This window comes from Streptomyces sp. NPDC097619 (genome assembly GCF_040302735.1).
Taxonomy (GTDB): domain Bacteria; phylum Actinomycetota; class Actinomycetes; order Streptomycetales; family Streptomycetaceae; genus Streptomyces.
Map to the genome: position 1 here is coordinate 1 of NZ_JBEOSD010000015.1, position 84261 is coordinate 84261.

At 73.3% G+C, this 84261-nt stretch carries 73 protein-coding genes and 1 riboswitch; of the genes, 33 read left to right on the forward strand and 40 right to left on the reverse strand.

Translation table 11 applies throughout. The features are described 5' to 3' along the window. Positions 1–16: 16 nt before the first annotated feature. The 3 genes from ABTZ17_RS06480 to def all read left to right on the forward strand — a co-directional run bounded on the left by ABTZ17_RS06480 (position 17) and on the right by def (position 3126). Positions 17–1309 carry an HD-GYP domain-containing protein gene (locus ABTZ17_RS06480; protein ID WP_352194438.1) on the forward strand — a complete coding sequence of 431 codons (1293 nt, stop codon included), beginning with the start codon at positions 17–19 and terminating at the stop codon, positions 1307–1309. Positions 1310–1425: 116 nt separating this feature from the next. Then, a complete protein-coding gene (locus ABTZ17_RS06485; RefSeq protein WP_352194376.1) occupies positions 1426–2424 on the forward strand; it encodes a tetratricopeptide repeat protein in 999 nt (332 codons plus the stop codon). A 57-nt stretch (positions 2425–2481) separates the two neighbouring features. Beyond that, positions 2482–3126, forward strand: coding sequence for a peptide deformylase (gene def, locus ABTZ17_RS06490; RefSeq protein ID WP_352194377.1), 645 nt, complete (start codon positions 2482–2484; stop codon positions 3124–3126). 123 nt (positions 3127–3249) lie between these two features. Here def and ABTZ17_RS06495 read toward each other — a convergent pair whose 3' ends face one another. From ABTZ17_RS06495 to ABTZ17_RS06515, 5 genes are all read right to left on the reverse strand, one after another. Continuing rightward, a complete protein-coding gene (locus tag ABTZ17_RS06495) occupies positions 3250–4266 on the reverse strand; it encodes a ribonucleotide-diphosphate reductase subunit beta (RefSeq protein WP_352194378.1) in 1017 nt (338 codons plus the stop codon). Further along, on the reverse strand, positions 4266–6668 hold the full coding sequence (locus ABTZ17_RS06500; protein ID WP_352194379.1) for a ribonucleoside-diphosphate reductase subunit alpha: 2403 nt from the start codon (positions 6666–6668) through the stop codon (positions 4266–4268). Before ABTZ17_RS06500 ends, ABTZ17_RS06495 begins: the two co-directional genes overlap by 1 nt. Positions 6669–6828: 160 nt before the next feature. Next, positions 6829–6951, reverse strand: a riboswitch (cobalamin riboswitch). A gap of 154 nt (positions 6952–7105) precedes the next feature. Further along, the gene (locus ABTZ17_RS06505; RefSeq protein WP_352194380.1) at positions 7106–7300 is read right to left on the reverse strand and encodes a YbdD/YjiX family protein; all 195 of its coding nucleotides are present in this window, start codon (positions 7298–7300) and stop codon (positions 7106–7108) included. Continuing rightward, positions 7300–9462 (reverse strand): carbon starvation CstA family protein, encoded by a 2163-nt coding sequence (locus tag ABTZ17_RS06510; RefSeq protein WP_352194381.1) that lies wholly within the window; start codon positions 9460–9462, stop codon positions 7300–7302. Before ABTZ17_RS06510 ends, ABTZ17_RS06505 begins: the two co-directional genes overlap by 1 nt. Before the next feature lie 395 nt (positions 9463–9857). Further along, on the reverse strand, positions 9858–10622 hold the full coding sequence (locus ABTZ17_RS06515) for a GntR family transcriptional regulator (RefSeq protein WP_352194439.1): 765 nt from the start codon (positions 10620–10622) through the stop codon (positions 9858–9860). Between the two features lie 287 nt (positions 10623–10909). Between ABTZ17_RS06515 and ABTZ17_RS06520 the strand changes: the two genes are divergently transcribed. The 4 genes from ABTZ17_RS06520 (at position 10910) to ABTZ17_RS06535 (ending at position 15660) form a co-directional block, all read left to right on the forward strand. Beyond that, positions 10910–12202: an extracellular solute-binding protein gene (locus tag ABTZ17_RS06520; protein WP_352194382.1), complete on the forward strand. Its 1293-nt coding sequence runs from the start codon at positions 10910–10912 to the stop codon at positions 12200–12202. A gap of 77 nt (positions 12203–12279) precedes the next feature. Then, positions 12280–13275: a carbohydrate ABC transporter permease gene (locus ABTZ17_RS06525; protein ID WP_352194383.1), complete on the forward strand. Its 996-nt coding sequence runs from the start codon at positions 12280–12282 to the stop codon at positions 13273–13275. After that, the gene (locus tag ABTZ17_RS06530) at positions 13272–14141 is read left to right on the forward strand and encodes a carbohydrate ABC transporter permease (RefSeq protein ID WP_352194384.1); all 870 of its coding nucleotides are present in this window, start codon (positions 13272–13274) and stop codon (positions 14139–14141) included. Before ABTZ17_RS06525 ends, ABTZ17_RS06530 begins: the two co-directional genes overlap by 4 nt. A 10-nt stretch (positions 14142–14151) precedes the next feature. After that, positions 14152–15660: a glycoside hydrolase family 3 protein gene (locus ABTZ17_RS06535; RefSeq protein WP_352194385.1), complete on the forward strand. Its 1509-nt coding sequence runs from the start codon at positions 14152–14154 to the stop codon at positions 15658–15660. Positions 15661–15741: 81 nt separating this feature from the next. Here ABTZ17_RS06535 and nagB read toward each other — a convergent pair whose 3' ends face one another. Further along, positions 15742–16527 (reverse strand): glucosamine-6-phosphate deaminase, encoded by a 786-nt coding sequence (gene nagB, locus ABTZ17_RS06540; protein ID WP_352194386.1) that lies wholly within the window; start codon positions 16525–16527, stop codon positions 15742–15744. A gap of 251 nt (positions 16528–16778) precedes the next feature. Next, a complete protein-coding gene (locus ABTZ17_RS06545; RefSeq protein ID WP_352194387.1) occupies positions 16779–17540 on the reverse strand; it encodes an SDR family oxidoreductase in 762 nt (253 codons plus the stop codon). Between the two features lie 84 nt (positions 17541–17624). Here ABTZ17_RS06545 and ABTZ17_RS06550 point away from each other — a divergent pair, with 84 nt between their 5' ends. Both ABTZ17_RS06550 and ABTZ17_RS06555 read left to right on the forward strand, forming a co-directional pair. Further along, complete coding sequence (locus ABTZ17_RS06550) at positions 17625–18212, forward strand: TetR/AcrR family transcriptional regulator (protein WP_352194388.1); 588 nt, start codon at positions 17625–17627, stop codon at positions 18210–18212. A 387-nt stretch (positions 18213–18599) separates the two neighbouring features. Beyond that, positions 18600–20078 (forward strand): sensor histidine kinase, encoded by a 1479-nt coding sequence (locus ABTZ17_RS06555; protein ID WP_352194389.1) that lies wholly within the window; start codon positions 18600–18602, stop codon positions 20076–20078. A 160-nt stretch (positions 20079–20238) separates the two neighbouring features. Here the strand turns inward: ABTZ17_RS06555 and ABTZ17_RS06560 are convergent, their stop codons facing one another. Both ABTZ17_RS06560 and ABTZ17_RS06565 read right to left on the reverse strand, forming a co-directional pair. After that, positions 20239–20496, reverse strand: coding sequence for a WhiB family transcriptional regulator (locus ABTZ17_RS06560; RefSeq protein WP_003953983.1), 258 nt, complete (start codon positions 20494–20496; stop codon positions 20239–20241). Between the two features lie 319 nt (positions 20497–20815). Continuing rightward, the gene (locus ABTZ17_RS06565; protein ID WP_352194390.1) at positions 20816–21784 is read right to left on the reverse strand and encodes a diacylglycerol/lipid kinase family protein; all 969 of its coding nucleotides are present in this window, start codon (positions 21782–21784) and stop codon (positions 20816–20818) included. A 71-nt stretch (positions 21785–21855) separates the two neighbouring features. Between ABTZ17_RS06565 and ABTZ17_RS06570 the strand changes: the two genes are divergently transcribed. Further along, positions 21856–22323, forward strand: a complete 468-nt coding sequence (locus ABTZ17_RS06570; RefSeq protein WP_352194391.1) for a hypothetical protein — start codon at positions 21856–21858, stop codon at positions 22321–22323. 111 nt (positions 22324–22434) lie between these two features. On the opposite strand, the gene ABTZ17_RS06575 is transcribed toward ABTZ17_RS06570, so the two are convergent. From ABTZ17_RS06575 to ABTZ17_RS06585, 3 genes are all read right to left on the reverse strand, one after another. Next, positions 22435–23325, reverse strand: a complete 891-nt coding sequence (locus tag ABTZ17_RS06575) for an RNA polymerase sigma factor SigF (protein ID WP_352194440.1) — start codon at positions 23323–23325, stop codon at positions 22435–22437. Between the two features lie 77 nt (positions 23326–23402). Beyond that, the gene (locus ABTZ17_RS06580) at positions 23403–23816 is read right to left on the reverse strand and encodes an ATP-binding protein (RefSeq protein WP_352194392.1); all 414 of its coding nucleotides are present in this window, start codon (positions 23814–23816) and stop codon (positions 23403–23405) included. Between the two features lie 194 nt (positions 23817–24010). Next, positions 24011–24271 (reverse strand): UBP-type zinc finger domain-containing protein, encoded by a 261-nt coding sequence (locus ABTZ17_RS06585; protein WP_352194393.1) that lies wholly within the window; start codon positions 24269–24271, stop codon positions 24011–24013. Between the two features lie 66 nt (positions 24272–24337). Here ABTZ17_RS06585 and ABTZ17_RS06590 point away from each other — a divergent pair, with 66 nt between their 5' ends. Next, the gene (locus ABTZ17_RS06590) at positions 24338–25936 is read left to right on the forward strand and encodes a Na+/H+ antiporter (protein ID WP_352194394.1); all 1599 of its coding nucleotides are present in this window, start codon (positions 24338–24340) and stop codon (positions 25934–25936) included. Between the two features lie 38 nt (positions 25937–25974). On the opposite strand, the gene ABTZ17_RS06595 is transcribed toward ABTZ17_RS06590, so the two are convergent. From ABTZ17_RS06595 to ABTZ17_RS06610, 4 genes are all read right to left on the reverse strand, one after another. After that, complete coding sequence (locus ABTZ17_RS06595) at positions 25975–26898, reverse strand: 1-aminocyclopropane-1-carboxylate deaminase/D-cysteine desulfhydrase (RefSeq protein ID WP_352194395.1); 924 nt, start codon at positions 26896–26898, stop codon at positions 25975–25977. Positions 26899–27001: 103 nt separating this feature from the next. Beyond that, positions 27002–27592, reverse strand: a complete 591-nt coding sequence (locus ABTZ17_RS06600) for an N-acetylmuramoyl-L-alanine amidase (protein WP_352194396.1) — start codon at positions 27590–27592, stop codon at positions 27002–27004. 153 nt (positions 27593–27745) lie between these two features. Further along, complete coding sequence (locus tag ABTZ17_RS06605) at positions 27746–28936, reverse strand: globin domain-containing protein (RefSeq protein ID WP_352194397.1); 1191 nt, start codon at positions 28934–28936, stop codon at positions 27746–27748. Between the two features lie 166 nt (positions 28937–29102). Next, positions 29103–29570 carry an RrF2 family transcriptional regulator gene (locus ABTZ17_RS06610; RefSeq protein WP_352194398.1) on the reverse strand — a complete coding sequence of 156 codons (468 nt, stop codon included), beginning with the start codon at positions 29568–29570 and terminating at the stop codon, positions 29103–29105. Between the two features lie 224 nt (positions 29571–29794). On the opposite strand from ABTZ17_RS06610, the gene ABTZ17_RS06615 reads away from it, so the two are divergent. From ABTZ17_RS06615 to ABTZ17_RS06625, 3 genes are all read left to right on the forward strand, one after another. Then, the gene (locus tag ABTZ17_RS06615; RefSeq protein ID WP_352194399.1) at positions 29795–31207 is read left to right on the forward strand and encodes a family 2B encapsulin nanocompartment shell protein; all 1413 of its coding nucleotides are present in this window, start codon (positions 29795–29797) and stop codon (positions 31205–31207) included. 23 nt (positions 31208–31230) lie between these two features. Next, positions 31231–32265, forward strand: a complete 1035-nt coding sequence (locus tag ABTZ17_RS06620; protein WP_352194400.1) for a family 2 encapsulin nanocompartment cargo protein polyprenyl transferase — start codon at positions 31231–31233, stop codon at positions 32263–32265. Between the two features lie 167 nt (positions 32266–32432). Next, entirely contained in the window at positions 32433–33041 is a 609-nt protein-coding gene (locus tag ABTZ17_RS06625) for a GNAT family N-acetyltransferase (protein WP_352194401.1), read from the forward strand. Between the two features lie 174 nt (positions 33042–33215). Here ABTZ17_RS06625 and snpA read toward each other — a convergent pair whose 3' ends face one another. Next, on the reverse strand, positions 33216–33872 hold the full coding sequence (snpA, locus tag ABTZ17_RS06630) for a snapalysin (RefSeq protein WP_352194402.1): 657 nt from the start codon (positions 33870–33872) through the stop codon (positions 33216–33218). A 210-nt stretch (positions 33873–34082) separates the two neighbouring features. On the opposite strand from snpA, the gene ABTZ17_RS06635 reads away from it, so the two are divergent. After that, positions 34083–35054 (forward strand): LysR family transcriptional regulator, encoded by a 972-nt coding sequence (locus ABTZ17_RS06635; RefSeq protein WP_352194403.1) that lies wholly within the window; start codon positions 34083–34085, stop codon positions 35052–35054. A gap of 640 nt (positions 35055–35694) precedes the next feature. On the opposite strand, the gene ABTZ17_RS06640 is transcribed toward ABTZ17_RS06635, so the two are convergent. Beyond that, complete coding sequence (locus ABTZ17_RS06640; protein ID WP_352194404.1) at positions 35695–36567, reverse strand: hypothetical protein; 873 nt, start codon at positions 36565–36567, stop codon at positions 35695–35697. 277 nt (positions 36568–36844) lie between these two features. Here ABTZ17_RS06640 and ABTZ17_RS06645 point away from each other — a divergent pair, with 277 nt between their 5' ends. Together ABTZ17_RS06645 and ABTZ17_RS06650 are read left to right on the forward strand one after the other, a co-directional pair. Beyond that, on the forward strand, positions 36845–37714 hold the full coding sequence (locus tag ABTZ17_RS06645; RefSeq protein WP_352194405.1) for a DUF4097 family beta strand repeat-containing protein: 870 nt from the start codon (positions 36845–36847) through the stop codon (positions 37712–37714). Between the two features lies 1 nt (position 37715). Next, positions 37716–38675, forward strand: coding sequence for a PadR family transcriptional regulator (locus ABTZ17_RS06650; protein ID WP_352194406.1), 960 nt, complete (start codon positions 37716–37718; stop codon positions 38673–38675). Positions 38676–38766: 91 nt separating this feature from the next. On the opposite strand, the gene ABTZ17_RS06655 is transcribed toward ABTZ17_RS06650, so the two are convergent. After that, positions 38767–39729: a zinc-binding dehydrogenase gene (locus ABTZ17_RS06655; protein WP_352194407.1), complete on the reverse strand. Its 963-nt coding sequence runs from the start codon at positions 39727–39729 to the stop codon at positions 38767–38769. Between the two features lie 332 nt (positions 39730–40061). Next, the gene (locus ABTZ17_RS06660) at positions 40062–41267 is read right to left on the reverse strand and encodes an NAD(P)-dependent malic enzyme (RefSeq protein ID WP_352194408.1); all 1206 of its coding nucleotides are present in this window, start codon (positions 41265–41267) and stop codon (positions 40062–40064) included. A gap of 533 nt (positions 41268–41800) precedes the next feature. On the opposite strand from ABTZ17_RS06660, the gene ABTZ17_RS06665 reads away from it, so the two are divergent. Genes ABTZ17_RS06665 through ABTZ17_RS06675 form a run of 3 tightly spaced genes read left to right on the forward strand, consistent with a single transcriptional unit; the run spans position 41801 to position 44510 of the window. Next, positions 41801–42766, forward strand: a complete 966-nt coding sequence (locus tag ABTZ17_RS06665; protein WP_352194409.1) for an ABC transporter substrate-binding protein — start codon at positions 41801–41803, stop codon at positions 42764–42766. Between the two features lie 32 nt (positions 42767–42798). After that, a complete protein-coding gene (locus ABTZ17_RS06670) occupies positions 42799–43743 on the forward strand; it encodes an amino acid ABC transporter permease (RefSeq protein WP_502994609.1) in 945 nt (314 codons plus the stop codon). Next, complete coding sequence (locus ABTZ17_RS06675; RefSeq protein ID WP_352194410.1) at positions 43743–44510, forward strand: amino acid ABC transporter ATP-binding protein; 768 nt, start codon at positions 43743–43745, stop codon at positions 44508–44510. Before ABTZ17_RS06670 ends, ABTZ17_RS06675 begins: the two co-directional genes overlap by 1 nt. A 151-nt stretch (positions 44511–44661) precedes the next feature. Here the strand turns inward: ABTZ17_RS06675 and ABTZ17_RS06680 are convergent, their stop codons facing one another. Then, positions 44662–45450 carry a class I SAM-dependent methyltransferase gene (locus tag ABTZ17_RS06680; RefSeq protein ID WP_352194411.1) on the reverse strand — a complete coding sequence of 263 codons (789 nt, stop codon included), beginning with the start codon at positions 45448–45450 and terminating at the stop codon, positions 44662–44664. 81 nt (positions 45451–45531) lie between these two features. On the opposite strand from ABTZ17_RS06680, the gene ABTZ17_RS06685 reads away from it, so the two are divergent. Then, positions 45532–46161 carry a CGNR zinc finger domain-containing protein gene (locus ABTZ17_RS06685; RefSeq protein ID WP_352194412.1) on the forward strand — a complete coding sequence of 210 codons (630 nt, stop codon included), beginning with the start codon at positions 45532–45534 and terminating at the stop codon, positions 46159–46161. Here ABTZ17_RS06685 and sodX read toward each other — a convergent pair. Further along, positions 46065–46457, reverse strand: a complete 393-nt coding sequence (gene sodX / locus ABTZ17_RS06690; protein ID WP_352194442.1) for a nickel-type superoxide dismutase maturation protease — start codon at positions 46455–46457, stop codon at positions 46065–46067. The genes ABTZ17_RS06685 and sodX overlap by 97 nt on opposite strands. A 182-nt stretch (positions 46458–46639) precedes the next feature. Here sodX and sodN point away from each other — a divergent pair, with 182 nt between their 5' ends. Then, positions 46640–47035 carry a superoxide dismutase, Ni gene (sodN, locus tag ABTZ17_RS06695; protein ID WP_352194413.1) on the forward strand — a complete coding sequence of 132 codons (396 nt, stop codon included), beginning with the start codon at positions 46640–46642 and terminating at the stop codon, positions 47033–47035. An 89-nt stretch (positions 47036–47124) separates the two neighbouring features. Here the strand turns inward: sodN and ABTZ17_RS06700 are convergent, their stop codons facing one another. The 6 genes from ABTZ17_RS06700 to ABTZ17_RS06725 form a co-directional block, all read right to left on the reverse strand. After that, a complete protein-coding gene (locus ABTZ17_RS06700; protein ID WP_007266501.1) occupies positions 47125–47310 on the reverse strand; it encodes a DUF6104 family protein in 186 nt (61 codons plus the stop codon). 91 nt (positions 47311–47401) lie between these two features. Beyond that, entirely contained in the window at positions 47402–48673 is a 1272-nt protein-coding gene (locus tag ABTZ17_RS06705) for an aKG-HExxH-type peptide beta-hydroxylase (RefSeq protein WP_352194414.1), read from the reverse strand. Between the two features lie 211 nt (positions 48674–48884). After that, positions 48885–52754, reverse strand: coding sequence for a multifunctional oxoglutarate decarboxylase/oxoglutarate dehydrogenase thiamine pyrophosphate-binding subunit/dihydrolipoyllysine-residue succinyltransferase subunit (locus tag ABTZ17_RS06710; RefSeq protein WP_352194415.1), 3870 nt, complete (start codon positions 52752–52754; stop codon positions 48885–48887). 258 nt (positions 52755–53012) lie between these two features. Continuing rightward, the gene (locus tag ABTZ17_RS06715) at positions 53013–54047 is read right to left on the reverse strand and encodes a HAMP domain-containing sensor histidine kinase (protein ID WP_352194443.1); all 1035 of its coding nucleotides are present in this window, start codon (positions 54045–54047) and stop codon (positions 53013–53015) included. Between the two features lie 101 nt (positions 54048–54148). Then, the gene (locus ABTZ17_RS06720) at positions 54149–54883 is read right to left on the reverse strand and encodes a response regulator transcription factor (protein WP_352194416.1); all 735 of its coding nucleotides are present in this window, start codon (positions 54881–54883) and stop codon (positions 54149–54151) included. 269 nt (positions 54884–55152) lie between these two features. After that, complete coding sequence (locus ABTZ17_RS06725; protein ID WP_352194417.1) at positions 55153–55809, reverse strand: hypothetical protein; 657 nt, start codon at positions 55807–55809, stop codon at positions 55153–55155. Positions 55810–56318: 509 nt separating this feature from the next. On the opposite strand from ABTZ17_RS06725, the gene ABTZ17_RS06730 reads away from it, so the two are divergent. The 3 genes from ABTZ17_RS06730 (at position 56319) to ABTZ17_RS06740 (ending at position 60821) form a co-directional block, all read left to right on the forward strand. After that, the gene (locus ABTZ17_RS06730) at positions 56319–57599 is read left to right on the forward strand and encodes a glycosyltransferase family protein (RefSeq protein WP_352194418.1); all 1281 of its coding nucleotides are present in this window, start codon (positions 56319–56321) and stop codon (positions 57597–57599) included. A gap of 97 nt (positions 57600–57696) precedes the next feature. Next, a complete protein-coding gene (gene lon, locus ABTZ17_RS06735) occupies positions 57697–60135 on the forward strand; it encodes an endopeptidase La (RefSeq protein ID WP_352194419.1) in 2439 nt (812 codons plus the stop codon). A 197-nt stretch (positions 60136–60332) separates the two neighbouring features. After that, complete coding sequence (locus ABTZ17_RS06740) at positions 60333–60821, forward strand: MarR family winged helix-turn-helix transcriptional regulator (protein WP_502994610.1); 489 nt, start codon at positions 60333–60335, stop codon at positions 60819–60821. A 78-nt stretch (positions 60822–60899) separates the two neighbouring features. Here the strand turns inward: ABTZ17_RS06740 and ABTZ17_RS06745 are convergent, their stop codons facing one another. After that, entirely contained in the window at positions 60900–61679 is a 780-nt protein-coding gene (locus tag ABTZ17_RS06745) for a hypothetical protein (RefSeq protein ID WP_352194420.1), read from the reverse strand. A gap of 442 nt (positions 61680–62121) precedes the next feature. Between ABTZ17_RS06745 and ABTZ17_RS06750 the strand changes: the two genes are divergently transcribed. From ABTZ17_RS06750 to ABTZ17_RS06770, 5 genes are all read left to right on the forward strand, one after another. Beyond that, a complete protein-coding gene (locus ABTZ17_RS06750) occupies positions 62122–65454 on the forward strand; it encodes a sensor histidine kinase (protein WP_352194421.1) in 3333 nt (1110 codons plus the stop codon). After that, positions 65451–65927: a roadblock/LC7 domain-containing protein gene (locus ABTZ17_RS06755; RefSeq protein WP_352194422.1), complete on the forward strand. Its 477-nt coding sequence runs from the start codon at positions 65451–65453 to the stop codon at positions 65925–65927. The genes ABTZ17_RS06750 and ABTZ17_RS06755 overlap by 4 nt, the downstream gene beginning before the upstream one ends. After that, on the forward strand, positions 65924–66292 hold the full coding sequence (locus ABTZ17_RS06760; RefSeq protein WP_352194423.1) for a DUF742 domain-containing protein: 369 nt from the start codon (positions 65924–65926) through the stop codon (positions 66290–66292). The genes ABTZ17_RS06755 and ABTZ17_RS06760 overlap by 4 nt, the downstream gene beginning before the upstream one ends. Next, complete coding sequence (locus ABTZ17_RS06765) at positions 66273–66908, forward strand: GTP-binding protein (protein ID WP_352194424.1); 636 nt, start codon at positions 66273–66275, stop codon at positions 66906–66908. Before ABTZ17_RS06760 ends, ABTZ17_RS06765 begins: the two co-directional genes overlap by 20 nt. Before the next feature lie 70 nt (positions 66909–66978). Beyond that, the gene (locus ABTZ17_RS06770) at positions 66979–68325 is read left to right on the forward strand and encodes a styrene monooxygenase/indole monooxygenase family protein (RefSeq protein WP_352194425.1); all 1347 of its coding nucleotides are present in this window, start codon (positions 66979–66981) and stop codon (positions 68323–68325) included. On the opposite strand, the gene ABTZ17_RS06775 is transcribed toward ABTZ17_RS06770, so the two are convergent. The 4 genes from ABTZ17_RS06775 to ABTZ17_RS06790 all read right to left on the reverse strand — a co-directional run bounded on the left by ABTZ17_RS06775 (position 68295) and on the right by ABTZ17_RS06790 (position 71849). Further along, positions 68295–69653: a C40 family peptidase gene (locus ABTZ17_RS06775; RefSeq protein WP_352194426.1), complete on the reverse strand. Its 1359-nt coding sequence runs from the start codon at positions 69651–69653 to the stop codon at positions 68295–68297. The two genes, ABTZ17_RS06770 and ABTZ17_RS06775, sit on opposite strands and share 31 nt — an antisense overlap. A gap of 201 nt (positions 69654–69854) precedes the next feature. Beyond that, complete coding sequence (locus ABTZ17_RS06780; protein ID WP_352194427.1) at positions 69855–70145, reverse strand: DUF8847 domain-containing protein; 291 nt, start codon at positions 70143–70145, stop codon at positions 69855–69857. 5 nt (positions 70146–70150) lie between these two features. Beyond that, positions 70151–70879, reverse strand: coding sequence for a TetR/AcrR family transcriptional regulator (locus ABTZ17_RS06785; protein WP_352194428.1), 729 nt, complete (start codon positions 70877–70879; stop codon positions 70151–70153). 40 nt (positions 70880–70919) lie between these two features. Next, positions 70920–71849 carry an AurF N-oxygenase family protein gene (locus ABTZ17_RS06790; RefSeq protein WP_352194429.1) on the reverse strand — a complete coding sequence of 310 codons (930 nt, stop codon included), beginning with the start codon at positions 71847–71849 and terminating at the stop codon, positions 70920–70922. A 196-nt stretch (positions 71850–72045) separates the two neighbouring features. Between ABTZ17_RS06790 and ABTZ17_RS06795 the strand changes: the two genes are divergently transcribed. Beyond that, a complete protein-coding gene (locus ABTZ17_RS06795; RefSeq protein ID WP_352194430.1) occupies positions 72046–73164 on the forward strand; it encodes a ferritin-like domain-containing protein in 1119 nt (372 codons plus the stop codon). A gap of 34 nt (positions 73165–73198) precedes the next feature. On the opposite strand, the gene ABTZ17_RS06800 is transcribed toward ABTZ17_RS06795, so the two are convergent. The 5 genes from ABTZ17_RS06800 to ABTZ17_RS06820 all read right to left on the reverse strand — a co-directional run bounded on the left by ABTZ17_RS06800 (position 73199) and on the right by ABTZ17_RS06820 (position 79501). Further along, complete coding sequence (locus ABTZ17_RS06800; RefSeq protein ID WP_352194431.1) at positions 73199–74749, reverse strand: penicillin-binding transpeptidase domain-containing protein; 1551 nt, start codon at positions 74747–74749, stop codon at positions 73199–73201. Further along, positions 74746–76110, reverse strand: a complete 1365-nt coding sequence (locus ABTZ17_RS06805) for an FtsW/RodA/SpoVE family cell cycle protein (protein WP_352194445.1) — start codon at positions 76108–76110, stop codon at positions 74746–74748. Before ABTZ17_RS06805 ends, ABTZ17_RS06800 begins: the two co-directional genes overlap by 4 nt. A 103-nt stretch (positions 76111–76213) precedes the next feature. After that, entirely contained in the window at positions 76214–77506 is a 1293-nt protein-coding gene (locus ABTZ17_RS06810; protein WP_352194432.1) for an ATP-binding protein, read from the reverse strand. Beyond that, a complete protein-coding gene (locus ABTZ17_RS06815) occupies positions 77503–78414 on the reverse strand; it encodes a hypothetical protein (RefSeq protein ID WP_352194433.1) in 912 nt (303 codons plus the stop codon). Before ABTZ17_RS06815 ends, ABTZ17_RS06810 begins: the two co-directional genes overlap by 4 nt. 310 nt (positions 78415–78724) lie before the next feature. Further along, entirely contained in the window at positions 78725–79501 is a 777-nt protein-coding gene (locus ABTZ17_RS06820) for a hypothetical protein (protein ID WP_352194434.1), read from the reverse strand. Between the two features lie 331 nt (positions 79502–79832). On the opposite strand from ABTZ17_RS06820, the gene ABTZ17_RS06825 reads away from it, so the two are divergent. After that, positions 79833–80630 (forward strand): nuclease-related domain-containing protein, encoded by a 798-nt coding sequence (locus tag ABTZ17_RS06825; protein WP_352194435.1) that lies wholly within the window; start codon positions 79833–79835, stop codon positions 80628–80630. A 210-nt stretch (positions 80631–80840) separates the two neighbouring features. Here the strand turns inward: ABTZ17_RS06825 and ABTZ17_RS06830 are convergent, their stop codons facing one another. Both ABTZ17_RS06830 and ligD read right to left on the reverse strand, forming a co-directional pair. Next, complete coding sequence (locus ABTZ17_RS06830) at positions 80841–81782, reverse strand: ATP-dependent DNA ligase (protein ID WP_352194446.1); 942 nt, start codon at positions 81780–81782, stop codon at positions 80841–80843. Further along, positions 81782–82696: a non-homologous end-joining DNA ligase gene (gene ligD / locus ABTZ17_RS06835; protein WP_352194436.1), complete on the reverse strand. Its 915-nt coding sequence runs from the start codon at positions 82694–82696 to the stop codon at positions 81782–81784. The genes ABTZ17_RS06830 and ligD overlap by 1 nt, the downstream gene beginning before the upstream one ends. Positions 82697–82871: 175 nt before the next feature. On the opposite strand from ligD, the gene ku reads away from it, so the two are divergent. Further along, positions 82872–84140 carry a non-homologous end joining protein Ku gene (gene ku / locus ABTZ17_RS06840; protein ID WP_352194437.1) on the forward strand — a complete coding sequence of 423 codons (1269 nt, stop codon included), beginning with the start codon at positions 82872–82874 and terminating at the stop codon, positions 84138–84140. Positions 84141–84261: the final 121 nt, after the last annotated feature.

Sequence of the window (84261 nt, forward strand, 5' to 3'; positions counted from 1 at the left end):
GCGGCGGGAGCGGCCGGTGAGGAGCCCCGCCCTGCTCGCGGTCCGGGCCGCCGCCGGCACCCTCGCCGCCGCCGCCCTCCTGCACACCTGCTGGTACCGACCCGCCGAACCGGGCCCCGCCCTGGCCTTCGGCCTGCTCATCGCCCTCGGGGAACTGGCCCGCCGGGAGCTCCCCGCCCCGGCGGCGGCCCCGGCCGTCGACACCCGCAGACCCGCCCCGCTCGCCTCCGCGGGCGCCCTCGCCTACGCCCTCCTCGGCCAGAACGCCGGACAGCCCACGCACCACGGGGTGCTCCAGGTGGTGGCCGTGGTGGTGGCCGCGACCCTGGCCGGGGTCGTCCCGCACCTGGCCCGCGGCCGCGGACCGGCGCTGGACCACCTGGCCGGGCGGGTGCTGACCGTCACCTTCGCCGCCCTCTGCTTCCAGCCCCTGTACGACTCAGGGCACCTGGCGGGCCCCCTCGGCCGCGGCCCGCTCCTGGTGCCCTTCCTGCTCCTGGTGCTCGGTCTCACCGCGCTGTGCGGGGCCGTCCTGGCCGCCCTCGCCACGGCGGCCCGCACCGGTCTGCCCTACGGCCGCGCGCTCCGCGAGGAGCTGCGGGCGCTCGCCGGGATCGGCCCGGCGGTCTACGCGGCCGGCGCGGTGCTGGCCGTGGGGGTGGCCGGGGCCGGGCTGTGGGCCCTGCCCGTGCTCTGCGTGCCGCTGCTCCTGACCCAGCTGTCCTTCCACCGGATCGCCGCCGTGCGGGCCACCCGCCACGAGACCATCGGCTCCCTGGCCCGGGCCACCGAGATCGCCGGGTACACCCGCCCCGGCCACGCCCGCCGGGTGGCCGCCCTGAGCCGGGAGGTGGGCCGGGAGCTGGGGCTGCCGGAGCGGGAGCTGACCGTGCTGGAGTACGCGGCCCTCATGCACGACATCGGACAGCTCTCCCTGGTGGACCCCGTCCCCGGCGGGGCCACCGCCGGGCTGCCCGCCGGGGAACGCCGCCGCATCGCCGCCCTGGGCGGGGAGGTGGCCCGGCGCACCGGGGTGCCCCGCCGGGTGGCGGTGGTGGTGGAACGCCAGGCGGAGCCCTATCGGGACCAGCCCCGCGCGGCCCGGATCGTGAGGGCGGCCAACGCCTACGAGGACCTGGTGGGCGGGGCCCGGCACCCGGCCGGCTCACTGGCCGCTCTCGAACAGCTCAGGCTCGGTACCGGTCACGAATACCAGCCGGAAGTGGTGGAAGCCCTGGCCCGGGTGCTGCGGCGGGGCGGTCGGGGGCCCCGTGAAGGTGCCGGAGTGGGCGCTTCCGGACCTGTCTGACCCACGGGTAATGAGCGGCCGTCCGAGTGGGCATGGTTGGATGCGAAGTGAGAGTGTCCGCGAGGCAGCACCGTGTCCCAGTACCGCTGGGAGGTGCCCCCAGGCAGGCGGGAATCGTGAGGATCTTCGGGAAGGTACGGCATCGGCCCTCCGCCTCGTGGCGGCAGGCCACCGACCGCGCGTTCACGCTGATCGGCGACGGCCGGTACGAGGACGCCGGAGCACTGCTGACGCGCGCCGCGGATCTGGAGCCGTGGCTGTCGGAGTCCTGGTTCAACCTGGCGCTCCTCCACAAGTTCCGGCACGACTGGGAGCAGGCCCGGACCGCCGGACTGCGGGCCGTGGCGCTGTTGGACCGGGAGACCGGGGCCCCCGATTGGTGGAACGTCGGGATCGCCGCGACGGCGCTCCAGGACTGGCCGCTGGCGCGCCGGGCCTGGCAGGCGTACGGGCTGAAGGTGCCCGGCGGGGACCGCGGGGCGGCGGCCTCCGGCGGGGAGCCGGTGGGCATGGAGCTGGGCAGCGCGGCCGTCCGGCTCTCCCCCGAGGGGGAGGCCGAGGTGGTGTGGGGCCGCCGGTTGGACCCGGCCCGGATGGAGGTCCTGTCGATCCCGTTGCCGTCCTCGGGGCGGCGCTGGGGCGAGGTGGTCCTCCACGACGGGGTGCCGCACGGCGAGCGGGTCACCGCGGCCGGTCCCTCGTACCCCGTCTTCGACGAGATCGAGCTGTGGGCGCCGTCGCCGGTGCCCACCTGGGTGGTGCTGCTGGAAGCGGCGACCGAGGCCGACCGGGACGCCCTGGAGCAGCTCGCCTCCGACGCCGGGTTCGCCGCGGAGGACTGGTCCTCCTCGGTGCGGCTGCTCTGCCGCACCTGCTCGGAGAGCGCCATGCCCAGCGGGGAGGGCGACGGGGACCACCTGGACCCGCACGACCACAGCGAGCCGGGCCAGCCCGGTCCGCTGGGGCACCGCACCGCCGGATCGGGCTCCCTGTGGGTGCCGGAGCGGGAGTGCGGGATCGCGGCCCCGCCCGGACTGGTGCGCGGGCTCCTCGACGGCTGGGTGGCGGACAGCCCGGACAGCCGCGAGTGGCGGGATCTCGAAGAAGTCTGCTGAGCGGTCCACGTACTCTGTACGGGCACATCGAAGACTTGAGAAGGGCGTACGGCGGACATGGCGCAGCAGGAGACGGACCAGCAGCTCGGCGACGTCGAGGTCAACGACGGCTACGTCGTGGACACCGAGGACTGCGAGGCGCGTGAACTCGCCTACCGCAGCCGCGGCACCGCCCGCCCCATCACCACCGTCGGCAACCCGGTCCTGCACAAGGAGTGCAAGGACGTCACCGAGTTCGGCGAGGACCTGGCCCGGCTGATCGACGACATGTTCGCCAGCCAGAAGGCCGCCGAGGGCGTGGGCCTGGCCGCGAACCAGATCGGCGTGGACCAGAAGGTCTTCGTCTACGACTGCCCCGACGACGAGGGCGTGCGCCACACCGGTGTCGTGGTCAACCCGGTCCTGGTCGACCTGCCGGCCGACCGTCGGGTCCTGGACGACTCCAACGAGGGCTGCCTGTCCGTCCCGACGGCCTACGCCTCCCTGGCCCGGCCGGACTTCGCCGAGGTCCACGGCCAGGACGCCGAGGGCAACCCGATCAAGGTCCGGGGCACCGGCTACTTCGCCCGCTGCCTCCAGCACGAGACGGACCACCTGTACGGCTACCTGTACATCGACCGCCTCTCCAAGCGCGACCGCAAGGACGCCCTCAAGCAGATGGCCGAGGGCACCCCGCGCTACGAGACCGTCCCCAACGCGTAGGCGCCGCACGGCGCGAGCCCCGTACGGCGCGGGCGTCGTACGGGGCGGGCATGCGGGGCGAAGGGCCCCGCACTGGAGCGCATCCGGTGCGGGGCCCTTCGTCGTACGGACGCGGAGCCGCGACTAGAAGTCCTCGTCGAGGTCCACGGTGCCCTCGACCGCCACCTGGTAGGCGGAGGGACGGCGCTCGAAGAAGTTGGTCAGTTCCTGGACGCCCTGGAGCTCCATGAAGGAGAAGGGGTTCTCCGAGCCGAACACCGGGGCGAAGCCCAGGCGGACCAGCCGCTGGTCGGCCACGCACTGGAGGTACTCGCGCATGGACTCGGTGTTCATGCCGGGCAGGCCGTCGCCGCACAGGTCGCGGCCGAACTGCAGCTCCGCCTCCACGGCCTCCTTCAGCATGTCGGTGACCTGCTGCTGGAGGGCGTCGTCGAAGAGCTCGGGCTCCTCCTTGCGGACGGTGTCCACGACCTCGAACGCGAAGTTCATGTGCATGGTCTCGTCGCGGAACACCCAGTTGGTGCCGGTGGCCAGGCCGTGCAGCAGACCGCGGCTGCGGAACCAGTACACGTAGGCGAAGGCGCCGTAGAAGAACAGGCCCTCGATGCAGGCGGCGAAGCAGATCAGGTTCAGCAGGAAGCGGCGGCGGTCGGAGGCCGACTCCAGCTGGTCGATCTTCTCCACCGAGTCCATCCAGCGGAAGCAGAACTGCGCCTTCTCGCGGATGGAGGGGATGTTCTCCACGGCGTCGAAGGCCGCCGCGCGGTCCTCCGGGTCGGGCAGGTAGGTGTCCAGCAGGGTCAGGTAGAACTGGACGTGCACGGCCTCCTCGAAGAGCTGGCGCGACAGGTACAGGCGCGCCTCCGGGGAGTTGATGTGCTTGTACAGGGTCAGCACGAGGTTGTTCGCCACGATCGAGTCGCCGGTGGCGAAGAACGCGACCAGGCGGCCGATCATGTGCTGCTCGGCCGGGCTCAGCTTGGCCAGGTCCGCCACGTCGGAGTGGAGGTCGACCTCCTCGACCGTCCAGGTGTTCTTGATGGCGTCCCGGTACCGCTCGTAGAAGTCCGGGTAGCGCATCGGGCGCAGGGTCAGCTCGAAGCCGGGGTCGAGCAGGTTCTTCCGGTCGGTGGAGCTCATTACTGGCAGGCCTCGCAGGACTCGGGGTTCTCAAGGGAGCAGGCCAGCGCGTCGGCGTCGACGGCCTGCGGGAGGGGGGTGGCGGAGGCCGGGACGGCGGCCGAGCCGGACGCGGCGCGGGCGATCTTGGTCGCGGGGCGCGAGCGCAGGTAGTACGTGGTCTTCAGGCCCTTCTTCCAGGCGTACGCGTACATCGAGCTGAGCTTGCCGATGGTGGGCGTCTCCAGGAAGAGGTTCAGCGACTGGCTCTGGTCCAGGAACGGGGTCCGGTCCGCCGCCATGTCGATGAGGCCGCGCTGCGGGATCTCCCACGCGGTGCGGTACAGGGTGCGGGTCTCCTCGGGGATCCAGCCGAAGCCCTGGACGGAGCCGGAGGACTCGCGCAGGGCCTCGCGGGTCTGCGCGTCCCACACGCCGAGCTTCTTGAGCTCCTCGACCAGGTAGCCGTTGACCTGGAGGAACTCGCCGCTGAGGGTCTCGCGCTTGAACAGGTTGGACACCTGCGGCTCGATGCACTCGTACACGCCCGCGATGGAGGCGATGGTGGCGGTCGGGGCGATGGCCAGCAGCAGGGAGTTGCGCAGGCCGCCGCCGGCGATCCGGGTGCGCAGGGCGGCCCAGCGCTCCGGCCAGTTCAGGTCCACGCCGTAGTGGTCGGGGTGCAGCACGCCCTGGGCGGTACGGGTCTCCTCCCAGGCGGGGACGGGACCGTGGCGCTCGGCGAGGTCGGCGGAGGCCTCGTAGGCGGCGAGCATGATGCGCTCGGCGATCCGGGTGGAGAGGGCGCGGGCCTCCTCCGAGTCGAAGGGCAGCCGCAGCTTGAAGAAGACGTCCTGGAGGCCCATCGCGCCCAGGCCCACCGGGCGCCACTTGGCGTTGGAGCGGCCGGCCTGCTCGGTCGGGTAGAAGTTGATGTCCACCACGCGGTCGAGGAAGGTCACGGCGGTGCGGACGGTCTCGTCCAGGCGCTCCCAGTCGATGCCGTCGGGGAACTCGGGGGAGACGAAGGCGCCCAGGTTGACGGAGCCGAGGTTGCAGACCGCGGTCTCGCCGTCGTCGGTGACCTCGATGATCTCGGTGCAGAGGTTCGAGGAGTGCACCACGCGGCCGGGCAGCGCGGTCTGGTTGGCGGTGCGGTTGGAGGCGTCCTTGAAGGTCATCCAGCCGTTGCCGGTCTGCGCGAGGGTGCGCATCATGCGGCCGTACAGGTCCCGGGCGGGCATGGTCTTGCGGGCCAGGCCCGCGGCCTCGGCCTTGACGTAGGCGGCGTCGAACTCGGCCCCGTACAGGTCCACCAGCTCGGGGACGTCCGAGGGGGAGAACAGCGACCACTCGGCGTCGGCGTTCACGCGGCGCATGAACTCGTCGGGGATCCAGTGGGCCAGGTTCAGGTTGTGGGTGCGGCGGGCGTCCTCGCCGGTGTTGTCGCGGAGCTCCAGGAACTCCTCGATGTCGGCGTGCCAGGTCTCCAGGTAGACGGCGGCGGCGCCCTTGCGGCGGCCGCCCTGGTTCACGGCGGCCACGGAGGCGTCGAGGGTCTTCAGGAACGGCACGATGCCGTTGGAGTGGCCGTTGGTGCCCCGGATCAGGGAACCGCGGGCGCGGACGCGGGAGTAGGACAGGCCGATGCCGCCGGCGTGCTTGGAGAGGCGGGCCACCTGGTGGTAGCGGCCGTAGATGGAGTCCAGCTCGTCCAGCGGGGAGTCCAGCAGGTAGCAGGAGGACATCTGCGGGTGCCGGGTGCCGGAGTTGAACAGGGTGGGGGAGGAGGGCAGGTAGTCCAGGCGGCTCATCAGCCGGTACAGGGAGGCCACTTCCTCCACCGCGCGCAGGCTGTCGTCCTCGGCGAGGCCGCAGGCCACGCGCAGCATGAAGTGCTGCGGGGTCTCGATGACCTGCCGGGTGATGGGGTGGCGCAGCAGGTAGCGGCTGTGCAGGGTGCGCAGGCCGAAGAAGCCGAAGCGGTCGTCCGCGCCGTCCGCGAGGGCGAGGTCCACCAGGGCGTCCAGGCGGACGGCGTGGGTGCGGACGAACTCGACGGTGCGGTCGGCGATCAGGCCCTCGCGGTGGCCGGTCTCGACGGAGGCGGAGAAGGAGACGGCGCCCTGTCCGGCGGCCTCCTCGGCCACGGCGAGCGTGAGCAGCCGGGCGGCGAGCCGGGAGTACTCCGGGTCCTCGGAGATCAGGCCCGCGGCGGCCTCGGTGGCCAGGCCCCGCAGCTCGGCCTCGTCCGCGTCGGCGCTGCGGCCGCGCAGGGCGGCGGCGGCGACCCGTCCGGGGTCGGTGTCGGGCAGGTCCGCGGTGAGGGCGGTCAGCGTGCGCAGCAGCGCGGCACCGGGTCCCTCGGCGGCGGTCTCGGGCTGGTCGGACGCGGCGCGCGGTGCGGAAGGCGCGATGGTCACGTGGGGGCTCTCCCTGCCTCGGCCCGGTGGCCGCGGCGGAGGGATTGCGAGCGCGCGTGCGGGAAGGGCGACGCGGGGCCGGGACAGGCCGGCCCGTGTCTCCGCACGGCGTCCGCAGGCCCAACCGCGAGGCCCGGACGTGTCGTCTCCCGGATCGGACGACCCGGGCAGGCTGTCGGCAGGTCCTCGGACTCACGATGTACGGATGGGTACATCTCACACCGTTGCGGGACAGTTCCGGATTCTCACCGGATTCCCCTGCGGCGACAGCGAGGGAAAGCATACATGTGGGGGCCCCTTGGTGAGGGACCCCCTAGATGTTGTGTCGCCCGATACGCGGAGTCTTCAACTCCTGTCTCTCCGCACAGGGATTTCCGGTTCCGGACAGGCCGCAGGGCCCCGCTGTGAGACCGGCGGGGCCCTGCGTGCGGGGCTCCTCAGCAGCAGCGGAAGCCCTCGCGCGGGTCGGCTTCCCGGGAGTCCGTACGGGCCCGCTCGAAGGCCCGCCGGGTCATGACCTCCGCCGTCGGGTCGTGGCCGCGGGCGTGGGCCACGTAGCGGTCGTAGGCCGCCTCCCCGGAGAACTCGCGGACGTAGAACCTGATGCGGCCGAGGGCCCGGCGCGCGTCCATCAGGAGACCGGCTCCCGGACCCGGCCGTCGTCGCCGGAGCCGTCCCGGGCGGCAGCGGCGGCCAGCTCGGCCTTCTCCTCCGCGGTCGCGAACAATCCGGCCGGGGCGACGAGCTTCGACTCGGTGTACGGGACCTCGTGGAGGGTGACGGTGGCCGGGCGGCGGACCGCCCGCACGCACACCCGGGCGGCGTCCACCAGGACGACGACGATGAGCACGGCGAAGAGGGCGGAGAGCACGCCGTCCACGGTGGCGTTCGTCACCACGGTGTGCATCTCGTCCATGGTCTTGGCGGGGGCCAGGACCTCGCCGGAGTCGATGCCCTGCTGGAACTTGTCCCGCTGGGCGAAGAAGCCCACCCGCGGGTCCTCGGAGAACACCTTCTGCCAGCTCGCCGTCAGGGTCACGGTGGCGTCCCAGACCAGTGGCACGCCCGTCACCCAGGCCCACTTCAGCCGGCCCGACTTCACCAGCAGCGTGGTGCAGACGGCCAGGGCCACCGCGGCGAGCAGCTGGTTCGCGATCCCGAAGAGCGGGAAGAGCTGGTTGATGCCGCCCAGCGGGTCCTTCACGCCGACCCAGAGGAAGTAGCCCCAGGCGCCGACGACCACGGCGCTGGTGATCCACACGCCCGGCTTCCAGCTGATCTGCTTGAAGGGCTTGATGACGTTGCCCAGGGTGTCCTGGAGCATGAACCGCCCGACCCGGGTGCCCGCGTCGAGGGTGGTGAGGATGAACAGCGCCTCGAACATGATCGCGAAGTGGTACCAGAAGGCCTTCATGGAGGCCCCGCCGAACACCGAGGAGAAGATCTCCGACATGCCGAGCGCGAAGGTGGGCGCGCCGCCGGTACGGGAGAGCAGGCTGGCCTCCTCCACGTCCTTGGCGGCCTGCGCCAGGGCGTCGGGGGAGATGCTGAAGCCGAAATTCGCCACCGCCTGGGAGGCGGACTCCACGGTGGTGCCGACCACGCCCGGCGGGGAGTTCACGGCGAAGAAGAGGCCGGGCTCGATGATGCAGGCGCAGATCACCGCCATCACGGCCACGAAGGACTCGGTCAGCATGGCGCCGTAGCCGATCATCCGGACCTGGGTCTCCTTCTGGATCATCTTCGGGGTGGTGCCCGAAGCGACCAGGGAGTGGAAGCCGGAGAGCGCGCCGCACGCGATCGTGATGAACACGAACGGGAACATCGAACCGGCGAACACCGGCCCGTCCCCGCGGCTCGCGAAATCGGTGACGGCGGGCATCTTCATGACCGGCATGGCGAGGACCACGCCCACCGCGAGCAGTGCGATCGTGCCCACCTTCATGAAGGTGGAGAGGTAGTCGCGGGGCGCCAGCAGCAGCCACACCGGCAGCACGGAGGCCAGGAAGCCGTAGACGACCATCCAGATGACCAGGGTCTCCTTCTCCAGGGTGAAGAAGTCCGCCCAGGAGGACTCGGCGACCCAGCCGCCCGCGATGATCGCGAGCAGCAGCAGGGCCACGCCGATCAGGGACACCTCGGTGACCCGGCCCGGCCGCAACACCCTCAGGTACACGCCCATGAACAGCGCGATGGGGATGGTCATGCCGATGGAGAAGACGCCCCAGGGCGAGTGGGCGAGGGCGTTGACGATGATCAGCGCCAGCACCGCGAGCAGGATGATCATGATGGCGAAGACGGCCACCAGGGCCGCGGCGCCGCCGAAGGGCCCGATCTCCTCGCGGGCCATCTGCCCCAGGGAGCGCCCGTCCCGGCGGGTGGAGAAGAACAGCGTGACCATGTCCTGCACGGCGCCCGCGAAGATCACGCCCGCCACGATCCAGATGGTGCCCGGCAGATAGCCCATCTGCGCCGCCAGGACCGGTCCGACCAGCGGCCCGGCGCCCGCGACGGCGGCGAAGTGGTGGCCGAAGAGCACCCGGCGGTCGGTCGGGTGGAAGTCCACCCCGTTGTCCAGGCGTTCGGCGGGGGTGGCCCGCGTCTTGTCCACGCGCAGCACTCGCTGGGAGATGAAGCGCGCGTAGAAGCGGTAGCCGATGGCGTACGAGCCCAGGGCCGCGGCCAACAGCCAGGCGGCGGAGACCTCCTCGCCCCGGGAGAGCGCGAGCACCGCCCAACCCGCCGCGCCCACGAGGGCCACGAGCGCCCAGACGGCGATCGCCTTGGGGGTCATGCGGCCCGGAGGCGCTCCGGAAGGAGAGGGCGGGCCCGCCGTATCGGCCGGACCCGCCACATCCCGTTCTGTCCCGTTAGATCCTGGTTCCGGCATGGTCCTCGTCCCCTCGTGATCACATGCTTGGGCGCACGGAATCTACGGGGACTTCACTACCGGAGGTAAGACCTCGTCCGGATTCCGGTCCGAGAAGGTCAATTACTGGTCACCTTCGGGTAACCGGGGCCTTCTTTCGAACCGCGGACGGGTTCCATCCGTGCGCGCGTGCGCGTATTCCACGGAATGCGGCGACCGTCGCACGGAATGCGGACGGGATACCGGGAACACCGGGGAATGGCGCCGAGCGCCCGGGAGTGCCGAGGGCTCGGAAGGAATCCGAGGGGGAATCCGCCGGGTCAGACCGCCGGCCGCTGGAGGCGGGCGACGAACTTGTACCGGTCCCCCCGGTACACCGAGCGCACCCACTCCACGGGTTCGCCCTCGGCGTCCAGGGAGTGTCGGGAGAGCATCAGCATCGGCAGGCCCACGTCGGTGCCGAGCAGTCCCGCCTCGCGCGGGGTGGCGAGCGAGGTCTCGATGGTCTCCTCGGCCTCGGCGAGGCGGACGTCGTACACCTCGGCGAGGGCGGTGTAGAGGGACGTGTACTTGACGAGCGAGCGGCGCAGGGCCGGGAACCGCTTCGCGGACAGATGGGTGGTCTCGATGGCCATCGGCTCCCCGCTGGCCAGTCGGAGCCGCTCGATCCGCAGCACCCGCCCGCCGGTGGTGATCTTGAGCAGGCCCGCGAGCGTGTCGTCCGCGGTCACGTAGCCGATGTCCAGCAGCTGCGAGGTGGGCTCCAGGCCCTGGGCCCTCATGTCCTCGGTGTAGGAGGACAGTTGGAGCGGCTGGGAGACCTTGGGCTTGGCCACGAAGGTGCCCTTGCCCTGGATCCTCTCCAGTCGTCCCTCGACCACCAGCTCCTGAAGGGCCTGTCGGACGGTGGTGCGCGAGGTGTCGAATTCGGCAGCCAGTGTGCGCTCCGGGGGCACGGGGGTGCCCGGGGGGAGCGTTTCGGTCATATCGAGCAAATGCCGCTTGAGCCGGTAGTACTTGGGCACGCGCGCGGTTCGAGTGGCTGCCCCGCTCTCCGGTTCCGTGAGCGCCCCTTCGGTGGCCATCGCCGCCCGCCTTCCCGACTCCAGTCTCGTTGCCGTCACCGGCTCCTCCGTTGTGTGCGGTCACATCGTGACATGGGCCGGAGCACGGACCTCGCCCCTCCCTGAGGTGTCGGTCCGATAACGGACTGACACCTCGTTTATTAGACCCTTGACACCCCCAAAGGTCTAGGCCAAGCTCCAGGCTACTGGTCTAAACCAATATGGATCAGATCCCGGCCCCACGGGCAGTACTTGGCGTATGTCGGTCGGCGGGCAGGGGGAGTGCAGGCATCCCTGAGGAGGGTGGCGTGAAGCGCAAGCTCATCGCGGCGATCGGTGTCGCGGGCATGGTGATCGGTCTGGCGGCCTGTGGGGGCTCCGACGGCGACAAGAAGAACGAGGGCGGCGACAAGCCGAAGGCCGCCAAGGAGCTCACCGTCTGGCTGACGGTCGACGCCCAGAACAACTGGCCCGACCTCGTCAAGGCCGCCGACGACGCGATCGTCGCGAAGTACCCCGGCATCAAGATCAACCACGAGTACTACGGCTGGCCGGACAAGAACGCCAAGCTGGACGCGGTCCTCGCCACGGACAAGGCCCCCGACGTCGTCGAGATGGGCAACTCCGAGATGATCGGCTACATGTCCACCGGCGCCTTCGCCGAGGTGGACCCGACGAAGTTCGACAACTCCGCCGCGTGGCTCGACGCGCTCAAGGAGTCGGTCACCTACGACGGCAAGACCTACGGTGTCCCCTACTACGCCGGTGGCCGCGTGGGCACCTGGCGCAAGGACGTCGCCGCCGAGGCGGGCGTGAAGGCCGCCCCGAAGACCTGGGCCGAGCTGACCGGCGCCCTCGACGCCATCCAGAAGAAGAAGGGCGACAAGTTCAGCGCCTGGTACCAGCCCTCGCCGGACTGGTACGCGGCGATGTCCTTCGTCTACGACGCCGGCGGCGCCATCGCGAAGAACGAGGGCGGCCAGTGGAAGGGCTCCCTGTCCTCCCCCGAGTCGCTCAAGGGTCTCAAGCAGTACAAGGAGATCCTCGACAAGTACATGCACGGCGACAAGACCAAGGACGAGGCCGACCGCCCGGTCGTCTTCGGCCAGGGCAACGCCGCCGCGATCTTCGCCGCCGCCTGGGAAGGCGCCACCTCGGCCACCCCGGAGAACGACAAGGTCGGCAAGCTCGCCGACAAGCTCGAGAACTTCGTGATGCCCGGCCCGAACGGCAAGAACCTCCCCGTCTTCCTCGGCGGTTCGGACCTGGCGATCCCGTCCAAGTCCGACGCGCAGGACGTGGCCGGCGAGTGGATCAACGCCTTCACCGGTGCCAAGGGCCAGGCCGGCCTGATCGCCAAGGGCAACCTCCCGAACAACAAGACGGACCTCGGTCCGCTGAAGGCCGACCCGAAGACCCAGGTCGCGGCCACCGCCGCCGAGTCCTCCTGGTTCGTCCCCACCGCTCCCGGCTGGGGCCAGATCGAGAAGGCCAAGGTCCTCCAGACGATGCTCGTCGAGATCGGCAACGGCAAGAAGTCCGTCGAGGACGCCGCCAAGGCCGCCGACGCCGCCATCGACAAGGTCATCAACACCAAGTGACCTGAGTGGGCAGGGCCCCGCCGCTTCCGGCGGGGCCCTGCTGCCCGTACAAGAGAGGGACCCCTGAGGAGCGCGCGATGAGTGCCGCACAGACAACCACCGCCGATCTGCCACCCGCGCAGAAGACTCCGTCCCCGGGGACGGACACAGGGAGAGCGGGCAAGGCGGCCCGGAGCGGCCGCAAGGGGACCGCGGCCACACCGTGGCTGCTGTTGGCCCCCTGCCTGCTGGTCATCGTGCTGGTCATGGGATATCCGCTCTACAGACTGGTGTCCCTCTCGTTCCAGAGCTTCGGCAAGTCCGAGCTGTGGGGCTTCAAGGAAGCCGAATGGGTCGGCTTCGAGAACTTCAGCAAGATCCTCACCGACGGGGTCTTCTGGTCCGTGGTCCTGCGCACCGTGCTCTTCACGGTCGGCGCGGTCGTCCTCACCATGGTCCTGGGCATGGCCATCGCCCTGCTCCTCCAGCGGGTCTCCGGCTGGGTCAAGACCCTCATCAACGTCGCGCTCGTCGCCAGCTGGGGCATGCCGATCCTGGTCGCCACCGCCATCTTCAAGTGGCTGTTCGACGCGGACTACGGCGTCCTCAACTACCTGATGAGCAAGCTGCCCGGCGTGGACATGATCGGCCACAACTGGTTCGCCAGCGGCCCCCAGGGCCTCGCCGTGATCATGCTCCTCGTGGTCTGGGGCGCGGTGCCCTTCGTGGTCATCACCCTCAGCGCCGGCCTCACGCAGGTCCCCAAGGAGCTCGAAGAGGCCGCCCGCCTCGACGGCGCCGGGGCCTGGGGCGTCTTCCGCCACGTGACCCTGCCCATCCTGAAGCCGATCATCGTCATGCTGACCACCCTCTCGGTGATCTGGGACATGGGCGTCTTCCCGCAGGTCTTCGTGATGCGCAACGGCAACCCCGAGGCCGAGTTCCAGCTGCTCACGACCTACTCGTACCAGCAGGCGTTCGTGGTCAACGACTACTCCGGCGGTTCGGCCATCGCGCTCGTGACCGTCCTGCTCCTGCTCGGCGTCGTCGCCGCGTACATGCGCCAGATGCTCAAGATCGGAGAGGTGGAGTGACCCCGACCACCGCGACCCCGTCCGTCGCACGCCGCAAGGGCAAGGGCTTCAAGAAGTCGAAGCTCGGCTGGAACCTCCTCGGCCTCCTCGTCTTCGTCACGGCCGGCTTCCCCGTCTACTGGATGCTGAACACCGCGTTCAAGCCCGCCAAGGACGCGATCGACCCGAACCCGCACTTCTTCCCGACCACCTGGACCCTGGACAACTTCCGCCGGGCCCTGGACATCAACGACTTCTGGGGCCCCGTCGGCCGCTCGCTGGTCGTCTCCGTGGTCGTCGTGGTCATCGGCATCCTGGTCGGCATGCTCGCCGCCCTGGCCATCTCCCGCTTCGCCTTCCGCGGTCGCAAGGTGGTCATCGTCGGCATCCTCGCCGTCCAGATGGTCCCCCTCGTCGCGATGATCATCCCGGTCTTCCTGCTGCTCAACGACCTCGGTCAGTACGACAAGCTCACCGGCCTGATCATCACGTACCTCACCTTCATCCTGCCCTTCACCGTGTGGACGCTGCGCGGCTTCATCGTGAACATCCCGAAGGAGCTGGAGGAGGCGGCCATGGTCGACGGCTGCACCCCGACCGGCGCCTTCCTGCGGGTGGTCTTCCCGCTGCTGGCACCGGGCATGGTGGCCACCTCCGTGTACGGGTTCATCCAGGCGTGGAACGAGTACCTCTACGCGCTGATGCTCATGAGCCAGCAGAACCAGACCGCGACCGTCTGGCTCAGCAACTTCATCACCAAGAACGGCACCGAGTTCGCCCCCATGATGGCCGGCTCCACCATGCTCTCGCTGCCGATCATCGCGCTGTTCCTCGTCGTCCAGCGGAAGATGGCCGCGGGCCTGACCGCCGGCGCAGTGAAGGGATGACCCTCCCCCGATGACGATCCTCGCCCACCGCACCGACACCGTGACCCGGGACGCGCTCGCCGTACTCCAGCCGGGCTTCCTCGGTACCACCGCCCCCGACTGGCTGCTGCGCCAGGTCGGCGAGGGCCTCACCGCCGTCGGCCTCTTCGGCCGCAACATCGCCTCCCCGGAGCAGCTCTCCGCGCTCACCGCGCAACTGCGGGCCGAGCGCGAGGACGTCCTCGTCGCCATCGACGAGGAGGGCGGGGACGTCACCCGCCTGGAGGTCCGCGGCGGTTCCTCCTTCCCCGGCAACCTCGCCCTCGGCGCCGTCGACGACACGGACCTCACCCGTGACGTGGCCCGCGAGCTGGGCCGCCGCCTCGCCGAGTGCGGGGTGAACCTCAACTGGGCCCCGTCCGCCGACGTCAACTCCAACCCGGACAACCCGGTCATCGGCGTCCGCTCCTTCGGGGCCGACACCGAACTGGCCGCCCGGCACACCGCCGCCTACGTGGAAGGGCTCCAGGCCGCCGGCGTCGCCGCCTGCACCAAGCACTTCCCCGGCCACGGCGACACCAACGTGGACTCCCACCACGCCCTCCCGCGGATCGACGCCCCGCTGGAGACCCTGTACGCCCGTGAGTTGGTGCCCTTCAAGGCCGCCATGGCCGCGGACACCAAGGCCATCATGAGCGCGCACATCCTGCTGCCCTCGCTCGACCCGACCCGTCCGGCCACCCTCAGCCCGCGGATCCTCACCGGTCTGCTGCGCGAGGAGCTGGGCTACCAGGGCCTGATCGTCACCGACGGCATGGAGATGCACGCCATCGCCGGGACCTACGGCATCGAGCGGGGCTCCGTCCTCGCCATCGCCGCCGGCGCCGACGCCATCTGCGTCGGTGGGGGGCTCGCCGACGAGGAGACCGTGCTCCGTCTGCGGGACGCGCTGGTCAACGCCGTCCGTGAGGGCAGCCTCCCGGAGGAGCGGCTCGCCGACGCCGCCGCCCGGGTCCGCTCCCTCGCCGACTGGACCCGGCGGGCCAGGTCCGCCGCGCCGGGCGCGTCCGACGAGGAGGGGAACGCGCCCGGTACGGCGGACTCCCCGGTCGGCCTGGTCGCGGCCCGCCGCGCGGTCCGCGCCACCGGCGCCCTGACCGCCCCGGTGAAGTCCGCGTACGTGGCCACCCTGACCCCGGAGCCGAACATCGCGGTCGGTGACGAGACCCCCTGGGGCCCCGCCGCCGAGCTGACCGCGCTGCTCCCCGACACCGAGTCCGGCAGCTTCGGCGAGGACCTGCGCGCGGAGGAGGTCCTGGCCGCCGCGGGAGAGCGCACCCTGGTCGCCGTGGTCCGCGACGCCCACCGGCACCCGTGGATGACCGCCGCCGTGGACGCGCTCGTCGCGGCCCGCCCGGACACCGTGGTCATCGAGATGGGGCTGCCGCGGGCCGAGCCGCGCGGTGCGCTGCACATCGCCACCCACGGGGCCTCGCGGGTCTGCGGCCGGGCCGCCGCGGAGCTGATCGCCGGCCTCTGAGCCGGACCCCGCACACGAAGGAAGGGCCGGACCCACGGGGGTCCGGCCCTTCCTTCGTGCCGTCGGTACGGCGCCGCGTGCTTACAGGCCCTGCCACTCCGGCTTGTTCGCGAAGGTGTGGCGGAAGTAGTCCGCGAGCTTCAGCTTGGAGGCCGCGGCCTCGTCCACGATCACGGTGGCGTGCCGGTGCAGCTGGAGCGCGGAGGCGGGGACCAGCGAGGAGACGGGGCCCTCGACGGTCTGCGCCACGGCCTCGGCCTTGCCCTCGCCGGTGGCCAGCAGCACCAGGTGGCGGGCGTCCAGGATGGTGCCGATGCCCTGGGTGATGACGTGGTGCGGCACCTGGTCGATGTCATCGTCGAAGAAGCGCGCGTTGTCCACGCGGGTCTGCTCCGTCAGCGTCTTGATCCGGGTGCGGGAGGCCAGCGAGGAGCAGGGCTCGTTGAAGCCGATGTGGCCGTCCGTGCCGATGCCCAGCAGCTGGAGGTCCACGCCGCCGGCCTCGGCCAGGGCGAGGTCGTACGCCTCGCAGGCGCCCACGATGTCCTCGGCGGAGCCGTCCGGGCCCATGAAGGAGGACTCGGAGAGGCCCAGCGGCTCGACCACCTCGCGCAGCACCACCGAACGGTAGGACTCCGGGTGCCCGGCGGGCAGCCCGACGTACTCGTCCAGCTGGCAGATCCGGGCGCGGGAGGCGTCGACCTCGCCGGCACGGACCTTGGCGGCGAGGGCCTCGTAGATGGGCAGCGGGGTGGAGCCGGTGGCGACGCCGAGCAGGGCGTCGGGCTTGCGTCGGACCAGGGCGGCCATGGCCTCCGCGATGAGCTCGCCGCCTGCCTTGGCGTCCGGGACGATGACAACTTCCACGCTGGGCCTGCCGATCTGAGAGGAGAGTGGGCATGTGTGGTATAGACCAATCAAATCTAGCAGAGCGGGGCCCGTGCCGCGGCTTCCGTCCGCGCTCCGGACGGTCCGCCGACCCGCTCCGATGACTCCATGGTGGGCGCTCGGCGCCCGCCCGGCCTCCCGGCGACCCTGCGGGGCGCGCGGAGCGGCGGGGGGCGCCCCGGGGGCGTCCGGGGCCGCCCCCGCCCCGGCCCCGGACGCCTCCGGCTCCGTCAGAGCAGGGCCAGCTGGAGCCCGCCGGTGGCGTTCAGGTGCTGGCCGGTGACCCAGCGGGAATCCGGTGAGGCCAGGAAGGCCACCACGTCCGCCACCTCCGCGGCCTCGCCCACCCGTCCGAAGACGGACCGCGAGGCGGCGTGCGCCCGGGCCCCGGGATCGGCCAGCCAGCCCCGGTTCAGATCGGTCTCGGTGATGCCGGGGCCCACCGAGTTCACGGTGATCCCGCGCGGGGCCAGCTCCGCGGCCAGGGAGCGGGTCAGCGCGTTCACGGCCCCCTTGGCCATGACCGTGGCGAGGATCTGCGGCAGGGCGATGTCCGGGGTGCCCGTGACGTTCACGATCCGGCCCCCGTCCGGCAGCCGGTGCAGCCCCTGCCGGATCACGAAGAAGGGGGCCTTGGCGTTGAGGGCCAGGGCCCGGTCCCAGGTCTCCTCGTCCGTGCCGGCCAGGTCCGCGAAGGCGGCGGCCCCGGCGTTGTTCACCAGCACGTCCACCCGCTCGGTGTGCTCCGGGTGCGCCTCGTAGGCGGTCCAGAGGGCGGCCGCGTCCCCGGGGACGCCCAGCTCGGCGCGGAACGCGAAGGCCCGCCCGCCCTCGGCCCGGACCGTGGCCACCGTCTCCTCCGCCGCCGCCCGGTCCCGTCCGTAGTGCACGGCCACCCGGGCCCCGTCCCGCCCCAGCCGCTCGGCGATCGCCCGTCCGATGCCCCGGCTGCCGCCCGTGACCAGAGCCGTCTTTCCGCTGAGCACGCCCATGACGCGCCCCCCTCCTGTTTGTGTAGTGGTCGCTACAGAAAGGGACCGTATCAGATTCCCTAGCGGGCGCTATAGAATTCGTGCATGGTGACCGGACAGCGCGGCAGACCCCGTTCCTTCGACCGCGAGGCGGCCCTCGGGCTGGCCCTTACGGCCTTCTGGGAGCGCGGCTACGAGAACACCTCCGTCGCCGACCTGACCCGCGAGATGGGCATCACGCCCCCCAGCCTCTACGCCGCCTTCGGTGACAAGCGGGCCCTGTTCGACGAGGTCGTGACCGCCTACGCGGCCCGCTACGCCGGATTCCTGGGGGTCGCCCTGGCCGAGGAGCCCACCGCCCGCGCCGCCGTGGCACGGGTGCTGCGCGAGGCGGCCGAGATCTACACGGACCCCGCCCACCCGGCCGGCTGCCTGGTCGTGAGCACGGTGCACTGCGGGGTCCCGGAGATCTCCGAGGCCATGCGCGAGCGCCGCAACGCCACCATCGAGGCGGTGCGGACGCGGATCGCCGCGGACGTGGCGGCGGGGGTGCTGCCCCCGGGCACCGACCCCGCCGCGCTGGCCCGGTTCTACGCGGCGGTGGTCCAGGGGATGTCCCAGCAGGCCCGGGACGGCGCCGGTCGGCAGGAGCTGCTGGCGGTGGCGGAGCGGGCGGTCCTGGCCTGGCCCTGAGGGCTCCGGCGAAGGGGGCGGGCCCCGGGGGAGGGGCCGCGGAACCGGCCCGGAAAAGCCCGCGGGCCACGGTGCCGGGACGGGACCCTCAACCCGTCCGGCACCGCAGCCCGGAGTGTTTCGACCGTCGGGTGTGCGGTTCCCGGCGGCCGGTGGGAGGTGCCTGCGCGGTCAGGGCAGAGCGCGCGGCTACCTCGACTCCGCCCTCCTGTGCGGGGAGGGCGGAAGCTCTTCGTTATAGCAGCATTGTGGACTAGACCAATCTGTTCTGTCCATCCAATGACGGGCCTCGATTTGCCGTCAGTTCCTCCAACATACGCGGTACGGGCCCGTCCTGGGTATTCCCACGAGGAAAGTCACGGTCCGCGCCCGGGTAGTCTCGCTCGTGTGCCCTCCATGAACGATCTCGTACGCCAGCACACCGCCCTCGGCGACACCGACCTCGAGTGGCTCCACATGCTGGTCTCGGAGTGGCAGCTGCTCTCCGACCTCTCCTTCGCCGACCTCGTCCTCTGGGTTCCCACCCTCGACGGCACCCGGTACGTCTCGGTGGCCCAGATGCGGCCGAACACCGGCCCCACCTCCTACCAGGACGACATGGTCGGACACCTGGTGCCCCGCGGCCGCCGCCCGCTCCTGGACGCCGCCCTGGACGAGGGCCGGATCGTCCGCGAGGGGGACCCGGAGTGGCGGGAGGAGGTCCCCGTCCGCGTGGAGTCCATCCCGGTGCGGCGCGAGGGCCGGGTGCTGGGGGTCATCGCCCGGAACACCAACCTGCTCACGGTCCGCACCCCGAGCCGGCTGGAGCTCACCTACCTCCAGTCCGCCTCCGACCTGGCGCAGATGATCGCCGCCGGAACGTTCCCCTTCCCGGGGCAGCAGGTGGACATGGACGCCTCGCCGCGCGTCGGTGACGGCCTGATGCGCCTGGACGCCGACGGCGTGGTCACCTACGCCAGCCCGAACGCCCTCTCGGCCTACCACCGGCTGGGCCTGGCCTCCGACCTGGTGGGCCAGCACCTCGGCACCATCACCGCCGAACTCGCCCCGTCCCGGGGCCCGGTGGACGAGGCCCTGGTCAAACTGGCCAGTGGCTGGGCCCCGCGGGAGACCGAGGTGGAGAGCAACGGCGGGGTCATCCAGCTCCGCGCGATCCCGCTCAAGCCCAAGGGCACCCGCATCGGTTCGCTGGTGCTCTGCCGCGACGTCACCGAACTGCGGCGCCGCGAACGCGAACTGATCACCAAGGACGCCACCATCCGGGAGATCCACCACCGGGTGAAGAACAACCTCCAGACGGTGGCCGCGCTGCTGCGCCTCCAGGCCCGCCGAATGGATTCCGACCGTGGTCGCGAAGCCCTCAACGAGGCCGTGCGCAGGGTGGGTTCGATCGCGATCGTGCACGAGACCCTCTCCCAGAACCTGGACGAGCGGGTCGAGTTCGACGAGATCGCGGACCGGGTGATCGCGATGGTCGCGGAGATCTCCCCGGGGAAGGTGGCCTGCCGCCGGACCGGTCGGTTCGGGATCCTGGACGCCGAGGTGGCCACCCCGCTGTCGATGGTGCTGACCGAGGTGCTGCAGAACGCCCTGGAGCACGCCTTCGCCCCGGGGGAGCAGGGCACCGTGGAGGTGACGGCCTCGCGGACCGGCACCGGACGCACGGACACGCGCCTGTTGATCACCGTGAGTGACGACGGTCGCGGGCTGCCCGAGGGCTTCGACCCGCAGCGGGCGGGAAACCTGGGTCTCCAGATCGTCCGGACCCTCGTCGAGGGGGAGTTGGGCGGCACCTTCGACATGCGCCCGGGCGAGGAGCGCGGCACCCGCGTCCTGCTGGACGTGCCCGCCAGCCCGCAGAAGTAGCGCGCGGGAGGGTCGGACGGGGCGTCGGTCCCGCATCGGCCCCCGCCCGGCCCCGCACAGCACTGAGCCCCTGACCGGTGGTCCCGGTCAGGGGCTCAAGAGCACGTTGCTGAGCGCTACGGGGGTGCTACGCGCTGCGGCTCGAGGCTCGAAGTCGTTGTCAGGCGCTGGCGTTGCGCGCCCGGTTGCGAGCGGCGCGGCGCTTCATCGCGCGGCGCTCGTCCTCGCTGAGGCCGCCCCAGACGCCGGAGTCCTGGCCGGACTCGAGCGCCCACTGCAGACACTGCTCCATGACGGGGCAACGGCGGCAGACGGCCTTGGCTTCCTCGATCTGCAGCAGCGCAGGACCGGTGTTGCCGATGGGGAAGAAGAGCTCGGGGTCTTCCTCGCGGCAAACGGCGTTGTGACGCCAGTCCATGGCTGCTCCATCTCCTTGTATTGCGGGCAGGTTGCTTGTGAATGTGAACGCTTTCACGAATCCCTACGCGAGGGAAGGGCCGACGCCCAGTCGCCTGGTGCGGTCCGTGATTCGTGGAGGGGTTCTGGCGGTCTCAGTGGGTGCCGGGTTCTGCGGGCTGTCCCGATCGCCATGTAGAGATTCGCAAACCTCGGACGGGGATACAACCCCTTCCGGAAAGTTTTTTTTGATTCGTCGGTGTCGACTAGGTCACAGCCGTACTTCTAGGGGGTGGATCCGCGCCTAAACGTTCGACTGAAAGGACTAACGGCCCTTCCACTCACACAATCACACGCAGTGCACGGCGTACGCCTGTGAACCGCACGCTGGTGCGCAGTCCGAGGTGGTCGCCGTCCATCTGGAAAGGAAGCGGCGCCTTCGAATGCAAGGTGAAGTCGGTCAGATCGTGCAGAGAGACCGCGTGCTTGCCGTGGGGACCCCGCTCAGGAGACGAGGTCAGCAGCTGGGTGGCGTACCGGGCGATGGCCGGAGTTGACAAACGGCTGAGGCCCAGTACGTCAAGTGCGGTATCGAACGACGCCTCCGGAGAGGCGTAGAGCGGCCGGTTCCCCAGATACGTCCAGGGGGAGGTGTTGCAGACTATCGAGAGCACCAGATCCGTCACGGGATCCGCGCCGGGACGTTCCAGCGTCACCATTCCGTGACGTCGGTTCGGCTCTTCCAAGAACTGGCGCAGCAACTGTCGTACATAGAGGGCGTGCGTCGAACGCTTGCCGCGTTCCCGCTGCTGCTCGACCCGGCCCACCACACCCGCGTCGAATCCGAATCCCGCGCAGAAGGTGAACCAGCGTTCGGGCACCGATTCGTCCTCGGTGCCGGGCGCTCCCGAGGCCAGTCCCAGCCCGACGGTCCGCTCCCGGCGTTCCCGCAGCGCGTCCAGCAGGGCGCCCGTCGCCTCGACCGCGTCGTTCGGCAGCCCCAGGGCGCGGGCGAAGACGTTGGTGGACCCGCCCGGCACCACGGCCAGTCCCGGCAGGCGGTCCGGATCCGGCCCCTCGTGCAGGAGGCCGTTCACGACCTCGTTGACCGTGCCGTCGCCGCCGAGGGCCACGACCAGGTCCACGTCCCCGCCCTGCGCGGCCCGCCGGCCGAGGTCGCGGGCGTGCCCGCGGTACTCGGTGGTCACCGCCTCCAGCTTCATCTCGCTGGCCAGGGCGTGGATGAGGACGTCGCGCACGCGCGCACTGGTGGTCGTTGCCGCCGGATTAGCCACGAGGAGTGCACGCATGGGCAGCAGCCTACCCACCCCCTTCCGGTCACCCCTACTGCCGTCCCCCCGGCACTGGCTACCCTGCTGGAGTGAGCAGTAAGCAGACTCCCCCCGCGTCCGCCGCCGATCCCGCCCCGGTCGGGCCCGTCCCGCGCCGCCTGACCGCGGCCGCCGCGGTGACCGCCCTCCAGGGGCTGGCCCTCGCGGGCCTCGGCCTCTACATCCTGGTGATGGGGCTGGTCGGCGACCCCGATTCGGCCCGCCAGGCCGAGACCGGCGGGCTCACCCTGCTCGCGCTGGCCGCGCTCCCGCTGGTGGCGGCCCGCGGGCTGCGGCTGCGCCGCCGCTGGAGCCGGGGTCCCGCCCTGATCACCCAGCTGATGGCGCTGCCGGTGGCGTGGACCTTCTTCCACGCGGGCGGCGTCGCGATGACCGCGGGGGCGGTGGCCCTGGCCGTCGCGGCCGTCGCCGTCTTCGTCCTGCTGCTGCACCCGGAGGCCACCGAGGCCCTGGGCATCGCCCCGGCCGCCGGGGACGCGCCGCTCCCGAAGAAGTAGCGGGCGGGCCGACGAGCGGGGGACGGGGGTAGGGGGCACCCCCTGTTCCGCGTCCCGTTCCGCGGTCCGTTCCGTGTCGGGTCGCCCCGCCCTGCGGCGGGGGCCCGTTCCCTACTCCTCCACGAGGAGCTTCTCCCGCAGCTGCGCCAGCGTCCGCGCCAGCAGCCGGGAGACGTGCATCTGCGAGATGCCGACCTCCTGCGCGATCTGCGACTGGGTCATGTTGCCGAAGAAGCGCAGCAGCAGGATCCGCTTCTCCCGCGGGGGCAGCCCCTCCAGCAGCGGCTTCAGGGACTCCCGGTACTCCACCCCCTCCAGCGCCTCGTCCTCCGCGCCGAGGGTGTCCGCGACCGCCGGGGACTCGTCGTCGGTGTCCGGCACGTCCAGCGAGAGCGTGCTGTAGGCGTTGGCGGACTCCAGGCCCTCCAGCACCTCCTCCTCGGAGATTCCCAGCCGCTCGGCCAGCTCGTGCACCGTGGGGGAGCGGCCGTGCAGCTGGGACAGCTCGGCCGTGGCCGTGGTCAGCGACAGCCGCAGCTCCTGGAGCCGCCGGGGGACCCGGACCGCCCAGCCCTTGTCGCGGAAGTGCCGCTTGATCTCCCCGACCACCGTGGGGGTGGCGTACGTGGAGAACTCCACCCCCCGGTCCGGGTCGAACCGGTCCACGGACTTGATCAGCCCGATGGTGGCGACCTGGGTCAGGTCGTCCAGGGGCTCGCCGCGGTTGCGGAACCGGCGGGCCAGGTGCTCCACCAGCGGCAGGTGCATCCGCACCAGCCGGTTGCGCAGCTCGGCCCGCTCGGGGGAGCCGTCGGGCAGCTCCCGCAGCTCCAGGAACAGGGCCCGCGCGCCGCTGCGGTCGCGGGGATCGTGCTCCGCCTGCTGTCCGTGCTCGTTCTCGCTCATAGGGCCCGCCCGTCGCTCCGCCGAGTCCAAAAAGCCGTCGTCCGGCGGGTGCGGCCGGGCCTGCTGCCCCGGGATGCCGCCCTCCGGCTCCGGCACCTGCTCCTGGGGAGCCTCGCGCCCGCCGCCGGGTGCGGCCCGGGGGTGCTCCCCGTCCCGCACCGGGATCTCCCCGCTCACGCCGGGCCTGGACCCGCGCCGCGCTGTTTGTGGAGGCTGATGCTCACCGTGCGGTCCTCCGCCACCGTGGACTCGACCTTCCCGGCCAGCGCCGACAGCACCGTCCAGGCGAAGGTGTCCCGCTCCGGCGCCCTGCCGTCGGTGGTCGGGGCGGACACGGTCACCTCCAGCGAATCCTCCACCAGCCGGAACACGCAGCTGAGGACGGAGCCGGGCACGGCCTGCTGGAGCAGGATCGCGCACGCCTCGTCCACGGCGATGCGCAGGTCCTCGATTTCGTCGAGGGTGAAGTCCAGCCGGGCCGCGAGGCCGGCCGTGGCCGTCCGCAGCACCGACAGATAGGCACCCGCGGCCGGCAGCCGGACTTCCACGAAGTCCTGGGTCCCGGGCTCGCCTGCGATCTGGGACACCCTCACCTCCAAGGTGGTACGAGCTCTGTTCGCCGGTGACGCTATCGCGATACGGGCGATCGTGTCGCGGCGCCCCCGTTCCGCGACAGTGACTGATGGTAAGCCCACGGGCACGCACAGTCGCTAGGCCCTTGCGGCCTCAAATCGGGGGAACCGGCGGAGGGTTGACCTACCCCCCTGCCGGCGGTCGAACCTCAGACGAGCGAACCGTCCACGAAACACCAGCGCCAGGTCTCTCCGGGCTCGTGGCTGCGCATCACCGGATGGCCGGTGCTGCGGTAGTGCGCGGTGGCGTGGCGGTACGGGGAGGAGTCACAACAGGCCACGTGTCCGCAGTGCAGGCACATCCGCAGTTGCACCGGGTGGCTGCCCGTTTCCAGGCATTCCGGGCAGGTCATCGACCGTGGCGCCGGTTCGGGGCGCGGCAGTTCGGGAACGTGCGTGCACTCGCTCATGATGGCCAGGTTACGACGCCCGGCCCGGTGGGGGCGGCGCGAGCGCGAGGGAGGAAGGCCCGCTTCATGGAGGTATTGCCGCTGGTGGCGCTGGTGGCGGGCTGCGCCGTGGTGGCGGGCCTGGCCCGCCGCACCCCGGTCCCGGCCCCACTGCTGCTCGTCGCGGCCGGACTGGCCGCCGCCTACGTGCCCGGGGTCCCGGAGTACGCCCTGGACCCGCACATCGTGCTGCCCCTGCTGTTGCCCCCGCTGCTGTACACGGCGGCCGTGGACAGTTCCTACCTCGACCTGCGCGCGAACGTGCGGCCGGTGGCGCTGCTGTCGGTGGGGTACGTGCTGTTCGCGACCCTCGCCGTGGGGTACGCGGCGTACCTGGTGGTGCCGGGGCTGCCGTTGACCGCGGCCCTGGTGCTGGGGGCGGTGATCGCCCCGCCGGACGCCGTCGCGGCCACCGCCATCGCCCGCAGGCTGGGTCTGCCGCCCCGGATCACGACCATCCTCCAGGGGGAATCCCTCGTCAACGACGCCACCGCGATCACCGCCTACAAGGTGGCGGTCGCGGCGGTGGTCGGCGAGGGGGCGGGCTGGGCGGGCGGCATCGCCGAGTTCCTGCTCGCCTCGGTGGGCGGGGTGGGCGTGGGCCTGCTGCTGATGGTGCCGATCCACCACCTGCGGACCCGGCTGAAGGAGCCGCTGCTGCAGAACACCCTCTCCCTGCTGATCCCCTTCGTGGCGTACGCGGCGGCCGAGCGGGTGCACGCCTCCGGGGTGCTGGCGGTGGTGGTCGTGGCCCTCTACCTGGGGCACCGGGCCTGGCAGGTGGACTTCGCCACCCGGCTCCAGGAGGAGGCGGTGTGGAAGATGGTGGCCTTCCTGCTGGAGTCGGTGGTCTTCGCGCTGATCGGGCTCCAGCTGCCGGTGGTGCTGGAGGGGCTGGGACGGTACTCGGGGCCGGAGGCCGTCTGGTACGCCGTGGCGATCTTCCTGGCGGTGGTCGTCGCCCGCTTCGTGTGGGTGTTCCCGGCGACCTTCCTGCCCCGGGCGCTGTCCGAGCGGATCCGGGACCGGGAGCCGGACACCACCTGGAAGGCACCCGTGATCGTGGGCTGGGCCGGGATGCGCGGGGTGGTCTCGCTGGCCATCGCCTTCTCGATCCCGCTGACCGTGGACGGCGGGGGACCCTTCCCGTACCGCGACCTCATCCTCTTCCTGACCTTCACCACCGTGATCGGCACCCTGGTGGTGCAGGGGCTGACCCTGCCGCCGCTGATCCGAGCCCTGCGGCTGCCGGGTCGGGACGAGCGGGCCGCCACCCTGGCGGAGGCCCAGGCGCAGAGCCAGGCCTCCCGGGCGGCGGAGGAGCGGCTGGAGGAACTGCTGGCCGATCCCGCCAACGAGCTGCCGCAGCCCCTGGCGGAGCGGCTGCGGACGGTGCTGGAGCGCCGCCGCAACGCCGTCTGGGAGCGGCTGGGCGGGGTCAACCCGCAGACCGGGGAGTCCGCGGACGACGTCTACCGCAGGCTGTCCCGAGAGATGATCTCGGCGGAGCGGGAAGTGTTCGTCGCCCTGCGGGACGCCCGCCGCATCGACGACGAGATGCTGCGGGTGCTGCTGCGCCGGCTGGACCTGGAGGAGGCGGCCGCGTACCGCGAGGGCACGGCCTGAGCCTCCCCCCACACACGAGGGCGCGGGGGAGGGCGCGGTCAGAGGGGAGGTCCGGTGAGCACCGCCGCGAGGGTGGTGCCCGCCGGGAACTCCCCGGCGGCCGTCAGCTCGGCCAGGGCGTGGAGGAGCTTGGCCACGTAGACCCGCTCCAGCGGGATCCCGTGCCGGTCCTCGAACCCTTCCGCGAAACGCAGGAGTTCGGGGGTGGACCGGGCGAACCCGCCGTGGTGGAAGCGTTCCTCCAGGGTCCAGTTCGGCAACGGCGCCCCGAAGGCGGCCGTTTGGAAGGAACGTATCTCCGCGGCGAGGAAGGACCCCTTGAGGACCGAGACGCCCAGGGCCCGCTGACCCGGTCCCAAGCCCGCCGACAGCCCCGCCAGGGTGCCGCCCGTCCCGCAGGCCAGGGCCACCACCCCCGCGTCCGTCCCCGCCAGCTCCCGGCCCAGCTCGGCGCAGCCCCGCACGGCCGCGGTGTTGCTGCCGCCCTCGGGGACCACGTACGCGCCGAGCGCCCCCGCCCCGGCGAGCAGCGCGTCCCGGCCCTCGGGCGCGGACTTCGTCCGGTACGCGGAACGGGTGACGAAGCTCAGCCGCATCCCGTCGGCGACGCAACGGGCCAGGGAGTCGTTCAGGGGGCGGTCGGCCAGCTCCTCCCCGCGCACGATGCCGATGGTGGCGAAGTCGAGCAGCCGCCCCGCGGCCGCGGTGGCGCGCAGGTGGTTGGACCAGGCACCGCCGAAGGTGACCAGCTCCCGGTGGCCCCCGGCGGCGGCCGCCCGCAGGTTGGGGCCGAGCTTGCGCCACTTGTTGCCGGGGATCTCCGGGTGCACCAGGTCGTCCCGCTTCAGCAGCAGCCGCACCCCGTGGCGGGCGAAGAGCGGGTCGTCGAGCTCCCGCACGGGCGAGGGCAGGCGGGGGCGGAGGGCGGCGAGCGGATCGGGGCCGGCGTCGGGCTGGGTCACCCGTCCATTGTCGGGTGCGGACCCCGGCGGGGCCCGGAGGCCCGGAGCGCCCGGAGGCCGCGGCGGGCCCCGGGAGCCGGGCCGTCCGGCTCCCGGGCGCGGGTCACTTCAGCCGCTCGTGCACCCGGTCCCGCAGGGACTGCATGGTGAACCCGCGGGGGTCCACCTTCCCGGGCTGCCATTCGCGGTGCCCGATCACGGACCGGGCGGTCCAGCCGTGGTGGCGGCAGATCGCGGCGGCGGCCCGTGCGATGGCGTCGAGCTGCGCGGGGGGCCAGGGGTCCTTGCCGTCGCCGAGGTTCTCGCACTCGAAGCCGTAGAAGTAGCGGTTGCCGTCGGTGCTCGACTCGTTGTCCGGCGGCAGGGCCCGCTCCAGCCGGACCGCCGTCAGCACGTCCGGGTCCCCGCCGCCCGCGTGGTTGGTCCGGCCGTAGCCGACCAGGTGCACCCGGCCGTCCTTGGTGATCACGCCGTGGCAGAGCGGGCCGGGCAGGGAGGCGTGGCCCTCCCGGCAGATACGGACGGTGTCCGCCGAGCCCCGGGTGACGGTGTGGTGGATCATCACCCCGTGGACCGGGCCCCAGGGCCCCTTGTGATTGCGGTTGCGGTGCTGCCAGTCGCCGACCCCGACGACGGTGAGCCCCTCGTTGACCAGTGCTCGGTGGAATTCTTCCGCGGACATCGGTGCTGCCACGGCCGTTCTCCTTCGCGCGCGCGACGGCCGCCTGTCGCGGCCGCCCGTACCGGGGGTGTACCGGAACGTCCCCTTCGGCGCCAGCCTTTTCGTACGGTGAGCGAGCCGATCCGGTCACCTGCTGTGACCGGATCGGCGGGCCCGGGCGGTGTCTCAGGAGGCGGCCAACCAGAGGTCCGGGCCGAACACCTCGTAGTGCACCTCGGCCGCGGGGACCCCCTTGGCGAGCAGCTGCGCCCGCACCTCCCGCATGAAGGGGAGCGGGCCGCAGAGGTAGGCGCGGGTGCCGGGGGCGATCGCGACGTCGGAGAGGTCCACCCGGCCCGCGCGGTCGCCGGGCTCCGCGCCGTCCTCGTACCAGAAGTGGGCGGTGCCGGCGGGGAGCTTGTCGGTCAGGGCCCGGTGGTCGGCGGCGAGGGGGTGGTCGGCCGGGCTGCGGTCGGCGTGCACCACGGTGACCGGGGCGGTGTGCCCGGTCCCGGCCAGGTGCTCCAGCATCGACAGCATGGGGGTGCACCCGATGCCCGCGGAGGCGAGCAGCACCGGGGCGGAGTCCTCCCGCAGGACCAGGTCCCCGTACGGGGCCGAGAGCCGCAGCCGGTCCCCGGGGCGGACGTGGGTGTGCAGCCGGCCGGAGACCTCGCCGTCGGGGCCGGGACCGCCGTGGACCCGCTTGACGGTGAGGGAGCGGGTGGCGGAGCCGGGGGCGCAGGACAGGCTGTACTGGCGGATCTGGCGGGCCCCGTCGGGGAGTTCGACCTGCACCGAGACGTACTGGCCGGGGTGGAAGTCGGGGGCGGGGGAGCCGTCGGCGGGGATCAGCCGGAAGGTGGCGCAGTCGGCCGTCTCCTCCGTGCGGTCGACGACCTCCCACTCCTGCCAGACCTCGCCGGCCGCCGCCTGCCGGGCCGCGTAGAGCTCCGCCTCGATGGCGATGAGGGCGTTGGCCATCAGCCAGTAGACCTCGTCCCAGGCGGCGGCCACCTCCGGGGTGACGGCCTCGCCGAGCACCTCGGCGATGGCGGCGAAGAGGTGGGTGTGGACGATCGGGTACTGCTCGCGCGTGACGCCGAGGGAGGCGTGCTTGTGGGCGATGCGCCGGAGCATCACGTCGGGGCGGACGTCGGGTCGGTCCACCAGGTGCACGGCGAAGGCGGCGATGGAGCCGGCGAGGGCCCGCTTCTGGAGACCGGCGGCCTGGTTGCCGCGGTTGAAGAGGTCGCGGAGCAGCTCCGGGTGCGCCTCGAAGAGCTTCGCGTAGAACAGCTCGGTGATCTCGCCGATCGCGGCGCCGACGGCGGGCAGGGTGGCGCGGACGGTCTCGGCGGACTTCTCGGACAGCATCGGGGCTCCTCGCGGGTTAATGTGCATATGAGAGTCGTATTTTGAGGCGAGCGACGGCCGCCGCGGTGCGGACATTCGTTCGAGTGGCGTGTGCGATCGACCCCAGGTCGCCCAAGGGCCCGGCCGGTATCGGCCAACAGGCCCTGACCGACGGGACTTCGGTCCCCTACTGCACCCCCGGCGGGCCGCCGGGCGACGGACCTCCGGTGATCCCCAGCAGCAGCGGTCCGGTCGGCGCCGCCACCAGCTCCTCCACGGTGAGCGGATCGAGTGCCGCGAAGAACGCCTCCTGGGCCCGGCGCAGCGCCCCGCGCAGCACGCAGGCCGAGCGCAGCGGGCAGGGGGTGGCGCCCTCGCACTCGACCACGTCGCCCGCGCCCTCCAGCTCCCGGACCACCCCGCCCACCGAGGCGGCGCGTCCGGTCGGGGTCAGGGCCAGGCCGCCGCCGCGGCCCCGGCGGGCCTCGACCAGCCCGAGGTGCTGCAGTCGGGCCACCACCTTGGCGGTGTGGGTGTAGGGGACCCGCATCGTCTCCGCCACCTCGCGGGTGGTGGGCAGGTCCTTCTCCGCCTCCGTCACCGCCAGGCGCATCAGCACCCGCAGGGCGAGGTCGGTGAACCGGGTCAGTCGCATGGCGACCACCGTAGGAAAGTTGCATCCACGATGCAACTTATGGCCCTCCGGGATGTGGCCGAAAATATGCCCACCGCACCCCCGGTCGGCAGGTTCGGGGTGAACCCGGAACGCTGCCCACACCCACACGGATCAGTCCCACCCTTTTGTGTAATGTTCCGATCACCCGCTGCACTGACAGGCTTCCTCCCCGAAGGTCATTTTCATGATCGAAAGGGAATGAGATGTCGGTCCAGGCAGGTTCCGAATCCCGCGAGGCCCAGGCGCCGCCCCAGCGCAGTCTCGGCACCGCGGCCGCGCGGAACTTGGCAACCACCACCAAGTCCGTACCGCAGATGCAGGAGATCACCTCCCGGTGGCTCCTCAAGCAACTGCCGTGGGTCTCGGTGCAGGGCGGCACGTACCGGGTCAACCGCCGGCTCAGCTACGCGGTCGGCGACGGCCGGGTCACGTTCATCAAGACCGGCGACCAGGTCCAGGTCATCCCCGCCGAGCTCGGCGAACTGCCGCTGCTGCGCGACTACGACGACCTGGACGTGCTGACCGAGCTCGCCCAGCGCTGCCGCCAGCGGGACTTCGCCGCGGGCGAGGAGCTGACCTCCTTCGGCAGCCCCGCCGACTCCGTCTTCCTCCTCGCGCACGGCCGCGTCGAGCAGGTCGGCCCCGGCCCCTACGGGGACGACGCCGTGGTCGGCACCCTCGCGGACGGCGCCTACTTCGGCGACGACAGCCTCGTGGATGCCGACGCCATCTGGGAGTTCACCGCCCGCGCCGCCACCTCCGGCACCGTGCTCGTCCTCACCCGACAGGACTTCGGCCTCCTCGCCGACCGGGTCGAGTCCCTCGCGCAGCACGTGGAGCGGGTCCGTTCGCTGCCCGCCCAGCGCACCAACAAGTACGGCGAGGCCGAGATCGACCTCTCCGCCGGCCACACCGGCGAAGCGCTGCTGCCCGGCACCTTCGTGGACTACGACGCCGCCCCCCGCGAGTACGAGCTGAGCATCGCCCAGACCGTCCTCAAGGTGCACACCCGCGTCGCGGACCTCTACAACCAGCCGATGAACCAGACCGAGCAGCAGTTGCGGCTCACCGTCGAGGCCCTGCGCGAGCGCCAGGAGTACGAGCTCGTCAACAACCGCGAGTTCGGCCTCCTCCACAACGCCGACTACGACCAGCGGATCCAGCCGCACGACGGCGCGCCCACCCCCGACGACTTCGACGCCCTGCTCAGCATGCGACGCGGCTCGAACCTCTTCCTCGCCCACCCCAAGGCCATCGCCGCCTTCGGCCGCGAGTGCAACAAGCGCGGGATCTACCCCACCCCGGTCCAGGTCGGCGACCACCACCTGCCGGCCTGGCGCGGGGTCCCGATCTTCCCGTGCAGCAAGATCCCCGTCTCCGACGCCCGGACCACCTCCATCCTCTGCATGCGCACCGGGGAGTCCGACCAGGGCGTCATCGGCCTGCACCAGACCGGCATCCCGGACGAGTTGGAGCCGAGCCTGTCCGTCCGCTTCATGGGCATCAGCGAGCAGGCGATCATCTCCTACCTGGTCACCGCCTACTTCTCCGCCGCCGTGCTCGTCCCCGACGCGCTCGGTGTCCTGGAGAACGTCGAGATCGGCCGCTGGAGCTGACGAGAGGAGGGGGTGGGGGAGCCGTGACGCTCACCGAACCGACCACCGAGGGGCACGAGGCCGCCGCCCTGCTCGCGCAGACCCGGGAGGCCGTGGACCCGGAGCTGCGCCGGGCCGTCCAGGGTCTGCCCGGCGGCCTGCGCAGGGTGGCCATGTACCACTTCGGCTGGGAGGACGCCGACGGCACGCCCTCCGGCGGGCACGCGGGCAAGGCCATCCGGCCGGCCCTGGTGCTGACCGGGACGCGGGCCCTCGGCGGCCGACCGGAGACCGCGGTCCGGGCCGCCGCCGCGGTGGAGCTGGCGCACAACTTCACCCTGCTCCACGACGACGTCATCGACGAGGACGTGCGGCGCCGCGGCCGCCCCACGGCCTGGACGGTCTTCGGGGTGCCGGACGCCGTCATCGCCGGGGACGCCATGCAGGCCCTGGCCCTGCGGCTGCTGGCGGAGGACCCGCACCCGGCGGCCGCCCGGGCCGGCTCCCGGCTCGCCGCCTGCATGATCGAACTCTGTGCCGGTCAGCAGGCGGACTGCGCCTTCGAACGGCGCAGCGAGGTCACCCTGGACGAGTGCCTGGCCATGGCCATGGCGAAGACGGGCGCCCTGCTCGGCTGCGCCTGCGCCCTGGGCGGGCTGTACGGGGGAGCGGACGAGGAGGCCGCGGACGCCCTGGACGCCTTCGGCCGGGAGGCCGGCCTCGCCTTCCAGCTGATCGACGACCTGCTCGGCATCTGGGGGGATCCCGAGCACACCGGCAAGCCGGCCGGGGCGGACCTGCTCGCCCGGAAGAAGTCCCTGCCCGTCGTGGCCGCCCTCACCTCGGGCACCCCGGCGGGCGCGGAACTGGCCGCGCTCTACGCCGGTCCGATGACCGCCGAGGACGTCCGGCGGGCCGCGGACGCCGTGGAGGAGGCCGGGGGCCGGGACTGGGCCCAGGTGCACGCGGCGGACCGGATGGCCCGCGCCGTGCAGCAGCTCTCCCGCGCCGTGCCCGACGTGGCGGCCGCGGGCGGACTGCTGGCCCTCGCGGAGTTCGTCACCCGGCGGACCCGGTAGGCGGGGGTGGTGCCCGCGGGGTGAGAGCAGGGGAGTGAGGGGAGGCGAAGGCCCGTCCGGACGCCGGTCACCGACCGGTTCGAGCCATCCGGACGGGCCTTCGTGCCGCCCGAACCCTAGGATCCAGAACCATTGTTGACCGACTCTCAAGTGATGGGCGGCAGTCAGTGGGACTGGAGATACGACAGGCCGGGCAGGACGACCGGGACGCGGTGGCGTCCCTGCTCGACGTGGCCTTCCGCGAGGACCCCGTGAGCAGCTGGGTCTTCCCCGACCCGGACCACCGGGCCCGGGTGCACGGGAAGTTCCTCGGCGTGTTCGTGGACGTGACCCTGGCCGAGGGCCGGGTCGACTACGCGGCGGACGGTTCGGCCGCCGCCCTGTGGCTGCGGATCCCGGCCGGGGAGCCGGAGGGCGAGGACGAGATCCCGGCCCTGATGCGGCGGACCGCCGACCCCGACAACGAGCGCTGCGAGCTGGTGGGACGCTTGACCGGTGCGGTCCACCCCACCGCCGAGGAGCACGAGTACCTGCTGATGATCGGGGTGGACCCGGACCGCCAGGGCCAGGGCCTCGGCACCGAACTGATGGCGCCCGTCCTGGAGCGCTGCGACCGGGAGGGCGTGCCCGCCTACCTGGAGGCCAGCAGCGAGCGCAGCCGCGAGCTGTACGAGCGGCTCGGCTTCGCCTTCACCGGGACCGCGGTGCGACTCCCCGAGGGCCCGCTGATGTGGCCGATGTGGCGGAAGCCGCAGCCGCTGCCGGCCGGGGCCTGAGACGGCGCGCGCCGTGCCGACGGGCCGGGGCCCGGCGACACGGCGCGGCCGCCCCCGGCGGGGGTCCGGCGGGGTCCGCACGACGGCCCGCGGCCCCCGCCGGGGGCGGGACCGTTCGCAAGGGGATCGCGTCCTCCGGATCCCGCCGGTCGGGCGGGATCCGGACGGCACGGCCTAGCGGTTCTGCGCGGCGGCGATGCCGTTGCGCCAGAGCTGGTCGACCCGGGCGCGCTCGGTGCTGTTCGGGTAGGCGTTGGTGCAGGAGGGGCCGGGGCCACCGCCGGACATCAGCTCGCTGCACGGACCGGAGTAGCGGTCCGGCAGGCCGAGCACGTGGCCCGTCTCGTGCGAGGTCACGCGGGTGGAGTCGTACTGCTGGTTCTGGCGGTAGTCGAGGAAGATGTAGCCGCGGCCGTGTCCGTCCGTGCTGGCGTAGGAACCGCGGGAGTCGTTGCCCTCGTAGTACTGGAAGTCGCCCCCGGAGGTGACCTCCTGGAGCTTCACGTTGGCCACCGAGCCGTTCCATATCTGGGTGCTGCGGGCGATCTGGGTGCGGAAGCTCGGGGCGTTGCGGGTGCTGTACCTGACGGTCACCGCGAGGACGCCGGGCTGGGCGGCCCGCTTCGCGGCCACCGAGGCCGTCACGGCCTCGAAGAAGGCGCGGTTGGCGGCGGCGTTCTCCTTCGACCGCTCGTAGGCGGCGTAGGAGGCGGGGGATCCGGTGCCGACCGCGGGAGCGGCCGGGGCAGCCGCTGCGGGGGCGACGCCGAGGGCGGCGGTCAGTCCGATGCCGATGATCGAGGCGAGCACGGGCAGACGGGAATGGCGCATGGGGGGCTCCGATTTCGTCCGGTGAACGGGGCGGCCGTTCGTCCGGTACCGGAGTCTGCGGGAGCGGAACGCGCACGGGGATGATGCCATCCGGCGATAGGTCGGGACTATCGGCGGACTTCGGGCAAACGTCGACTGGCGGCAGATTGGCGGAAATCGGTGGTTCATCAGTGACTGGTGCGGTGCAGGGGGCCGTCCTATTTTCTTCGCATGGAGCTTGAGGTGAGGCACCTTCGCGCACTGTGCGCCATCGCGGACGCGGGCAGTCTGCACAAGGCGGCCAGGCAGCTCGGGGTGAGCCAGCCCTCGCTGACCACGCAGCTGCGACGGATCGAACAGGCCCTGGACGGCGAGCTGTTCCTGCGGGAGCGGACCGGCTGCCGCCCGACCCCCTTCGGGCGGGCCGTCCTGGGGCGGGCCCGCCCGCTGCTGGCCGGGATGGCCGCGCTGGTGGCCGAGGCCCGGGCCGCGGCGCAGGAGCCGCGGCTGAGGATCGGGTCCACCGCCAGCCGCGCCCTGCCGGGCTGGCTTCGCCGGCTCAGGCGTCGACTCCCGGCCACGGAAACCTCGTTGCTGGTGGACGTATCGGCCAACGCGCTGCTCAAGCTGGTCGCGGCCGGACAACTCGACGTGGCCTTCGTCCACGAGGTGGACGGCTGTCCGTTGCGGATCCCGCCCGGTCTGGAGCCGCGGGTGCTGGTGGAACGCGAGCCGCAGTTCGTCTCCCTGGCCCTCGACCACCCGGCCGCGGCCCGCCCCGTGGTGGACCTCGCGGACCTCGCCGGCGACCGGTGGATGGTGGACCCCTCCGTGGACGGGGAGCAGGACGGGCTGCACCGGGTACTGACCGAGGCGGGGTTCAACCCCCGCTTCCTGCACGGGGACTACCACACGGCCGCCTCACTGGTCGTGACCGGCGAGGCGGTGGCCCCCTGCCAGCCGACCTCCGGCCCCCGCGAGGACATGGCCATCCGGCCGCTGCGGGGGGACCCCCTCGGGGTGCGGCTCCTGCTGGTCTCCCGCCCGGCGGCCGACCCCGCCGGGGCGGTGGGGCCGGTGGGGCCCGCGGGGGAGGAGCTGTACGAGGACCTGCTGGCGGCCTACCGGGAAGTGGCCCTCGGGGCCCTGCCGTACCGAGCCTGGCTCGAACGAACCCGAAGCCCCCTCCTCACCGGCCCGTAGCCCGTTCGGGGGCCGTGGGGTGCCGCCTGTCCGCGGTGGGGCGCGGCTTCAGGCCGCCTCAATCGCCGGCGGGGCTGGAGAGCGCGGGCTGGGTGGTCGGCCGTGGGCCCGACGGAGTCCGGTCGCGATGGAGCGGGAGCGGCCCGCAAGGCGTCCGAGCACATCGGTGTGGACGAGAGCGAGTCCCAGCCCGCGCGGCGTTCGACCGCATAGGTGAGCCGCGCCGGGACGTGGACGGGAGCGAGTTCCAGCCCGCGCGGTGTTTGAGCGCATCGGTGAGGTGCACTCGACCGTGCACGCGAGCCCGCCTCAAGCCCGCGCGGCGTTTGAGCGCAGGCGGTGAGGCGCGCCAGGACGTGGACGGGAGCGAGTTCGAGCCCGTGCGGCGTTTGAGCGCAGGCGGTGAGGCGCGCTGGGACGTGGACGGGAGCGAGTTCGAGCCCGCGCGGCGTTTGAGCGCATCGGTGAGGCGCGCCGGGACGTGGACGGGAGCGGGTCCCAGCCCGCGCGGCGTTTGAGCGCATCGGTGAGGCGCGCTGGGACGTGGACGGGAGCGGGTTCGAGCCCGCGCGGCGATTGAGCGCAGGGCGGGCAGGCGCCCCCGGCCGAGGACCCGCCCCCTCGGAGCCCCGCGCAGCGGCTAGGTGGGGCGCCGCCCCGAGAGGCCCGTCGCCCCGTGGGCGGCCATCGCGGCGCCGGCCGCCGAGGCCACGGCGTGGCGCCGGTGCAGGCCCCAGGCCAGGAGCGGCAGGCCCACCGCCAGCTCGACCGCTCCCGTCACGCGGCCCCCGCGGAGGCGGCCCTCCCGGTCCGCGGCCTCCAGTTCGGCCCGTACGGCATCGCGCCAGCCGGACCATTCCACGGTCTCGGAGCCGGGGGCGACCTGGGCCGCCTCGCGGAGCCGGTCGGCCGGTTCGCCGGGGGAGAGTCCGGCGGGCATCAGGAGGCCGGCGCGGGAGAGGAGGGCGATCAGGCCGAGCAGCCGGGAGCGGCCGTCGGCGGCCGCGTCGGGGGCGGCGAGGCCGTCGAGGACCTCCATGTCGAGGACGGGGTCGAGGCCGAGTCGGGCGGCGAAGAGGCGCAGGGTGCCGGCTTCCCCGGCGGGGGTGCCGTCGGCCTCCCAGCCGTAGGCGAGGGTCCGGCGCAGGCCGGAGGCCAGGGCGAAGCCGGTGCGGCCCTCGTCCCACCACAGGCCGAGGACGGGGAAGCCCGCGCCCACGGCCACGGCGGTGCTCCAGCCTTCGAGGACCTCCTGTACCCCGTGCGCTCCCTCGGTCCCGTGCGGGTCCTCCGGGCGGAGCGGGCGGAGCACGGCGGGGCGGACGCTCCGAGGTCCCCCGGCTCCGGCGTCCGTCGCCCGCCACGGCTTGCCCTGCGGGGTCAGCACGCTCCACTCCGGACCGGCCGGGGCGAGCAGCAGCCGTTCGCGCAGCAACTGGGCGAAGGGGCGCACGGAACGGGGCTCGGCGCGGCAGAGCAGGAGCCCGCCCGCGGTCGTCATGGAGATCGGCATGACCCCACGCTAAGGCAAATCGGGGCATCGGATGTCATCTCGGGACTTCCGTCACGAGACCGGCGCCGGAGGTCCCGCTCCCGCCCGCCCGCCGCCTCGCGGGTCCGTCCCCGGTCGGCCGCCGCTCCGACTCCCGGCTCCGGTCCCGCCCCCGCTCTTGACTCCGCCCGACCGAGATATATCGTGTTTTACGGAAGACGCGATATGTTGTGTCGTGCCGGTGGTCGCGGTCCGCGATCGGGCCGGACGCCCCGAGCAGCCCGAGAGGACCAGTCCCATGACCCAGACGTGGTCGGTCAGCGAGCCGCAGAAGCTCTCCTTCGAGGAGCCGGTCACCGGGCTCTCCGTGCGCCTGGTCAACGGCGCGGTCAACGTCGTCGCCGTCGAGGAAGGGCCCGCCCGCCTGGAGGTCTCCCACGTGGAGGGCCCGCCGCTGCTGGTCACCCACGAGGACGGCCTGCTCACCGTGGCCTACGAGGACCTGCCCTGGTCCGGCCTGAAGAACGCCCTCGACCGCAGCAGCTGGCAGCGCACCGCCGTGGTCTCCCTGGCCGTACCCGCCGGGACCGGCCTGCGCTTCGGCGCGGTCGGGGCCACCGGCGTGGTCTCCGGGCTCGGCGGGCCGGTCGAGGCCCGTACGGTCTCCGGAGACCTCACGCTGGTCGGCCTCTCCGGGGCGGTCGGGGCGGACACCGTCTCCGGAACCGTGGAGGCCCAGTCCGTGACGGGGGACCTGCGGGTGCGCTCCGTCTCCGGGGAGCTGACCGTCATCGACGGCGGCGGGCCCTCCGTCCGCGCCGAGTCCGTCAGCGGGGACATGCTCGTCGACCTGGCCGCCGGCGGGGCCGCCGAGATCAGCCTCGCCTCCGTCTCCGGTGAGGTGGCCATCCGGCTCCCGCGGCCCACCGACGCCCGGGTGGACGCCAACACCGCCGGCGGCTCGGTCTCCAACGCCTTCGACGACCTGCGCGTCTCCGGCCGCTTCGGCGCGAAGCGGATCACCGGCACCCTGGGCGCGGGCACCGGCAGCCTCAAGGCCACCACCGTCTCCGGCTCCATCGCCCTGCTCCGGCGCCCCGACGGACCCGACGGACCGGAGGAGACCGCTCCGGCCGCTCCCCTCGACCTCGACAAGAAGGTGCTCTGACATGCCGCCCGTCTTCGCCCACGGCCGCCTGCGCCTGTACCTGCTCAAGCTGCTCGACGAGGCGCCGCGCCACGGCTACGAGGTGATCCGGCTCCTGGAGGAGCGTTTCCAGGGCCTGTACGCCCCCTCCGCGGGCACCGTCTACCCCCGCCTCGCCAAGCTGGAGGCCGAAGGGCTCGTCACGCACGCCACCGAGGGCGGCCGGAAGGTCTACTCGATCACCGACGCCGGCCGGGCCGAGCTGGCCGGGCGCAGCGGGGAGCTGGCCGATCTGGAGCTGGAGATCCGCGAGTCGGTGGCCGAGCTGGCCGCCGAGATCCGGGACGACGTCCGCGGCGCGGCCGGACACCTGCGCCGCGAGGTGCGGGCCGCCGCGGCCGCCTCCGAGCAGCGCACCGAGGACCCGCTGCGGGACTTCCGCGAGCTGCGTGACAGCGAGGCGTGGCAGTCGGCGAAGGAGGAACTGCGCCGGGCCAAGCAGGAGTGGAAGGAGCAGACCCGCCGCGCCAAGGACGAGAGCCGGCGGGCCCGCGAGGAGGCCCAGCACGCCCGCCGCCAGGCCCAGGAGGCCCACGAGAAGGCCCGGGAGGACGTGCAGCGGATCGCCCGGCAGATGCAGGAGCAGTTCACGAAGTTCGGCGGCCGGGAAGGGCTTTCGGGGTTCACGGCGCAGCTGGGCGGGCTGGCCCGGGAGGCCTCCGCCTGGCTGGGCCAGGACCGGCCCGCGGAGTCCGGCCCGGCCGGTGAGGCCCGCGCCGCCGAGCGTCCGGACTGGGCGGCCGACCTGGCGCCCTCCGGGGATCCGGCCCGGGACCTGGACCGGCTGCTGGACCGCTTCCGGGACGGGGTCCGGGACGCCGCCCGGGACCGGGGGCTGACCGAGGCGCAGCTCCGGCGGGTCCGGGACCGGCTGGGCGAGGCCGCCGCCCGGGTGGACGAGGCCCTGCGCGAGGACCGCTGAGGGCCCGCGGCCGCGAGCGCGGAGGGGCGGGGGCGGCACGGAGCCGCACCCGCCCGGTCCCCCGCACGGCCCCGGCCGCGCCCCGTTCGGCTCAGAGGGTGAGGACCAGCTTCCCGAAGAGGTCCCCGGAGGCCAGCCGGGCGAAGGCATCGGGGGCCCGGTCCAGGGGGTAGCTGCCGTCGATGACGGGGCGGACGCCGGTGGCCTCGCAGAAGGACAGCAGGTCCTCCAGCTCGTCCTTGGTGCCCATGGTGGAGCCCACCACCTTCAGCTCCAGGAAGAAGATCCGGGTCAGCTCGGCGTGGGCCGGGCGGTCCCCGCTGGTGGCGCCTGAGATCACCAGGGTGCCGCCGGGGCGCAGGGACTTCACCGAGTGGGACCAGGTGGCCGCGCCGACCGTCTCGATCACGGCGTCCACCCGCCCGGGGAGCCGGGCCCCCGGCTCGTACGCCTCCAGCGCGCCCAGTTCCACGGCCCGCTTGCGCTTGGCCTCGTCCCGGCTGGTGGCGAAGACCCGCAGGCCGGCCGCCTTGCCGAGGACGATCGCGGCCGTGGCCACGCCGCCGCCCGCGCCCTGGACGAGCACGGAGTCGCCGGGGCGGACGCCCGCGTTGGTGAAGAGCATCCGGTAGGCGGTGAGCCAGGCGGTGGGCAGGCAGGCCGCCTCCTCGAAGCTCAGCCCGGCGGGCTTGGGCAGCACGTTCCAGGCGGGCACGGTGACCTGCTCGGCGAAGGTGCCCTGGTAGCGCTCGGTGAGGATGGAGCGGGGCTCGTCGGGGCCGACCCCGTGCCCGCTCTGCCCGATCACGGAGTGCAGGACGACCTCGTTGCCGTCCTGGTCGATCCCGGCCGCGTCGCAGCCGAGGATCATGGGCAGCTTCTCCTCGCCGAGTCCGACCCCGCGCAGCGACCACAGGTCGTGGTGGTTGAGCGAGGCGGCCTTGACGTTGACGGTCACCCAGCCGGGACGGGCCGCGGGAGCGGGGCGTTCGCCCAGCTCCAGGCCGGTCAGCGGCTGGTCACGATCGATTCTGGCGGCGTAGGCAGCGAACATGCCGCCAGACGCTACCGGCAGGTAGCCCCGGTGGCCAGGGTGTTCCGGGGCACTCCCGGAGGGCGCCGGGCGCCGCTCTGCGCCCCTCGCGCACGCCTCCGGCGCCCGTGGGGCCGCCACCCGCCTCTCGGGCCCGTACGGGCCCCTCCGGCGCCCCGCAGCCGGTCGTGGCGCCGGGGCCCGGAACCTGCTCCCGGAAACCGGCTTCCGGAACCGCTCGCCGGCACCGGCCCCGGACGCGCCCGAGGGCCGTACCGCCATGTTCGGCGGTACGGCCCTCGGGTTCACGCGTCCTCCCGACGACCGCCGGGGTGGGGCGGCCGGGTCGGGGGTCAGGCCAGGCGGGCCACGCCGTCCGCGCGGGCGGCGGCGGCCACGGCGGCGGTGACCGCGGTGGCGACGCGCTCGTCGAACGGCGACGGGATCACGTAGTCCGCGGCCAGCTCCTCGTCGGAGACGACCCCGGCGATGGCGTCCGCCGCGGCGATCTTCATGCCCTCGGTGATCCGGGAGGCCCGGACCTTGAGGGCACCGGCGAAGATGCCGGGGAAGGCCAGCACGTTGTTGATCTGGTTCGGGAAGTCCGACCTGCCGGTGGCCACGACCGCCGCGTACTTGTGCGCGACGTCCGGGTGGACCTCCGGGTTCGGGTTGGCCATGGCGAAGACGAAGGAGTCCTTCGCCATCGAGGCCACCGCAGGCTCCGGCACGGTGCCGCCGGAGACGCCGATGAACACGTCGGCGCCCGCGAGGGCCTCCTCCAGGCTGCCGGTCAGGCCGGTCCGGTTGGTCAGGCCCGCGATCTCGGCCTTCACGTCCGTCAGGTCCGTGCGGTCGGCGGAGACCACGCCCTTGCGGTCGGTGACGCAGACGTCGCCGATGCCCGCGTCCACCAGGATCTTGGCGATGGCGATGCCCGCCGCGCCCGCGCCCGAGATCACCGCGCGCAGGTCGCCCAGGGTGCGTCCGGTGAGCTTGGCGGCGTTGCGCAGGGCCGCCAGGGTGACGATGGCCGTGCCGTGCTGGTCGTCGTGGAAGATCGGGATGTCCACGCGCTCCTGGAGGCGGCGCTCGATCTCGAAGCACCGGGGTGCCGAGATGTCCTCCAGGTTGACCCCGCCGAAGGAGGGGGCGAGGCGGACCACGGTCTCGATGATCTCGTCCGTGTCCTTGGTGGCGAGCGCGATCGGGACCGCGTCGACGCCACCGAACTGCTTGAACAGGATGGCCTTGCCCTCCATCACGGGAAGGCTGGCCTCCGGCCCGATGTCACCGAGACCGAGCACGGCCGTACCGTCGGTGACGACGGCGACCACGTTCGACTTCCAGGTGTACTCGTGGACCAGGTCGGGCTGCTCGGCGATGGCGCTGCACACCTTCGCGACGCCGGGCGTGTAAGCGAGGGACAGGTCGTCCTTGTCGCGGACGGGGACGGTGGCCTGCACTGCCATCTTCCCGCCTCGGTGCAGCGCGAAGGCCGCATCGGGGTTGTTGTCCGTGACGCTGTCGCTGCGAGGATTGACGATCTCCGCTGCCACTTTGTTTGACCCCTTAAGTCTTTATCAGTTGAGGGTTGACCACTCCTGGTTGAGGGGTGGGCGGGCACCGCGTGCGAGGCTCCGGCTTCGGCAAGCGGTAGGCCCACTTCTCCCGGAGTGGGAGGTTCGTACGCGCGGGCGCGCCGCACGCGCGCCCTGAGCCCCGGATGAGGGGTGTAAGGATCTGTTCTACCCGAAGAACACTCGACCGGACGAGTCATTCCCACTGTGACTTTAAGGTGCTTGTCCGCTTTTGCCGAATGATCCTGGTAGTGCTGTCCGCCCCGCGAGACGAACCGTAAAAACTGACGCCCGAGGCATCTTTCGCCGGAGAAGTTACGGTGGGTAAGCCCCTTGTCCGCAGGCGCGTTGGGCATCTCGGGACACCCGTTATCCGATTTTGACCTGGCGGGCCGTCTGAATCGGCCAGTCCGAATGGCAAGATGCCGTAATCGCACGAGGTCGCGACACTCGAAGGTGCGTGCACGACCCGTTTACGGCCCGCTTCTGCTTCCCTGCCGGAGGATCCGATCATGATTGCAAGCACCACTCGCCGTTCGACCGCCGCCCGGTCCCGCATCGCCGCGGCCGGCGCCGTCGTGGCCGCCGGTGCCCTGCTCCTCACCGGCTGCGGCGACCAGACGGACAAGGCGTCGGGCGGGGACACCAAGGAGACCCCGAAGTCGAGCTCGGCCCCGCTGTTCTCCAAGCTCCCCAAGGCCATCCAGGACGCCGGCGTCATCAAGGTCGGCACGGACGCCACCTACGCGCCCATGGAGTTCAAGAAGGGCTCGGAGATCGTCGGCGTCGACCCCGACATCGCCGCCGCCCTCGGCAAGCAGCTCGGCGTCACCTTCAAGTTCGAGTCCGGCACCTTCGACGCCCTCATCGGCTCGCTGAACACCGGCCGCACCGACGTGGTCATGTCCTCCATGAGCGACACCAAGGCCCGCCAGGAGGGCCTGGACGACAAGGGCAACAAGACCGGTAACGGCGTCGACTTCGTCGACTACTTCACCGCCTCCACCGGCATCCTGGTCAAGAAGGGCAACCCGGAGGGCATCAAGTCCCTGGACGACCTGTGCGGCAAGAAGCTCGCCGTCCAGCGCGGCACCACCTACGAGCAGGCCGCCAAGGACCAGAGCGCCAAGTGCGAGAAGGACGGCAAGGGCAAGATCTCCATCGAGTCCTTCCCGACCGACGCCGAGGCCCAGACCCGCGTGAAGGCCGGCGGCGCCGTCGCCGACCTGAACGACTCCCCGGTCGCCGCCTACATCGCCCAGACCGCCAACAACGGCGCCGACTTCGAGGCCATCGCCAACCCCGGTGACGCCGGTCCGTTCGGCATCGCCGTCGACAAGAAGAACACCCAGCTGCGCGACGCCCTCGTCGCCGCCCTCGACGCGGCCATCGCCGACGGCAGCTACAAGGCCGCGCTGGACAAGTGGAACGCGGGCTCCGGCGCCGTGACCAAGGCCGCCGTCAACAGCGGCAAGTGACCGCGCCTACGCTCCACTGAAGGGCAGTCACTGTGACTGACAAGCTCGACAAGGTCCCGGGCCCGGCGGACACCCCGCCGGCCGGGTCCGTTCCCCCCGAAGAGATCAAGGCCATCCCGGTCCGGCACTACGGCCGCTGGGTCAGCGCCGTCGTCGCCATCGGCCTGTTCGTGGCCCTCGTGGTGGCCTTCTCCAACGGCAACGTCCGCTGGGCCACCGTCCCGGAGAAGCTGTTCGACCCCAGCATCCTGAGCGGTCTCGGGAACACCGTCATCATCAGCGTCGCGTCCATGGCCCTGGGCCTGGTGCTGGGCGTGGTCTTCGCGGTCATGCGGCTCTCGAAGAACCCGGTCACCAGCACCATCGCGTGGCTGTACATCTGGTTCTTCCGCGGGACCCCGGTCTACGTCCAGCTGCTGATCTGGTTCAACCTCGCCCTGATCTTCCCGATCCTGAACCTCGGGTTCTACAAGGACGAGATGACCCAGGTGATGACCCCGTTCCTCGCCGCGCTGCTCGGCCTCGGTCTCAACGAGGGCGCGTACATGGCGGAGATCGTCCGGGCGGGCATCCAGTCCGTCGACGAGGGTCAGACCGAGGCCTCGCACGCCCTGGGCATGAAGCAGACCCAGACCATGCGCCGGGTGGTCCTGCCCCAGGCCATGCGGGTGATCGTGCCCCCGACGGGCAACGAGTTCATCAACATGCTGAAGACCTCGTCCCTGGTCGTGGCCGTGCAGTACGCGGACCTCCTCCGCGCGGCCCAGGACATCGCCGCCACCTCCTTCGCGGTGATGGAGATGTTCTTCGTCGCCTCGATCTGGTACCTGGCGCTCACCAGCGTCTTCAGCGTCGGCCAGTACTACCTGGAGCGGCACTACGCCCGCGGCGCGCTGCGGTCCCTGCCGCCCACCCCGCTGCAGAAGATCAAGGCGAACCTGGCCTCCTTCTCCAACCGACCCTCGCAGGGGGCCTGATGTCCGCGCACGCCATGGTGAAGGCCGAGGGCGTCCACAAGTCCTACGGCGCCGCCCACATCCTCAAGGGCATCGACCTGGAGGTCGCCCCGCGTGAGGTGTTCTGCCTGATCGGCCCGTCCGGTTCCGGCAAGTCCACCTTCCTGCGGTGCATCAACCACCTGGAGAAGATCAACGCCGGTCGCCTGTACGTGGACGGCGAGCTGGTGGGCTACCGCCAGAAGGGCGACAAGCTCTACGAGCTGAAGGACTCCGAGGTCGCCGCCCAGCGCCGGGACATCGGGATGGTCTTCCAGCGCTTCAACCTCTTCCCGCACATGACGGCCATAGAGAACGTCATGGAGGCCCCGGTGCAGGTCAAGGGGGTCAGCAAGGCCGTGGCGCGGGAGCGCGCGATCAAGCTCCTCGACCGGGTCGGCCTCGGGGACAAGGGCGGGAACTACCCCTCCCAGCTCTCCGGCGGCCAGCAGCAGCGCGTGGCCATCGCCCGCGCGCTGGCCATGGAGCCGAAGCTGATGCTCTTCGACGAGCCCACCTCGGCCCTCGACCCGGAGCTGGTCGGCGACGTCCTCGACGTCATGCGCGACCTCGCCGAGTCCGGCATGACCATGGTCGTGGTCACCCACGAGATGGGCTTCGCCCGCGAGGTCGGCGACAACCTCGTCTTCATGGACGGCGGCGTCGTGGTCGAGTCCGGCCACCCGCGCGACGTCCTGACCAACCCGCAGCACGACCGCACCAAGGCGTTCCTCTCCAAGGTGCTGTGACGGCGGCAGGCTCCTCATGCCGGGAGGGCGGTACGGATCTCCGTACCGCCCTCCCGGCATGTCCGGGGCCCCGCGTCACCGGAACGGCCGAACCGCCGGCGCGGGTCGGGCGCGGTGGCGGGGGGCGCGCCGGACGGCGCGGCCCGTCGCGTCAGCGGATCGCCAGGACCAGGGCGTCCGAGGGGGAGCGCCAGACCGTGCGGGCCTCGGCGAAGCCGGCCGCCCGCAGGGCCTCCGCGTGCCAGACGTCCGAGGGGGTCTCGCCGTCGGCGTGCTCGCCGTAGATCTCGAAGCGGCGGGCGGTGGGGCCGGCCAGCACCGGGTCCTTCGCGGCCAGGTCCCACCACTCGGCCCAGTCCAGGGCCCCGGCCGCCTTGGCGCGGTCCATCACGGAGTGCCGGTGCGCCCGCTCGGCCGCGTTGATCAGCGGGGTGGCCTCGTCCTTCATGTGGTCGGCGTTCATGAACACCCCGCCCGGGCGGACCAGCCCGGCCAGCCGACCGTAGAGGGCGGCCAGGTCGGGGGTGAAGAGCCAGTGCAGGGCGGTGGCCGTCAGCACCGCGTCGTAGGACCGGTGCGGCAGGGCGGCGGCCCACTCCGGGTCCTTCAGGTCGGCGGTGACGAACTCGACCCGCGGGTCGTCCGCGAAGTAGCCCTCGGCGATGGTCAGCAGGGCCGGGTCCAGGTCCACCCCCGTACTGCGGGCGTCCGGGAACCGCCGGAGCACGCGGTCCGTGATACTTCCCGTACCGCAGGCGAGGTCGAGGATCCGGGGGGCCGGACCGGCCACGGCCTCCAGCATGTCCAGCATCACCCGGAACCGCTCCTCGCGGTCCGGCATGTACCACTCCTGCTGCCGGTCCCAGCTCTCCTGCCAGGCCCGCCAATCGGTTCCCGTCCGCTCCGCCGTTCCGCGCTCCGCCGTTTCCCGGTCCGTCATCGCCGAGCCCTCCGCCCGTAATACCCTCGAACCCATCTCACTGGTTACCCCGACCCTAGACCGCAGCCGTAAGGACTACAAGTGGAATTGGCCTCTTACTCGGACTACGCCGTGCGCCTGGTCAACACCGAGGAGCCGGCCCGCGGCAAGGACTCCCTGACCTCCGTCGAGGCCGTCCGCGCCCTCTTCGGCGAGGCCTCCCAGATGGCCCGCCGCGCCACCGACGCGGACCTCACCCGCTTCCGCGGCGTCCGCGGCCGGCTTCGGAGCGTCTTCGAGGCGGCGGACGGCGGGGACCACACCCTCGCCGTGGACCTCCTCAACTCCCTGCTGCTCGAATTCCCCGTCAGCCCGCAGATCTCCGGCCACGACTACCTCGACGAGGACGGCCGGCCCCGCTGGCACATGCACCTCGCCGACCACCCCTCCAACGCCACCGCCGGCTACGCGGCCATCGCCGCCATGGGGCTCGCCTTCCACCTCACCGAGCACGGCGCCGACCGGCTCGGCCTCTGCCAGGCCGGCCCCTGCCGCAACGCCTACCTCGACACCTCCACCAACCGCTCCCGCCGCTACTGCTCCGACCGCTGCGCCACCCGCGCCAACGTCGCCGCCTACCGGGCCCGCAAGCGCCTGGAGGCCGAGACGTCCGGCAGCAGCGGCCGCACCGAGGACAGCGCCCACGAGACCCGGGCCGCCGCCGACCGCTGACCCGCCGACCGGGGCCGCAACCGGACCCGCGCCACGGCCAGCACCAACTCCTCGGGAACCGTCCCGTAATCCGTGCTGTCACCCCCGGCGAAGGCGTTGTCCCCCAACACCCACCAGCCCCCCGGACGGCGCTCCACGGCCCGCTTCACCACCAGCAGGTCCTGTTGGAAAGGATGGCGCAGCACCACCACCTGGCCCGGCCGCACCCGCGCCCCGTAGCTGACCAGCAACCGGTCCCCGTCCACCAGGGTCGGCGCCATCGACGGACCGGACACCTCCGCCACCCCGTACCGCATTCCCGCCACGCCCCTTCCCGTCCTTCCTCCCGGATCCGCCCTCCCGGGCGCCCCGTACGATCCCGTCCCCGCCCGGCCGCGCCCTCGGACTTTCGTACCGATCGCATGGGGCGCCCGCGAAATCGGCTTTCTCACGGAGTAATCTCCCACCTGAGAAGACGATCACGAGGAGGACGAGCTCAATGCTTTCCCGCCTGTTTGCCCCCAAGGTCACGGTCAGCGCCCACTGCGACCTGCCCTGCGGCGTGTACGACCCCGCCCAGGCCCGCATCGAGGCCGAGTCGGTCAAGGCCGTGCAGGAGAAGTACCAGGCCAACGAGGACGCGGACTTCCGCGCCCGCGCGCTCATCATCAAGGAGCAGCGCGCCGAGATGGCCAAGCACCACGTCTCGGTGCTGTGGAGCGACTACTTCAAGGCCCCGCACTTCGAGAAGTACCCGCAGCTGCACCAGCTGGTCAACGACACCCTGAAGGCCCTCTCGGCCGCCAAGGCGTCCAACGACCCCAAGACGGGCGAGAAGGCGCTGGAGCTCATCGCCGAGATCGACCGCATCTTCTGGGAGACCAAGCAGGGCTGAGCCCCGCCCCCCTTCCGGGTGACGTACGAGGGGCCCGGCCGGAGCGATCCGGCCGGGCCCCTCGCGCGTCCCGGGGACGCCGGCAACGCCTACTCGTCGTCCTCGTCCTCGTCGTCCAGCCGGGCCAGCCAGGTGGCCAGCCGCTCCACCGGGACCTCGAAGTCCGGGTTCAGGTCGACGAAGGTGCGCAGCTGCTCGGCCAGCCACTCGAAGGTGACCTCCTCCTCGCCGCGCCGCTTCTCCAGTTCCTCGATGCCGCGATCGGTGAAGTACACACCCAGCTCCGTGCCGTTCAGGGGTTCTCTCGGTTCCCGGTCAGGATAGTCCGCCCGCCCCGGAGGCCCCGCGCCGCCGGTGCCGCTCCTCTCAGGGGGCCGCCAGGGCCGGGTGCGCGCGGTCCCAGGCGCGGCGCTCCCGGGCCAGCACCCGCCGGGCCGCCGCGTACTGCTCCCCGGGCGGCGGCAACGCGTCCAGGGCCCGCTCCGCCCGCGCCATGGCCGCCGTGAACACCCGGCCCGCCGCCGTCAGCCCCGGGTCCGCGGCCAGCCCCGGCAGGACCGCCGCCACCCGGGTGCGGTGCCGCGCGTGCTGGGTCCAGGCCCCGCGCGCCCCGTACAGGGCGGCCCGCTGCCAGTACCCGGCGAGCGCGAGCTGGGCGTACGCGCCCCGCAGCAGCCCCTCCAGCGGGCGCGGCTCCGGGTGCCAGGGGGCCCAGTGCCGGGCGGCCGGGCCCGCCGTGTGCAGGCTCACCACCGTGCCCAGCGCGGCCAGCTTCCCGTACTGCACCTCCCGCACCAGGGTGGCCGCCAGCGCGGGCGGGGCCTGCCCGCGGGCGAAGACCGCCCCCGGGGCCTCCGGCAGGGTGGCGCCCGGCTCGCCCGCGCCCCCAGCGAGCGGCACCAGACTGCGCAGCAGGCCCGCCGCCTCTTCGGCGCGGGCCGTGTCGTAGCGGCCCAGCAGGGTCAGGGCCCCGTTCCACTGGACGTCCCACCGCTTGTGGCCCCGCGGGGTCAGCCGGCGGGCCGCCGCCACGGCGGTCGGGCGTCCCGGCACCCGGTACGGATCCAGATCGTCCAGGACGGTGGCCCCGCCCGGTAACGGGTGCAGCGGCAGGGCCGCCGGGTCGGCCGGGTCCCAGCAGCCGGCGGAGAGCCGCTGCGGGCCGGGCCGGCCGGGCCGCAGGACCCCCAGCGTCGGCAGCACGATCCGCCCGTGCACCGGCTTCAGCACGGCCGTGAAGGCGATCCCCGCCCGCAGCGCGGCGGCCACCGCCACCCCGCCCAGGTGGCCCAGGTCCGGGGGTGGGCCCGCCGGGTCCCCGAGCCGGTGCAGGGTCTCCTCCGCCCAGACCCCCGTCGCCGGGTAGTCCAGCACCGCCGCCACCGCCTCCGGGGCCTGCCGCACCGCCTCGTCCAGCAGTGCCCGGTGCTCCGGGGCCGGGCCGCCGTCCGCCCCGCCGCGCACCGCCTCCCGCAGCACCCGGCGCAGCAGGTCGCGGCGGCGCTCCCGGCGGGCGGAGGTGAGCAGGGCGGTGCCCTCGGCGCTCGGTTCGGTCTCCCCGATGGTCCGGAGCAGCTCCTCCGACACCGGCGGCGCCGCCGGGGGTCCGGGCTGGCCCGTGGTGCCGCCGTGCCTCATGAGTGTCCTCCCGCCGCGGATCTCCGATCCCTGCCCGCCGGGTCCGGTCGGCTAACGGCGGAAAGCGGTCAACTCTGGTCCGGGGCAAGCCGGTTCGGACAGCGTGACGAGGCCCCCGAGCGCCGGCCGGTGGACCCCGGACGGCCGGAAGGCCCGGCCCCCCGAGGGGACCGGGCCTTCCGCGACGTTCCGGACGGGAACGGGCCTGCCGTTACGCGTCGAAGACCTCGGCGACCAGCTGGGCCTGCTCCGCCTGGTGGCGCTTGGCGGAACCGACCGCCGGGGAGGAGGAGTGCGGCCGCGAGATGCGGCGCAGACGCTCACCCGCCGGGATGTCGGCGCCGACCGCCAGGTCCAGGTGGTCGATCAGGTTGAGCGCGATGAACGGCCAGGCACCCTGGTTCGCCGGCTCCTCCTGCGCCCACAGGTACTTCTCGGCGTTCGGGTACTTGGCGATCTCGGCCTGGAGCTCGGCACCCGGCAGCGGGTACAGGCGCTCGATGCGGATGATCGCGGTGTCGGTGACCCCGCGCTTGACCCGCTCGGCCTCCAGGTCGTAGTAGACCTTGCCCGCGGTGAACACGACCTTGCGGACCGCGTTCGGGTCCACGGTCGAGTCGCCGATGACCGGGCGGAAGGCGCCGGAGGTGAACTCCTCCGCCTTCGAGGCCGCCGCCTTCAGACGCAGCATCGACTTCGGGGTGAAGACGACCAGCGGCTTGTGGTGCGGGTTGTGGACCTGCCAGCGCAGCAGGTGGAAGTAGTTCGACGGCAGCGTGGGCATGGCCACCGTCATGTTGTTCTGTGCGCAGAGCTGAAGGAACCGCTCCGGGCGGGCCGAGGAGTGGTCCGGGCCCTGGCCCTCGTAGCCGTGCGGCAGCAGCAGGGTGACGCCGGAGGTCTGGCCCCACTTCTGCTCGGCGGAGGAGATGAACTCGTCGACGACGGTCTGCGCGCCGTTGACGAAGTCACCGAACTGGGCCTCCCACAGCACCAGCGCCTCGGGACGGGCCAGGGAGTAGCCGTACTCGAAGCCCATCGCCGCGTACTCGGAGAGCAGCGAGTCGTAGACGTTGTAGCGGGCCTGGTCGTCCGACAGGTACAGCAGCGGGGTGTAGTCCTCGCCGGTCTCCCGGTCGATGAGGACCGCGTGGCGCTGACCGAAGGTGCCGCGGCGGGAGTCCTGACCGGACAGCCGGACCGGGGTGCCCTCCATCAGCAGCGAGCCGAAGGCCAGGGTCTCGCCCATGCCCCAGTCGATGGTGCCCTCGTCGATCATCGCCGCGCGGCGCTGCAGCTGCGGCAGCAGGCGCGGGTGGACGGTGACGCCCTCGGGGATGGTGACCTGGGACTCGGCGATCCGCTTGACGACGTCCTGGGAGATCGCGGTGTCCACCGCGACCGGGAAGTCGGGCTGCGGGGCCACGGCGGGCGCCGCGATCGCGGGCTGCGTGGCGGCCTCGCGGACCTCCGCGAATACCTTCTCCAGCTGGCCCTGGAAGTCCTGGAGCGCCTGCTCGGCCTCTTCCAGGGTGATGTCGCCGCGACCGATCAGGGACTCGGTGTACAGCTTGCGCACCGAGCGCTTCTTGTCGATCAGGTCGTACATCAGGGGCTGCGTGAAGGCCGGGTTGTCGGACTCGTTGTGCCCGCGGCGGCGGTAGCAGATGAGGTCGATGACCACGTCCTTGTTGAACGCCTGGCGGAACTCGAAGGCGAGCCGCGCGATGCGGACCACGGCCTCCGGGTCGTCACCGTTCACGTGGAAGATCGGCGCCTCGATCATGCGGGCCACGTCGGTCGCGTACATCGACGAACGCGAGGACTCCGGGGCGGCGGTGAAGCCGACCTGGTTGTTGATGACCACGTGCACGGTGCCGCCGGTGCGGTAGCCGCGCAGCTGCGACATGTTCAGCGTCTCGGCGACGACGCCCTGGCCCGCGAAGGCCGCGTCGCCGTGGAGCGCCACCGGCAGGACGGTGAAGTCCGTGCCGCCCTTGTTGATGATGTCCTGCTTGGCGCGGACCACGCCCTCCAGGACCGGGTCCACCGCCTCCAGGTGCGAGGGGTTCGCGACGAGCGAGACCTTGATCTGCTCGCCGTCCAGGCCCGTGAAGGTGCCCTCGGCGCCCAGGTGGTACTTGACGTCGCCGGAGCCGTGCATGGACTTCGGGTCGAGGTTGCCCTCGAACTCGCGGAAGATCTGCGCGTACGACTTGCCGACGATGTTCGCCAGGACGTTCAGGCGGCCGCGGTGGGCCATGCCGATCGCGACCTCTTCGAGGCGGGCCTCGGCGGCCGAGTCGATGACGGCGTCGAGCAGCGGGATGACGGACTCGCCGCCCTCCAGGGAGAACCGCTTCTGACCGACGTACTTCGTCTGCAGGAACGTCTCGAAGGCCTCGGCGGCGTTCAGCCGGCGCAGGATCCGCAGCTGCTCCTCGCGCTCAGGCTTGGAGTGCGGGCGCTCGATGCGGTCCTGGATCCAGCGGCGCTGCTTCGGGTCCTGGATGTGCATGAACTCGACGCCGGTGGTGCGGCAGTACGAGTCGCGCAGCACGCCGAGGATGTCGCGGAGCTTCATCATCGACTTGCCGGAGAAGCCGCCGACCGCGAACTCGCGCTCCAGGTCCCACAGGGTGAGCCCGTGCTCGGTGATGTCGAGGTCGGGGTGCTTGCGCTGCTTGTACTCCAGCGGGTCGGTGTCGGCCATGACGTGGCCGCGCACCCGGTAGGAGTGGATCAGCTCGAAGACCCGGGCGGCCTTGGTGACGTCATCGTCGTGCGAGGCGTCGATGTCCCGGAGCCAGCGGACCGGCTCGTACGGGATCCGCAGGGACTCGAAGACCTGGTCGTAGAAGCCGTCCTCGCCGAGGAGGAGGTTCGACACGATCCGCAGGAACTCGCCGGAGGCCGCGCCCTGGATGACCCGGTGGTCGTAGGTCGAGGTCAGGGTCATGACCTTGGAGATGCCCAGCTTGTTCAGGGTGTCCTGCGAGGTGCCCTGGAACTCGGCCGGGTAGTCCATGGAGCCGACGCCCATGATGACCGACTGTCCGGGCATCAGGCGGGGCACGGAGTGCACGGTGCCCAGGCCGCCCGGGTTCGTCAGGGAGACCGTGACGCCGGTGAAGTCGTCCATCGTCAGCTTGCCGACGCGGGCGCGGCGGACGATGTCCTCGTAGGCCTGCCAGAACTCGAAGAAGTTCAGGGTCTCGGCCTTCTTGATGCCCGCCACCACGAGCTGGCGGTCGCCGTTGGGCTTCACCAGGTCGATGGCCAGGCCGAAGTTGATGTGCTCCGGCTTGACCAGGGTGGGCTTGCCGTCCTTCTCCGCGAAGGAGTGGTTCATGGACGGCATGGCCTTGATCGCCTGCACCATCGCGAAGCCGATGAGGTGCGTGAAGGAGATCTTCCCGCCCCGGGCCCGCTTCAGGTGGTTGTTGATGACGATCCGGTTGTCGAACAGCAGCTTCACCGGGACGGCGCGGACGGACGTGGCCGTCGGCACCTCCAGCGAGGCGTTCATGTTCTTGGCGACCGCGGCGGCCGGGCCGCGCAGCGTCACGAACTCGGGGCCGGCCGGGGCCTCGGCGGCCGGCGCCGGAGCGGCGGCCTTCGGAGCGGCGGCGGGCGTGGCCTGAGGGGCGACCTGGGCCGGAGCGGCGGCCGGGGTCGGGGAGGTGACAGTCACAGCAGGGGCACCAGAGTGGGTGGCAGGAGCAGAGGCAGGTGCTGCAGCGGAGGGAGCGGCGGCGGGCGCTCCGGCGGGGGCGGTGCCCGGGCCGGCGGGCGTCTGCGGGGCCGGGGCCGTGGGGGCGGACTGTGCGGGACCGCCTTCCGTGGCCGCGGGATCCGGGGTCACCGCGGGCTTCTCGGACACGGCCGGGGCGGCCTGGCCGCCCGGCTTGTAGTCGGCGAAGAAGTCCCACCAGGCCCGGTCTACCGAGTTCGGGTCCTGGAGGTACTGCTGGTAGATCTCGTCGACGAGCCACTCATTCGCGCCGAACCCTGAGGCGGGGTTCTTCCCGCCCCCTGATCCGTTCGTGGTGGTCGGGTTACTGGGGGACTGTGGCGACACGGCGGCAACCGCCCTCTTCCGCTTCACAAGGTGATGGACAGCGGGGACAAAGGCTACGCCTCCCGGGCGCCGTCCTGCAGACCGGGCGGGACTTACGTCGTGCAAGTCACACCGAACGGCGGGTTTCGCCGAGCGGAATGGCGGGAAACAAGTGTGGTTTGCGTAGGGGTCACCCGGACTGCGCCCCTGTGGCTCGCACCCCTGACGGACCCCGCGCACACCTGGCCGAAGTCCTCGCTTCCTGAGTCGAACCCTACGTCAACCTGCGGACTTCCGGATTCCCGGAAGGGTGACGCGGATCAGACAGCCCCGAGCGGATTCGGCCACACGGATCTCGCCACCGTGCAGACCCACCGCCCAACGGGCGATCGCCAGGCCCAGACCGGTGCCCCCGTCGCCCCCCGCGGCGCTCCCGCGGTTGAAACGTTCGAACACCCGGTGCCGCTCGGCCTCCGGGATGCCGGGACCTTCGTCCAGTACCTCCAGGGCCAGTGACCCCTGGGCCTCGCCGCGCCGGGCCCGTACCGTGACGCGGCCGTGCTGCGGGCTGTGCCGGATCGCGTTGTCCACCAGATTGGCCACCACCTGGTGCAGCCGCTCGGCGTCCGCGTGCGCGGTCAGCCCCGGCGGGAACACGTCCAGGTGCAGGTGCACGTCCTTGCGGGTGTGCGCCCCCGAACCGGAGCTGAGCCCCGGCCGCCGGGCCGCGGCCAGCCCCGCCTCCTTCAGCACCCCCGACAGGTACGGCCACACCTCGAAGGTCCGGGTCCGCAGCGGCACCACGCCGTTGTCCACCCGGGACAGGTCCAGCAGGGTCTCGACGAGCCCGCCCAGCCGCTCGGTCTGCTTGAGCATGGTCCGCATGGTCTCCGGATCTGGCTCGGAGACCCCGTCGACCACGTTCTCCAGCACCGCGCGCAGCGCCGCGATCGGGGTGCGCAGCTCGTGCGACACGTTCGCGACCAGCTCCTTGCGGTGCCGGTCCACGGCCTCCAGGTCGTCCGCCATCAGGTTGATGGTCGCCGCCAGGTCGCCCAGCTCGTCCCGCCGGTCCGCGCCCACCACCCGCCGGGTGTAGTCCCCGTGCGAGATGGCCCGCGCCACCGTGGTCATCTCGTCCAGCGGGGCGGTCATGCTGTGCGCCACGAACTGGGTGATCAGCATCGAGGCGATCACCGAGAACACCGTGATGAACCGCAGCTCGGTGTCCGTGCGCAGGGCCACCAGCAGCAGCCCCGTGGTGATGAACACCGAGACCACCACGAGGGTGCCCAGCTTGGTCTTGATGGAGATGCCGAAGGGTCGCCCCCGACGCGCGCCGCCCCCGGACCGACCCCTGCGGGCCGACCCGTCCGGCCGCCCGGTGCCCGCCCGCCCGGTGCCCGGACCCCGGTTCACGGGGCGGGCGTCTCCAGCGCGTACCCCACGCCGTGGACGGTACGGATCCGCTCCGCCCCGATCTTCCGGCGCAGGGCCTTGATGTGGCTGTCCACGGTCCGGGTGCCGGAGGCGTCCGCCCAGTCCCACACCTCGGCGAGCAGCTGCTCCCGGGAGAGCACCGCCCGCGGGGTGCCGGCCAGGCAGACCAGCAGGTCGAACTCGGTCGGCGTGAGGTGCACGTCCTCGGCCTGCACCCGCACCCGGCGCTGGGCGTGGTCGATCTCCAGGTCCCCGAGCCGCAGGGTGCCGGCGCGCGGGGCGGTGGCGGCGAGCGCGGCCCGCTCCACGCGGCGCAGCAGCACGTGCACGCGGGCGGCGAGCTCGCGCATGGAGAAGGGCTTCGTCATGTAGTCGTCGGCGCCCACGCCGAGACCGACCAGCATGTCGGTCTCGTCGTCGCGGGCGGTGAGCATGAGGACGGGCAGCGGGCGGCGGGCCTGGACCCGACGGCAGACCTCCAGGCCGTCGAAGCCCGGCAGCATCACGTCGAGGACCATCAGGTCGGGCTGCCAGGTCTCGGCGGCCTCGACGGCGGCGGGGCCGTCCGCGGCCGTCTCGACCTGGAAGCCCTCGGCGCGCAGTCGCGCGGCGATGGCCCCGGCGATGGTCTGGTCGTCCTCGACCACGAGGACCCGGCGCTGGGCGCCGGGGGTCGCCGCGCCCGCGCCGTGGGTGTGTGTCTGCTCCATCGCCCCGCCCCTGGTTGCCGTACGTCCCTGCCCGCGCGGGACGAAGATCCCGCGTGTTGGGGAGCAGCGTAGAGGAGACCGGAGTGTGCGGCCATGCGGGTGGCGGCAGGTCCGGACGGCCCCGGGCAAGGGGACCTCTTGGGGCGGTACCCCGCTGAATCCGGCATTCCGGATCGTCCCGGGGAGGGCGCCCGCCCGGTGTCCGCGCGGGTCGGGGTCGGTGCGCGGACCCGCGCGCGGACCCGCGGGCGGCGGTTTCCGGCCACAGCTCAGAAGGGCGGCAGAGCGGCCAGGACCGCGCTCAGGGTGCGGGGCATCGACCCGTCCTGGGCGGCCACCTCCCTTCCGGCGTGGACGAAGGCGTAGGTGAAGGCGTCGGGCGACCGTCGCTCGAAGAGCACCCGGGGCAGGCGGGGGAATCCGGCCGCCGCGAGGGCCGAGCGCAGCCGGGCCAGCCCCTCGGCGGACAGCCGGCCCGAGCCGGTGCGCTTCCCGTGGTCCAGGCGCACGTACGAGCCGTCACCGGCCACCAGCACGCTCTTGTGCTCCCCACCGGTGAAACCACCGCTGCGGGTCACGGTCACGAGCTGCTGCTCGGCGGAGGTGGGGGCCGGGCCCGGGGCGGACGCGGGCGGGGGTGTGGTGGCGGGGGTCGGGAGCGTGCGTGTGGTGGAGGTGGGCGGGGGCGGGGCGGCCGTGGCGGTCGTGGGCACCGGGGGAGGGGTGCTCGCTTCCGTGGAGAGGGCGCACGCCGACAGGGCCAGGGCGGCGGCCGTGGTCAGGGCCGCCGCGGCCAGACCCAGCCGGCGGGCGGTCCGACCGTCCCCGCCCCGGGGCGTGCCCGGATCGGGGACGGCGTCGGAGGTCGGTGACCCGGGCGGTTCGTGGCCCTGCCGAGGGCTTCGCCGTGGCCTCTGCTGTGACATCTGCGTCTCCTCGCCCTGCGTCCGCGGGTGCCGGTATCCGTCGTCCGTCGCTGTGCCTGTGCCTGTGCCTGTGCCTGGGCCTGCGCGTCCGTCGCGTGCCCGTGCGCGTGTGCCCCGAACCGTGCCGTCGGTGCCCGTCCGGTGGCGGGGAGCGCGGGGCCGCCGTGCCGTGGATCCGGTCCGGTCGTTCGCACCGTGGACGCGGCCGGCGGCGGATCCGTTCCCCGGTCCGCCGCGCCCCGCCCGCCCCGGCGGTTCCCGGATGCCGCGTCCGCACCGTTCCCGCACCCTCCCGCGCCCCTCCGGAGGCCATCATCAGTCGGACCGCCGCCGCCCCCGTCCCCAGCCCCGACCCACGGCCCGCGCCCGGCACGGCCGCGGCGGCCGAGCCGGCCGCTGAGCCCGATCCCGCCGGTCGGGGTCGGGGGCGGGCGGGTGTCGGGGTGTGGGGTCCGGCGGTGCTCGCGGCCCTGGGGTCGGGTGTGTGGGGGATCACCCGGGGCGGCAGCATGTGGCGGGACGAATCCGTCACCTGGCAGGTGGCGCACCGGTCCTCCGCCGAGTTCTTCGGACTGCTCGCCCGGGTGGACGCCGTCCACGGCCTGCACTACCTGCTCGTGCGCGGGGTGCTCGCCCTCTGGGACGGCGGCCCGGTCGCGCTGCGGCTGCCCTCGGTCGCGGCCACGGCCCTCGCCGCCGCCGGGGTGGCCCTCCTGGGGCGCGAGCTGCACTCCCCGCGCGCGGGGCGCACCGCCGGACCGGTCTACGCCCTGCTCCCGCCGGTGCAGATGTACGCGCAGGAGGGCCGTTCGTACGCCCTGGTCGCGGCCGCCGTGGTGTGGGCCACCCTGCTGCTGGTCCGCGAGCGCTGGACCGGGTACGCGGTGGTGCTGGCGCTCGGCTGCTGGCTGCACGTGTTCGCCGGCCTCGCCCTGCTCGCGCACGGCTGCGCGGCGGCCCGGCGGCCCGGGTGGCGGCGGGCCGCCGCGGCCGTCTGCTGCCTGACCCTGCCGCTCGCCCTGCTCGGCGCCCGGCAGGCCGGGCAGCAGTTGGGCTGGCTGGGTCGTCCCGGCTGGACCGACTGGGCCGCGTACGCCACGGTCGCGACGGCCGGACTGCTCCTGGCCCGCCCGTCCCGCTCGGGGCGCGCGCCGGGGCCGGGCGGCGGATCGGGAGCGGGGGGCCTGGTCCGGGTGGCGCTCCCGCTGCTGCTCCTGCCGCCGGGGCTGCTGCTCCTCGTCTCCCTCGCGCACCCCTGGTACGTGGACCGGTACGTGCTCTACTCCCTGGCCGGCGCGGCCCTCCTCGTCGGGTCCCGGCCCTGGCGGTGGTGGGCCGCGCTCGTGGCGGTCGTGCTGCTCGTCCTGCCCTGGTCCTGGTGGCTGCGGACCCCGGCGGCCCGCAAGGACGACGTGTTCGCGGTGGCCCGGGCCGCCCGGGAGCTGTCCCGGCCCGGGGACGCCGTGCTCTTCCTCCCGGCCCGGCGCCGGGAATGGCTGCTGTCCTCCCCGGCGCTGTACGGGAGCCTCGACGACCTCGCGCTGGCCCGGACCCCGGCGGCCTCCCGCACCCTCCAGGGCACGGAGCTGGGCTCGGCCGAGATCCGGGCCGCGCTGCTGGCGGCCCCCCGGGTGCTGGCCCTCGCGGATCCGCCGGACCAGCCCCCGGACCCGTACCCGCGGGAGGCCGTCAAGCGGCAGGCCCTGGCCGCGCACTTCGACCGGTGCGCCGTCCGACCGGTCCACGGGGCCGTGGTCGTCCTCTGGGCCCGCCCGGGGACCTGCCCCTGAGGGGGCGTTCGCCCAGGGCGAAAGCGGAACGGGGAACACCATGCGGCGCAGATGCATTGAGTCGGCATAGCTCAACTTCACTGCCGGAGGGAAGATCATGGCTTCGACGTCCGTTTCGCTCACCCTGCCCGTCCTGCCGCTGGACGACGAGGTCGTGCTCCCCGGCATGGTCGTGCCGCTGGACCTCTCCGACCCCGAGGTACGCGCCGCGGTGGAGGCCGCCCAAGCCGCCCACGCCGGAGCCGAAGGCTCCGGGAAGCCCCGGGTGCTGCTCGTCCCACGCGTGGACGGCACCTACGCCGCCACCGGCGTGCTCGGCACCGTCGAGCAGGTCGGCCGACTCTCCGACGGGGACCCCGGCGCCCTGATCCGCGGCCGCGGCCGGGTCCGCATCGGCGCGGGCACCACCGGCCCCGGCGCCGCCCTGTGGGTCGAGGGCGAGACCGTCGCCGAGCAGGTCCCCGATCCTCTGCCGGGCTCCGTCGCCGAGCTGGTCAAGGAGTACAAGGCCCTCGCCACCAGCTGGCTGAAGAAGCGCGGCGCCTGGCAGGTCGTGGACCGGGTCCAGCAGATCGAGGACGTCTCCGCCCTCGCCGACAACTCGGGCTACTCGCCCTTCCTGACCACCGCCCAGAAGGTGGAGCTGCTGGAGACCGCCGACCCGGTCACCCGGCTCCGGCTGGCCGTGAAGCAGCTCGGCGACCACCTCGCCGAGGAGGACGTGGCCGAGTCCATCGCCAAGGACGTCCAGGAGGGCGTGGAGAAGCAGCAGCGCGAGTTCCTGCTGCGCCGCCAGCTCGACGCCGTCCGCAAGGAACTCCGCGAGCTGAACGGCGACGCCGAGGGCGAGGAGTCCGACGACTACCGCGCCCGCGTCGAGGCCGCCGACCTCCCGGAGAAGGTCCGCGAGGCCGCCCTCAAGGAGGTCGAGAAGCTGGAGCGTTCCAGCGACCAGAGCCCCGAGGGCTCCTGGATCCGCACCTGGCTCGACACCGTCCTGGAACTGCCGTGGAACGAGCGCACCGAGGACGCCTACGACATCCGCGGCGCCCGCGCGGTCCTGGACGCCGAACACGCCGGCCTGGAGGACGTGAAGGACCGCATCACCGAGTACCTCGCGGTCCGCAAGCGCCGCAGCGACCGCGGCATGGGCCTCGTCGGCGGCCGCCGCGGCGGGGCCGTCCTCGCCCTGGTCGGCCCGCCCGGCGTCGGCAAGACCTCCCTCGGCGAATCCGTGGCCCACGCCATGGGCCGCAGCTTCGTCCGGGTCGCCCTCGGCGGCGTCCGCGACGAGGCCGAGATCCGCGGCCACCGCCGCACCTACGTCGGCGCCCTGCCCGGCCGGATCGTCCGGGCCATCAAGGAGGCGGGCACCATGAACCCGGTCGTCCTCCTCGACGAGATCGACAAGGTCGGCTCCGACTTCCGCGGCGACCCGGCCGCGGCCCTCCTCGAAGTCCTCGACCCGGCCCAGAACCACACCTTCCGCGACCACTACCTGGAGGTCGAGCTCGACCTCAGCGACGTGGTCTTCCTCGCCACCGCCAACGTCCTCGAAGCCATCCCCGAGGCCCTCGCCGACCGCATGGAGCTGGTCCGCCTCGACGGCTACACCGAGGACGAGAAGGTCGTCATCGCCCGCGACCACCTGCTGCCCCGGCAGCTGGAGCGGGCCGGACTCGCCGCCGACGAGGTCGTCCTCGCGGAGGACGCCCTCCGCAAGCTCGCCGGCGAGTACACCCGCGAGGCGGGCGTGCGCACGCTGGAGCGGGCCCTGGCCCGGGTGCTGCGCAAGGTGGCCTCCGAGCACGAGCTCGGCCGCCGCGACCTGCCCTTCACCATCACCGCGGAGGAGCTCCGCGGGCTGATCGGACGGCCCCACCACGTACCGGAGTCCGCCCAGGACCCCGCGGAGCGGCGCACCGCGGTGCCCGGCGTCGCCACCGGTCTCGCCGTCACCGGGGCGGGCGGGGACGTGCTCTTCGTGGAGGCCTCCCTCGCCGACCCGGAGACCGGCGCGGCCGGCCTGACCCTGACCGGCCAGCTCGGCGACGTCATGCAGGAATCCGCCCGGATCGCCCTCAGCTTCCTGCGCTCCCACGGCGCCGAGCTGGAGCTCCCGGTGGGCGACCTGCGCGACCGCGGCGTCCACATCCACTTCCCCGCGGGCGCCGTGCCCAAGGACGGACCCAGCGCGGGCATCACCATGACCACCGCCCTCGCCTCGCTGCTCTCCGGACGGCCGGTCCGCACGGACGTGGCCATGACCGGCGAGGTCTCCCTCACCGGCCGGGTCCTGCCCATCGGCGGGGTCAAGCAGAAGCTGCTCGCCGCCCACCGGGCCGGGATCACCACCGTGATCATCCCCAAGCGGAACGAGGCCGACCTGGACGACGTACCCGCCGAGGTGCTGGAGAAGCTGGAGGTGCACCCCGTGCACGACGTCCGGCAGGTGCTGGAGCTCGCCCTCCGGCCCGCGGCGGCGGCCGCTCCGGTCGCGGACCCCGCCGAGCCGGTGGCCGCCCGGGCCGCCTGACCGAAGGCTCCGGCCGGCGACCCCGGCCGGAGCCCCCGACCACCCGGGTCTCCCCTTTCCCGGGTGCCGCCGGGTGCGCCGCCCGGTCCGGCCCCGTCGAGGGCCGGACCGGGCGGCGCGCCGGTGCGTACGCGCTGCGAAATACTGGTGCCCCGACCGGCCGCGACGGCGCGGTGGCACCACCGATGGGAGCGGACGTGCAGGGCAGTGAGGACCAGGGGGGCCGCCCGGGCGGGCAGCACCCCGGGGCGGGCGAGCAGGAATTCCTCGCCCTGGAGCGCGAACTGTCCGTGTTCCTCCGGCGGGCCCGCGCCTCCTCGGGCGAGATGGCCCGAGAGCTGCACCCCGAGCTGGAGCCGGCCGCCTACGGGCTGCTGGTGCGGCTGGAGGAGGCGGGCCGACAGCGGGCCACCGACCTCGCCGCCTACTTCGGGGTCGGCAAGGCCACCATGAGCCGGCAGCTGCGGGCCCTGGAGGAGCTGGGCCTGCTGGCCCGCGAGCCCGATCCGGCCGACGGCCGGGCCTTCCTCGTGGGGCTGACCGCCTCCGGGCGGGAACGGTTCCTGAGCGTGCGGGACGCGAGGCGGGTGCAGTACATGCGCAAGCTCGCCGACTGGGACCGGGGCGAGGTGGCGGAGCTGGCGCGGCTGCTCCACCAGCTGAACGGGGGCGTGGACCACGGGTGACTCCGGCGGGGCCGGAGTGGGCTCGGCCGTGCGGGACGGCGCCGGCCCGGCCGTCGTGCCCCCACCCCTCCCGGGCGGTCACAGCTCGGCGTACGCCGCTGTCGCGTCGTCGTGTCGCTTTCCGCGCGGGACCGGCCCCGCCGATTCCAGGACGCGGACCCGGTCGATCAGGCCGTGGGGGCCCTCCTTGGCCAGGACCCGGAGGCAGTCCGCCCAGTCGCCCTCGCCGAAGGTGTCCGTCCACCGGCTCGCCCCGTCCGTGAGGGCGGCGAGGGCCGTCACCCGGTCCCGGGGGGTCGAGCCCGTCACGGCCCGGTCGGCGACGCAGGGGTCCGCGGCCGCCGTGAAGAACCCGAAGGGCTCGTCGGCGGCGTTCCGCAGGGCGTCCGTTGCGGCCGTCGAACGCAGCACCTCGCGGGGCACGCGGTCCAGGCGGTCGTCCAGGACGGCCCGTACCCCGCCCTCGGGATCCCCCAGGAGGAGCACCGAGTCCGACAGCACGAGGTGCTCCACCCGCTCGGCGTCCCAGCGCGCGAGGACCACCGTCGCCTGCGGAGTCCGAACGTGAGAAAGGTCACACGTGTGCCGGTGTTCGTCGGCCGTGGTGCCGATGGCCATCGCCAGCACCTGCGCAAGTGTCATGTCCCGCCGCGAAGCGGACAGTTCGGTCAGCCGTCCGCCCAGGCGGGAGGTGAACCAGGGGACTCCGTGGACGCAGCCGTCGGGGCCGGCGGGCGGGGTCACCCCGTCCAGGACGGTCAACACTCCGCCCAGGCCCGAGGCCGGTGCCACCGCTGACGCCCAGTCCTCATTGGGGCGTTGTGGGTCCCCGGGGAGGGAGCAGAGCTCGATGCGCATGCCGCCAGTCTGCCCGGCTTGCCCCGGTGTGGGGGCGGCGCGGGCCCGCATGGCCGAAACAGGTCCATACCAATGGCCGGAGAGGGGTGGGAACCGGCCGAAGTGGCCTGAGGGAGCCGGAAAGAGCCGGAAGGGGCGGGTCCGGACAGCTGTGGGCGGGCATCCTGCCAAAGCCCGGCGCGATGTTTCAACCGCCCGTCCACGGCCGGGCCGCGGAGCACCCCGGGCCGAGTTGATCGCCAACTCACACCTGATGTTCACTCGTTCGAGTGGCCGGGCCGGCGATGCACGCCTGTCTCCCAAACACACTTGGAATGGTCTGAAGCGGTACGAGGGGGCAGGGGCGTTTACTTGTTGACCGGCCGTCACCTCGGCCAGGGGGTCCCGCCGGGCGAAGCCCGCGCGGAAGCAGACGAGTACACGTACAGGATTGCGAGCACCGGTGCAGAACAAGCGGTCTCGGCGGAACGGCAGCGACGCGGCGAAAGCCGAACGCTCCGGAGGCACCGCGGGCAACGGCAACGGGGCTGAAGGCCGCGCCGACGGCCGTTCCGTGCGCGTGCGCACCCGCCTGGTCCTCGGCGTCGCCGCCGTCGGCCTCACGGTCCTCGGAGCGGGCGCGCCCGCCCTCGTCGACGCCTCGGCGGAACTGAACGAGTCGCAGCGGCTCGTCACCCTCTCCGAACACACCCGCCAGACCCTCGCGCTCGTGCACGCGCTCTCCGACGAACGCGACGCCGTCGTCGAGTTCGTCGCCGACGGCCGCGAGAGCGCCGGCAAGGCCGCCGTCCAGGAGCGCACCGCCCGCGTCGACCAGCGCCTCGCCGAGGCCGCCGCCGGCGCCGACGAAGAGGCCGGCCGCGCCCTGGCCCGCGTGCCCGCCGTCCGCCAGGCCGCCATCAGCGGCAAGGAGAACGCGCTCGCCGCCCACCAGGACTACTCCGAGCTCATCGGCGGGCTCCTCGCCCCCTCCGACGAACTCGCCGAGCGCACCCCGCCGCGCGCCGAGGAGGCCCTCGCCGCCGCCCGCGCCCTGGCCCCGCTCGCCCAGGCCGTCGACCAGTCCTCCGCCACCCGCGGACTGCTCCTCGCCGCCCTCTCCGTGCCCGAGGGCGCCGAACCGGAGCGGGTCTACGACCCCACCACCGGCCGATACGAGGACCCCGAGCCCAGCGCCGAGGACAAGACCCGCGACGAGCTCTCCGCCGCCGCCCAGCGCGCCCGGGTCCGCGAACAGGCCGCCCTCGACGCCTTCGCCCGCGCCGCCTCGCCCGAGGTGCGCCAGGTGCTGGCCGCCACCGTCACCGGCCCCGAGGTCAAGGCCGCCGAGGGCTTCCTCGGCCGGCTCACCGACCAGCCCTCCCTCAGCACCGAGGACCGCGACCTCGACGCCAAGGCCGTGGACGCCGCCCTCACCGCGCGCACCGACCGCATGCGCACCGTGGAGTCCACCCTCGCCGCCGAACGCGCCACCGCCCTGGCCACCCTCCGCGACGAGGACGTCACCTCCCTGGAAGTCCTCGCCGGACTCGTCGGGCTGCTCTTCCTCATCGCCGTCGGCGTCTCCACCGGCGTGGCCCGCACCCTGACCCGGCCGCTGTCCGTGCTCAAGCGCGGTGCCGAACGGCTCGCCTCCCCGGAGGGCTCCTCCGACCCGGTCCGCTTCATCGGCCGCAACGACGAGTTCGCCGCCGTGGTCCGCTCCCTCAACGCCATGCACGCCCGGCACGAGGCCCAGTCCACCGCCCTGCACACCCGCATCGCCGGACTCGACGGGGACCGCCGCCGCCTCATCGACCGCAACGACACCCTCAGCGCCGCCAAGACCGCCCTGGACCGGGAACTGGCCGAGCTGCGCGCCCACCTGGACGACTACCGCCGCGTCCTCTCCACCGCCTCCCTCTCCCTCTCGCTGCGCACCCTCGGCCTCGTCGAGCGGCAGCTCGCGGTGATCGAGCAGATGGAGGCCAAGGAGCAGGACCCGGACCGGCTCGCCACCCTCTTCAAGGTCGACCACCTCGCCACGGTCATGCGCCGCCACAACGAGAACCTCCTCGTCCTCGCGGGCCAGGAACACACCCACGGCCACCCCGGCCCGGTGCCCCTCGTGGACGTGATGCGCGCCGCCGTCAGCGAGATCGAACGCTACGAGCGGGTCGACCTCCGGAACCTGCCCCCCTTCGCCCAGGTCGCCGGACACGCCGCGGACGACGTCTCCCACGTGGTCGCCGAACTCCTGGAGAACGCCACCACCTTCTCCCCGCCGGACGTCAAGGTGCGGGTCTCCGCCTGGCTGCTGGACGAGGGCGACGTCGTGGTCTCCGTACAGGACCAGGGCATCGGGGTCACCGAGGACCGGCTCGCCGCCCTCAACTCCCGGCTGTCCGACCCCGAGGCGTACGAGCACGAGGACCCCTCCGAGCACGGACCCGGCCTCGGCCTGTACGTGGCCGGACGCCTCGCCGGCCGGCACGGGGTCACCGCCGAGCTCCAGGCCCGCCGCGACGGCGGCCTCGAAGCCCTCGTGGTCATCCCCGTCGGCCTGCTGCCCACGGCCCCCGTCACCCCCGAGCACCGCGCCGCCGCCCCCGGGGCCCCCGCCCTGCACCTGCCGGGCGCCGTCGCCGAGGCGAACTCCAACCACCTGCCGCCCCGGCACCGCCCCGACCCGGTGATCGCCCTCGCGGAGGAAGCCTTCGAGGCCGCCGCCGACGAGGCCGCCGCGACCGCGGCGGGGACCGCCCCGGCCGAGGCCACCGCCCCTGCGGAGCAGGCGCCCGCCGAGACCCACCCGGTCGTGCCCGCGCAGCAGGTGCCCGCCCCCGCGCACCCGGTCGAGGAGGCCCCGCGGCCCGTCGCGGAGCCCGCCCCCGAGCCGGACCCGACGGCCGCCGCCGAGCCGGTCGAGCAGGCCGAGCCGGTCGGTCACGCCCGCCCCGAGCCCGCCGAGCAGCTGCCCCCGGCCGACCAGGTCTTCCGGGCCGTGCCGTCCGAGGCCCCCGACACCCCCGCCCACGGCTTCGCCGCGGACGGCCCCGCCGCCCCGCACCCCGCCCCGGAGCCCGCCGAGCCGGCGGTCACCCGCCGCCAGGTCTTCGACGTGGAGCCGCCCGCGGGCGAGGAGTACCGACTGCCGCCCGAGGCCCAGGTGTTCCGGGTCCCGGCGCCCGAGCCCGAACCCTCCCCGGCCACCGACCCCGCCCCCGAGGAGCCCGTCGCCCACGCGCAGGCCCCCGAGCCCGGCGACGCCCCGGCCCCGGAGCGGACCCCCGCCGAAGAGGCCCCCGCCGACCCCGACGCCTGGCTGCTGGCCGCCCCGCTGCCCCGTCAGGCCGACGGCGGGCCCCGGCACGCCGACCACGACCACCCCGGTGGCGCCCCGCGGAACCCCGCGGACCCCGCCACCGCCGCCCCGCAGCCCGGGGCGACGCCGGAGCAGGCCCTCCCCGGAGGACCCGCCCCGCAGCCCCCGACGGCACCGCGGCCCCACGCGGCGTCCCCCGCGGAGGGACCGGACCGGACCGCTCCGGAACCGCCCGCGGCCGAGGGCCCGTACCGGCTCACCGACAAGGGACTGCCCAAGCGCACCCCCCGCGTCGTGGAGCCCGCTCCCACCACCGAGCGAAAGACCGCTCCGCGTGTTGACGCCGAGGAACTGCGGCGCCGACTCGGGGGGTTCTACCAGGGGGCCCGCGACGGCCGGCGGGTGGTCGACGCCGAACTCGCCGAGCGGGCGAAGGACGAGGGGGACACCGTCGAGGAGGCACGCACGTGACCGCGCCCAGTACGTACGGACTGAGCACGCAGGCCCGCAATCTTCAGTGGCTGCTGACCGACCTGGTCGAGGAGGTGCCAGGACTCATCTCGGTGGCCGTCGTGTCCTCCGACGGGCTGCTCCTGCTCTCCTCCGACCCGGGACTCGCCGACGCCCCGAAGAAGGAGAGCAGAGGACCCCGCGGAGCCTCCGCGGACCTGGCCACCATCGTCTCCGGGCTCGGCAGCCTGACCCACGGCGCCGCCCAGCTCATGGAGGCGGGCGGGGTGAAGCAGACCATGGTGTCCATGGAGCACGGCAGCGTGTTCGTGATGTCCATCAGCGACGGCTCCCTGCTCGGCGTGCACGCCACCCCGGACTGCGACATGAGCGTCGTGGCCTACCACATGGCCCTGTTCGTCGGCCGGGCCGGCCACGTCCTCACCCCCGAAGTCCGCAGCGAACTCCGCCAGTCGATGGAGAGAACAGCGTGAGCGGCCGGCTGCCGATACGCGGAGCCGACCGCCGCCCCGCCCGCGTCCGCCCGTACTCCCTCACGGGCGGCCGCACCCGCTTCGGGCACCTCCTGCTCGTCGAGACCTTCGTGGCCACCCTCGACCCCGGGGCGGACGCCCCGCTGCGGATGCCCGAAATGCGGGCCATCGTCGAGGTCTGCCGCCGCATGCGCACGGTCGCGGAGATATCCGCCCTGCTCAAGCTGCCGCTCGGAGTGGTCCGGGTGCTGCTCAGCGACCTCGCCGACCAAGGAAGGATCCGCGTCTACGGCACCGGTCACGGCAGCGGCCGGCCCGAGCGCGCACTGCTCGAAAGGGTACTCAGTGGGCTCCGCCGTCTCTGAACCGCTTCCGGACCTCGCCGGACTCGACACCGAAGTGGGCGTACAGCCCTGGCAGTACGACCGCTCCCGCGCACCGATCGCCGTCAAGGTGCTCGTCGCGGGCGGGTTCGGCGTCGGCAAGTCCACCTTCGTCGAATGCCTCTCCGAGATCACCCCGCTGCGCACCGAAGCGGTGATGACCGAGGCCGGCGCCGGCACCGACGACCTCAGCGCCACCCCCGAGAAGAACACCACCACCGTCGCCATGGACTTCGGCCGGATCACGCTGGACGACGACCTCGTCCTGTACGTGTACGGCACCCCCGGGCAGGAGCGGTTCTGGTTCATGTGGGACGACCTGGTGCGCGGGGCCGTCGGCGGGGTGGTCCTCGCCGACACCCGCAGGCTCCCCGACTGCTTCCCCGCCCTCGACTACTTCGAGAGCTGCGGGCTGCCCTACGTGGTCGCCGTGAACCACTTCGACGGCTCCCGCTCCTACGCGCCCGACGACGTCCGCGAGGCCATCAGCGTGCCGCCCGGCGTCCCCGTCGTGATCATGGACGCCCGCCGCCGGGCCACCGTGATCGAGTCCCTCCTCACCCTGGTCGGCCACGCCCTCGACCAGACCCCGGAGTAGCTCACCCCACCCCACCCCCCCCGCCGCAGCACCCCCTTCCCCACCCCCGTCCGGATCCGGAGACACGAACATGCGGAAGATACTCGTCGTCGGAGCGGGCCAGTCCGGCCTGCAGCTCGCCCTCGGACTCCAGTCCAAGGGGTACGAGGTCACCCTCATGTCCAACCGGACCGCGGACGAGATCCGCGGCGGCAGGGTCATGTCCACCCAGTGCATGTTCGACACGGCCCTGCGCCACGAGCGCGACCTCGGCCTGAACTTCTGGGAGGGCCAGGCCCCGAAGATCGAGGGCCTCGGGGTGTCCGTCGCCGCCCCCGACGCCGGTCGCGCCGTGAACTGGCTCGGCCGCCTCAAGGGCTTCGCCCAGTCCGTGGACCAGCGGGTCAAGATGGCGGGCTGGCTGGACACCTTCGCCCAGCGCGGCGGGCAGCTCGTCATCCACGGCGCGGCCGTCTCCGACCTCGACTTCTTCTCCCGCACCTACGACCTGGTGCTCGTCGCCGCGGGCAAGGGCGAGCTGGTCCAGCTGTTCGGCCGCAACGCCGCCCGCTCCCCGCACGAGGTCCCGCAGCGCGCCCTCGCCGTCAGCTACGTGCACGGCCTCGGGCCCCGCCCCGAGCACGCGGACACCGAGGCGGTCCGCTGCAACCTCGTCCCCGGCGTCGGCGAACTGTTCGTGATGCCCACCCTCACCACCTCCGGTCGCGCCGACATCCTCTTCTGGGAGGGCGTCCCCGGCGGCCCCCTCGACGTCTTCCAGGGCATCAAGGACCCCGCCGAACACCTGTCGGTCACCCTGGAGCTGATGGAGAAGTTCACGCCCTGGGAGTACGCCCGCGCCACCAAGGTCGAACTGACCGACGCGGGCGGCACCCTCGCCGGGCGCTACCCGCCGGTGGTCCGGAACCCCGTCGGCCGGCTGCCCGGCGGCGGGCTGGTCCTCGGCGTCGCCGACGTGGTCGTGGCCAACGACCCCATCACCGGTCAGGGATCCAACTCCGCGTCCAAGTGCGCCGCCTCCTACCTCTCCTCGATCCTCCGGCACGGCGACCGGCCCTTCGACGAGGCGTGGATGAAGGCCACCTTCGACACCTACTGGTTCACCAGCGGCCGCGCCACCACCCAGTGGACCAACGCCATGCTCGGCGTCCCCCCGGAGCACGTGCTGAACCTCATCGGTGCCGCCGGCGGACTCCAGCCCGTGGCAGACCGGTTCGCCAACGGCTTCGACAACCCCTCCGACTTCGACGGGTACTTCTACGACCCGGAGGAGACCGCCGAGTACCTGGCCGAGGCCACGGCCGCGGTGGCCGCCGCCGCGACCGTGCCCGCCGCCCGCGGCGCCGCCGAGGACGCCCCCCGGACCCCCGGGGCCGAGGGCGCCCCTCAGGCCGAGGGCGCCGACTCCGCCGAATAGCCGGTGTCGTCCCCCGCCGCCGCTCCGCCCGGGAGCTCCGGCGGGGTGTACGCGCCCTCCGGCAGCGGCACCCCGGCCGGGTCCGGTCGTACCGCGCCCAGCAGCGGGTTCGCCGCCAGCGGGGACACCTTCACCCGGGCGCCCGGCCGCGGGGCCTGCACCACCTTGCCGTCGCCCAGGTAGATCGCCACGTGCGTGGCCTTCGGGAAGTACACCACCAGGTCCCCGGGCCGCAGCCGGTCCAGGGGCACCCGCGGCAGCCGGGCCCACTGCTCCTGGCTGGTACGGGGGATGCTCCGGCCGGCGTGCGCCCAGGCCCGCGAGGTCAGCCCCGAGCAGTCGAAGGAGCCGGGCCCCTCGGCCCCCCACACGTACGGCTTGCCGATCTGACGGGTCGCGAACTCCACGGCCGAGCCGCCCGCCGCGCTCGGCGTGCGGGCCGCAGCCTCGGCGGGGGAGCCCAGCCGTCCGGAGTCCACCAGGCGCCGCTGGGCCCCGGCCTCCTCGGTGCGCTCCCGCTCGGCGAGCCGGGAGATCTGCTCCTCCGACAGCGAGGCCAGCAGCCGCTGCACCTCGCCGAGCTGGGCCGCGACCGCGTCCCGCTGTTCCTTCTGCCGGGCCGCCAGCACCTGCTGGGTGTCCAGGGCCTTGCGGGCCTCGCCGGCCAGCCGGGCCGCCTGCTGCTCGGCCCCCGCCAGCCGGGCCAGCACCGCGGCCCGGTGCCGGGTCTCCCGTACGGCCAGCCTGCGCTGTTCCAGGGCCCGCTCGGGGGTGCCCGACAGCAGCATCCGGGCGTAGGGGGAGATGCCGTCGGCCCCCTGGTACTGGCTGCGGGCGAGCCGCCCGGCCTGGGCGCGGGCCGCTGCCAGGGAGTTCCGGGCCTGTCCGAGGCCGTCGCCGAGGCGCCGCTCCTCGGTCTCCCGGGCCCGGAGGGCCGCGGCCGTGCCGTTGTACGCCTCGGTGGCCTCCTCGGCCCGCTGGTAGAGGCCCCGGAGCCGGGTCAGCAGGGCGGCCACCTCCTGCCCGGAGCCCGAGCCCGATCCGGCGACCGGACCGGAGGCGGTGCCGGTGGTGGCGTCGCTCGTGCCGGTACCCGTGCCCGTACCCGCTTCGGTGTCCGTCCCGGTGTCCGTTCCCGTGCCCGTAGCGAGGCCCGCGGCGCCGGCGTCCGCGGAGTCCGGGCCCGGGCTGAGCGGGGCGGTGTCCGGTGCGGTGGGGCCCACCGGCGGGTCCAGGGGGTCGGCTCCCGCCGGCCAGGGACAGGCCGTGGCCAGGGCGGCGGCGGCCGTCACGGCCACACAGGCACCGCGCAGAAGTCTTCGTGACATGGGATCACCTCCGAGGGAGGGATCGTGCCATGCCGTTCAACACGAAATCGTACGAATCGCCCGGCCGGGGGCGCCGTTCACCCCGCCTCACCCGTCCGGCGGGCGCCGCGGCCGCGGCATTGCGCGGTGGGGCGTCCGCCGGACGGCCGGCGAGCTCCGCCGGGCCGGGGGGCCGGGGGTGCGGATCGTGGGTCGTGCGCGTCAGTCCCGGGGCCGGTCCTCCGGGGCCGGTTCCGGCTTCGACCAGGGCCAGCGGGGCCGGGGACGCCGGCCCGAGGGCTCGTGGACGTACTTCCAGCCCTTCTGCAGGCCCAGCCGCTTGGAGTACCCGGCGGGCACCCGCTTGTAGAGCAGGACCGTGGGCGGCCCGCCGTCCCGGTCCGGCACCGGGATCTCGTAGTACGCGGGAGGGTGCCCGGTCGGGCCGAGCAGGATCGGCAGCACCCGGCCGTCCATCGGTCCGCCCTCGAAGGGGGTGTTCTGGCTCTTCACCCTGCCTAGAGTAGGTGGGCCGCCGTCTCGACCACCGGGATCACCCGGCGGGCCAGCACGCCCGCGGGCCCCTCCGCCGCCTCCAGGGCCAAGGCGGCCCGGGCCGCGGCGGCCGTCTGCGGGTCGGTGGCGGCGGTGGCCGTGAGCAGGGCGATGAAGTGGTCCACGAGCCAGTCCCGCAGTTCCGCCACCGGCGGCTGCTTGCCCTCGTCCAGCCAGATGAGGGAGGCCGCTTCCACGGCCGTGATCCAGGTGCGGACCATCATCCGCAGCCGGGGGCCGGGCCGTTCCACCGCCAGGTGCACGAGGATCTGCTCGGCCGCCGCCCGCCGGATCCCGTCCACGGTGGCCGTGGTCCGCGAGGTCTCCACCACGCTGCCGCCCTGGAGCAGCGCGCTGAACCCGGCGTCGTGCCCGTCCACGAAGGCCAGGTACCGGTCGAGGGCGCGGGTCAGCCGCAGGGTCAGCGGGCCGGTCTGCGCCTCGGCGAAGCAGAGGGTGAGTTCCTCGGCCGCCGAGCGCAGGGCCGCCTCGTACAGCTGCTGCTTGCCGCCCGGGAAGTAGCGGTAGACCAGCGGCCGGGAGACCCCGGCCGCCTCCGCCACGTCGTCGAGGGAGACCTCCTCCGGCGCCCGGTGCGCGAAGAGCTGGAGGGCCGCTTCGAGGAGCTGGCCGCGCCGCTCCTCCACGCTCAGCCGGCGGTACGCGGGCGTCGTCGGCGTGGTCCGGGTCATGTCCGCAGGGTAACCGGCGCCCGGAGCGCCGCAGTAGCGGTCAGGCCAGCAGGCCCGAACGCTGCCACAGCTTCCGGCCGACCCCGCGGAGCACGCCGATGTCGTCGAGGAAGTCGGTGAGCCGCTTGGCGCCGGTCTGCATCACCTCGCGGCGGTGCCCGCTCGCCTTCACCTGGGCCACCGCCTCCCGGCGGTCCAGGCCGACGTTCTCGTACACGGCCGGGTTGACGAAGGCCACCGAGAAGACCCGGGCCGCCTCGCCGCAGCTGATCCGGGTCAGTTCCTGCTCCCAGCGCGGGGCGGTCACCATCTGGCGGCGCAGCTCCTCGCGGGCGTAGCGGACGTGCCGGGCCTCCTCGATCACGTGGATCTTGGTGACCCCGCGGACCAGCGGCTGGATCCGCTCGTCCGGGAAGGTCAGTCGCTGCATCCAGTCCAGGACCTCCTCGCCGAGCAGGGTGCAGGCGAAGGAGCCGGGGGTGGTGGAGATGGTCTTGAGGACGCGGCCGAGGTTGTGGTTGAGCTTCGAGACCGGGTAGGCGGGCGCCCCGTGGGTCTGGATCATCCGCGCGAACATCATCGAGTGCCGGCACTCGTCGGCGATCTCGGTGAGGGCGTAGCGGACGTGCATGCTGGTCAGCGGCTTGTCGTAGATGTGTCGGACGAGCAGCTGCATGAGGATGATCTCGAACCAGACGCCGAGGGAGGCCAGGGCGGCGGCCTCGTGGCGGGCCAGCTCCATCCGCTGTTCCTCGGGCATCTTCTTCCACAGCGGGGTGTCGTAGAGCGAGACCAGCTCCGGTGGCCAGAACCACTTGCCGTCGACGGGCGGGGCCTCCCAGTCGAGTTCCTTGTCGGGGTCGAAGGAGTGCTTGGCCGAGGAGTCGAGCAGCCGCTCGGCGACCTGTTCGCGGTCCTTGAGATGCCCGAGCGCGTCGCGCAGCAGGGTCAGGTCGGTCACGGTGGTCATGGGCGGAGCACCTCGTCGCGTGAGGGGTTGCCGGGGGTCGCCTCTTATGAGACTGCTTGTCAGCAAGGTCGTCAATCCCTTGCGCACGACTTGTTGACCCCGCGTCCAACAGCGTGTGAACCTGCCTGAAGTCCCGTCAGGACCCGTGCCGGGTCCGCAGGGGCGTGCTTCGGAAGCCTTCGCACGAGGAGGAGCCGTGTCCACGCGTGAGCTCTACACCCGGCCGCCGGACGAGCCGGTCTGGCAGGTCCCGGCGACGGGCGCGGCCCGGTTCGGCTGGGAGTACGACGAGGGGCGCGAACGGCTCCTGGCCCTCTATCAGAAGGGCAAGGACAAGCAGTGGGACGGGGCCAAACGGATCGACTGGTCCCTGGAGGTGGATCCGTACGACCCGCTCGGCACCCCCGACGAGGTCCTCACCCTGTACGGCACCCGGCACTGGGCCAAGCTCACCGAGCGCGACAAGGGGGAGCTGCGCCGGCACTACACCGCCTGGAACTTCAGCCAGTTCCTGCACGGCGAGCAGGGCGCGATGGTCTGCGCCGCCCGCATCGTGGAGTCGGTCCCCGATCTGGACGCCAAGTTCTACTCCGCCACCCAGGCCATGGACGAGGCCCGGCACGCGGAGGTCTTCGGCCGCTTCCTGCACGAGAAGCTGGGCCTGCTGTATCCCGTCAACGACCACTTGAAGGGGCTGCTTGGCGAGACCCTCCGCGACTCCCGCTGGGACATGCCCTACCTGGGCATGCAGGTGCTCATCGAGGGCCTGGCCCTGGCCGCCTTCGGGATGATCCGCGACACCACCCCCGAGCCGCTGCCGAAGCAGGTCCTCACCTACGTGATGCAGGACGAGGCCCGGCACGTGGCCTTCGGTCGGCTCGCGCTGCGCGACTACTACCGGCAGCTCACCGACGCCGAGCTGCGCGAGCGCGAGGAGTTCGTCATCGAGGGCTGCCGGCTCATGCGCGACCGGCTGCGCGGGGTGGAGGTGCTGGAGGACTTCGGCATCGGCCGGAAGGAGGCCGCGGAGCTGACCGAGCGCTCCGACTTCCTGCGGCTCTTCCGCAGGTTGCTGTTCAGCCGGATCGTGCCCTGCGTGAAGGACATCGGGCTGTGGGGCCCGCGGCTGCGGAAGGCGTACCTGGACATGGGCGTGTTCGAGCTGGGCGATTCGAGTCTCGACGTCCTGATGAGCCGGGACGAGGAGATCGCGGAGGAGCTGGACCGCGAGCGGTTCGCGGCGGAGGAACGCGACCGGGCGGCCGAGGTCGCCGAGACCATCGCGGAGGGCGCGGCCGCGGAAGACACGGCCTAGCGAAAGGGGCTGGCGACAGGGCCTGGCGACGGGCCTAGCGGCGGGCGGTCGGTGAGGGAGGGACCGGCGGGGTCGGGCGGGTGCGGGCGGGCGGGGCGCCGCCGGGGGTGCCGGCCGGGTCGCCGGGGGCGTCGGCGAGGGCCGCCGCCATCACCGCGCGGGCGATGGGGGCGGCGCTGCTGTTGCCGCTGATGTCCCCCCGGTCGGCCTCGGCGTCCTCCACGACCACGGCCACGGCCACCGCGGCCTGCGGGGCGCCCTCGGCCCGGGCCCAGGCGATGAACCAGGCGTACGGGGTGCCGGTGTTGCCCACCCCGTGCTGGGCGGTGCCGGTCTTCCCGCCGACCTCGGCCCCCGGCACGGCCGCGTTGCGGCCGGTGCCCTCCTCGACCACCTGGACCATCATCCGCTGGAGCCGGAGCGCGGTGGTCGGGTCCATGGCGCGGCCCAGGGAGCGGCCGGCGGTGCGGCGGACCGGGCCGCCGTCGTCCTCGGTGGTGCGTTCCACCAGGTAGGGGGCGCGGAGTTGGCCGCCGTCGGCCACGGCGGCCGCGACCATGGCCATCTGGAGCGGGGTGGCCCGGGTGTTGAACTGGCCGATGGCGGACAGGGCCAGCTGGTCCGGACTCATGTCGGTGTCGAAGTTCGACCGGGAGACCCAGGAGGGCACCCGCAGGCCGGGATCGTTGAAGCCGAATCGTTCCGCCGCGGTGACCATCCCGCGCAGTCCGACCTGCACGCCGATCTTCGCCATCACCGTGTTGCAGGAGAAGCGGATCGCCTCCGCCATGGAGGCGTCGGCGCACCCGGTGCCGGCGTTCGGCAGCAGGGTGCGGGTCCCGGGCAGCGGATACGGGTCCGGGGTCAGGGTGGGCGCCTCCACATCGGTGACCACCCCCGCGTCCAGGGCCGCCGCCGCCGTCACGATCTTGAAGGTGGAGCCCGGGGGATAGGTCTCCCGCAGGGCCCGGTTGAGCATCGGGCGGGCCGGATCGGCGTTGAGGCGGCGCCAGGCCGCCCGGACCTCCGGGCCGGTGCCCGACAGCAGCCCGGGATCGTAGGAGGGGCTGCTGACCAGGGCCAGGATCCGCCCGGTGGAGGGTTCCACGGCGGCCACCGCCCCGCGGCGCCCGGCGAGTCCTTCGTACGCGGCGCGCTGGAGGGCGGCCCGTACGGTGGTCACGGCGTCCCCGCCGGGCGGGCGGCGGCGCAGCAGGGCGTTCCAGAAGGGGAGCGGGGAGAGCCCCGGGTCGGTGCCGGCGAGGAGGGGGTCCTCGGCGCGTTCCACGAAGCTGGTGCCGTAGGTCTGCGAGGCGAAGCCGGTGACGGGCGCGTACAGGGGTCCGTTCGCGTAGGTCCGTTCCCAGCGCAGGATCTGCCGGCTGTCCCGGGCGCCGGTGACGGGGCGGCCGTCGACGAGGATGTCCCCGCGGGGCTTGGCGTAGCGGGCGATGGCGGTCCGTTTGTCGGCCGGGTCGGCCGCGAGCCGCCCGGAGTCGGCGACCTGCACCTTGACGGCGTTGACCAGCAGGGCGGCCAGCAGGGCCAGGCAGAACCAGGCGGACAGCCGGATGTGGCGGATCACGCGGGTCCTCCCGCCGCGGCGTCGCCGTCCGGCCCGGGGCGGCGGGAGCAGTCGCTGAGCCGGACCAGCAGGGCCACGATGATCCAGTTGGTGACCACGGAGGAGCCGCCCTGGGCGAGGAAGGGCATGGCCATGCCGGTCAGCGGGATCAGGCCGGTCACCCCGCCCGCGATCACGAACACCTGGAGGGCGAGGATCGCCGCCAGCCCGGTGGCGAGCAGTCGTCCGAAGGGGTCGCGCAGGGTCAGCCCGGCCCGGAAGCCCCGGTCCACCAGCAGCCCGTACGACAGCAGGATCGCGGCGAGTCCGGCCAGGCCCAGTTCCTCCCCGGCCGTGGCCAGGATGAAGTCGGACTTGGCGGCGAAGCCGATCAGGACGGAGTGCCCGCCGCCGAGGCCGGTGCCGAGGATCCCGCCCGCCCCGAAGGCGAACAGGGACTGGGCCAGTTGGCCGGGCCCGTCCCCGCGCTCGATGGAGGCGAAGGGGTGCAGCCAGTCCTGCACCCGGCCGTGCACGTGTGGTTCCAGGGTGCCCACCGCGTACGCCCCCGCCGCGGCCAGCAGCAGCCCGAAGGCGATCCAGCCGATCCGGCCGGTGGCCACGAAGAGCATGATCACGAACAGTCCGAAGAAGAGCAGCGAGGTGCCGAGGTCCCGCTCCAGGACCAGCACCCCCACACTGAGCAGCCAGATCGCGAGCACGGGCCCGAGCACCCGCCCCGGCAGCAGCCGCAACCGGCCGATCACCGGGCGTCCGGTGAGCGCCAGCGCCGTCCGGTTCGCCGCGAGGTAGGCCGCGAAGAACAGCGCCAGCAGCACCTTCGCGAACTCTCCCGGCTGGAAGGACAGCCCGCCGGCCCGGATCCAGATGTGCGCCCCGTTGACCGGGGGGAAGAGGACCGGCAGCACCATCAGCACCAGGGCCGCCACCGCCGAGAGGTAGGCGTACCGCTGGAGGACGCGGTGGTCGCGCAGGGCCGCCACGACCGCCACGAACAGCGTCAGTCCCAGCGCCGACCAGACCAGTTGGGCACCTGCGGCGGTCCGGTGCGGGGTCGCCACGTCGAGGCGGGCGATGAGCACCAGCCCGAGGCCGTTGAGGAGCACCGCGATCGGCAGCAGCAGCGGGTCCGCGTACGGGGCCGCGAACCGCACCGCGAGGTGTCCGGCGAGGGCGGCTCCGGCCAGGGCCCAGGCGTAGCGGGTGAGGTCCGGCGGCAGTCGGCCGTGGGTGGCCAGTCCCATGGAGCAGTAGCCCAGCAGGACGATCAGCACCGCACCGGTCAGGAGGGCGGCCTCGGCTCCCCGGCGGCGCGGACGGTCCGGGCCCAGCGGCGGACTGTCCGCCGCCTTTGCCGTCAATGCGGTCATATGGGAAAGCTAGCAAGCAGGCGGAGGTTATGTCCGCTTATGTTCTAGTGAGCCGTATTCAGGCGCCAACCGGTCGAACGGTGGTGAGGAAGTGTCAGGAGTGATCGGATCCGGGCAGCGGCGGGGTGTCCTCCGGCGGCGGGGCGGGCAGGCTCAGCACCGCCAGGGCGCCGCCGCCCTCGGCGTTGCGGAACTCCAGCCGCGCCCCGATCGCCCCCGCCTGCCCCAGCGCGATGGTCAGTCCCAGCCCGTGGCCCTTGCCGCCCGAACCGGCCTCGGTGCGGAACCGCTGCGGCCCGTGGGCCACCAGGTAGTCGGGGTAGCCCTCCCCGTGGTCGCGCACCGACACGGTCAGCCCGTCCACGGTCAGCGCCACCGGGGCCCGGCCGTGCTTGTGCGCGTTGGCCACCAGGTTCCCCAGCACCCGCTCCAGGCGCCGCCGGTCCGTCTCCACGTAGGCGTCCCGCACCACGGTGAACTCCGTGGGCGTTCCGGCGGCCCGCACCACCCGCTCGGCCAGCGGGGCCAGCCGGTGCAGGTCCTTCTCCACCCGTTCCGCCCCGGAGTCCAGCCGCGAGATCTCCAGCAGGTCCTCCGTCAGTTGCCGCATGGTCCGCACCCGCTCCCGCACCATCTCGGTGGGCCGCCCCTCCGGCAGCAGCTCCGCCGCGGCCGTCAGCCCGGTCAGCGGGGTGCGCAGCTCGTGCGCCACGTCCGCGGTGAACCGCTGCTCGCTCGTCAGCTTGGCCTGGAGGGTCGAGGCCATGGTGTCCAGGGCCCCCGAGACCGTCGCCACCTCGTCCTGGTGCCGGCGCGGGTCACGGGTCCGCGGGTCGTCCACCCGGGCGTCCAGATCCCCCTGACTGATCCGGCGGGCCACCGAGGCCGCCAGGTGCAGTCGGCGCGTGACCCGCGTGACGGCCACCGCCCCCACCAGCAGGGTCAGCCCGATCGCCAGCACGGAGGAGCCGATGATGGCGTTGTCCAACCCGCTGATGGTGCGGGCGCTCTGCGTGTAGTCGACGGTCGTGGCCAGGGCCCGACCGTCGGCGGGCCCGGCCGCCCACATCACCGGGGTGCCGTTCAGCTCGGTGACCACGGTGCCCCGCTGCCCGCTCACGGCCAGCGCCCGCAGCGAGCGCGGCATCCCGGCCGGGTCCAGGGCGGTGCCGTGCGGCAGCGGATCCCCGGCCTCATAGGCCCGGGCCGCGTCGGTCAGCTTGGCCAGCGCCTTCTCCCGGGCCGTGTGCACGGTCTGCCGGGTCACCTCCACGTGCACCAGCGCGCCCAGCACCGCCGCCAGGGAGCAGCACATGATCACGATGAAGCAGGCGGCCTTCCAGGTGAGGCTGGCCGTCCAGGCGGGCAGCGGCAGCAGCCTCCTCACGGCTCCTCCCACGCGGTGGTCGGGAGCGGGGCGGGCGGCTCGGCGGGCGGTGCGGCGGGCGGAGCGGGGGTCCGGGGCGCGGCCGGGGCGGCCGGCGGTGTGACGGATCCGGGGGTGGCCCCGTCGGATCCCGTGGCGGTGCCCGTGCCGGTGTCGGCACCGGGCGTCCCGGGGGTGGCCCGGTCGGACGGCCCGCGGTTCGGACGGGTCGACTCCTGCCGCCCGGCCTTCGGCTGGGGCGCGCGGATGATCTGGTCCCGGGTCATGATCATCGTGCGTTGGCGGGGGTCCCAGGACCAGGCGATGCTCCACTCGTAGCCGGGATTGCCGCCCGGCACCCGCAGGATCACGTCCCGCCCGGCCAGCTCCACCGCGATCACGGTGTCGATGGTGCCCATGATGCGGTTGAGGCGTCCGTCCGGGTCCGCGGTGTAGGCGCGGACCGCCAACTGGTGGTCGGGGAGCTCGATGCCGAGGATCAACTCGGCCCGCCCGTTGCCCGTCAGGTCCCGGTAGTACGGCTCCAGCACCGGGCAGCCCGGGGCCCCGGCGGCCTTGCAGGCGCCGAGCGCCGTGACCACCTGGTCGGGCAGCCAGTCCGGGCCCGTGGTCTGCCCCCGGGTGGCCTTCTGCTCGGCCCGCACCACGGCCAGCGGGTCCACGTCGCGCACGTTCTGGTCCTGCACCCGCGGGATGTCCTTCACGTACTCCGGCGGGCTCCCGCCCGGATCCGGCGGCAGCGCCACGGCGCCCTGACGGCCCGGCCACAGGTGCACCGGCCCGCTCGCGATCGGGGTCGGTCCGGCGCTCTCCAGCTGTCCCGTACCGCCGCAGCCCGCGAGGGCCGGTGACAGCGCGGCGAGGGCCAGGGCCGGTACGGCGGTACGGGCCGCGCGACGCAGCTTCACGGATCTGGTCCGGCCTTCCTGTCCCGGGGCCCGCGCCCGGCGGGGCCGCGCGGCGCACTCCTGTCGGCGTTCGGTGCGTCGGTCGTCGGTCGTCAGCGCGTCGGTGTTCGGTCCGACCGCGCCGGTTCCGAGGTTCCGACGGCGTCCGTTCCCGTGACGTCACGTCCGACGACGTTCGGCCCGCTCAGTCTATGAGCCCTATGGTGCGTTACATCCCTTTTGGGGTCGCGGTCGGGGTGGGGTCCGGGGTGCGGTGCCGGGGGCGTCACCGGTGCCGGCGTCGGGGCCCGTCCGGATCCGAGGCCGGAGGTCAGGCGGTGGTGCGGCCGCGGCGCAGCATCGCGAAGCCCAGCCCGGCGGCCCCCGCGGCGGCCATCCCGCCGCCGGCGGCGAGCAGCAGCACCCCGTCCCCGTCCCCGTCGGCGACGCTCCCGAGGCGCAGGGGCTCCAGGCTGCCCGCGGCCCGGACCCCGCCGGTGGTGCCGGTGGGGGCGGATCCGTCGGAGACGGTGGTCCCGCCGGGCGAGGTCGTGTCGCGTGAGGTCGTGTCGGCCGGGGTGACGGCGCCGGTGCGGTGGGCCGTCTTGTGGCTCTCGGTGCGGTGGCCCGTCGAGGTGCGGCCGTCCGCGCGGGTCCCCGCGTCTCCGCCGTCCGGGCCCTCTCCGCCGTCCGGGCCCTCCCCGTCGGTCGTGCCGTCGCCGGTGCCCGGGCCCGTCCACGAGGTGACGGTGCCGTCGGCGGCCAGGGCGACCCGCAGCCCGTCCGGCCCGCCGTGCGCGGCGGGCGCGGTCCGGCCCGCCGTCACGATCCGCCGGGTCCCGTCCGTCACGACCTCGGCCTCGTAGCCGCGGCCGACCCGGTACACGTCCGCGGTGGACACGCCGTCCGCCAGGGTCAGCCGCTTCACCAGCGTGCGCTGCGCCGCGGCCGTCCCGCTCCGCTCCCCGGCCGTCACGACCGGGGCCCCGGGCCCGTCCGCCACGGCCGTCAGGGCCGCCGGCCCCAGCGCCCAGCCCAGGGCCGCGGCGGCCGTGGCGGTGACGACGACGGCGCGGCGCGGGGTGCGGCTGCTGCGGGGGGTGTTCACGGAGGCGGTCCTTCGGTGGGGGTGGTGCGCGGGGCCGGTGTGGCGGTGCGCGGGAGTGGTGCGGGGCGGCGCGTGGTCGCGGGCGGCGGCCCGGAACCGGTACGGACATCCGGAAACCGGTACGGACCGGATGGTGCGCCCACGCTAAGCGGCGGCCGTTGCGGACGTGCCGCCGCTGTGTAACAGCCGCCCATCGCCGACCGCGCGGAGTCGTTACACGCCGGCCCGCCCCGCCCCGGTCCTTGCCGCGGGCCGCGGCCGGCTGCTCCCATGGTCACGGGACCGCGCCAGGGGGTGGCGCGCTCGCGGGACTACGTCAGGGGGTGGCGGGATGCGCGGACCACGGGTGGTCCCCGCCCGGGCGCACGGCCTGGACCGGCTGTACGTGACGGGGGCCGACGGCACCTGTCTGGCCTGGTACGACCGGACCGCCGGGCGGGTCAGCCTCATCGCGGAGCGCGACCGGGACGCCGTCCTGACGGCCCTGCGCCCTTACCTCACCCGCCCCTGGACGCTGGGCCCACCGCCCGCGCCCGGCCCCGCCGAGCTGTTGCGGCTGGCCCTGCCCCCGGACGAGGACCTGGCGCCGAACCGGCCCGGGGAACCGCTCCTCGGCGCGTTCGAGTACGGCGGTCAGGGCGCCAGGACCCGCCTGCGCGCCCGCCCGCTGCTGCTCGCCCAGCAGCGCTTCGGGGCCGAGCTGGACACCCTGGAGGCCGCAGGCTGGCGCGTCCTGCACGCCGTCCCGCTGCCCGGCGCGGCCTGCATCGACCACCTCCTGATCGGGCCCGGGGGAGTGCTCGCCGTCCGCACCGCCCCCGCCCGCCGCCGCCGGGCGGCCGTCGGCGAGCTGCTGCTCACCCTCGGCCAGGGCGCCGGACGCCCCGACCCGCGCCGCATCCGGGCCGCCGCCCTGCGGGCCTCGCGCGCGCTGGCCACCGCGGTCACCCCGGTCCTCGCCGTCATCGACGCCACCCGCCTCACGGTGGCCCCCACCCTGCGTGACGTGCGTGTCCTGAGCGAGGGGGCCTCGGTGGCCCTGGCCGCCGAACCGGCCACCCTCAAGCAGGCCGAGCTGGACGCCCTCTACGCCACGGCCCGCGACCGGCGAACCTGGTCCCGCTGCTGAGCGCCCCCGCACACCCGGTCCCACGGCCGAGAGGCCGAGAGGTCGAGGGGTCGAGCAGCCGAGTCGAGGAGGGCGCGCGGGCGGGGCGACCGCGTGATCGGGTGGCGTGCGGCGGAGCGATCGGGCGGCCGGCGACAGAGCGACCGGGCTGCCGGCAGCTGAGCGATCGGGTGGCCGGTGGCCGAGCGATCGGGTGGCCGGGCCCCGCCCTCACTCCTCCGGGCGGAACCGGAGCACCTCGGGCGGCGGGTGCCGGGCGGTCGTGTGGCGGACCTCCACGGTGAGGGGCGGGTCCAGCAGCCGGAACGGCACCTCGCCGAGCCCGATGGCCGTCACCGTCCCGCCCCGGTCCGCCCCCGCCTCCCTCCCGACTCCCGCGCCCGCCCCTGCCCTGGGGCCCGCGCCGGTCGCCCCGCGTGCGTCGGCCGCCACGGCCGCCGCGGCCTCCGCCCGGAGGGCCGCGGAGAGGGGGCTCGACACCACCGGGGTGTCGTCCCCGGGCAGCACCAGCACCAGGCTCGCCGGCCGCCGGGCCGGTCCGGTCCAGCCGATGGCCGCCGCCTCCCGGGTGTCGGTGTGCCGCAGCTTGGTCCAGCCGCGCCGCCCGGCGGGGTAGGGCTGGTCCAACCGCTTGATGACCAGCCCCTCGATCCCGCTCGCGGGCAGGGTCTCGTACCAGGTGGCCGCCAGCTCCGGATCCGTGGTCATCGGTACGGGCTGGATCGGCGGGCCCAGCGGCAGCAGCAGGTCCAGCAACAGGCCCCGGCGCCGCTCGTAGGGGCGCGAGCGCAGGTCCAGCCCGGCCAGGGTCAGCACGTCGAAGGCCGCGTACGAGGCGGGCAGGGTCCGGGCCAGTACCGCCGCCCGCGCCGCGGTGGCCGCGGCCGCCCGTCGTTGCACCAGCGCGAACTGCGTCCGGCCCCCGTGCCAGACCACCACCTCCCCGTCGAGGGTGGTCTCGGCGGGCAGCTGCCGGGCCGCCGCCGCCAGATCGGGGAAGGCGGCCGTCACGATCCGCCCGGACCGGGCCTGGAGCACCACCTCCGTGGCCGTGCGGACCACCACCAGCCGGTGCCCGTCGAACTTGGGCTCGTACGCCAGCCCGGCCCCGCGCGGCAGCGTGGTCACCGGCTCGGCCAGCGCCACCCGGATCACGGCGCGCCCCCTCGGCCCGCCGCCGACGGCAGCTCCCCGACCGGGCCGTCCGGGTCCGTCAGCGCCGCGAACAGGTCGCCGTCCCGCTCCAGCCGCGCCACCACCTGCGGGGCCAGGAAGACCAGCTCCTCCGGATCCCGGCAGGCCGCCACCTCCGCCCAGTCGACCGGGGCCGAGGCGGTGGGGCGGGGCCGGGCCCGCAGGGTGTACGGGGCCGCCGTGGTCTTCGCGGCGGCGTTCTGACTGAAGTCGACGAACACCTTCCCCGGCCGCAGCGCCTTCGCCATCCGGTGCACCACCAGCTCGGGAAGGGCCGCCTCCGCTTCCCGGGCCAGCTCCTTCGCGTAGCCGGAGACCTCCTCGGACGGGGTGGGCCGCAGCGGCACCGACAGGTGCAACCCCTTCGCACCGGAGGTCTTCGCGAAAGCCGTCAGACCGTCCGCCGCCAGCCGGTCGCGCAGCCACAGGGCCGCCGTGCAGCACTCCACGACGGTCGCCGGCGGCCCCGGGTCCAGGTCCACCACCAGCCGGTCGGCCAGGGCGGGCCGGTCCGCCCGCCACTGCGGGACGTGGAACTCCACGACCAGGTTCGCCGCCCACATCAGATCCGCCAGCCCGGACACGAGCACCTGTTCGGCCCGCTGGTCCTCGGAGCGCGGCACCCGGGCCGTCCTCACCCAGGCGGGCGTGCCCGGCGGCGGATTCTTCGTGAAGAAACGCTGGCCCTCCGGCCCGTCCGGATAGCGCAGGAAGGACACCGGCCGCCCGGCCAGGTGCGGCAGCATCGCCCCGGCCACCGTGGCGTAGTAGTGCAGCACCTCGCCCTTGGTGGTCCCGGTGTCCGGGTAGAGGACCTTGTCCAGGTTGCTGAGCGCGAGGCGACGCCCCTCCACCTCTGTGATCGGCGTCATACGATGAGACTGCCACGGGGGGAACGAAAGGGCACGAACCGGACGGTGCTCCGGGCCCGGCGGCGCACGAGGGCGCCGGCCGGACCACTCCGCACCGCACCGCACCGGATCCGTGTCGAGTGCGGCACCGGAACGCATCCGTGTCGAGGGCAGGACCGGCCGAAAGGACCCCGCCGTGCGATCCATTTGGAACGGAGCGATCTCCTTCGGACTGGTCAGCATCCCGATCAAGCTGGTCAACGCCACCGAGAACCACTCCATCTCCTTCCGCCAGATCCACACCGCCGACGGCGGCCGGGTCCGCTACCGCAAGGTGTGCGAGCTGGACGGCGAGGAGCTGAGCTCCGCGGAGATCGGCAAGGGGTACGAGGAGCCCGACGGCTCGATCATCCCCATCACGGACGAGGACCTCTCCGCCCTGCCGCTGCCCACGGCGCGCACCATCGAGATCGTCTCCTTCGTGCCCGCGGAGGAGATCGACCCCCTCCAGATGGACGCCGCCTACTACCTCGCGGCCAACGGGGTCCCCGCCGCCAAGCCGTACACCCTGCTGCGCGAGGCCCTGAAGCGGAGCCGGAAGGTCGCCATCGCCAAATTCGCCCTCCGGGGCCGGGAGCGCCTCGGCATGCTCCGCGTGGTCGACGACGTGATCGCCATGCACGGACTGCTCTGGCCGGACGAGATCCGCGCCCCGGAGGGCGTGGCCCCCGAGGAGAAGGTCACGGTCCGGGAGGCGGAGCTCGACCTCGCCGACGCCCTCATGGCCACCCTCGGCACCGTCGACCTCGAATCCCTCCACGACGACTACCGAGAGGCCCTGGAAGAGCTGATCTCCGCCAAGTCGGCGGGCGAGGCTCCCGTCCGCGCGGAGGACGGCGAGGGCGGCGGCGGGCAGGTCATCGACCTGATGGCGGCCCTGGAGAAGAGCGTCCGCGCGGCCCGCGCCTCACGGGGCGAGGAACCGGACGCCACCGGGGAGCCCGCCTCGGACGGAGACGGAGACGGAGCAGGGGACGGGGCCACCGCCGAGGTCACGCCCCTCCGCCCGCCCCGTACGGCACGGGCCCCGAAGGCGGTCGGCGGCAAGAAGTCCACCACCGCGAGCACCAGGAAGACGGCGACCGGCAGCACGACGAAGACCGCCGCCGGAGGCGCGACGAAGAGCACCGCCAAGGGCGCGACCAAGTCCACCACGGCCCGAGGCGCCGGTGCCGGTACCGGTGCCGTGAAGAGCACGGCGAAGAAGACCCCTGCGGCGAAGAAGAGCACATCGACGGCCACCGCCAAGAAGACGACGGCGACGGCATCGACGGCGAAGGGTGCGAAGAAGGCCACCGCCAAGGGCGCCGCGAAGAGCACCGCCAAGGCCACGGGGAAGAGCACGGGTCGCTCGGCGACGACCTCGGCCTCGACTTCGACCTCGAAGCGAGCGGCCTCGGCCTGACGTCGGAGGGGTTCACGCCGGCATGTCGGAGGGGCCCCGCACCTCGTGGAGCGGCTGGCCGAACTGGAACGGCAGCTCATGTTCCGGGTGGTCTGGCAGGACGACCGGGGGCGGGTGCAGG

What these genes read in the sequence shown, in the direction of transcription:
- snpA (WP_352194402.1), bottom strand. Translation starts at nt 33,872, where the DNA reads ATGCGCCATTCCCGTCTGCCCGTGCTCGCCTCGATCATCGGCATCGGA.
- def (WP_352194377.1), top strand. Translation starts at nt 2,482, where the DNA reads ATGGCGCAGCAGGAGACGGACCAGCAGCTCGGCGACGTCGAGGTCAAC.
- ABTZ17_RS06550 (WP_352194388.1), top strand. Translation starts at nt 17,625, where the DNA reads ATGGTGACCGGACAGCGCGGCAGACCCCGTTCCTTCGACCGCGAGGCG.
- ABTZ17_RS06645 (WP_352194405.1), top strand. Translation starts at nt 36,845, where the DNA reads ATGACCCAGACGTGGTCGGTCAGCGAGCCGCAGAAGCTCTCCTTCGAG.
- ABTZ17_RS06560 (WP_003953983.1), bottom strand. Translation starts at nt 20,496, where the DNA reads ATGGACTGGCGTCACAACGCCGTTTGCCGCGAGGAAGACCCCGAGCTC.
- ABTZ17_RS06790 (WP_352194429.1), bottom strand. Translation starts at nt 71,849, where the DNA reads ATGACCACCGTGACCGACCTGACCCTGCTGCGCGACGCGCTCGGGCAT.
- ABTZ17_RS06505 (WP_352194380.1), bottom strand. Translation starts at nt 7,300, where the DNA reads ATGGACGCGCGCCGGGCCCTCGGCCGCATCAGGTTCTACGTCCGCGAG.
- ABTZ17_RS06510 (WP_352194381.1), bottom strand. Translation starts at nt 9,462, where the DNA reads ATGACCCCCAAGGCGATCGCCGTCTGGGCGCTCGTGGCCCTCGTGGGC.
- ABTZ17_RS06525 (WP_352194383.1), top strand. Translation starts at nt 12,280, where the DNA reads ATGAGTGCCGCACAGACAACCACCGCCGATCTGCCACCCGCGCAGAAG.
- ABTZ17_RS06725 (WP_352194417.1), bottom strand. Translation starts at nt 55,809, where the DNA reads ATGTCACAGCAGAGGCCACGGCGAAGCCCTCGGCAGGGCCACGAACCG.
- ABTZ17_RS06495 (WP_352194378.1), bottom strand. Translation starts at nt 4,266, where the DNA reads ATGAGCTCCACCGACCGGAAGAACCTGCTCGACCCCGGCTTCGAGCTG.
- ABTZ17_RS06615 (WP_352194399.1), top strand. Translation starts at nt 29,795, where the DNA reads ATGTCGGTCCAGGCAGGTTCCGAATCCCGCGAGGCCCAGGCGCCGCCC.
- ABTZ17_RS06680 (WP_352194411.1), bottom strand. Translation starts at nt 45,450, where the DNA reads ATGACGGACCGGGAAACGGCGGAGCGCGGAACGGCGGAGCGGACGGGA.
- ABTZ17_RS06770 (WP_352194425.1), top strand. Translation starts at nt 66,979, where the DNA reads ATGCGGAAGATACTCGTCGTCGGAGCGGGCCAGTCCGGCCTGCAGCTC.
- sodN (WP_352194413.1), top strand. Translation starts at nt 46,640, where the DNA reads ATGCTTTCCCGCCTGTTTGCCCCCAAGGTCACGGTCAGCGCCCACTGC.
- ABTZ17_RS06785 (WP_352194428.1), bottom strand. Translation starts at nt 70,879, where the DNA reads ATGACCCGGACCACGCCGACGACGCCCGCGTACCGCCGGCTGAGCGTG.
- lon (WP_352194419.1), top strand. Translation starts at nt 57,697, where the DNA reads ATGGCTTCGACGTCCGTTTCGCTCACCCTGCCCGTCCTGCCGCTGGAC.
- ABTZ17_RS06650 (WP_352194406.1), top strand. Translation starts at nt 37,716, where the DNA reads ATGCCGCCCGTCTTCGCCCACGGCCGCCTGCGCCTGTACCTGCTCAAG.
- ABTZ17_RS06705 (WP_352194414.1), bottom strand. Translation starts at nt 48,673, where the DNA reads ATGAGGCACGGCGGCACCACGGGCCAGCCCGGACCCCCGGCGGCGCCG.
- ABTZ17_RS06565 (WP_352194390.1), bottom strand. Translation starts at nt 21,784, where the DNA reads ATGCGTGCACTCCTCGTGGCTAATCCGGCGGCAACGACCACCAGTGCG.
- ABTZ17_RS06535 (WP_352194385.1), top strand. Translation starts at nt 14,152, where the DNA reads ATGACGATCCTCGCCCACCGCACCGACACCGTGACCCGGGACGCGCTC.
- ABTZ17_RS06640 (WP_352194404.1), bottom strand. Translation starts at nt 36,567, where the DNA reads ATGCCGATCTCCATGACGACCGCGGGCGGGCTCCTGCTCTGCCGCGCC.
- ABTZ17_RS06605 (WP_352194397.1), bottom strand. Translation starts at nt 28,936, where the DNA reads ATGCTGTCCGAGAAGTCCGCCGAGACCGTCCGCGCCACCCTGCCCGCC.
- ABTZ17_RS06675 (WP_352194410.1), top strand. Translation starts at nt 43,743, where the DNA reads ATGTCCGCGCACGCCATGGTGAAGGCCGAGGGCGTCCACAAGTCCTAC.
- ABTZ17_RS06655 (WP_352194407.1), bottom strand. Translation starts at nt 39,729, where the DNA reads ATGTTCGCTGCCTACGCCGCCAGAATCGATCGTGACCAGCCGCTGACC.
- ABTZ17_RS06720 (WP_352194416.1), bottom strand. Translation starts at nt 54,883, where the DNA reads ATGGAGCAGACACACACCCACGGCGCGGGCGCGGCGACCCCCGGCGCC.
- ABTZ17_RS06590 (WP_352194394.1), top strand. Translation starts at nt 24,338, where the DNA reads ATGGAGGTATTGCCGCTGGTGGCGCTGGTGGCGGGCTGCGCCGTGGTG.
- ABTZ17_RS06775 (WP_352194426.1), bottom strand. Translation starts at nt 69,653, where the DNA reads ATGTCACGAAGACTTCTGCGCGGTGCCTGTGTGGCCGTGACGGCCGCC.
- sodX (WP_352194442.1), bottom strand. Translation starts at nt 46,457, where the DNA reads ATGCGGTACGGGGTGGCGGAGGTGTCCGGTCCGTCGATGGCGCCGACC.
- ABTZ17_RS06545 (WP_352194387.1), bottom strand. Translation starts at nt 17,540, where the DNA reads ATGGGCGTGCTCAGCGGAAAGACGGCTCTGGTCACGGGCGGCAGCCGG.
- ABTZ17_RS06730 (WP_352194418.1), top strand. Translation starts at nt 56,319, where the DNA reads ATGTGGCGGGACGAATCCGTCACCTGGCAGGTGGCGCACCGGTCCTCC.
- ABTZ17_RS06515 (WP_352194439.1), bottom strand. Translation starts at nt 10,622, where the DNA reads ATGGCCACCGAAGGGGCGCTCACGGAACCGGAGAGCGGGGCAGCCACT.
- ABTZ17_RS06665 (WP_352194409.1), top strand. Translation starts at nt 41,801, where the DNA reads ATGATTGCAAGCACCACTCGCCGTTCGACCGCCGCCCGGTCCCGCATC.
- ABTZ17_RS06585 (WP_352194393.1), bottom strand. Translation starts at nt 24,271, where the DNA reads ATGAGCGAGTGCACGCACGTTCCCGAACTGCCGCGCCCCGAACCGGCG.
- ligD (WP_352194436.1), bottom strand. Translation starts at nt 82,696, where the DNA reads ATGACGCCGATCACAGAGGTGGAGGGGCGTCGCCTCGCGCTCAGCAAC.
- ABTZ17_RS06745 (WP_352194420.1), bottom strand. Translation starts at nt 61,679, where the DNA reads ATGCGCATCGAGCTCTGCTCCCTCCCCGGGGACCCACAACGCCCCAAT.
- ABTZ17_RS06825 (WP_352194435.1), top strand. Translation starts at nt 79,833, where the DNA reads ATGCGCGGACCACGGGTGGTCCCCGCCCGGGCGCACGGCCTGGACCGG.
- ABTZ17_RS06635 (WP_352194403.1), top strand. Translation starts at nt 34,083, where the DNA reads ATGGAGCTTGAGGTGAGGCACCTTCGCGCACTGTGCGCCATCGCGGAC.
- ABTZ17_RS06610 (WP_352194398.1), bottom strand. Translation starts at nt 29,570, where the DNA reads ATGCGACTGACCCGGTTCACCGACCTCGCCCTGCGGGTGCTGATGCGC.